Origin of the sequence: Streptomyces sp. NPDC058671 (assembly GCF_042716475.1) — a bacterium.
In the GTDB taxonomy this organism is placed as follows: Bacteria; Actinomycetota; Actinomycetes; order Streptomycetales; family Streptomycetaceae; genus Streptomyces.
Genome location: NZ_JBHXSA010000008.1, coordinates 169,759 through 282,834 on the forward strand (window position 1 = coordinate 169,759; position 113,076 = coordinate 282,834).

Annotated in this window: 88 protein-coding genes, 1 tRNA gene, 1 other RNA gene, 1 pseudogene and 1 riboswitch (1 of these 92 only partly in view); of the genes and pseudogenes, 33 read left to right on the top strand and 58 right to left on the bottom strand. The window is 72.0% G+C overall.

Going from position 1 to position 113,076, the window contains the following annotated elements; all coding sequences use genetic code 11:
• The 3 genes from ACFWV2_RS12835 to ACFWV2_RS12845 form a co-directional block, all read right to left on the bottom strand.
• Positions 1 to 1,044, bottom strand: the 5' portion of a protein-coding gene (locus ACFWV2_RS12835; protein ID WP_384405021.1) for a FecCD family ABC transporter permease. Its footprint begins 168 nt before the window's first position; only the first 1,044 of its 1,212 coding nucleotides appear in the window; it begins with the start codon at positions 1,042 to 1,044; the stop codon falls past the left edge of the window.
• Entirely contained in the window at positions 1,041 to 2,012 is a 972-nt protein-coding gene (locus tag ACFWV2_RS12840; protein WP_384405022.1) for an ABC transporter substrate-binding protein, read from the bottom strand. The genes ACFWV2_RS12835 and ACFWV2_RS12840 overlap by 4 nt, the downstream gene beginning before the upstream one ends.
• 59 nt (positions 2,013 to 2,071) lie before the next feature.
• Positions 2,072 to 2,145, bottom strand: a riboswitch (cobalamin riboswitch).
• A gap of 32 nt (positions 2,146 to 2,177) precedes the next feature.
• On the bottom strand, positions 2,178 to 2,831 hold the full coding sequence (locus ACFWV2_RS12845) for an HD domain-containing protein (protein ID WP_384405023.1): 654 nt from the start codon (positions 2,829 to 2,831) through the stop codon (positions 2,178 to 2,180).
• A 72-nt stretch (positions 2,832 to 2,903) separates the two neighbouring features.
• On the opposite strand from ACFWV2_RS12845, the gene ACFWV2_RS12850 reads away from it, so the two are divergent.
• A complete protein-coding gene (locus ACFWV2_RS12850) occupies positions 2,904 to 3,857 on the top strand; it encodes a GlxA family transcriptional regulator (RefSeq protein WP_384405024.1) in 954 nt (317 codons plus the stop codon).
• On the opposite strand, the gene ACFWV2_RS12855 is transcribed toward ACFWV2_RS12850, so the two are convergent.
• The 4 genes from ACFWV2_RS12855 to clpS form a co-directional block, all read right to left on the bottom strand.
• Positions 3,845 to 4,273, bottom strand: coding sequence for a Mov34/MPN/PAD-1 family protein (locus tag ACFWV2_RS12855; protein WP_384405025.1), 429 nt, complete (start codon positions 4,271 to 4,273; stop codon positions 3,845 to 3,847). The genes ACFWV2_RS12850 and ACFWV2_RS12855 overlap by 13 nt on opposite strands.
• Before the next feature lie 76 nt (positions 4,274 to 4,349).
• Positions 4,350 to 5,777, bottom strand: a complete 1,428-nt coding sequence (locus tag ACFWV2_RS12860; protein WP_384405026.1) for an amino acid permease — start codon at positions 5,775 to 5,777, stop codon at positions 4,350 to 4,352.
• Between the two features lie 334 nt (positions 5,778 to 6,111).
• On the bottom strand, positions 6,112 to 6,696 hold the full coding sequence (locus ACFWV2_RS12865) for a DUF2017 domain-containing protein (protein ID WP_384405027.1): 585 nt from the start codon (positions 6,694 to 6,696) through the stop codon (positions 6,112 to 6,114).
• Complete coding sequence (clpS, locus tag ACFWV2_RS12870; RefSeq protein ID WP_073807902.1) at positions 6,696 to 7,001, bottom strand: ATP-dependent Clp protease adapter ClpS; 306 nt, start codon at positions 6,999 to 7,001, stop codon at positions 6,696 to 6,698. Before clpS ends, ACFWV2_RS12865 begins: the two co-directional genes overlap by 1 nt.
• Positions 7,002 to 7,112: 111 nt before the next feature.
• Here clpS and ACFWV2_RS12875 point away from each other — a divergent pair, with 111 nt between their 5' ends.
• A complete protein-coding gene (locus ACFWV2_RS12875; protein ID WP_384405028.1) occupies positions 7,113 to 8,441 on the top strand; it encodes a nicotinate phosphoribosyltransferase in 1,329 nt (442 codons plus the stop codon).
• Between the two features lie 118 nt (positions 8,442 to 8,559).
• Positions 8,560 to 9,168 carry a nicotinamidase gene (locus tag ACFWV2_RS12880; protein ID WP_384405029.1) on the top strand — a complete coding sequence of 203 codons (609 nt, stop codon included), beginning with the start codon at positions 8,560 to 8,562 and terminating at the stop codon, positions 9,166 to 9,168.
• Here ACFWV2_RS12880 and ACFWV2_RS12885 read toward each other — a convergent pair.
• On the bottom strand, positions 9,165 to 9,476 hold the full coding sequence (locus tag ACFWV2_RS12885; protein ID WP_384405030.1) for a hypothetical protein: 312 nt from the start codon (positions 9,474 to 9,476) through the stop codon (positions 9,165 to 9,167). The two genes, ACFWV2_RS12880 and ACFWV2_RS12885, sit on opposite strands and share 4 nt — an antisense overlap.
• 123 nt (positions 9,477 to 9,599) lie before the next feature.
• Entirely contained in the window at positions 9,600 to 12,062 is a 2,463-nt protein-coding gene (locus tag ACFWV2_RS12890; protein WP_384405031.1) for an immune inhibitor A domain-containing protein, read from the bottom strand.
• Positions 12,063 to 12,389: 327 nt separating this feature from the next.
• On the opposite strand from ACFWV2_RS12890, the gene ACFWV2_RS12895 reads away from it, so the two are divergent.
• A complete protein-coding gene (locus ACFWV2_RS12895; RefSeq protein ID WP_384405032.1) occupies positions 12,390 to 12,668 on the top strand; it encodes a hypothetical protein in 279 nt (92 codons plus the stop codon).
• A gap of 18 nt (positions 12,669 to 12,686) precedes the next feature.
• On the opposite strand, the gene ACFWV2_RS12900 is transcribed toward ACFWV2_RS12895, so the two are convergent.
• Together ACFWV2_RS12900 and ACFWV2_RS12905 are read right to left on the bottom strand one after the other, a co-directional pair.
• The gene (locus ACFWV2_RS12900) at positions 12,687 to 13,442 is read right to left on the bottom strand and encodes an RDD family protein (RefSeq protein WP_384405033.1); all 756 of its coding nucleotides are present in this window, start codon (positions 13,440 to 13,442) and stop codon (positions 12,687 to 12,689) included.
• Between the two features lie 75 nt (positions 13,443 to 13,517).
• Entirely contained in the window at positions 13,518 to 14,975 is a 1,458-nt protein-coding gene (locus tag ACFWV2_RS12905; protein WP_384405034.1) for an RDD family protein, read from the bottom strand.
• Between the two features lie 335 nt (positions 14,976 to 15,310).
• Here ACFWV2_RS12905 and ACFWV2_RS12910 point away from each other — a divergent pair, with 335 nt between their 5' ends.
• The gene (locus tag ACFWV2_RS12910; RefSeq protein WP_384405035.1) at positions 15,311 to 15,802 is read left to right on the top strand and encodes an SsgA family sporulation/cell division regulator; all 492 of its coding nucleotides are present in this window, start codon (positions 15,311 to 15,313) and stop codon (positions 15,800 to 15,802) included.
• A 46-nt stretch (positions 15,803 to 15,848) separates the two neighbouring features.
• On the opposite strand, the gene ACFWV2_RS12915 is transcribed toward ACFWV2_RS12910, so the two are convergent.
• Positions 15,849 to 17,216, bottom strand: coding sequence for an FAD-binding oxidoreductase (locus ACFWV2_RS12915; RefSeq protein WP_384405036.1), 1,368 nt, complete (start codon positions 17,214 to 17,216; stop codon positions 15,849 to 15,851).
• Between the two features lie 98 nt (positions 17,217 to 17,314).
• Between ACFWV2_RS12915 and ACFWV2_RS12920 the strand changes: the two genes are divergently transcribed.
• On the top strand, positions 17,315 to 18,748 hold the full coding sequence (locus tag ACFWV2_RS12920) for a tetratricopeptide repeat protein (protein WP_384405037.1): 1,434 nt from the start codon (positions 17,315 to 17,317) through the stop codon (positions 18,746 to 18,748).
• A gap of 99 nt (positions 18,749 to 18,847) precedes the next feature.
• On the opposite strand, the gene hppD is transcribed toward ACFWV2_RS12920, so the two are convergent.
• On the bottom strand, positions 18,848 to 19,993 hold the full coding sequence (hppD, locus tag ACFWV2_RS12925; RefSeq protein ID WP_360784845.1) for a 4-hydroxyphenylpyruvate dioxygenase: 1,146 nt from the start codon (positions 19,991 to 19,993) through the stop codon (positions 18,848 to 18,850).
• 121 nt (positions 19,994 to 20,114) lie between these two features.
• On the opposite strand from hppD, the gene ACFWV2_RS12930 reads away from it, so the two are divergent.
• A complete protein-coding gene (locus ACFWV2_RS12930; protein WP_384405038.1) occupies positions 20,115 to 20,600 on the top strand; it encodes an Lrp/AsnC family transcriptional regulator in 486 nt (161 codons plus the stop codon).
• A gap of 42 nt (positions 20,601 to 20,642) precedes the next feature.
• Here the strand turns inward: ACFWV2_RS12930 and ACFWV2_RS12935 are convergent, their stop codons facing one another.
• The 4 genes from ACFWV2_RS12935 to ACFWV2_RS12950 all read right to left on the bottom strand — a co-directional run bounded on the left by ACFWV2_RS12935 (position 20,643) and on the right by ACFWV2_RS12950 (position 26,243).
• A complete protein-coding gene (locus ACFWV2_RS12935) occupies positions 20,643 to 21,437 on the bottom strand; it encodes a S16 family serine protease (protein ID WP_384405039.1) in 795 nt (264 codons plus the stop codon).
• Positions 21,438 to 21,572: 135 nt separating this feature from the next.
• Positions 21,573 to 22,214: an IclR family transcriptional regulator gene (locus ACFWV2_RS12940; protein WP_041129456.1), complete on the bottom strand. Its 642-nt coding sequence runs from the start codon at positions 22,212 to 22,214 to the stop codon at positions 21,573 to 21,575.
• A gap of 478 nt (positions 22,215 to 22,692) precedes the next feature.
• On the bottom strand, positions 22,693 to 24,486 hold the full coding sequence (locus tag ACFWV2_RS12945) for a DEAD/DEAH box helicase (RefSeq protein ID WP_360785055.1): 1,794 nt from the start codon (positions 24,484 to 24,486) through the stop codon (positions 22,693 to 22,695).
• 224 nt (positions 24,487 to 24,710) lie between these two features.
• Complete coding sequence (locus ACFWV2_RS12950; protein WP_384405040.1) at positions 24,711 to 26,243, bottom strand: MFS transporter; 1,533 nt, start codon at positions 26,241 to 26,243, stop codon at positions 24,711 to 24,713.
• A gap of 189 nt (positions 26,244 to 26,432) precedes the next feature.
• Here ACFWV2_RS12950 and ACFWV2_RS12955 point away from each other — a divergent pair.
• Positions 26,433 to 26,507 (top strand) — tRNA-Cys (locus ACFWV2_RS12955).
• A gap of 190 nt (positions 26,508 to 26,697) precedes the next feature.
• Here ACFWV2_RS12955 and ACFWV2_RS12960 read toward each other — a convergent pair.
• From ACFWV2_RS12960 to ACFWV2_RS12970, 3 genes are read right to left on the bottom strand one after another with little or no spacing between them, the layout of a single operon-like run.
• Positions 26,698 to 27,354: a hypothetical protein gene (locus tag ACFWV2_RS12960; RefSeq protein WP_384405041.1), complete on the bottom strand. Its 657-nt coding sequence runs from the start codon at positions 27,352 to 27,354 to the stop codon at positions 26,698 to 26,700.
• A gap of 25 nt (positions 27,355 to 27,379) precedes the next feature.
• Entirely contained in the window at positions 27,380 to 29,719 is a 2,340-nt protein-coding gene (locus ACFWV2_RS12965) for a hypothetical protein (RefSeq protein WP_384405042.1), read from the bottom strand.
• Positions 29,720 to 29,733: 14 nt separating this feature from the next.
• Entirely contained in the window at positions 29,734 to 30,174 is a 441-nt protein-coding gene (locus ACFWV2_RS12970) for a hypothetical protein (protein WP_384405043.1), read from the bottom strand.
• A 614-nt stretch (positions 30,175 to 30,788) separates the two neighbouring features.
• Here ACFWV2_RS12970 and ACFWV2_RS12975 point away from each other — a divergent pair.
• The 3 genes from ACFWV2_RS12975 (at position 30,789) to ACFWV2_RS12985 (ending at position 36,083) form a co-directional block, all read left to right on the top strand.
• Positions 30,789 to 31,640, top strand: a complete 852-nt coding sequence (locus ACFWV2_RS12975; RefSeq protein ID WP_384405108.1) for a serine/threonine protein kinase — start codon at positions 30,789 to 30,791, stop codon at positions 31,638 to 31,640.
• 83 nt (positions 31,641 to 31,723) lie between these two features.
• The gene (locus ACFWV2_RS12980; protein WP_384405044.1) at positions 31,724 to 33,904 is read left to right on the top strand and encodes a PQQ-binding-like beta-propeller repeat protein; all 2,181 of its coding nucleotides are present in this window, start codon (positions 31,724 to 31,726) and stop codon (positions 33,902 to 33,904) included.
• A gap of 73 nt (positions 33,905 to 33,977) precedes the next feature.
• A complete protein-coding gene (locus tag ACFWV2_RS12985) occupies positions 33,978 to 36,083 on the top strand; it encodes a PQQ-binding-like beta-propeller repeat protein (RefSeq protein WP_384405045.1) in 2,106 nt (701 codons plus the stop codon).
• Between the two features lie 97 nt (positions 36,084 to 36,180).
• Here the strand turns inward: ACFWV2_RS12985 and mycP are convergent, their stop codons facing one another.
• The 12 genes from mycP to ACFWV2_RS13045 form a co-directional block, all read right to left on the bottom strand.
• Positions 36,181 to 37,353 (bottom strand): type VII secretion-associated serine protease mycosin, encoded by a 1,173-nt coding sequence (gene mycP, locus ACFWV2_RS12990; RefSeq protein WP_384405109.1) that lies wholly within the window; start codon positions 37,351 to 37,353, stop codon positions 36,181 to 36,183.
• A gap of 77 nt (positions 37,354 to 37,430) precedes the next feature.
• A complete protein-coding gene (locus ACFWV2_RS12995) occupies positions 37,431 to 38,969 on the bottom strand; it encodes a WXG100 family type VII secretion target (protein ID WP_384405046.1) in 1,539 nt (512 codons plus the stop codon).
• A 51-nt stretch (positions 38,970 to 39,020) separates the two neighbouring features.
• Entirely contained in the window at positions 39,021 to 39,509 is a 489-nt protein-coding gene (locus tag ACFWV2_RS13000) for a hypothetical protein (RefSeq protein ID WP_384405047.1), read from the bottom strand.
• 119 nt (positions 39,510 to 39,628) lie between these two features.
• A complete protein-coding gene (locus ACFWV2_RS13005; protein ID WP_384405048.1) occupies positions 39,629 to 41,950 on the bottom strand; it encodes a xanthine dehydrogenase family protein molybdopterin-binding subunit in 2,322 nt (773 codons plus the stop codon).
• A complete protein-coding gene (locus ACFWV2_RS13010; protein WP_384405049.1) occupies positions 41,947 to 43,791 on the bottom strand; it encodes a 2Fe-2S iron-sulfur cluster-binding protein in 1,845 nt (614 codons plus the stop codon). The genes ACFWV2_RS13005 and ACFWV2_RS13010 overlap by 4 nt, the downstream gene beginning before the upstream one ends.
• Positions 43,788 to 44,663, bottom strand: a complete 876-nt coding sequence (locus ACFWV2_RS13015) for an FAD binding domain-containing protein (RefSeq protein WP_384405050.1) — start codon at positions 44,661 to 44,663, stop codon at positions 43,788 to 43,790. The genes ACFWV2_RS13010 and ACFWV2_RS13015 overlap by 4 nt, the downstream gene beginning before the upstream one ends.
• A 226-nt stretch (positions 44,664 to 44,889) precedes the next feature.
• Positions 44,890 to 46,524: a beta-N-acetylhexosaminidase gene (locus tag ACFWV2_RS13020; RefSeq protein ID WP_384405051.1), complete on the bottom strand. Its 1,635-nt coding sequence runs from the start codon at positions 46,522 to 46,524 to the stop codon at positions 44,890 to 44,892.
• Positions 46,525 to 46,528: 4 nt separating this feature from the next.
• Positions 46,529 to 47,368 (bottom strand): carbohydrate ABC transporter permease, encoded by an 840-nt coding sequence (locus ACFWV2_RS13025; RefSeq protein ID WP_384405052.1) that lies wholly within the window; start codon positions 47,366 to 47,368, stop codon positions 46,529 to 46,531.
• Positions 47,365 to 48,333 carry a carbohydrate ABC transporter permease gene (locus tag ACFWV2_RS13030; protein WP_384405053.1) on the bottom strand — a complete coding sequence of 323 codons (969 nt, stop codon included), beginning with the start codon at positions 48,331 to 48,333 and terminating at the stop codon, positions 47,365 to 47,367. Before ACFWV2_RS13030 ends, ACFWV2_RS13025 begins: the two co-directional genes overlap by 4 nt.
• A 5-nt stretch (positions 48,334 to 48,338) precedes the next feature.
• Complete coding sequence (locus ACFWV2_RS13035) at positions 48,339 to 49,682, bottom strand: extracellular solute-binding protein (protein WP_384405054.1); 1,344 nt, start codon at positions 49,680 to 49,682, stop codon at positions 48,339 to 48,341.
• A 309-nt stretch (positions 49,683 to 49,991) separates the two neighbouring features.
• Positions 49,992 to 50,285: a DUF3039 domain-containing protein gene (locus ACFWV2_RS13040; RefSeq protein WP_384405055.1), complete on the bottom strand. Its 294-nt coding sequence runs from the start codon at positions 50,283 to 50,285 to the stop codon at positions 49,992 to 49,994.
• Between the two features lie 30 nt (positions 50,286 to 50,315).
• Positions 50,316 to 50,876 (bottom strand): YqgE/AlgH family protein, encoded by a 561-nt coding sequence (locus tag ACFWV2_RS13045; protein ID WP_384405056.1) that lies wholly within the window; start codon positions 50,874 to 50,876, stop codon positions 50,316 to 50,318.
• A 299-nt stretch (positions 50,877 to 51,175) separates the two neighbouring features.
• On the opposite strand from ACFWV2_RS13045, the gene murA reads away from it, so the two are divergent.
• Positions 51,176 to 52,522, top strand: a complete 1,347-nt coding sequence (murA, locus tag ACFWV2_RS13050; protein WP_384405057.1) for a UDP-N-acetylglucosamine 1-carboxyvinyltransferase — start codon at positions 51,176 to 51,178, stop codon at positions 52,520 to 52,522.
• Positions 52,523 to 52,667: 145 nt separating this feature from the next.
• Here murA and ACFWV2_RS13055 read toward each other — a convergent pair whose 3' ends face one another.
• From ACFWV2_RS13055 to ACFWV2_RS13065, 3 genes are all read right to left on the bottom strand, one after another.
• Positions 52,668 to 52,949 (bottom strand): HU family DNA-binding protein, encoded by a 282-nt coding sequence (locus ACFWV2_RS13055; protein WP_015033921.1) that lies wholly within the window; start codon positions 52,947 to 52,949, stop codon positions 52,668 to 52,670.
• A gap of 312 nt (positions 52,950 to 53,261) precedes the next feature.
• Positions 53,262 to 54,692, bottom strand: a complete 1,431-nt coding sequence (locus ACFWV2_RS13060) for an NAD-dependent malic enzyme (RefSeq protein ID WP_384405058.1) — start codon at positions 54,690 to 54,692, stop codon at positions 53,262 to 53,264.
• A gap of 418 nt (positions 54,693 to 55,110) precedes the next feature.
• Positions 55,111 to 57,441, bottom strand: coding sequence for a HelD family protein (locus tag ACFWV2_RS13065; RefSeq protein WP_384405059.1), 2,331 nt, complete (start codon positions 57,439 to 57,441; stop codon positions 55,111 to 55,113).
• 179 nt (positions 57,442 to 57,620) lie between these two features.
• On the opposite strand from ACFWV2_RS13065, the gene ACFWV2_RS13070 reads away from it, so the two are divergent.
• Genes ACFWV2_RS13070 through ACFWV2_RS13080 form a run of 3 tightly spaced genes read left to right on the top strand, consistent with a single transcriptional unit; the run spans position 57,621 to position 60,033 of the window.
• The gene (locus ACFWV2_RS13070; RefSeq protein ID WP_384405060.1) at positions 57,621 to 58,424 is read left to right on the top strand and encodes an alpha/beta fold hydrolase; all 804 of its coding nucleotides are present in this window, start codon (positions 57,621 to 57,623) and stop codon (positions 58,422 to 58,424) included.
• Entirely contained in the window at positions 58,424 to 59,698 is a 1,275-nt protein-coding gene (locus ACFWV2_RS13075) for a PP2C family protein-serine/threonine phosphatase (RefSeq protein WP_384405061.1), read from the top strand. Before ACFWV2_RS13070 ends, ACFWV2_RS13075 begins: the two co-directional genes overlap by 1 nt.
• A complete protein-coding gene (locus ACFWV2_RS13080; protein ID WP_384405062.1) occupies positions 59,695 to 60,033 on the top strand; it encodes an STAS domain-containing protein in 339 nt (112 codons plus the stop codon). Before ACFWV2_RS13075 ends, ACFWV2_RS13080 begins: the two co-directional genes overlap by 4 nt.
• 15 nt (positions 60,034 to 60,048) lie before the next feature.
• On the opposite strand, the gene ACFWV2_RS13085 is transcribed toward ACFWV2_RS13080, so the two are convergent.
• From ACFWV2_RS13085 to ACFWV2_RS13095, 3 genes are all read right to left on the bottom strand, one after another.
• Positions 60,049 to 61,185, bottom strand: coding sequence for a uroporphyrinogen-III synthase (locus ACFWV2_RS13085; protein WP_384405063.1), 1,137 nt, complete (start codon positions 61,183 to 61,185; stop codon positions 60,049 to 60,051).
• An 84-nt stretch (positions 61,186 to 61,269) separates the two neighbouring features.
• Positions 61,270 to 62,625, bottom strand: a complete 1,356-nt coding sequence (locus ACFWV2_RS13090) for a nitrate/nitrite transporter (protein WP_384405064.1) — start codon at positions 62,623 to 62,625, stop codon at positions 61,270 to 61,272.
• Positions 62,626 to 62,745: 120 nt separating this feature from the next.
• Positions 62,746 to 63,756: a LysR family transcriptional regulator gene (locus tag ACFWV2_RS13095; RefSeq protein ID WP_384405065.1), complete on the bottom strand. Its 1,011-nt coding sequence runs from the start codon at positions 63,754 to 63,756 to the stop codon at positions 62,746 to 62,748.
• Positions 63,757 to 63,839: 83 nt separating this feature from the next.
• Here ACFWV2_RS13095 and ACFWV2_RS13100 point away from each other — a divergent pair, with 83 nt between their 5' ends.
• The 3 genes from ACFWV2_RS13100 to ACFWV2_RS13110 all read left to right on the top strand — a co-directional run bounded on the left by ACFWV2_RS13100 (position 63,840) and on the right by ACFWV2_RS13110 (position 65,780).
• On the top strand, positions 63,840 to 65,186 hold the full coding sequence (locus tag ACFWV2_RS13100) for an MFS transporter (protein WP_384405066.1): 1,347 nt from the start codon (positions 63,840 to 63,842) through the stop codon (positions 65,184 to 65,186).
• A 64-nt stretch (positions 65,187 to 65,250) separates the two neighbouring features.
• A complete protein-coding gene (locus tag ACFWV2_RS13105; RefSeq protein WP_384405067.1) occupies positions 65,251 to 65,526 on the top strand; it encodes a type II toxin-antitoxin system Phd/YefM family antitoxin in 276 nt (91 codons plus the stop codon).
• Positions 65,523 to 65,780, top strand: a complete 258-nt coding sequence (locus ACFWV2_RS13110; protein ID WP_384405068.1) for a Txe/YoeB family addiction module toxin — start codon at positions 65,523 to 65,525, stop codon at positions 65,778 to 65,780. Before ACFWV2_RS13105 ends, ACFWV2_RS13110 begins: the two co-directional genes overlap by 4 nt.
• Positions 65,781 to 65,868: 88 nt before the next feature.
• Here the strand turns inward: ACFWV2_RS13110 and ssrA are convergent.
• The 5 genes from ssrA to ftsE form a co-directional block, all read right to left on the bottom strand.
• Positions 65,869 to 66,261, bottom strand: a transfer-messenger RNA (tmRNA) gene (gene ssrA / locus ACFWV2_RS13115).
• Positions 66,262 to 66,361: 100 nt separating this feature from the next.
• Positions 66,362 to 66,901 (bottom strand): SsrA-binding protein SmpB, encoded by a 540-nt coding sequence (smpB, locus tag ACFWV2_RS13120; RefSeq protein WP_360784908.1) that lies wholly within the window; start codon positions 66,899 to 66,901, stop codon positions 66,362 to 66,364.
• A gap of 18 nt (positions 66,902 to 66,919) precedes the next feature.
• Positions 66,920 to 68,107 carry a S41 family peptidase gene (locus ACFWV2_RS13125; protein ID WP_384405069.1) on the bottom strand — a complete coding sequence of 396 codons (1,188 nt, stop codon included), beginning with the start codon at positions 68,105 to 68,107 and terminating at the stop codon, positions 66,920 to 66,922.
• Positions 68,108 to 68,185: 78 nt separating this feature from the next.
• The gene (gene ftsX, locus ACFWV2_RS13130) at positions 68,186 to 69,106 is read right to left on the bottom strand and encodes a permease-like cell division protein FtsX (RefSeq protein ID WP_384405070.1); all 921 of its coding nucleotides are present in this window, start codon (positions 69,104 to 69,106) and stop codon (positions 68,186 to 68,188) included.
• Between the two features lie 29 nt (positions 69,107 to 69,135).
• A complete protein-coding gene (ftsE, locus tag ACFWV2_RS13135; protein ID WP_053648390.1) occupies positions 69,136 to 69,825 on the bottom strand; it encodes a cell division ATP-binding protein FtsE in 690 nt (229 codons plus the stop codon).
• A 235-nt stretch (positions 69,826 to 70,060) separates the two neighbouring features.
• Between ftsE and ACFWV2_RS13140 the strand changes: the two genes are divergently transcribed.
• Positions 70,061 to 70,243 (top strand): hypothetical protein, encoded by a 183-nt coding sequence (locus tag ACFWV2_RS13140; protein ID WP_384405071.1) that lies wholly within the window; start codon positions 70,061 to 70,063, stop codon positions 70,241 to 70,243.
• 96 nt (positions 70,244 to 70,339) lie between these two features.
• On the opposite strand, the gene ACFWV2_RS13145 is transcribed toward ACFWV2_RS13140, so the two are convergent.
• From ACFWV2_RS13145 to ACFWV2_RS13160, 4 genes are all read right to left on the bottom strand, one after another.
• Positions 70,340 to 71,113 (bottom strand): LPXTG cell wall anchor domain-containing protein, encoded by a 774-nt coding sequence (locus ACFWV2_RS13145; RefSeq protein ID WP_384405072.1) that lies wholly within the window; start codon positions 71,111 to 71,113, stop codon positions 70,340 to 70,342.
• 425 nt (positions 71,114 to 71,538) lie between these two features.
• Positions 71,539 to 72,642, bottom strand: a complete 1,104-nt coding sequence (gene prfB, locus ACFWV2_RS13150) for a peptide chain release factor 2 (RefSeq protein ID WP_384405073.1) — start codon at positions 72,640 to 72,642, stop codon at positions 71,539 to 71,541.
• Between the two features lie 58 nt (positions 72,643 to 72,700).
• Complete coding sequence (locus ACFWV2_RS13155) at positions 72,701 to 73,945, bottom strand: protein kinase (protein ID WP_384405074.1); 1,245 nt, start codon at positions 73,943 to 73,945, stop codon at positions 72,701 to 72,703.
• Between the two features lie 107 nt (positions 73,946 to 74,052).
• Positions 74,053 to 75,810 (bottom strand): serine/threonine-protein kinase, encoded by a 1,758-nt coding sequence (locus ACFWV2_RS13160; RefSeq protein WP_384405075.1) that lies wholly within the window; start codon positions 75,808 to 75,810, stop codon positions 74,053 to 74,055.
• A 533-nt stretch (positions 75,811 to 76,343) separates the two neighbouring features.
• Here ACFWV2_RS13160 and ACFWV2_RS13165 point away from each other — a divergent pair.
• The 4 genes from ACFWV2_RS13165 (at position 76,344) to ACFWV2_RS13180 (ending at position 84,436) form a co-directional block, all read left to right on the top strand.
• On the top strand, positions 76,344 to 80,699 hold the full coding sequence (locus ACFWV2_RS13165; RefSeq protein WP_384405076.1) for an FHA domain-containing protein: 4,356 nt from the start codon (positions 76,344 to 76,346) through the stop codon (positions 80,697 to 80,699).
• Positions 80,700 to 80,822: 123 nt separating this feature from the next.
• A complete protein-coding gene (locus tag ACFWV2_RS13170; RefSeq protein WP_384405077.1) occupies positions 80,823 to 82,187 on the top strand; it encodes an ABC transporter substrate-binding protein in 1,365 nt (454 codons plus the stop codon).
• A 9-nt stretch (positions 82,188 to 82,196) separates the two neighbouring features.
• Positions 82,197 to 83,561, top strand: coding sequence for a carbohydrate ABC transporter permease (locus tag ACFWV2_RS13175; protein WP_384405078.1), 1,365 nt, complete (start codon positions 82,197 to 82,199; stop codon positions 83,559 to 83,561).
• Positions 83,558 to 84,436 carry a carbohydrate ABC transporter permease gene (locus ACFWV2_RS13180; RefSeq protein WP_384405079.1) on the top strand — a complete coding sequence of 293 codons (879 nt, stop codon included), beginning with the start codon at positions 83,558 to 83,560 and terminating at the stop codon, positions 84,434 to 84,436. Before ACFWV2_RS13175 ends, ACFWV2_RS13180 begins: the two co-directional genes overlap by 4 nt.
• Before the next feature lie 20 nt (positions 84,437 to 84,456).
• On the opposite strand, the pseudogene ACFWV2_RS13185 reads toward ACFWV2_RS13180, so the two are convergent.
• A pseudogene (locus ACFWV2_RS13185) lies at positions 84,457 to 84,849 on the bottom strand (TetR-like C-terminal domain-containing protein); the annotation flags it as partial.
• Positions 84,850 to 84,968: 119 nt separating this feature from the next.
• Between ACFWV2_RS13185 and ACFWV2_RS13190 the strand changes: the two are divergent.
• Positions 84,969 to 86,336, top strand: coding sequence for a glycosyltransferase 87 family protein (locus tag ACFWV2_RS13190; protein ID WP_384405080.1), 1,368 nt, complete (start codon positions 84,969 to 84,971; stop codon positions 86,334 to 86,336).
• Between the two features lie 62 nt (positions 86,337 to 86,398).
• On the opposite strand, the gene ACFWV2_RS13195 is transcribed toward ACFWV2_RS13190, so the two are convergent.
• Positions 86,399 to 91,369 carry an NAD-glutamate dehydrogenase gene (locus ACFWV2_RS13195; protein WP_384405081.1) on the bottom strand — a complete coding sequence of 1,657 codons (4,971 nt, stop codon included), beginning with the start codon at positions 91,367 to 91,369 and terminating at the stop codon, positions 86,399 to 86,401.
• A gap of 432 nt (positions 91,370 to 91,801) precedes the next feature.
• Here ACFWV2_RS13195 and ACFWV2_RS13200 point away from each other — a divergent pair, with 432 nt between their 5' ends.
• Complete coding sequence (locus ACFWV2_RS13200; RefSeq protein ID WP_384405082.1) at positions 91,802 to 92,356, top strand: DJ-1/PfpI family protein; 555 nt, start codon at positions 91,802 to 91,804, stop codon at positions 92,354 to 92,356.
• A gap of 66 nt (positions 92,357 to 92,422) precedes the next feature.
• Here the strand turns inward: ACFWV2_RS13200 and ACFWV2_RS13205 are convergent, their stop codons facing one another.
• Complete coding sequence (locus ACFWV2_RS13205) at positions 92,423 to 93,094, bottom strand: HAD family hydrolase (RefSeq protein ID WP_384405083.1); 672 nt, start codon at positions 93,092 to 93,094, stop codon at positions 92,423 to 92,425.
• A gap of 58 nt (positions 93,095 to 93,152) precedes the next feature.
• Positions 93,153 to 93,659, bottom strand: a complete 507-nt coding sequence (locus ACFWV2_RS13210) for a DUF6912 family protein (protein ID WP_384405084.1) — start codon at positions 93,657 to 93,659, stop codon at positions 93,153 to 93,155.
• A gap of 273 nt (positions 93,660 to 93,932) precedes the next feature.
• On the opposite strand from ACFWV2_RS13210, the gene ACFWV2_RS13215 reads away from it, so the two are divergent.
• Positions 93,933 to 94,541 (top strand): Rv3235 family protein, encoded by a 609-nt coding sequence (locus tag ACFWV2_RS13215; protein ID WP_384405085.1) that lies wholly within the window; start codon positions 93,933 to 93,935, stop codon positions 94,539 to 94,541.
• A 68-nt stretch (positions 94,542 to 94,609) separates the two neighbouring features.
• Here ACFWV2_RS13215 and secA read toward each other — a convergent pair whose 3' ends face one another.
• A complete protein-coding gene (secA, locus tag ACFWV2_RS13220) occupies positions 94,610 to 97,420 on the bottom strand; it encodes a preprotein translocase subunit SecA (RefSeq protein WP_384405086.1) in 2,811 nt (936 codons plus the stop codon).
• Between the two features lie 239 nt (positions 97,421 to 97,659).
• Here secA and ACFWV2_RS13225 point away from each other — a divergent pair, with 239 nt between their 5' ends.
• Together ACFWV2_RS13225 and ACFWV2_RS13230 are read left to right on the top strand one after the other, a co-directional pair.
• Positions 97,660 to 98,247: a GNAT family N-acetyltransferase gene (locus ACFWV2_RS13225; protein WP_384405087.1), complete on the top strand. Its 588-nt coding sequence runs from the start codon at positions 97,660 to 97,662 to the stop codon at positions 98,245 to 98,247.
• Between the two features lie 227 nt (positions 98,248 to 98,474).
• Positions 98,475 to 99,644 carry a winged helix-turn-helix domain-containing protein gene (locus ACFWV2_RS13230; RefSeq protein ID WP_384405088.1) on the top strand — a complete coding sequence of 390 codons (1,170 nt, stop codon included), beginning with the start codon at positions 98,475 to 98,477 and terminating at the stop codon, positions 99,642 to 99,644.
• A gap of 42 nt (positions 99,645 to 99,686) precedes the next feature.
• Here the strand turns inward: ACFWV2_RS13230 and ACFWV2_RS13235 are convergent, their stop codons facing one another.
• The 6 genes from ACFWV2_RS13235 to mtrA form a co-directional block, all read right to left on the bottom strand.
• Positions 99,687 to 100,439, bottom strand: a complete 753-nt coding sequence (locus tag ACFWV2_RS13235; RefSeq protein ID WP_384405089.1) for a response regulator — start codon at positions 100,437 to 100,439, stop codon at positions 99,687 to 99,689.
• Between the two features lie 218 nt (positions 100,440 to 100,657).
• Entirely contained in the window at positions 100,658 to 101,338 is a 681-nt protein-coding gene (gene hpf, locus ACFWV2_RS13240; RefSeq protein WP_384405090.1) for a ribosome hibernation-promoting factor, HPF/YfiA family, read from the bottom strand.
• A gap of 293 nt (positions 101,339 to 101,631) precedes the next feature.
• Complete coding sequence (locus tag ACFWV2_RS13245; RefSeq protein WP_384405091.1) at positions 101,632 to 102,441, bottom strand: ComF family protein; 810 nt, start codon at positions 102,439 to 102,441, stop codon at positions 101,632 to 101,634.
• A 137-nt stretch (positions 102,442 to 102,578) separates the two neighbouring features.
• Complete coding sequence (locus ACFWV2_RS13250; RefSeq protein ID WP_384405092.1) at positions 102,579 to 104,408, bottom strand: LpqB family beta-propeller domain-containing protein; 1,830 nt, start codon at positions 104,406 to 104,408, stop codon at positions 102,579 to 102,581.
• A 70-nt stretch (positions 104,409 to 104,478) separates the two neighbouring features.
• Positions 104,479 to 106,497, bottom strand: a complete 2,019-nt coding sequence (gene mtrB / locus ACFWV2_RS13255; protein ID WP_384405093.1) for an MtrAB system histidine kinase MtrB — start codon at positions 106,495 to 106,497, stop codon at positions 104,479 to 104,481.
• A gap of 1 nt (position 106,498) precedes the next feature.
• Positions 106,499 to 107,176: a two-component system response regulator MtrA gene (gene mtrA / locus ACFWV2_RS13260; RefSeq protein ID WP_250769064.1), complete on the bottom strand. Its 678-nt coding sequence runs from the start codon at positions 107,174 to 107,176 to the stop codon at positions 106,499 to 106,501.
• 331 nt (positions 107,177 to 107,507) lie between these two features.
• Between mtrA and ACFWV2_RS13265 the strand changes: the two genes are divergently transcribed.
• Genes ACFWV2_RS13265 through ACFWV2_RS13285 form a run of 5 tightly spaced genes read left to right on the top strand, consistent with a single transcriptional unit; the run spans position 107,508 to position 112,933 of the window.
• A complete protein-coding gene (locus tag ACFWV2_RS13265) occupies positions 107,508 to 108,737 on the top strand; it encodes a hypothetical protein (protein WP_384405094.1) in 1,230 nt (409 codons plus the stop codon).
• Positions 108,738 to 108,741: 4 nt separating this feature from the next.
• Positions 108,742 to 109,434, top strand: coding sequence for a DUF4129 domain-containing protein (locus ACFWV2_RS13270; RefSeq protein WP_384405095.1), 693 nt, complete (start codon positions 108,742 to 108,744; stop codon positions 109,432 to 109,434).
• Positions 109,431 to 110,630: a DUF4350 domain-containing protein gene (locus ACFWV2_RS13275; protein WP_384405096.1), complete on the top strand. Its 1,200-nt coding sequence runs from the start codon at positions 109,431 to 109,433 to the stop codon at positions 110,628 to 110,630. The genes ACFWV2_RS13270 and ACFWV2_RS13275 overlap by 4 nt, the downstream gene beginning before the upstream one ends.
• Positions 110,627 to 111,610, top strand: a complete 984-nt coding sequence (locus ACFWV2_RS13280) for an AAA family ATPase (protein WP_384405097.1) — start codon at positions 110,627 to 110,629, stop codon at positions 111,608 to 111,610. The genes ACFWV2_RS13275 and ACFWV2_RS13280 overlap by 4 nt, the downstream gene beginning before the upstream one ends.
• A gap of 12 nt (positions 111,611 to 111,622) precedes the next feature.
• A complete protein-coding gene (locus tag ACFWV2_RS13285; protein WP_384405098.1) occupies positions 111,623 to 112,933 on the top strand; it encodes a DUF58 domain-containing protein in 1,311 nt (436 codons plus the stop codon).
• Positions 112,934 to 113,076 lie beyond the last annotated feature (143 nt).

Below are 113,076 nucleotides of genomic sequence, written 5' to 3' on the forward strand. Positions count from 1 at the left end.
GAGCCGGCGGTGCGGGGCGCCGACGGCGAGCCGGGCGGCGTGCGGGGCCATGAGGCCGACGAAGCCGACGGCTCCGCTGGCCGCGACCATGACGGCGGTGACGAGGGAGGCGAGGACGAAGACGGCGGCGCGGAAGCGGGCGGTGTCCAGGCCGAGGACGGTGGCGCCCTCCTCTCCGGCGAGGAGCAGGTCGAGGGGGCGGGCGAGGGCGAGGAGGACGCCGGTGCCGAGGACGAGGACGGTGGCGGGCAGGGCGAGGGTGTCCCAGCGGGCGCTGCCGAGGCCGCCGAGGGACCAGTACATGGCCTCCTGGAACTGTTCGGGGCGTCCGGCGAGCACCAGGAGGAGGGTGGCGAGGGCGGAGAGGATGTACGAGACGGCGACCCCGGCGAGGACGAGCCGGGCGCCGGTCATGGTGCCGCCGCGCCGCGCGAGCCCGTAGACGAGGACGAGGGCGAGGAGCGCGCCGGCGAAGGCCCCGGCGGGCAGGGCGACGGTGGTGGTGACGCCGCCGAGCAGGCCGATGCCGCCGCCCGCGACGAGCACGAGGACGGCTCCGGCGGAGGCGCCGGAGGAGATGCCGAGGAGGAAGGGGTCGGCGAGCCGGTTGCGGACGAGGGCCTGGAGGACGGCGCCGACCACGGCGAGCCCGGCGCCGACGACGACGCCGAGCAGGACCCGGGGCAGCCGGACGTCGAGGACGATCGTCCGGTACGGGGAGGGTCCGGCCCGCCCGGTGAGGGCGTCGAGCACCTGACCGGGCGGGACCCGTACGGAGCCGAGGGCGAGCGAGGCGGTCACGGCGACGGCCAGGGCGAAGAGGAGTCCGGCGACGACGGCCGCGTACCGCAGTGGCCCGCCACCCGCCCGCACCGGCGGGCCCGAGCGCCCGGCACCGGCCCGCCCGGCCCGGCGGGGCGCGCCGGACCGGGCGGACCGGACGCTCTCGGGGGCAGGGCCGCCCGGCGATCCGGGGCGCGGCGGGGCCCCCGGCGGGGCGGGCGGCTCTCCCGGCGCGCCCGCGGCGCGGGTCCCCGCGGTCATCGCGCCGGGTGGAGCTGGGCGGCCAGTTTGTCGACCGCGGCGGGGACGCGGACGCCGAGGACGGTGTCGGACAGGGGCAGGACGGCGAACCGGCGGTTCCGGATCGCGGGGACGTCCTGGAGGGCGGGGTCGTCGAGGAGCCGCTTCTTCTTCTGTTCGACGGTGGTGGAGCCGTAGTCGTAGATGACGACGACCTCGGGCGCACGGGCGACGACCTGTTCCCAGGTGGCGTCGCCGAAGGGCTTGCCGAGGTCGGCGAAGACGTTGCGGCCGCCGGCGCGGGTGATGAGCTCGTTGCCGATGCCCTTGCCGCCCGCGGTGAACGCGGTCCTGTCGCCGCTGTCGTACACGAAGACGGAGACGGGCTCGACTCCCCGCAGGCGCTTCCCGGTGGCGGTGACGGTGTCGCGCGCCTGCCGGGTCCAGGTCTCGGCCCGGTCGGGGACGCCGAAGGTACGGCCGATCTCGCGGACCTCGCGGTAGAGGTCGTCGACGGAGGGCGTACCGGTCGGGCAGTACTCGCCGTTGAGGCGGGTGTCGATGCCCGCGCGCTTCAGGTCGTCGCGGCTCCGGCCGTCCTTGGCGCTGAAGGCGGAGGTGTAGCCGCCGTACACGAAGTCGGGGTTCACGGAGAGCAGGGCCTCCTTGGAGGGGTACTCCTTCGCGAGGACCGGGACGGTGGCGTAGGCCTTCTCGTAGGCGGGGAGGACCGTGTCGTCGAGGTAGGCGGTGCCGACGAGCGACTTCTCCAGGCCGAGGGCGAGCATGATCTCGGTGACGTGCTGGTTCATGGTGACCGCGCGCTTCGGCGGGGCCTGGTACGTCGTCTTCACCCCGCAGTTGGTGACGGTGTAGGGGAATCCGGGTGCGGTCTTCGCCGCGGGGGCCTGTTCCCCGGGGGCCGCGCAGCCGGCGAGCAGGGACACGAGGGCGGCGGCGGGCAGCAGGGCGCGGCGGGGCCAGGTCATGACGGGATGCCTCCTCCGGGGATTTCCACGTCCCCAGTCGGTGGTGAGAGGCGGCAGGTCAGTTCCTGGCTCCCAGCGCCCGGGGGCGCTGGTCACAGTGGCGGGACCGTGCCGGATTCACACCGGCTTCCTGGGTCCTGCCGCCCGTTGGTCCCGGTCAGTGTCTCATTCGGGCCAGCCGGAGTCCTCGATGGTGGTCACGAAGTCGCAAGGGACGAAGCCTGGTTCGAAGTGGCGCAGGACGTCGGCCTTCACGTTGCCGAAGGTGGTGCCGGGCTTGGGGGCGATGCCCTCGGTGAACGCTGCGAGGATGCGCTTCTTGAAGTCGGGGCGGGGGTGCGCGGCGACGATCGCGGCGCGGTCCTCGGGGGTGACGGCGGTGGGGTCGTCGTAGCCGATGCCGAGGACGTCGTACTCGACGCCGGCGGTGACGAGCGCGACCTCGGGTTCCATGAACTCGGGGATGCCGGGGGTGGTGTGGAGGGCTATGGCGGTCCAGACCCGGCGGACGGCGTCCTCGTCGGCGCCCTGGGCGCGGAGGAAGGCGGCGGCCTCCTCGGCGCCGTCGACCTCGAAGCGGCGGCCGCTGCCGCGGTGCCGCTCCCCCAGGCCGAGGTCGTGGAACATGGCGCCGACGTAGAGGAGTTCGGGGTCGAAGGCGAGGCCCCGGGCACGGCCCCGGAGGGCGCCGAAGAGGTAGACGCGCCGGGAGTGGTCGTAGATCAGGTCGCTCGTCGTGTCGCGGACGAGTTCGGTGGCGGCGGTGGCGAGCCTGCTGTCGGGGATCAGGGCGAGGGCGTTCGTCGCGGGTGCGTTCATGGGGCAAGCCTGGCCGTGGGGGCCGTGGGCCCGCCATGTCCTCACGGACGGGCATCCCACAGAATCGGACGCATGACAGTGCACTCGGTGGTGGTGTTCGCCTTCGACGGTGTCCGGTTGCTCGACGTGTCCGCCCCGCTGGAGGTGTTCGCGACGGCGGGGGCGGCCTACGGGGTACGGGTGTGCACGCCCGACGGGCGGGACGTCCGCACCTCGACGGGGCTGCGGATCGGGGCCGACTGCGCGCCGGACGCGGTGACGGCCGTGGACACGCTGGTCGTGCCGGGTGCGGTGGACGTGGCGCGATGCGTGGCGGCGGCGCCGGCGGTCTCGGGGCTAGCGGCACGCTCGCGGCGGGTGGCGTCCGTGTGCACGGGGGCGTTCGCGCTGGCGGCGGCGGGGCTGCTGGACGGGCGGCGGGCGACGACGCACTGGGAGCACGCGGCGGAGTTGGGCGGACGGTTCCCGGGGGTCGAGGTGACGGCGGACGCGATCCACGTACGGGACGGGAGGGTGTGGACCTCGGCGGGGGTGACGGCCGGGATCGATCTGTGTCTGGCCCTGGTGGAGGAGGACCGGGGGGCGGCGGCGGCGCGCGCGGTGGCGCGGGACCTGGTGGTGTTCCTCCAGCGGCCGGGCAGCCAGTCGCAGTTCTCGGTCGCCTCGCGCACTCCCCCGACCGGGCATCCGGTGGTCCGGCCGCTCCTGGACGCGGTGGCGGCGGACCCGGCGGCGGACCACAGCGCGTCGGCGCTCGCTCGGCGGGCGGGAGTCAGCGTCCGGCATCTGGCGCGGTTGTTCCGGGAGCAGGTCGGGGCGACCCCGGGGGCGTACGTGGAGCGCGTACGCGTGGAGGCGGCCCGGATGCTCCTGGAGGGCGGGGCGAGCGTGACGGGGGCGGCGGCGCGGAGCGGGCTGGGGAGCGACGAGAGCCTGCGGAGGGCGTTCGCCCGGCATTTCGGGGTGACGCCCTCCGCCTATCTGGCCCGGTTCCGTACGACGTCGGGCGCGCCCTACGCGTCGTAGGCCTCGACGACCTTGACGTCCTCCTCGGTCACGACGCCGTCGACGATGGTGAAGGAGCGGAACTGGAAGGGGCCCGCGCCGTCGCTGTCGGCGGTGGAGACGAGGACGTAGTGGGCGTGGGGCTCGTTGGCGTACGAGATGTCCGTGCGGGACGGGTAGGCCTCGGTCGCGGTGTGCGAGTGGTAGACGATGACCGGCTCCTCGTCCCGGTCGTCCATCTCGCGGTAGAGCTTGAGGAGGTCCGCGGAGTCGAACTCGTAGAACGTGGGCGAGCGGGCGGCGTTCAGCATGGGGATGAACCGCTCGGGGCGCCCGGTGCCGGCCGGGCCCGCGACGACGCCGCAGGCCTCGTCGGGGTGGTCCGCGCGGGAGTGTTCCACGATCTGGTCGTACAGGGCCCGGGTGATGGTCAGCATGCCGACAGGATAAGCAGACGGGCCGTCCCGTACCGAGGAGTGGTACGGAACGGCCCGGATGCTGGGACGGGGCGGTTCAGGAGCGCTTGACGAACGCCGCGCCCTCGGGGTTGCGGGACTTCAGGACCAGGTAGGACACACCGAGGATGAGGCCCCAGACCGGCGCGGCGTAGAGGGCGGTACGCGCACCCTCGTCGATGCCCATCATCACGATGACCATGCCGATGAAGAGGAGCGCGAACCAGCTGGTGTACGGGGCTCCCGGGGCCTTGAAGGTGGACTCGGGGAGCTGGCCGCGGTTCGCCTTGGCGCGGTAGCGGAGCTGGGAGACCAGGATCATGATCCAGGCCCACATGCCGGAGATGGTGGCGAAGGAGACGACGTACTCGAAGGCCTTGCCGGGGGCGACGTAGTTGATCCAGACGCCGACGAGCATCAGCGAGGCCGAGAAGGTCAGGCCGAGCAGCGGGGTGCCGCTCTTGGTGAGGCGGGTGAAGACCTTCGGGCCCTGGCCGTTGAGCGCGAGGTCGCGCAGCATGCGGCCGGTGGAGTACATGCCCGAGTTGCAGGAGGAGAGGGCCGCCGTCAGCACCACGAAGTTGACGATGGCGGCGCCGACGCCGAGGCCCATCTTCTCGAAGGCGGCGACGAACGGGGAGACGCCCGGCTGGAACTCGGTCCACGGGACGACCGACAGGATCATGATGAGCGCGCCGACGTAGAAGACGGCGATGCGCCACGGCACGGTGTTGATGGCCTTGGGCAGGACGGTCTTCGGGTCCTTGGACTCGCCCGCGGTGACGCCGACGAGCTCGACGGCGAGGAAGGCGAACATCACGATCTGCAGGGTCATCAGCGTGCTGCCGACGCCGTTCGGGAAGAAGCCGCCCTGGTTCCACAGGTGCGCGACGGTGGCGGTGTCACCGGCGTCGGAGAAGCCGACGGTGAGGATGCCGGCGCAGATCAGGATCATGCCGATGATGGCGGTGACCTTGACCATGGAGAACCAGAACTCCAGCTCACCGAAGAGCTTCACGGAGATCAGGTTGGCGCCGTAGAGGATGACCGTGAAGACCAGTGCGGAGATCCACTGCGGGATGTTCCACCAGTACGTCATGTAGGTGGCCGCGGCGGTGACCTCGGTGATGCCGGTGACGACCCAGAAGAGCCAGTACGTCCAGCCGGTCACGAAGCCCCAGAACGGGCCGACGAACTCGCGTGCGTACTCCGCGAAGGAGCCGGACACGGGGCGGTACATGAGCAGCTCGCCCAGGGCCCGCATGATGAAGAAGATGACCAGGCCCGCGATGGCGTACGCGAGGATGAGGCTGGGGCCCGCCTTGGCGATGGCCTTGCCGGCGCCGAGGAAGAGGCCGGTGCCGATGGCACCGCCGATCGCGATCATCTGGATCTGCCGGGCGCCGAGGCCTCGCTGGTAGCCCTCGCCGCCCTCCACGGCCCCGTCGGTGCCGTCGTGCTGCTTGTCGACCTGCACAGAGGTCATGGTGATGCGCCTTTCTCCATGCTGATCCGCGCGACTGCGAGTGCGTCTGCCGCGGATCAGATCCTGATCCCCCCGGATGTGGATGGAGTGCCACCGGCGGTCAGCCGGTCGGAGCGCCCTCGGGAACAGGGGTGGCGTCCCCGAGCGGTCGTGAAGATCTATCACGGGGCGGGACGTGATCGAGGGAGTCGCACGTGGCGCACGCCACGAAAAACGGCGGGCGAAAGGTACTCAACATGGCAAAGCGGACGCTCTGATAACGCATTCGTTATCCGGATTTGAGCGTCCGCTGAGCGAACACGGGGTGACTTCCGGTGTCGCCGCCGGACTCGCGTTACGACATCAGCGTCTCGATGAGGGACTCCTGGAGCGCCCCCAGCCAGAGGTACGCCATCACCATCGGCTTGCGCGGGTCGGAGTCCGGCAGGCGGTAGAGCTGCTCGCTCTCGTCGTCGTCGGTCACCTCGAGCCGCGTCCCGATGGTCAGCCGGAGGTCGTTGAGCGCCCCGAGCCAGGCCCGCGCCTCGTCCGCGCTCAGCTTCAGGACCGCACCGCCCTCACCGGCCGCGTCGGCGGACAGCGCGTCGAGGGCGCGCACCACGACGAGGGCGTCCTCGCGCTTGCGGGCGCGCAGGTCGTTCTCCGTGTAGCGGCGGAAGTCGGACGCCGCCGCCCGCAGCTCCTCGCTGTCGTTCCCGTACGCGTCGGGGAAGAGGCGCTTGAGCGCGGGGTCGGACGGCGGCTTGCTGGGGCCCTCGGCGAAGAGCGCGGCCAGCGGGTCCTCGTCCTTGGCCGGCTCGTCGCCCGGTCCGATCAGCTCCATGAGCTGGACGGCGAGGGAGCGGAGGATGGAGATCTCGACGTCGTCGAGGGCGACGGCCGCGCCGCCGCCGGGCAGGGTCTCGAAGTGGCCGGACATCAGAAGCGGTCCTGGGAGAGCGTCGCCCACAGGCCGTAGCCGTGCATGGCCTGCACGTCGCGCTCCATCTCCTCGCGGGTGCCGCTGGACACCACCGCGCGGCCCTTGTGGTGCACGTCGAGCATCAGCTTGTGCGCCTTGTCCTTGGAGTAACCGAAGTACGACTGGAAGACGTAGGTCACGTAGCTCATCAGGTTGACCGGATCGTTGTGCACGAGGGTCACCCAGGGCACATCCGGCTCGACGACGGCGGAGACCTCCTCGGCCGATTCCGTACGTTCGATCTCAATAGGCGCGACGCTCACTCACCCCATGCTGCCACCCCGGGGGGCCCGTCGCACAAACGGGTCGGGCCGCCCGCACACGGACGGCCTAGAAATCGTCACTCTGACGATTTCTGCGCTAGCATCGCTGACATGAACGCTGCGGACCTTGGGCTGCCGGTGGACGTGCCGTCGACCGCGCTCTTCACCGACCAGTACGAGCTGACCATGCTCCAGGCGGCCCTCGCCGCCGGCACCGCCGACCGGCGCTCCGTCTTCGAGGTCTTCACCCGGCGGCTGCCCGAGGGGCGGCGCTACGGCGTCCTCGCGGGCGTCGGCCGGGTCCTGGACGCCGTCGAGAACTTCCGCTTCGACCCCGCCGTCCTCGGCTTCCTGCGCGAACACGGCATCGTCGACGAGCCGACCCTGGAGTGGCTGGCCCGCTACCGCTTCTCCGGTGACATCTGGGGCTACCCCGAGGGCGAGGTGTACTTCCCCGGCTCGCCCCTGCTGCGCGTCGAGGGCTCCTTCGCGGAGTGCGTGCTCCTGGAGACCGTGATCCTCTCGATCCTCAACCACGACTCGGCCATCGCCGCCGCCGCCTCCCGCATGTCGGCCGCCGCCGGCGGGCGCCGCCTGATCGAGATGGGCGCCCGGCGCACCCACGAGCTGGCGGCCGTCGCCGCCTCCCGCGCCGCGTACGTCGGCGGCTTCGACTCGACCTCGGACCTCGCGGCGGGCTTCCGCTACGGCATCCCCACCGTCGGCACCTCCGCCCACGCCTTCACCCTCCTCCACGACAGCGAGCGGGACGCCTTCCAGGCGCAGGTCGACAGCCTCGGGCGCGGTACGAGCCTGCTCGTCGACACCTACGACGTGACCGAGGCCGTCCGGACCGCCGTGGAGGTGGCGGGCCCCGGGCTGGGGGCCGTCCGGATCGACTCGGGCGACCTGCTGCTCGTCGCGCACCGGGTGCGGGCGCAGCTCGACGAGCTGGGGGCGCGGGACACGAGGATCGTCGTCACCTCGGACCTCGACGAGTACGCCATCGCCTCACTGGCGGCGGCCCCGGTCGACGCGTACGGGGTGGGCACCCAGCTGGTGACCGGCAGCGGTCACCCGACCTGCTCCATGGTCTACAAGCTGGTGGCGCGGGCCGCGTCGGCCGACCTGAAGGCGCCCCTCGTGCCCGTCGCCAAGAAGTCCCTGGGCGGCAAGGCCTCGGTCGGCGGCCGCAAGTGGGCGGCGCGGCGGCCCGACGCGTACGGGGTCGCCGAGGCGGAGGTCGTCGGCACGGGTCCGGTGCCGCCGGAGCTCGCGGACCACCAGCTCCTGGTCGAGCTGGTCAAGGGCGGCGACGTGGTGGCCAGGGAGCCGCTGGAGGCCGCCAGGTCCCGGCACATCGCGGCCCGCGCGGGGCTGCCGATGTCGGCGATGCAGCTCTCCCGGGGCGAGCCGGTGCTCCCGACGGAGTACGTGTGACGCCGACGGAGTACGTGTAGGAAGCCCCGACCGGAGGATCGGGACGCCCCCTCCCGGTGGGAGGGGGAAGTCTCTAGGCTCGAAGCCACCCCTCCCCGACCCGCTAAGGACACCCGCCATGCACCGCGCATTGATCGTTGTGGACGTTCAGAACGACTTCTGCGAGGGCGGCAGCCTCGCGGTGACCGGCGGCGCGGACGTCGCCGCCGCCATCACGGACCTGGTCGGCCAGACGGCGGGCACCTCCTACCGGCACGTGGTCGCCACCCGCGACCACCACGTCGACCCGGGCGCGCACTTCGCCGCCGCGGGCGAGGAGCCGGACTACGTCACGTCCTGGCCGGTGCACTGCGTGGCCGGTACGGAGGGGGTCGGCTTCCACCCGAACTTCGCGCCGGCCGTCGCCAGCGGGGCGATCGACGCGGTCTTCGACAAGGGCGCGTACGACGCGGCCTACAGCGGCTTCGAGGGGCGCGACGAGAACGGGCGGACGCTCGCCCAGTGGCTGCGCGAGCGGGACGTCACCGAGGTCGACGTGGTGGGCATCGCGACCGACCACTGCGTCCGGGCGACGGCCCTGGACGCGGCCCGTGAGGGCTTCCGGACCCATGTGCTGCTCGACCTGACGGCCGGTGTCGCGAAGGAGACGACGGACCGGGCCCTGGAGGAGTTGCGGACGGCGGGCGTGGAGCTGACCGGCAAGCCCGTGGTGCCCCAGGGGCTCTAGGCCACGGATTCCCTCGGGAGGGACCGTACGGGGTGCCAGAGCTCCTGGGCGGCGCCGGGGGTGGATCTCCACAGCAGGCCGTCCGGGTGGTGCAGGACGGCCGTGACCTCGTCCGGCGTGGGGGGCTCGCTGTTGCCGCGGAGGTAGACCGCCCGCAGTCCCAGGTTCCGCAGCCGGGTCAGGGCGCGGGCGCGGTTCGGGGCGTGCACCAGGAAGCGGACGGTGACGCCGTCGCGGGCCGGGCTCGGCAGGCCTATCGCGACGACCACGCTGCCTCCGGGCAACTTGCAGAACCCTCCGCCGGGCATGCGGAACCACTCCCCCGTGGATCGACTGTCAATAAGAAAAGCGTCAGACGCACCTAAACACGATCGGCCGCCGCCCGCTAGTGGGGCGACGGCCGATCATGCTTTGACCTGCGGTTTTACCGGTTACTTGGTGGAGGGGCCCACGCGGACCGTGATCGTCTGGCCGTTCGACGGCTCCTTGACGACCTGGATCTTGGTGTTGGTGTCAGTTACCTGGACACCGGCGCGCTTGGTCTCCGGGAACCAGTAGGTGCCCTTCCGGTCGTCGAAGACCGGGTTGCCGCGCTGCGAGTTCACCCACGTCGGGACGTCCGCCTTGTGGAGCAGGAGGGAGTCCGTGCGGTAGGTGCCGAAGGTGGAGTCGTACGCCTGGACGCGGTTGCGCATCAGGGTGCCGTCCTTCCACTTCAGCGGGGTCGGGTGGGCGTCGACCGGAAGGATCAGACCCTGGCCCGGGTGGACCGCGGTGTTGTTGTCCTTCTGGGAGAGGTCCCACTTCCAGATGAGCAGACCGTTCTGGTACGGGTAGTGCTCGACCCAGCTGGACTTCTCACCGGCGAACCCGAAGTTGTACGGGCCGACCTTGAGGGTCGCGTCGTACGAGACGTACTGGCGGTTCTCCGCGATGTAGTACTGCTCGTACTCCTTGGTGAAGCCCTTGCCGACCCGCGAGAAGCCCTTCGCGGTCCAGCCGTTGTCACCGTTCTCGGCGTTGTCCGCGAAGACGGTGGCACCGTCGGCGGTCAGGGTGATGGCGTCGGCCGTGAAGCCCTTGCCGCCCGCGCCGCCGTCCGTCTGGTAGCGGAAGCGGAGGTCGAACTTCTTGCCCGCGTAGGCGTCGAGCCCGTAGACGAGCTTCTTGTGGGTGCCGGAGACGTCGGTCAGCGCCGGGGCGCCGCTGGCGTCGCGCGGGAGCGGCTTGCCGTCGGCGGTGCCGTCGAGGGCCGTCCAGCTGGCGCCACCGTCGGTCGACACCTCGGTGTAGAGGTAGTCGTAGTCGAGCTCGATGTCGTACCAGCCCTGGAGCTCCAGGGAGGCCGACGTCTTGCCCGTCAGGTCGACGGAGCGGGTCAGGGTGTTCTTGAGGTCGTCACCCATGTTGCTCCACCACTGCGACGCACCCTCGGCGGGCGCGACGACATCGGTGGTGACGGCCTTCTTCGGCAGCTCGACGATGAGCGCCTGCGGGTTCTTGGTGTTGTACTCGGCCACACCCAGCTTGTGCGTGGAGTTCCACGCACGGGCCTCGTCGGCCACCTTGGTGTAGTTGAGCCAGCCCAGCTGGAGCTTGTCCCAGGCGTTCATGTCGCCGGGCAGGTCGCCGATGGCGTCCTTGCCGCGGCCGAGCCAGGAACCGGACGACATCAGCGACCAGAAGCCGGTCGAGTTCTCGGCGCCGGAAAGGCCCGAGGTGTCGTACAGGTCCGGCAGGCCGAGGTCGTGGCCGTACTCGTGCGCGAAGACGCCGAGGCCGCCGTTCTCGGGCTGCATCGTGTAGTCGCCGACCCAGATGCCCGAGTCGCCGATCTGCGTACCGCCGGCCTTGTTGTGCGCCGGGCCGGTCTTGCCGGCGTTGGTGCCGTACGCGTACCAGCGGTGGGCCCACAGGGCGTCGCCGCCCTGGGCGCCGCCGCCCGCCGACTCGTCCTCGCCCGCGTGGACGATCTGGAAGTGGTCGATGTAGCCGTCGGACTCGTTGAAGTTGCCGTCGGCGTCGAAGTCGTACCGGTCCCAGAGGTCGTACTGGGCCATGTCGGCCTGGATCTGGGCGTCGGTGCGGCCCTTGGCCTTCTGGTCGGCGACGAAGGCGGTGACGCCGTCGCGGACCGCGTCCCAGACGTTGGCGCAGTTGCTGCTGCCGCAGTAGTTCGAGCCGTAACGGGCCTCGTTGTACTCGACCTTGACCCAGTCGGAGACGCCGCCCTCGACCGAGTAACGGCCGGACGAGGTCTTCTCGTAGTAGGTCTTCAGCGACTCCTTGGGCTGTCCCTTGGCGTCCTTGCCGGTGCCGAAGTACAGGTCCTGGAAGTGCTGCTGGTTGTAGTCCGCCTGCCAGGCCGTGGAGTTGTCCTTGGTGCGGTCCGGCTTGGCTATCTGGTTGTGCAGCGGGCCGGGCGTGCCGCCGAACTTCGGCTTCAGCTCGTCCGTGTCGTCGTCGGCGCGGTTCACCAGGGTGGTGGTGTCCACCTTGTCGCCGAACTCGACGAGGATCGTGAAGATCTTGTCGGTCTTCTCGCGGCCGAGCTCGACGTACTTCTTGCTGTCGAGCTTCACGACCTGCGAGCCGCCACGGCGCTCGACCTTGGCCTCGCCGCTCAGCACCTGCTCCAGGGCAGCCTTGCGCTGCTGCTCCTGCTGCTTGCTGAACGGACCGTCGAGGTCGTGGTCGACAGCCGTCTTGTCGGCTCCGTGCCCGTGTCCGTGCCCGTCACCGGCGCCGGGCGCCGGGTCGTGACGGACGTCGGCCGGTGTCACGCTGCCGTGATTGTCGGCCCAGGCGGTGGTGAAGGTCGAGGCGGTGGCGGCGGTAGCCGCGAGCGCCACGACGACTGCGGACGTTCTGATCGCCCGTCGTCTGTTGGTCACTTGATGTAGTCCTCCCCGGCGCCCGCGCTCTCGGACCGAAGGTGGGGTGTCCGTCCGGCGGGGTCGCGCGTCACAAGTGACGACATTCGACCGGAGGGAGACAAGAAAAGACAGATCTTGACTTGCACATACCAACTGCACTATGTGGGAGCGGAATTCCGATTATCGGACGAAAGAACGGCGCACACGCGGCGACAGATGGGACATTCGTGCCCCCGTGCGCCCCCCGTGCGACAGCACCGTGGGTAAGCTCACGCTTACCCGGCATCCGCCCCGGGCATCGAGCCTCGTAGAGTCGACCCGATGTCCGGAGGGACGGTATCCGTCATGCAGCGTCCGAACGCCGCGCAGCTCGCCTACGGTTCGGCCACCGTCGTGCTCGCGACCGTCGCCCTCCTGCTGCTGACCGGTACGACGACCACACTGGGCATCACGGTGATCAGCCTCGCCGGCCTGCTGCTCGGACTGCTCGTGACGGTGACGATGCCGGTGCGGACGACGGGCGTCAAGGTCACGGGAAGGGTTCCGGCGCCCCCGGGGAACGAAGAGGCCCGGATACCGACCGCACCCGTGGGCGCGGGGGCCGATACCCGGACCGGTTCGTGATCCCTCGTCCGTGAGGGCTCAGCGCGGTACGGAGACCACCACCGTCTTCGCCGCCTTGTCGTGCAGACCCTGCTTGTAGGGCTTGTCGACCAGGATCAGGATCAGGATCAGCAGCGGCCACAGGCAGGCGCAGCAGATCAGCGCGGGCAGCCACAGGACGACCGCGCGCAGCAGCGACTGGCTCATCGGGGGCGTCGAGCCGTCGTTGAGCATCGCGACCCGCAGCTTCATCAGCTTCTTGCCGATGGTCTGGCCGTTCCTCGCCGTCATCACGGTGTCGTAGGCGACGTACGCGACGATCGTGATGAGCTGGAATGCCAGCTGGCTGCCACCGTTCAGGCTGTTGACGGTGTCGCCGAAGTCGTTGCCGTTCTCGGTCGCCCGACTGTAGATGTCGAACGGGATGCCGATGATCGCCAGCGGGATCGCGATGATCAGCCAGTCGATGATCCTGGCGACGATGCGCTTGCCGGACTCGGCGAGCGGCGGCATCCCGGAGAGCGGATCCGTCCCGCCGTACCCGGCGCCGTACCCGCCTCCGTACGGGGGCGGGGGCGGCGGACCCTTGTCGTACGGGGAGCCGCCCGACGAGCCGTAGGGATCACCGCCCGAAGGGCCGTAGGGGCTCCCGTCCGAGGGGCCGTAGGGGCTCCCCGGCGGGGGGCCTCCCGGGGGCGGCTGGCCACCGGACGGGGGCGGCGGGGGCTCGTGGGGCCTCTTGAGGAACGGGTCCTCCTCGGGCGGCTGGCCGGGCGGCGGCTGATCGTTGCTCATGGGGGCAGTGCATCCCGGGCACGGCGCCCCCGCAAGGAATCGCCGCCCGTTCGGGGGACCCGGGCGTCCCGGGGCTCAGCGCGCCACGAAGGTGCGGGCCGCCTTGTCGTGCCAGCACTGGCGCCAGGGACGGTCGAAGAGGCACCACAGGACGTTGAGGACCCCGATGACCAACAGGCCCAGGACGCTGTAGACGAGCCAGCGGCGCAGGGACGCCCCGAACCGCGGCGGCTGGTGCGCCTCGATGTCCCGCACCTCGATCCCGCACAGCTTCTTGCCGAGGGTGCGGCCCCACCTGGCGGTGGGCAGAGCCTCGTACAGGACACCGATGACGAACAGGGAGGCCAGCGCGATGCCGAACTGGACGGAGGTGGTCCCGTCGAGCAGCCACACCTGGACGGTGACGCCGGACTGCCGGGCCGCCTCGATCTTGCTCTCGATGTGGTCGAGGGCGGCGGTCACGAACGGGAAGGACGCGCCGCCGACCAGCGCGCCCAGGACCACCGTGTCGATCAGCCGGGCGAACAGCCGCCTGCCGAGCCCGGCGGGACGCGCCGAGGCCTGCTCGCGGGCCGCCCGCACGAACAGGTCGTCGACGGGTGGCTTCCAGGGGACGACGGGCTGCTGCTCCTGAGGCTGGACCGGCTGCTGGGGCGCGACGGGCTGCTGTGCCTGCTGTGCCTGCTGTGCCCAGGAGGGTGCGGCGGGGGCGGGGGCCTGCGCGTGCTGTACGGGGGTGGGCGGCTGCGGCTGTACGGGGGCGGGCGCGGGGACGGGGGCGGTCGCCACGGGCTCGGGAGCGGGCTGCGGCTGCTGACGGGGCGTGGGCTGCCGGCGGGGGCGGGGATCGGGTGTCGGGGCGGGTGCGGGTGTCGGGGCGGGTGCGGGGATCCGTGTGATCGGCATCCCGCCGAGTCGCGCGGCTCCCCCGGTCGCCCCGGGGTCGGCCGCCCGTTCCGCGGCGGCCGGCTCCTCGGCGGGTTCACTCGCACCGGCGACCGGCCAGTCCGCCGGAGTCCGCGGATCGGGGGACCTGGGCGCGCCCCACGAGACCTTCTGGTCACGGTCGCCGCCGAAGCCGGTCTGGCGCGAGGTGTCCGCCTGCCAGGCGGAGGCGGGCTCCTGGGCGGCCGGCTCCTCGTCGAAGAAGACGGGCCCGGTCTCCTCCACCACCGGAACGGGCGCGGGCGCGGAGGCCTGGGCGGGGACGTGCGCGGCCGCCGGGAACGACCGCTCGGGGCGGGTCTCCCGTGCGGGCTCCGGACGGGCCTCCCGTACGGGCTCGGGCTCCGGGTGGGCGGGGGCGGGCCGGGGGCCGACCGGCGCGGGTGCCGGGCCCGAGGCCAGGAGCGGGCCGGCCGGGACCGCCGAGGCGGGCGGATGCGCCGGGACCTCGCCCTCCGAGGGCGCGGGCCGACTCGTACCCGGGACCCAGGCGCCCCCGTTCCAGTACCGGATGTACCCGGGAATGGACGGGTCCGGGTAGTACCCCGCCTGCGGTACCTCTTCGCCGCCTCCAGGAGGAGTAGCCACTGCCCCGACTCCGTTCAGTCACAACGCCTTTGATCCTCGCGGCCGCGTGCCGGGCGTGCCGCGCCCAAGGAGGACAGTAACGAAGAACGTCCCCGAGGGGACGAGGAGCCCGCGAGAAAGCCCCGCCTTCGGGCGACACGTACCGGAATCGGTCACTCATGGTGATGTTCGGGCCGTTGCCTCCGCCCCGGGGGGATCCCCGGAAGACCCCGGAAGGAACGCCAGGACGAACTTGCCCGGAAAAACCTTCCCGAAGTCGCGTAATGAGCCGTGGGCACCGCGCTCTCTCCTGGTGAAGGCCCGCTCGGGGCCGGTCCGCGAAAGGAAGTACGGCCATGCAGAACACCGACAACACCACGGTCGAGCGCGAGCTGGAGCTGAAGATGGTGCTCTCGCCCGAGCGCGCGGTCCCCGTGCCCGCCCGGCTCGCCTACCGCACCGACGACCCGTACGCCGTCCACATCACCTTCCACGTCGGCACGGACCACCCCGTCAACTGGACGTTCGCGCGCGAACTGCTCGTCGAGGGCGTCTTCCGGGCGTGCGGCCACGGGGACGTGCGCATCTGGCCCACCAAGGTCGACGGCCGTGGCGTCGTCCTGATGGCGCTCTCCTCCCCCGACGGCGACGCCCTGCTCGAAGCCCCGTCCCCGCAGATGTCCGCCTGGCTGGAGCGGACCCTGCACGCGGTGCCGCCGGGCACCGAGTCCGAGCGGCTCGGCATCGACGACGGTCTCGTCGAGCTCCTGGCGACCACCGTGCTGACCGACGAGCTGTGGCTGCGCGACCCGTGGCCGTCGGACGAGTCGCAGGACGGCGAGCTGTGACCCCGAAGCGGTGCTGCCCGTGACCCTGACGCCCGTACCGGGGTCGTCAGAACAGCTTTCCGGGATTGAGCAGGCCCAGCGGGTCGAACGCGGCCTTGATGCCCCGCTGGAGTTCGAGGCCGACCGGCCCCAGCTCCCGTGCCAGCCACTCCTTCTTGAGGACGCCCACACCGTGCTCGCCGGTGATGGTGCCGCCGAGCGCGAGCCCGAGCGCCATGATCTCGTCGAAGGACTCCCGGGCGCGCCGCGACTCGTCCTCGTCGGTGTGGTCGAAGCAGACCACGGGATGGGTGTTGCCGTCCCCGGCGTGCGCGCAGACGCCGATGGTGAGCCCGTACTTCTCGGCGACGGCCGCCGTGCCCGCGAGCATCTCCGCGAGCCGCGTCCTCGGCACGCACACGTCGTCGATCATCGTCGCGGACTTGATGGTCTCCAGGGCGGTGAGGGAGAGCCGGCGCGCCTGGAGGAGGAGTGCGGACTCGGCGGCGTCCGCGGCCGGGACGACCTCGGTGGCGCCCGCCGCCGCGCACAGCTCCCCGACGGCGGCCAGATCGGCTGCCGGGTCCGGGGTGTCGAACGCGCACAGGAGCAACGCCTCCGTGGTGTCGGGCAGACCCATGCGCGCCATCTTGTTGACGGCCTGGACCGTGGTGCGGTCCATGAGTTCGAGGAGCGACGGGGTGTGGCCCGCCTCCATGACCGTGCAGACGGCCGCGCAGGCGGCGTCCGCGGAGGGGAACTCGGCGGCGAGCACGAGCTGGACCGGGGGCTGCGGCCTGAGGGCGAGCACGGCCCCCACGACGATGCCGAGGCTGCCCTCCGAACCGACGAAGAGCCTGGTCAGGTCATAACCGGCGACGCCCTTGGCGGTGCGGCGGCCGGTGGTCAGGAGCCGGCCGTCGGCGAGGACGACGTCGAGACCGAGGACGTACTCGGCGGTCACCCCGTACTTCACACAGCACAGGCCGCCGGAGGCCGTGCCGATGTTCCCGCCGATGGTGCACGTCTCCCAGCTGGACGGGTCCGGCGGGTAGGAGAGGCCGTGTTCGGCGACGGCCCGTGACAGCACGGCGTTGACCACGCCCGGTTCGACGACGGCGATCCGGTCGACCGGGTTGATCTCCAGGATCCGGTCCATCCTGACCAGGGAGAGCACGATGCAGCCCTCGGAGGCGTTGGCGCCCCCGGAGAGGCCGGTACGGGCCCCCTGGGGGACGACGGGCACGCGGAGCTCGGTCGCGGTCCGCATGACGTGCTGGACCTGTTCGACGGTGCGCGGCAGCACGACGACCGCGGGGGTGCCGGCCGTGCAGAAGCTCGCCATGTCGTTCGCGTAGGAGGCGGTCACGTCCGGGTCGGTGAGCAGCGCCTCGGCGGGGAGCCCGGCGCGCAGCCGCGTCAGAAGATCGTCCATGCGTCCAGCGTGGCACCCGGGGCCAACTGTGTGAACCCGCCGGGGCGGGCGCTTCGTGTGCTCTTCGTACAGGCGCGTGCGGGCGCACAGTGAGCGCCATGAAGACGCAGAACGTGTCGAGGACGGTCCTCGCGGCCGGAGCGGGCGCGGTGCTCGCGGCGACGGCACTCCTTTACGTCCCCGAACTCCTCGGCCAGGGCCCGCCACCCCCGCCCGGCCCGGCGGAGCGGGCCACGATCGCGGCCCACGCGGGCGCGCAGGCCGCGCTGCCGGACCTGGCCGCGCTGATCACGGACCGGGAGAAGTGGCTGCGCGGGCACCCGGACGACGACGCGTCCTGGGCGGAGCTCGGAGCGGCGTACACCGAACGGGGTAGCCGGCTCGGCGACGCACGGGACTATCCGCGGGCCGAGCGGGCCCTGCGTCGCTCCCTCGCCGAACGGCCCGCAACGCGCGGCAACCTGAGCGCGCAGCTGGGCCTGGGGGCGCTCGCGGGGGCACGCGGCGACTGGAGGACGGCGAAGGAGTGGGGCGAGCGGGTACGCAAGGCGGACCCGCGGCGCTGGCCCGTGTACCCGGTCCTGATGGACGCGTACAACGGCCTCGGGGACTACCCCGCGGCCCGGAAGGCGATGGAGACCCTGGAGGGGCTCCACGCGGGCGCGGTGGTGCGCACCCGGGCGTCCGGGACCTACCGCGACCGGGGCTGGCGCGAGGACGCGGACGCGGCTGCCCTCGACGCGGCGGCGCTCGCCGAGACGGACGCGGACAAGGCGGCGGCCCTCACGCGCCTCGGGGACCTGGCGTGGGAGCGGGGCGAGCCGGACGAGGCGCTGGCACGGTACGGGGCGGCGCTGCGGCTCGTACGGGACCACGGGCCCTCGCTCGCGGGCCGGGCGAGGGCGCTGGCGGCGCTGGGCCGCACCGACGAGGCGCTGCGGGACTGGCGGGCCGCCCTCGCGAGGCTGCCGCTGCCGGAGTACCTCCTGGAGGCCGGCGAGCTGTACGAGTCGCTGGACCTGGAGGGTGACGCGCAGGCCCTGTACGAGCGGCTGCGGACCGGGACCTGGGTCCGGGGCGAGGTGCCGCTGGCGCTGCTCGACGCGGACCACGGCGACCCGGCGGCCGCGGTGACCCGGATGCGGGCGGAATGGGCGCGCGGGCACCGCTCGGTGCGGGACGCGGACGCGCTGGGCTGGGCGCTGTACCGGGCGGGGGAGCCGAAGGAGGCGCTGGAGTACGCGAGACGGGCCACGGACGAGGGACTGCGGAGCGCGCTGTTCACGTACCACCGGGGCGAGATCGAACGGGCGCTGGAGCAGCACGGGCCGGCGCGGCGCCACCTGGCGGAGGCGCTGCGGATCAACCCGTACTTCTCACCGCTGCTCGCGCGGGTGGCGACGGAGTCGCTGGCGGCGGTGGGCGAGCCACCGGACGAACTCCCGGAGGAGCTGCGGCCGGACGGGCTCCCGAAGGAGGTCGGTCCGAAACCGGCGAAGGCGACGGATGCGCCGAAGGCGGGACAGGCCTGAGGACGGCGGTCCGTGGGGCGGGCGCACGAGCCGGGCGAGGTGAACGCCCGAGGGCCCGGAGCGTGTGCTCCGGGCCCTCGGCGGCTGCGGCGGCGGGGGTTACAGGTTGCCGCGCTTCTCCTGCTCGCGCTCGATCGCCTCGAACAGGGCCTTGAAGTTGCCCTTGCCGAAGCCCATGGAGCCGTGGCGCTCGATCATCTCGAAGAACACGGTCGGACGGTCCTGGACCGGCTTCGTGAAGATCTGCAGCAGGTAGCCGTCCTCGTCGCGGTCGACGAGGATCTTCAGCTCCCGCAGGGTCTCGACGGGCACCCGGGTCTCGCCGGCCCACTCGCCGAGGGTGTCGTAGTACGAGTCGGGGGTGTCGAGGAACTGGACACCGGCGGCGCGCATGGACCGCACCGTCGCCACGATGTCGTTGGTGGCGAGGGCGATGTGCTGGACGCCCGCGCCGCCGTAGAACTCCAGGTACTCGTCGATCTGCGACTTCTTCTTCGCGATCGCCGGCTCGTTGATCGGGAACTTCACCTTGAGGGTGCCGTCCGCGACGACCTTGGACATCAGCGCCGAGTACTCGGTCGCGATGTCGTCGCCCACGAACTCCTTCATGTTCGTGAAGCCCATGACCTTGTTGTAGAAGCCGACCCAGTCGTTCATCCGGCCGAGCTCGACGTTGCCGACGCAGTGGTCGATGGCCTGGAAGGTGCGCTTGGCCGGCGGCTCGACGATGGGGTTCGCGGAGACGAAGCCCGGCAGGTAGGGGCCGGTGTAGCCGGAGCGCTCGACGAGGGTGTGGCGGGTCTTGCCGTACGTCGCGATGGCGGCGAGGACGACGACCCCGTGCTCGTCCTTGACCTCGTACGGCTCGGTGAGACCGGTGGCGCCGTGCTCGACGGCGTACGCGTACGCGGCTCGGGCGTCCGGCACCTCGATCGCCAGGTCGACGACGCCGTCGCCGTGCTCGGCGACGTGGTCGGCGAGGAAGCGGCCCCGGTCGGTGGAGACCTTGATGACGGAGGTGAACACGAAACGGGCGGCGCCGTTGGTGAGCACGTAACTGGCGGTCTCGCGGCTGCCGTTCTCCGGTCCGGAGTAGGCGACGAGCTTCATGCCGAAGGCCGTGGAGTAGTAGTGGGCGGCCTGCTTGGCGTTGCCGACGGCGAAGACGACCGCGTCCATGCCCTTCACGGGGAAGGGATCGGCCTGCCGCGCCGTGGAAGGGGTGTGATCGATGGTCTCAGTCATGGGAGCAGCGTCGCGCCGTCCGGCAAGGTGCGCAATAGTTCGCTGAGAGGCTGGTCAAGATGTACAGCGATCGGGCACCATCGGCGGGCTACTTGTACACGGTGACCATCAGGAGGCGCTCGTGGCGATCGATCATCTGGACGGCCGGCTGATCGTGCTGCTGGCACGGGAACCGCGCATCGGCGTCCTGGAGGCGTCGCGGCGCCTCGGGGTGGCGCGGGGCACGGTCCAGGCACGGCTGGACCGGCTCCAGGCGAGCGGGGTGATCCGGGGGTTCGGACCGCAGGTGGATCCGGCGGCCCTCGGCTACCCGGTGACGGCCTTCGCGACGCTGGAGATCAAACAGGGCCAGGGCGCGGACGTACGGGGCCATCTGGCGACGGTGCCGGAGGTGCTGGAGCTCCACACGACGACGGGCCACGGCGACATGCTCTGCCGGCTCGTCGCCCGCTCGAACGCCGACCTCCAACGGGTGATCGACAAGGTGGTGGCCTTCGAGGGGATCGTCCGGGCGTCGACGGCGATCGTGATGGAGAACCCGGTCCCCCTGCGGGTGATCCCGCTGGTGGAGCAGGCGGCGGGAGACGCGGGCCGAGGTCCGGCGTGAGGTCCGGCTGAGCCGGTGACCATCAGCACCGCGGCGGCACCGTCAGCAGGTCGGGACCTTCGACTCCTGGCCCTGGCCCAGGGACCGGAGGGACTCCACCGCGTCGTCGAGCGCGGTGACGGGGACGAGCCGCAGGCCCTTCGGCAGCTCGGACTCGGCCTCCGAGCACTCGGCCTTCGGTACGAGGAACACGGTCGCCCCGTCCCGCGCCGCGGCCTGGGTCTTGAGGGACACCCCGCCGACCGCGCCGACGGTGCCGTCCGCCTCGATCGTGCCCGTACCGGCGACGATCCGGCCGGCCGTGAGGTCTCCGCCGTCACCGTCGCCGGCGAGCTTGTCGACGATGCCGAGGGAGAAGAGCAGCCCGGCGCTCGGCCCGCCGATGTCGGCGAGGTGCAGGGTCACCTTCACCTCGGCGGGATCCTTCTTCAGGTACCCGAGGGCGGCGAGGGCGGCCGCGTCCTGCGACTCCTTCATCTGCCCGAGGTTGTGCCTCTCGATCTCGGCGTCGGACTTCCCCGACGGGTAGACGGAGTCGTGCGGCAGCACGGCCCGGTCGGTACGGAACCAGGCGTCGGCCACGTCCCCGAGGCCGACGTCCGTGGACGGCCCGGTCGCCACGATCGTCGTCATCCGCAACTGGCCGTCGGTGGCGCGGACGGGCGCACCGGTGATCGTGATGACCTCACGCCCCTTGTCCTTGCCGAGCACGTCGGCGGTGGAGCCGGGCTGCGCGATCGCGTACGGCAGCGGCGCGAACCCGACGACGGCGAGGAGCGCGGCGACGGGCAGGGCGCAGAGAGCGAGCGCGCGGGGGCGGGAGAGACTGGAGAGCACGGCCCCAATCTACTGGGACGCGAGGGGCGGAGGCCCCGGGGGCGACGGAGCCGCGCTCCTGTCCGGGCCCTCCTCCCCCTGGGACGGGGGCGCCCACCCACGGGAGCACGACCCCGCACCTGGCCGCCGTACGACCTAGCGCAGCGCGTCCGCGACCTCTCTCGCCGCGTCCACCACCCTCGGTCCCACGCGTTCCGGCACCGCGTCCGCGAGCATCACGACGCCGACACTGCCCTCGACGCCGGTGACGCCGACGAGGGGTGCGGCGGCGCCACTCGCGCCGGCCTCCAGTTCGCCGTGGGTGAGGGTGAAGCCGGGTTCGGTCAAACCGCCCTGCCGGGCCGCGAGGATCGCCCGGCCGGCCGCGCCACGGTCCAGCGGGTGGCGGAAACCGGCTCGGTAGGCCACGTGGTAGTCGGTCCAGGTCGGTTCGACGACCGCGACCGCGAGCGCCTCCGCCCCGTCGACCAGCGTGAGGTGGGCCGTCGCCCCTATGTCCTCGGCGAGCGAGCGCAGCGCGGGCAGCGCGGCCTCCCTCACCAGGGGGTGGACCTGGCGGCCGAGCCGCAGCACACCCAGGCCGACGCGCGCGCGTCCGCCGAGGTCGCGGCGGACGAGGGCGTGCTGTTCGAGGGTGGCGAGCAGCCGGTAGACCACGGTCCGGTTGACACCGAGTTTGTTGGACAACTCGGTGACCGTCAGGCCGTGGTCGGTGTCGGCGAGCAGTTTGAGGACTCTGAGTCCCCGGTCGAGCGTCTGGGAGGTCTCCGCGGTCACGACGCCCTCTCCTTCGAAAGTGAGTGGTGGCGGGCTCCCACGGGGTTACGACGCCGGTCCCGTCGGCGACGCACGTCAGAGGCCGCCGGCAGGAAGGGGTACACCGGCTGCGCTCCGCGGCGGCGCTGCCACGGGGCGTTTGCTTTTGAGCCGGGACAGTAGCGACCCGCTCCGCTCAGCGGAAGACCTCGTCCAGAATCCGGGCGTCGGCGGCCGGATCGAGACGGTTCGGGACCTTCGTCGGTCACCAGCGGGACTTCGGCGGACAAGATCGGCTTTGTCGTGCCCTGGTGGGGAACCGCGCGGGGGCGGCCGTGGGGGCCGGTCGGCGCTGCCGGTCCGGCCCGGCGGGGTGCCGCTACGGCCGGCGCCGGTGCGGCGGGGTGCCGCTACGGCCGGCGCCGGTGCGGCGGGACGGCCGAGGCCCGTACGAACGTCGTCGTACGGGCCTCGGCCGCTCATCAGGACTGGGCGGGCGTCACCGCATCCGGGTCGCCCACTCCTGCACCTTCTTGATGCGTTCCCGGATCTGGCCGGCGGTCGCCTCCGCGCTCGGCGGCCCGCCGCACACCCGCCGCAGCTCGGTGTGGATCACGCCGTGGGGCTTGCCGGTCTGATGGACGTACGCGCCGACCATCGTGTTGAGCTGCTTGCGCAGTTCGAGCAGTTCCTTGTGGGAAACGACGGGACGCCGCTCGGCGGGAAGCTCCAGCAGGTCCGCCTCCGTGTCCGGCTTCTTGCGGCTGTGCGCGATCTGCCGGGCCTGCCGCTTCTGCAACAGGAGCTGGACCTGATCGGGTTCGAGGAGACCGGGGATGCCGAGGTAGTCCTGTTCCTCGGCGCTGCCGGGGTGGGCCTGCATGCCGAACTCGGCGCTGTTGTACAGCACGCGGTCGAAGACGGCGTCGGACTCCAGGGCCTCGAAGGGCAGCATGTCCTGCTCACCGGTGTCCTCGTCCTGCTGCCTCTCCGCCTCCGCCATCTCCTTCTCGGACTCGGCGTACGGGTCCTCCTCGCCCTGCTTCTTGGGCTTGTCGAGGACGTGGTCGCGCTCGACCTCCATCTCGTTGGCGAAACCGAGGAGGCTGGGGATCGTGGGAAGGAACACGGAGGCGGTCTCGCCGCGCCTGCGGGAACGCACGAAACGCCCCACGGCCTGCGCGAAGAACAACGGCGTCGAGATCGTCGTCGCGTACACGCCGACGGACAGGCGGGGCACGTCGACGCCCTCGGACACCATGCGGACGGCGACCATCCAGCGGTCGGTGCTCTCGCTGAACTCGTCGATGCGGTTCGAGGCGCCGGTGTCGTCGGAGAGGACGACCGTGGGCCTCGTGCCGGTGATCTCGCGGATCAGCTTGGCGTACGAGCGGGCCGAGTCCTGGTCGGAGGCGATGACGAGGCCGCCCGCGTCCGGGATGGACTTGCGGACCTCGGTCAGCCGCTGGTCGGCGGCCCGCAGGACGTTCGGCATCCAGTTGCCGCGCGGGTCGAGAGCCGTGCGCCAGGCCTGCGAGATCGCGTCCTTGGTCATCGGCTCGCCGAGGCGGGCGGCGATCTCGTCACCGGCCTTGGTGCGCCAGCGCATGTTGCCGCTGTAGGAGAGGAAGATGACGGGCCGCACGACTCCGTCGCCGAGGGCGTTGCCGTACCCGTAGGTGTAGTCGGCGGCGGACCGCCGGATCCCGTCGTTGCCCTCCTCGTACGTGACGAAGGGGATCGGGTTGGTGTCGGAACGGAACGGGGTGCCGGTGAGCGCGAGCCGCCGCGTGGCGGGCTCGAAGGCCTCAAGGCACGCCTCGCCCCAGGACTTCGAGTCTCCGGCGTGGTGGATCTCGTCGAGGATGACGAGGGTCTTGCGCTGCTCGCAGCGGTTGCGGTGGAGCATGGGCCGGACGCCGACACCCGCGTAGGTGATGGCGACGCCGTCGTACTCCTTGCTCAGCGGCCCGGCGCTGTACTCCGGGTCCAGCTTGATGCCTATCCGCGCGGCGGCGGCGGCCCACTGCTTCTTGAGGTGCTCGGTCGGCGCGATGACGGTGATCTGCTGCACGACGTGGTGGTGCAGCAGCCACGAGGCGAGGGTCAGCGCGAAGGTGGTCTTGCCGGCGCCGGGGGTGGCGACGGCGAGGAAGTCACGGGGCTGCTCCTGGATGTACTTCTCCATGGCGCCCTGCTGCCAGGCGCGCAGCTTGCCGGCGGTACCCCAAGGGGCCCGTCCTGGGAAGGCGGGAGAGAGGTGATGGGAGGAGGTGGTGGTAGTAGTCACGATCTCCGGGTTCGACGCTCGTCCAGATATGACAACCGGGCCACCTTACCGGCGGCCCGGCGGGAACCTCGTACGAAACAGGCCGGGGGTGCGCCGGGTGCGATTCAGCTCACGTCGCCGGGAACTCACCCCGCGCCCGTCGCGGACGACGGCCTCCTGGTCGTCGACACCGTGCCCGGCGACGATCAGGCCGTGCCCGGCGACGATCAGGCCGTGCTCGGCGACGATCAGGCCGTGCTCGGCCGAGAGATAGACGCGGGTTTCGCCTCCGCCTCGGCCCCCAGCCGTGTAGCGACCCACGCCCCCACCGCCGCCACCCCCGCCATCGGCAGGAAGACCGCCGCGAAGGCCGCCGGGTGGGAGCCCGTGGCCGCGTGGGAGGTGACCGCGTGGCCCACCGCGCCGCCGCCGAGGGCCGCGAAGGCGGCGCCGCCCCCGGCGAGGAGGAGGACGTTGGAGAGACCGTCGGAGATCTGCAGGGCGGCCGAGTTCGCGCCCACCTCGTCGGGCGCCGAGAGCTTCATGAGCAGCACGCTCGTCGAGGAGATCACCGCTCCCATTCCGAGGCAGCCGACGCCCCAGGCGGCCGCGAGCACCCACACCGGCACCGCCGTGATCAGCACGCTCGGCGCCACCGCGATCGCGAGCGCCACCAGGATCATGCCGAGGACGACGAGCCGCTCCCGGTACGGCTCCGTCCACGGCCGGGCCTGGACGTACGAACCGAGTGCCCAGGTGAGGCCGCCCAGGGCCAGGGACAGACCGGCCAGGGTGGGGCTGAGGCCCCGCTGGGTGACCAGCATCAGCGGCACGAAGGACTCGGCCGCGATGAACGCGCCGGCGGCGATCCCGCGCAGCAGGACGACGGACGGCAGGCCCCGGGCCGCCTGCCAGGTGCCGTGCGGCAGTAGGCCGCGGACGGTGGGCACCAGGAGGGCGACGCCCACGACGGCCGGGAGGAGGGAGAACCAGCGCAGCTCCTGGCCGCCGTACTGGAGGAGCGCCGCGCCCGCCGAGATGCCGAGCGCCAGCCGGATCCGGCGCCGGTCCCAGGGGGCGACGGGCGCGTCCGGGTCGGCGGGGCCGGAGGCGGTGCGGCGTATCGCGGGGAGGGCGAGGGCCAGCGGGAAGACGACGAGGGCGGGGATGCCGAGGAAGACCCAGCGCCAGCCGAGGTGCTCGGTGACCGTGCCGGAGGCGAGGGGCCCGACGACGGAGGGGACGACCCAGCTCGCGGCGAACGCGGCCATGATCGCGGGCCTGAGGTGCTCCGCGTAGGCGCGGCCGACGACCACGTACAGCGCGACGATGACGAGCCCGCCGCCGAGGCCCTGGACGGCCCGGCCGAGGATGAACAGCCACATGGCGCCGGCGGTCCCGGAGAGCAGCAGCCCGGCGGCGAAGGCGCTGATGCCGGCGGTCAGGGGGGCGAGCGGCCCGCTCCGGTCGGACCACTGGCCGGCGAGGACCATGCCGAAGAGGCTGGTGGTGAAGTACGCGGAGAAGGCGAAGGCGTAGAGGGACACGCCGTTCAGCTCGCGGGCGGCGACGGGCATGGCGGTGCCGACGGCGGTCGCCTCGAAGGCGATGAGCAGGACGACGGAGACGATGCCGATGCTGAGCGCCCGATGGCCGGGGTCGAGAACAGACCCCTTGGTGCCGTCGTCGGCGGCACGGGGTCCGGAGGTGTCGGCGACGGCATCGACGCCGGCGTCGGGTGTGGCGTCGGCGTCGGCGTCGCGGGGTTCGAGGGCGCTCATCCCCCCAGAGTAAGAGGTGAAGCGCCGAATGACCCCTGTCAGAAGTCCCGGTCCCGCTCAGCCCATGGACGGAGGACCGCGACGACTGTGAACGCCGTGTGGCAGCGGCATGGCAGTCGCATGGCACGGCCCCCGAACCCCTTGAGCCCCTCCCGCCCCCGCCCTACCGTCGTACTCGTCGCACCACACGACCGTGTGCCCGAGTGGTTGAGGGGCCGGCCTGCAAAGCCGGTTACGTCGGTTCGAATCCGATCACGGTCTCCAAGCGATCTCCGTCGGGGGATCTGCACAGCCGCCCGTCGGGTGTGCCACAGTCCGCCCATGAGGTCTCGCGACGATCCTCCTGGCGCCCTGATCACCCGCACGACGGTCCTGCTCATGTCGCAGCTGACCTCGACGGTGGAGATCGCCCAGGAGGGCTGAGGGGGGTGGGCTGCGGATCCTGCTGACTGCATCACTTCTTCTCAGTGAGGACCGGCTTCTCGGGAAGTCCCGCGTTGTTCTCGCAGCCCAGCTGCTTCACCACCGCCAGGCTGACGGAGTGCAGGATCGTGAGGTACGCCTCCCGGGTCGCGGCGTTGTTCGGCGGGAGGGAGTCGTCGCGACTCGCGCGCGCCTGAAGCATGCCCTTGATGCGAGCGGGCACCTCTCCGGAGTCCTTGAGCTGCGGGCTGGAGCACTCGAGGAACAGGTACGCCGCCTTGTTGTCCGTGCTCGCCTCCCGCCCCATCTCGTAGAAGTGCCTGCCGGGAAGCTTCTTCCCGGCGTAGAGGTCCTCGTCGCCGTGGTACAGGTTGAACTCGATCGCGAGGTCGGTCTTCCCCTCGACGGGCGCGATCTTGCACATCGCCGGGTGCGACGCCCAGCTGTCGGACTTCTCCTGGTCCCCGATCAGATCCCGCACGCTCTGCTGGAGTCCGCTGGTCGTCAACGGCTGGAACTTCCCGGTCTGCAGCACCGATTCGAGCGCCTTGGCGGCTTCCGGCGAGAGCGTGTCGTCACATTGCCGCGCGGCGGTGACCCGGGGTTCCTCGTCCTCGCCACCACCGCAAGCGGTGAGGAGGAGGCAGAGAGCCAGGCCGGCGGTGACGGATGTAAGCGTTCTTCCCATGGCGTTCCTCGTGGGCATCGGCGGATCAGCCTGTCTCGGGAGCATTGCCGGTCTGCTTCGCGTGGTCGTTACCCGCTCCGTAGCCGTTGCTCACCGACTCGATCATGTCCTGGCGGAAGTCACTGCTCACCTGGCCGCGGTGCTCGGCCAGGAACCGCTCCATCGGCGATTCGGCACTGTACCGGCCGGCCGTGTACATGGCCGCGTTGTCCTCGTGGATCTGGTCCTCGGTCTTGTCCTTGTGGTCCTCGACCGACTTGTCCGACCAGTCGCCCACGACCTGCCCGGCCAACTGCTCCATGACGCCCGAGCCGGTGTCGACCGCGAGCGGTACGAGGACGGCGGCAGCACCGACCGCCGCGGTGGCGGGCAAGAAGGCGACACCCGCCGCGATGCCGACCGTGGCGCCGAGCTGCACCCAGCCGGCCTTGGCGGCCTGCGCCTTCTCGTACTCCTCGTGCTTCTTCATACCTTCGGCCTCGACCTGGTCGCCGCGCGACTGGTCGAGGAGACCCTGGAGAGTGGCCCCCGTGAACGCGGCGCCCCGCGCGCGTCCCTCGTCGATCTTGCCATCCGGGCCGACCTGAGCTTCAAGGACGCTGGTGGTGTAGAGGCGCTCCGCCGTGGAAACCGTGGCGTAGGCGTCCGGATGCTGGCCGAGGGTGCTCAGGAACTTGACCGCGTCCTCACGCCCGAACTGGGGGTGGGCCGAAGGATCCTTCGTCGGGCTGAAGACGCTGTCCGAAGTGTTCTTGTCCAGCGCCCAGTTGAGGTCGTCGATGTAGCCGGCGCCCATGTTGCCGAGGCTGTCCGCCAGCGTGGGCTGCCACTTCTTGAGCAGTTCGGGGTCGCCGCCGTACGTCTCTACGACGCTCTTCATGATCCCGGCCGTGGTCTCGTCGCGCTTGAGCTCCGGCGTCGGGTCGTCCCAGGCGTGGCCGAGCGTCGCCGCCTCCAAGGCATGACCCAGCGCGTCCGGCATGTACGCGGCCGACTTCTTGGCGTCGTCGGGGTCGTGCCCGTCGATGTCGGGGAAGAATTCGTACTTCTCGTTGCCGAAGAAGTCGAGATAGTTCTCGATCCTCTTGCCGTCCTTGTCGTTGCCGAGGTTCAGCTCCCCCCCGACGCTGCCGTCCTTGTTGTACGAGGTCAGCGGCTCCTTCGAGAAGAACTCCTTCGCCGCCTCCGGGCTGTGGCCCAGGGCCTCCAGCATCGAGACCATCGGGTCGAAGCCGGAGCCGTTGACGCCCGACGGGTTGTACTGGTTCTGGAGCCAGCCGCCGCCCATCGGCTTGCTGTTGGCGAAGAGGTACGGGTCCTTCGCGTGGAGCTGGGTGACGTGCTCGGCGATCGGGACGAGGAACTTCTTGTCGTAGTCGCCGTAGCGCATGATGCCGCCGAGCAACTGGTACCCGAACGCCGGGTTGTTGTCGTACTTGACGAGCGGGATGCGCTCCGTGCCCAGCTTGCGCATCTCCGCCGACCACTTGTCGGTCCACGCGTCGCCGCCCTGCGTCGCCGTCGCCAGGTTCATGCCCAGGTTCCGCTGCAGGTCCTGGACGTCGGCGAGGCGCTGCTTGTCGACCTTCGAGTAGTCGTACGTGTCCGTGGACAGCTGGCCGAAGAACTCGAGGGCACCCTTCGGCCCCATGCCGTCGTAGAAGGTCCGGGAGAACTCCTTCGAGCCGCTGTTGTCCTTCAGCAGCTCGTTGAGGCGCTCCAGCTCCTCGTGGGAGATGTCCCGGCCCTTCTTCGCCAGGTCGACGGCGCGCTGCGCCTCCTCGGCGTCGAGGCTGGTGTACTTCGGGGCGCTGAAGTTGTGCTTGTCCCCGGTGATGTTGGCCTTGAGCGCGTTCGAGCAGGACACGTCGGCGTCGTCGCAGGCCTCCACGATCGCGTCGATCCGCCGCTGCAACGCCGCGATGTCCGCCTGCTCCTTGCGGACCATGTCCTGGAAGTCGGGGTCGTGCCGCATCCCCTGGTCCTTGGTGCTGGACAGCGGCTCGAGCGCCACGACCCTGCCGTCGGCGTTCACCTTGAAGCCCTTCGCGGGAGCCTCCGTGTCGACGATCTTCTTCAGGTCGTCCTTCGCCTTCTTGAAGGCGTTGTAGCCGTCCAGCAGGACCTTCTGGATGCCGTCGGCCGCCTTCGCCGCGTCGTCGAACTCCTTCGCGGTCTTGTCCACGAACGGCTTCGTGACCTCGGCGTTCACCCCGCGCCAGTAGTCGTCCTTGGCCTTCGCCGCCATCGTCGTACGCGCGTCGTCGGCGAGCTGGTCCAGCCTGCCCTTCATCGCCGACCAGTCGTCGGCCGAGGCCTTCATCTTGTCGAGCGGGGCCTGGTACACGTTGTCAAAGGTCAGCACAGCAGGTCCCCCGCCTACTTGAGGTACTCGTTGATCTTGGAGGCCGAGAAGGCCGCCTTGATGTCCGCCTCTTCCTTGGCGTGCGAGGCCGCGCTGTAGTCGAGGTGGTTGGAGATGTTGGCGCAGGCGTCGAGCAGCGTGTTCAGCTGCGAGCTCCACGTCTCCTGCACGGTCGACATCGCGGAACCGGTCAGGAAGCCGTGGCTGGACAGGCCCGACGCCGCCTCCGTGGTGTTCGTACGCGCGTGGTTCCCGTCCTTGACCAGCCGGCCGTGCAGCGCGTAGGCGGCGCTGCCGATGGCTCCGAGCTTGTCCTGGTCGACGCTGAGGTCGGCGTTCCCGCCGCCCCCGCCGCCGGGGTCGGGGGCGACCTGGTTGAGCCGCAAGCCCACCGTGTCCGTGGACCCTGACGTGGACGTGGACCGGGCCGACGCCCACTCCTGATCGAACGACATGCTCTCCCCCGCGACGGTGATCGTTCCGGCTTCGCCTCAGCAAGTTCCGTGCCCACGGAAACATGGCGATCGTAGTCCCCTGGGCACCCGTTCGAGCGTCACTCATCGGCAATCAGCACCGTCCGCGAGATCTTCACTGCGTACCCGCGGCCACTTCACCTTCGCAACCCGGACAGCCCGGACTTTCCCGGACGCCCACGCGGCGCCCCCCGCCCCACCGCCCCTCCCGGACACGGCCTCCGGCCCCCGCCTCGATAGGCTCGACCGGCCTCCGTCACCACGGGGCGCACGGACGACGGGGGGCAGGACCGGTGGAACAGTCGCGCAGGGAAGAGGACTTCGCGCGGCGGGCCGTACCCTCCCCGCAGGAATCCGCACGGCCCGTCAGCCGGCCGCCGCAGCAATCCGCACGGCCGACCGCCCGGCCGCAGCAGGAGCCCGCCCGGCCGATCACCCCGCCGGCTCGGGAACCCGTACAGAAGACCGGCCCGTCCACGCAGGAACCCGTCCAGCGGACCGGGTCGTCCGCGCAGGAACCCGTACAGAAGACCGGCCCGTCCCCACAGGAACCCGTCCGACGGACCACCCCCGCTCCTCAAGAGTCGACCCGCCGCATCGGCCCGTTCCGGCTGGTCACCCGGCTCGACCCGCCCCACGCCGCTCCGCCGTGCCGCCGGTTCGTGGCCCGCAGCGAGGACGGCGAGCACACCGTTCTGCTCAGCGCCCCACTGCCGGGCACCGACCCCGCCCGGTTCGCCGCCGAGGCCGAGGCCGCCCGGTACCTCCTCGGCCCCTGGATCGCCCCGGTGACGAGTCTGGCGGGACCCGGCGAGCCGCCCTGGTACGCGAGCCCGTACGTCCCGGCGCTCCCGCTGCCCGTGGCCCTCGCCGTCCACGGCGGCCCGCTGCCCGAGGCGACGGTCCGGGCCGTCGGCGCCACCCTCGCCGAGGCGCTGGCCGCCGCGCACGGCCAGGGCCTCACGCACGCCGGGGTGTCCCCGGCCGCCGTCCTGCTCACCGCCGACGGCCCCCGGCTGACCTGTTACGGCGCGGTACGGGCCGCCTCGGCCGACGGCGCACCGCGCACCGGTCTGCCGGGCCTCGACCCGGGGGCGCTCGCTCCCGAGCAGGCCTCCGGGGGCCGCCCGCGCCCGCCGGGTGACGTCTTCGCGCTCGGCGCCGTCCTCGCCTACGCCGCCACCGGGCACACCGTCCCCGAGCGGGACGAGATCCCGCCCGCCCTGCGCGCGCCGATCGCCTCGTGTCTGGCCCGCGACCCCGCCGACCGGCCCACGGCCGCCGCACTGACGGCGTCGCTCGCGCCGCCGACCGCGCACGAGACGGTGCTGAACTCGGCCGGTTCCCTCCTGGCTCCCGGCTGGCTGCCGGGCCGGGTGGTCGCCGCGCTCGCCCGCCAGTCGTCCGAACTCCTCGCCGCCGAACTCCCGGCGCCGGCAGGGTCCTGAAGCACCTCCTCACCCGCTGACCCGCCGCGCCCCGCCCCGCACGCCCCTCCCTCCCCCTCCCCGGATCTGACGGACCTGACCTCATGCTGTCGCCCCTGACCCACGACGACCCCATCGCCGTCGCCTCGTACCGTCTCCTCGCCCGCCTCGGCTCCGGCGGCATGGGCACGGTCTACCTGGCGCGCACCCCCGGCGGCCGTACCGTCGCCCTGAAGACCGTGCACGCGCGGCTCGCGACCGACCCGGCCTTCCGCGCCCGGTTCCGTCTGGAGACGGACGCGGCGCGGATCATCGGCGCCCGGCACGGCGCGGCCGTCGTCGACGCCGACCCGCTGGCCGCGACCCCGTGGCTGGCCACCGAGTACGTCCTCGGTCCGCCGCTCGACGACGCCGTCGCCCTCGGCGGCCCGCTCCCCGAGCCCACCGTCCGCGCCCTCGGCGCCGCGCTCGCGGGGGCCCTGGCGCAGTTGCACTCCTCGGACGTGGTGCACCGCGACCTGAAGCCGTCGAACGTCCTCGTCACCGCGTACGGCCCGAAGATCATCGACTTCGGCATCGCCCGCGCGGCCGGGGACGAGCGTCTGACCCGTACGGGGGCGGCGGCCGGCACGCCCGCGTTCATGTCGCCCGAGCAGGCGAGCGGACAGGAACACCCGCCCGCAGGCGACGTGTTCGCGCTCGCGGGCGTCCTCGTCTTCGCCGCCACGGGCCACGGGCCCTTCGGTACGGGCTCCGCCGCCGACCTCCTCTACCGCGTCCGGTACGCCGACCCCGACCTCACCGGCGTACCGGAAGCCCTGCTGCCGCTCCTGACCGCCTGTCTCGCCAAGGACCCGGCGGCGCGCCCCACCACCGGCGCCCTGACCGACCACCTCCACGACGGCCACGGCGAGTTCGCGGACCACCTCCCGCCCCTGCTCCTCACCGACATCGCCCGCCGCGCGACGGACGTCTGGCTGCACGCCCCACACCGCCTCCCGGCGCCGGCGGGCGCGGCCGTGGCCGAGACCGTCCCGAGCACGCCGCTGTCCCGCCGCCGCCTGTTCTCGGCGGGCGGCGCGGCGCTGCTCGGGGTGGCGGGGGTGGGCGGCGGGGCCTGGGCGTGGCTGGGTACACGGGAGGCCGACGAGGCGTCCCCCGGAGCCCCGGCCGCCACCGGCCCCACCGCGATCCCCGCCACGACGGCTTCGGACGGGGCGCCGGCGCCGCTGTGGCGGAAGGAGTCACTGGACCGCGAGGAGAGCACGACGCAGTTGCTCGCCGGGGACGTCGTGGGCTTCGCGGAGACCGTCTCCTTCCGGGCGCTCGCCCTGGAGGACGGCGCCGTGCTGTGGGCCGACACGATGGTGATGGAACCCCAGCAGGTCACCACGGACGGCACGCACTTCTTCATGTCCGACGGTCCCAACGACGGGCCGGGGGTCCTGCGCATCCGGAGGCTCGCGCCCCGCACCGGCGAGGAGGCCGCCCGGACGATCGAGCTCAAGGGTTTCGACGGTTCGCAGTTCGGCACGAAACTCCTCACCGCGGCCGGCGGACGGCTCTTCGCCACCTCCCGGATCGGCAGGCAGTCGGACACCCTGGAGGAGCGGGAGTCCGGCTGGCATCTCATCGCCGTCGATCTGCGCACCGGCAAGGAGGTATGGCGTCACCCGTACGAGTGGGACGGCGTCCGCCCCTGGCTCTCCCAGGTCGTCGGCGGCCGGCTGGTCCTCGGCAAGAACAGCGGCGACCTGGAGAACTTCGTCGTCCAGGCGCGGGACGTGCGCACCGGCCGGCAACTGTGGCGGCGGTCCATCCCCTTGGAGGAATCCCAGTCCTTCAAGCCCGGCCAGCTGGCGGCCGACGACCGACACCTGTACGTCGGCGGTGACCGCCTGCGGGCACTGCGCCTCACCGACGGCAGGACCGCCTGGGAGTACGGCGGCGGCTCCTTCTACGGGTTGCCGGCCGTCGCCGACGGTCTCGTCCACGTGAACGAGGCCGGCCGCGGGCTCGTGGTCGTCGGCGCCGACAGGGGTGACAAACGCTGGGAGGAGGCGCCCTCGGGCCGCAGCCTGACCCCGGAGCCCTTCACGGTGCCGGTGGTCGGGACGAAGTACGTGTACGCACCCGTCCGGGGTGGACTGAGCGCGATCGACCGGACGACCCGCAGCTCGGCCTGGGTGTTCGCGACGGATGCCAGCCGGTACGTCGTCGACGGAGCACGGACCCGGATCGTCGGGGCCGGGGCGTCGTCCGTCGTCGCCCTCCCCTTCGCCTGATCCCCGCCCCGGCCTTCCCCCTTCACCTGATCCCCGCCCCGGCCTTCCCCTCTTCCCACGGACCTGGAATCCCATGACCACACAGCCCCTCGGCACCGGCGACCCGCTCCGGCTCGGCCCGTACCGCCTGCTCGGCGTCCTCGGCGAGGGCGGCATGGGCAAGGTGTACGTCGGCCGGGACGGCGACGGCAAGCCCGCCGCCGTCAAGGTCCTCCGGCCCGAACTCGCCCACGACCAGCACCTCGCCCGGCGTTTCGTCCGCGAGGCCGACATGGCACGGGCCGTCACCAGCAAGGGCGTGGCCAGGGTCCTCGGGGCGCAGACCGAGGGCGGACGGCCCTGGATCGCCGCCGAGTTCCTCGCCGGTCCGACGCTCGACGAGGCCGTCCGTGCGTACGGGCCGATGGACGTGCCGACGGTCCGTGCCCTCGCCGCCCAGCTCGCCGGCACCCTGCACGACATCCACGCGGTCGGTCTCGTCCACCGCGACCTCAAGCCCGCGAACATCGTGCTCACCTCCACCGGCCCGCGGATCATCGACTTCGGCATCGCGCGCCCCGAGCACGGCCTCACCCTCACGACCACCGGCCAGATCCCGGTCACCCCCGGATACGGGGCCCCTGAGCAGGTCCTCGGTCAGCGCGTCGGACCGGCGTCGGACGTCTTCTCGCTCGGCGCGGTCCTCGCGTACGCGGCGAGCGGACGGCGCACCTTCGACGGCGCGCACGTGCCGGCGGTCCAGTACGAGGTCGTGCACGGCACACCGGACCTGAGCCTCGTGCCACCGGAGCTCCAGGAGCTGCTCGGCCCGTGCCTGGCGAAGGACCCGGCGTACCGCCCCGCGCCCCCGCAGGTCGCGACGGCGTTCGCCCCGCCGAAGGGCGCCGACCGGGCCTGGCGCAAGGGGCCGCTCGCCGAGGACATCAAGCGGCGTGAGACGGCCACGAAGCGCCTGACGGCACCCGCGGACACCGCCGTACCGCCGTCCTCGCCTTCCCGGCGCCGCTTCCTCACGGGGGCGGCGGTGGGCGTGGCCGTGGTCGGCGCGGGCGGCGGGGCCGGGACCTGGTGGCTGGGCCGGGACGGGGCGCCGTCTCCGACCGCCGGCGTTCCCTCCGCAGTGGTGGCCCCGGAGGCCCCGTTCGCCTCGGTCATCGACAGCACGCCGAACGAGGCCCCGAAGACGCTGTGGGGCCCTCTCGACGTCGCCGCTCCCGAAGCGAAGACGCTGCTTCCCGTGCGGGACGTGGTGCTGGTGCAGGCGAAGACGGGCGGGCTGCTCGCGCTCTCCGTCACGGACGGCGGGGAACGGTGGCGGGCCGCGGGCATCGACGCCGACGCCGGATTCGTCTCCGTCGCCGACCGCCTCGTCGTCGGCGTCGACAACGACGGTGTCGTGAACGCGTTCGTCGCCTCCACCGGCCGACCCGTCTGGCAGACCGGGTCCGACGTCGGCGACCTCCTCGCGGCGGACGACACCCACGTCTACCTGGTGACGAAGGACGACGAGCTGCAGGCCGTCGACGCCTGGACGCTCAAGACGGCCTGGACCCGCCCGATGACGTCCCCGCGTGCCGCGGACGGCCCCGCGAGGGCGGCCGTCGGCGGGAAGCGGCTCGTGATCCACGGCAGGGACGGCCACGTCGCCGTCCTCGACACCGCCACCGGCGAGACCGCCTGGCAGATCAAAGGCCAGGGCACGCACGGCCAGATCCCCTCGATCAGCGGCGACGCCGTGTACCTCGGCGGCCCCGTCCTGATGGCCCGACGCCTCGGCGGGGGCGACTTCCTCTGGAAGGAGGAGACCTACCACCTCACCGAACGGAAGGTGGGTTGGGGCAGTCCGACCGCCGTCGGCGATTCCGTCTTCGTCGTCGACGGCTACACGGCCCGCCACTACCGCACTCTGCCCGACGTCCGAACCGCGAGCACCGAGTGGACGCAGATCATGGAGAGCCCCGGCAGCACCCTCACCGCGCCCGTCGTGGAGGGGGCGACGGTCTGGCTCCCGGAGGCCGACGACAGCTCGGTCACCGTGGTGAGGAAGAACATCGGCGGCGCCGCCCTGTTCACCGTCACGATGCAGCGCGAGGGCCCGTACCGGATGGCAAGCGCCGCCCATCGCGTCTTCATCGCCCGCGGTGGGAGGGTCGCGGCCATGCCGGTCTACGGCACGTGAGCCGCTACGGGTGCCTGCGCCCGCCCCTCCACGGTGGTCCGCGCGGGAGGCCGTGTGTGGAGGACGGAGCCGCCGAGGAGGCCTGCGGCTCCAGGACTCAGCCGCGCCTCGAACGGAGTACGGGTACGGCGACGGCCGCCCCGATCAGCACGGCCGCGCCGATGCCGAGGCCGATCCAGAGACCGGTGTTGCCGCCGTCCTCGCTCGACGCCTCGGGGGCGGGAGCCGGGGCGGGGGCGGAGGGCGCGGAAGTCGCCGGACCCGCCGACGCCGGGGCGGAAGGAGTCGCCGTGATGGTCTCCTCGAGGTCCTGAATGGGCCTGACACCGGCCGGACCGGGGTCGCCGGGCGTCTGCAGCGCACGAAGGGGGCGGATGACCCCGTAGCCGATGAAGTCGCTGCGCTTCTCGCCGCCGGAGGGCTTGGCGACGGTGTTGAGCATGACCTTGAGGACCTGGTTGTTGGTCCAGTCGGGATGCTTCGACCAGATGAGCGCGGCGGCGGCGGAGGCGAGGGCGGTGGCGTTACTGGTACCGGAGGACGTGCAGACGCGGTTGTCGGCACAGGCGGCGAGGGTGTCCTTGCCGGGCGCGACGAAGTCGACCTGGGGGCCGTGCTGGGAGATAGGGATGTGCGTTGCCTTCTTGTCGACGGCGCCGACGCCGACAGCACCCGGGGTCGCCCCCGGATACTGCCGGGAGTTCCTCTTGTCGCCGCTGTTGCCGACGCCGGCGAAGACCAGGGCCCCCTTGTCCAGGGCGTACTTCACTGCATCCGTGAGCTGCGGCGAGTCCTCCGGGGAGGCCTGGGAGATATTGACGACCTTGGCCCCGGAGTCGACGGCGAAGCGGATGGCCTCGGGCATGACCCTGTTGAACTCTCGGTTGGCCTCGGTCTGGCTCTGCTTTCCGCCATCCGATCCCGGCACACGCACAGAGAGGATCTTGGCTCCCGGAGCCAGTCCGAAAGCACCGTCACCGCCGTTCGCCTCACCTGTACCCGCGATGAGGCCCGCCATGGTCGTGCCGTGACCTGTGTAGTCGGTGAACTCGTCACCGGCTTCGTCCGGTGCGAAATCCCTGCCCTTGAGGACCTGGCCCCGAAGGTCCGGGCTCTGTCGGTCCACTCCGCTGTCGATGACGGCGACGGTGACGCCCTTGCCCGTGCTGAGCTGCCAGATCTTCTCGGCGCCGAAGGCGTCCAGGTGCCACTGCCGGTCCCGGATGCTCTCCGCGTGGGCGGGTACGGAAGCGATGCCCACCAGCAGCATCCCCAAGGCGGCCGAGGCGGTGACTCGGACACGGCTACGACGCGTACTGCTGGTAGACATCTGCTTCCTCGCGCTGATCAGTCGATGACGGGCGGCGCCGTGCGACGGCTGCCCTGCTGCCAGGTTTCCTCGTCCTCGACAAGGTAGTCGGGACGCTTTCCGTTCTGTTCTTCGCGCTCGCCGCCGGCCTGCGTGGAACCTCCGCGCACGAGGCCGGAGCCCCCGGGCGTGAAGGGGCGGGCGCCGCCGCCTACGGCACCTGCGGTCCCGGGGCGCTGCGCCTTGCCGCCGACGACTCCACCGGTCTCACCGGCGAGGCGGCGTCCGCCGCTGACGCCGTTCTGCCCTGCGCCCATGCCGCCGCCCATCGGACTGCCCATGCCGCCGCCCATGGGACCGCGGCCCATGGCCGTTCCGTTGCGGCTGCCGGTCTCGGTGCCGATGACGGTGCTGCGCGGGATGCCGGTGCCGGGCCTGCCCGTGGTGCTGGGCACCGCACGGCCGCCACTGACGCCCTCGCGGGTGCCGCCGAGCGGGCCGGGGCCGCCCACGAGGCCACGCGCACCGCCGGTGACCGGGCCGCGCGCGTTGCCGGTGCCGCCCGTGACGGGCGCGGTGCGGCCCAGGGCCCCCGGGCCGCCCTTCCCCGGCAGCGGAGGCATGCCGGTGGTCACGAACGGGGGCGTGGCCCCGTCCGGCTTGGTGACCGGCGGCGGGCCGCCGGGCGTCTGCGTCGTGGGACCGGTCGTGGTCGACGGGAGGGTGTCGACGCTGTCGATGCCGAGGTCCACGGGGACGTCGGGCCGGACCTCGGGCCGGATGACGTGCGTCGGCCCGGTCGGATCGTCCGTGGGCCGGACGACGTTCGTGTCGGGCGTGGTCCGGTTGTCCGGCTGCGAGCGCGTGGTGTGCGTCCCCGTGCTCGCATCGGTGCTCGTGGAGTACTTCTCGCCCTGCGACGTGTAGCCGGTGGACTGGGAACCGGTGCCGATTTCCCGTGCGTCCGCCGGCACGAAGTCACCCGGCGGCGGCGGGAACGTCGGCGGTTCGAGGTTCTTCATGTTCAAGCTCGACCACTGGTACGAGCTGGAGAGCTTCTCCATCTCGGCCGCCGCGGCCTGCTGGTTCGCCTTCTCCTTGGCCTCGATGGCCTTGAGGTCCTCGCTGGCCGTCAGCGACTTCTGCGCGTCGCGCGCGATGGTCGCCGAATCGGGGTCGTTGCGGTACTTCTGAGCGGCTTCCAGGCTCGCCTTGGCCGCCTCGTGAGAGGTGTACCGGGGAATGGCGCTCTTCGCGGAGGCGATGGCCTGGGAGGCGTTGTCCATCCACGTGGCGGCGTCGGTGCTGTACTTGCCGAGCGAGCGCGTCGAGCTGACGACGCTCTCGGCCCACTCCGTGAACGCCTTCTCCGCCTCGCCCTTCCAGTCCACCCGACCGGTCCGGTTCTTCAACTGGGCCGCGATGCGCTCCAGTTCCACAGCCGCCGCCTTCAAGCGGTCGGCGGCGTTCCGCACCGGGTACGTCTCGGCTTCGTCCAGCCAGTCCAGCATCTGCTGGTGGGTCATGGAGCGGAAGTTCGTTCCGCCGCCGCCTCCGCCGCCCTCTGCAAGCCCCATCTGTCCCTCTTCCCCGTGTCCCCGTGTCCCCGATGCGCCGTCCGCACCGCCCTACTGGAAGGAGTTTTCGCTCTCCGGGTCCTGACCGGTCCTGCTGCCCTGGCTCGCCGGAGCGCCCCGACCCGCTTCCCTGTCGGCCTTCTCCTTGGCGCTCCACGTCCGATCGTGGATGTTGATCATCTTCCGCTTGACGTCCTCGTCCATCTGGTCGAAGCCGTCCTTGGACGCGACGACAGCGATGCCGAGGCCCTCCAGGCTGTCCCGCAGGAGGCCGGAGAGGTCCGTCAGCTGCTGGAGAACGGTGTTGTACGCGTCGTACACACCGTGCGCCTCGGCCCAGGCCGCGCCGCCGCCACCGAACTGGTTACGCGTCACCGGATCGGCCTTCATCTTGCTCTTGTCGGCCTCGGACGCGGTGAGCATCTCGATCAGACCGTCGATGCTCGACTTGAACTCCGTCATCGACTCGGAGTTGTAGCGCACGGCATCCGCGCTCATGCCCTGCATTCCGTACGCGCCCCCGCCCACGTAGGCTTCCATGCCCGCGTCCTCCCCCGTGTCCAACCACGCCATGTACCGCACAAGTCCGGAAGCTCACTGTAGTTGGGAACGACGACAGTGCGCATCTCTCAGTTGCACAAGCAACGCACATCACATGGTTACGAATTGGGTACGGCGACGGCCGCCTGGGGGCGGATCGGGAGGCGGTTGACCGGGCGGCCCGTCGCCGCACGCACCGCTGAGGCCACCGCGGCGGGTGAGGTCACGACGGGGATCGCGCTCGCGGCCTTGGCGCCGAAGGGGGCCACCACGTCGCGTTCCTCGACCAGTTTCACGATGCGAATGTCCGGGGCATCCAGGGATGTCGGGAGTGCGTAGCCCGTGAAGTCGGGGTGCCGCACCAGGCCGCGGGCGGTGCGGAGGTTCTCCGTGAGGGCCGCGCCGACGCCCTGGGTGACGCCCGCCTCGATGCGGGTGGCGAGCTGGGCCGGGTTGAGGACGCGGCCGACGTCCTGGGCGACGGCCATCTCCACGACGCGTACGGCGCCGAGTTCGATGTCCACGTCGACCACCGCGCGGATCGCGCAGAACGCGAGGCCCACGAACGCGTCGCCCTGGCCCGAGTCGTCGAGCGGCTCCGTGGGGTGGGGGCGGCACTGGGCGGTGGCCCAGAGTTCCTTGCCGTCCATCGCCTCCGTGACCGTCGTCGAGAGGACCCCGTCGTACGAGGTGATCTTGCCGTCGGTGATCTGGAGGAGCTCCGTCGACATGCCGAACTGGTGGGCCAACGGCTGCAGAAGCTGCGTACGGACCATTTTCGCGGCCCGCTCCACAGCTCCGCCGGACACCCATGTGTGGCGGCCGTGGGCGGCCGGGCCGGCCGGGGGCTGGTCGGTGTCGACGGGGGCGACGTGCACCTCGTCGATGCCGAGCGTGTCCTGCACGATCTGGCGGGCGAGCGTCGAGAAGCCCGAACCGGTGTCCACCGCCGAGCAGATGACCGTCGCCACCCCGTCCTGGACCCGTACCGTCGCCGTCGAGACCTCGTCGGTGCCCTCCGCGCCCAGCATGTGCACCATGCCGAGCGCGTACCCCACGCCCCGCCGCACCGCGCCGGGTTCGCCCGCGCCCTCCGGGCCGCCGGGCAGCAGCCAGTCGCCCTCCGGGGTGTCCTTCGGAAGCGGGGGGAGGGGGAAGTCCCGTACGGCGGCGAGGAGTTCGGCCACCGGCGCCGGGCAGGTCACCGTCTGGCCGGTGGGCAGGATGTCACCCGTCGCCATGACGTTCCGCATGCGCAGCTCGGCCGGGTCCACGCCGAGTTTCGCCGCGAGCCTGTCCATCTGTGCCTCGTACGCCGCGCACACCTGCATCGCGCCCTCGCCCCGCACATGGCCGGACGGGGGGTTGTTCGTACGGACGGCCCAGCCTTCGACGAAGGCGTGCGGGACGACGTACGGGCCGCAGGCGAAGGCCACGGCCGCCGCCAGGGACTCGGACGACGAGTCGGCGTACGCGCCCGCGTCCAGCAGGATCTGCGCCTCCACCTTCACCAGGCGTCCCTCCGCGTCCGCGTGGTGCCGGTAGCGCAGCAGGGTGGGGTGGCGGTGGGCGTGGCCGAGGAAGGACTCCTCGCGCGTGGCGGTGAGCTTGACCGGGCAGCCGGTACGCAGCGCGAGCAGGCCCAGCGGGATCTGGAAGCCCGGGTCCTCACGGTCGCCGGTGGCGCCGGGGACACCGGTGACGACCAGCTTGACCTGCTCGGGCGGCAGTCCGAAACAGGCGGCGGCCAGGTCCCGGTCGGTGTGCGGATCGGTGGAGGCGGTGTAGAGCTCGACGCCGCCGTCCGGGCGCGGTACGGCGAGTCCCGCCTCCGCGCCGATCGGTGCCGGGTCCTGGCGCCCGATCCGGTACAGGCCCTCGACCACGACGTCGCCCGTCGCGTCCGGGTCGCCGAAGCGCAGCGGGATGTGCCGGATCAGGTTGCCGTCGGGGTGCAGCGCCTCCGCCGCGAACGCCTTCTCCGGGTCGGTCACCGGGTCGAGCACCTCGTACTCGACGCTGATCGCCGCCGCGGCGAGCCGGGCCGTGTCCGGGTGGTCGGCGGCGACCGCCGCGAGGGCCTCGCCGTGGTGCCGGACCAGGTCCGACGCGAAGACGGGCCGGTCCGCGACCCTGCGGCCGTACGTCGCCGCGCCCGGCACGTCGGCGGCCGTCACCACGGCCCGCACGCCCGGCATGGCGGCCGCGGCGCTGGTGTCCACGGACACGATGCGGGCGTGGGGGTGCGGGGAGCGCAGGATCGCGGCCCACAGCAGCCCCTCGGCCCACAGGTCCGCGGCGTACGGGAAGGTGCCCTCGGTCTTCGCCCGCGCCTCGGCCTGCGGGAGCGAGGTGCCGAGGCCGTGCGCGGCCGGTTCCTGGCCCAGCGGCCCGGAGTGGTCCGGAGCCGTGGGAACGGCGGTGGTCGCGTCGCTGCTCACGCCATGCCTCCGTCGTGCGGGTGCGGGATCTGGTGCGGGACACGGGGCTCGTCGGCGCTCTCGGCCGCGGTGGCCGCCGCGGTCGCCTCGCGCTCGTCGACGACGTCCCGTACGGCTTCGAGCACGCCCCGGTAGCCGGAACAGCGGCACAGGTTGCCGGCCAGCGCCTGGCGGGTCTCGAGCTCCGTGGGGGCGTGGTTGCCCTCCAGCAGGTCGTGCACGGTCATGCACATGCCGGGGATGCAGAAGCCGCACTGGACGGTGCCGCACTTGGACATGGCCCGCTGCACGTCCGAGGGCTCCCCGTCGACCGCGAGGCCCTCGACCGTCCGCACCTCGCTGCCGGCGGCGGTCGCCGCGGGGACGAGGCAGGAGGCGACGAGGCGGCCGTCGACCTGCACGTTGCACGCGCCGCACTCGCCCTGCGAGCAGCCGTCCTTGGCCCCTGCGAGACCGAGACGTTCCCGCAGGACGTACAGCAGCGACTCCCCGATCCAGGACCCGGTCACGGGCCGGTCGGCGCCGTTGACCCGGAGGGTGTACGAGGTGTGGGGGTGCTCGTCGCTGTCCGTGGACGCGTGGACGCTCGCGCTGAGCGTGACGTCGGGGGTGGCGGGGACGGAGGAGGCGGAGACCTGGGCCGGGATGGCGACCGGGGCGGGGTCGGATCCCGGGGTGGGCGGGGACTCCTGGGCGGGGTCGGATCCCGGGACCGGGGTGGTCGCCGGGGTGGAATCGTGTTCCGCCTCGGGGGCCGACACCGGGGCGGTCGCCCTCGCGTCGGGCGCGCCCGTCTCGTCGTCGGTCGGTTCCGTCGGGACCTCCGCGGGGGCGTCCGCCGCCGCCTCGGTCTCCGTCGCGGCGGGCTCCGCCGCCGGGCTCGCGCCCCGCTCCGCGGCGTCGGCGTCGGCCGGTGGGCCTTCGGCCTGCGTGACCGGCTCCTCCGGCAGCGCCCACGGTGCGGGCGCGCCGCCCGGCAGGGTCGCCGGTGCCTCGGCGTACGGCCTGACGGCCGACGCGGCGAACTCCCCCGGGACGGCCTCGGCCGCACCAGACCCGCCCGCCGTGTCCGGTGCGCCCGGTGCGTCCGGGATCGCCCACTGGCCCGTGCCACCGGGACCGGCCGACGGCGCGGTCTCCGTGAAACGCCACTCGGCCGTCCCGTGCGGGTCCTGCTCGGCGTACGCGAAGTGCTCGACGTACCCGGCCCGCTCACCCTGGCCGGGGTGCTCGACATGCCCGGCGCGCTCTTCCTGGCCGGGGTGCTGGCCGTGCCCGGCCCGCTCACCCTGACCGGCGTGCCCAGCCTGACCGAAGTGCCCGGGTCGTCCGGCCTGCTCGGCCCGCCCACCCTGACCGAAGTGCCCGGCCTGCCCGGCCTGTCCGGTCTGTACGGCCTGTCCGAAGTACGGCGTCTGCCCGAGCTCCTGGGGCTGCTCGACGTACTCGGTCCGCTCGAACTCCTGGGGCTGCTCGACGTACCCGGCCCGCCCGAACTCCTGGGGCTGCTCGTACTCGGTCCGCCCGTACGGCTCGGGCCGCTCCGCGTACTCGTTCCCGTCGAAGTACTGCGTCGTCTGCTCCGCCTGAGCCGGCGGGTGCACCGTCCACGTGCCCGTCGCCGCCGGGTCCGCCGTCGGCATCGGGGTGAGGGGCTGGAGGGGGGTGATCATCGGCGGTACGTAACCGTGGCCGGGGGCCTCCAGGGGGACGCCGTCCAGCATGAAGTCCGGCGGCAGCTGGACGAACGCGGTCGCGTCCCCGTCGTACCCCTCGCTCTGCGGGATCGGCTCCCAGCCGCCGGGGCTCCCGCCCTGGTTCTCGTGGTCGTCGCTGCTCATGACAGTGCCCTCCCCAGTGCCCGTCGGGCGAGTGCGGCGACGGTGCGCCGCAGGTGCAGTACGGCAGGGGGCAACACGTCGTCGCCCTGCGGGTCCGGGATGCAGGCGGCGGCGACGTACTCGCCGAACGCCGCGAGTGCCTCCGGCGCCAGGCCCCGGTCGTTGTCCCAGTCCACGAGCGAGGCGATCCAGCGCTCCGCCTCCAGCGGGCGCAGCGGCATCGGGGCGACGGCGCCGACCGCGCAGCGCACTCCGCGCCGGGCCGGGTCGAGGACGACGGCGACGGAGGCGGTGGCGCGGGCGGGGCCGGTGCGGCCGGTGGCCTTGAGGAAGACCTGGGGGGCGTGGAGCAGGGGGACGCGGACGAAGGCGACGAGTTCGCCGGGGGCGAGCAGGTCGCGGCCCGCGAGCAGGTGGGAGACGGGGATCTCGCGGCTGCCGAGCGGCCCGAGGACGACGAGGTCGGCTTCGAGGGCGGCGAGGACGGGCAGCGAGTCGCCGGTGGGCGCGGCGGTGACGACGTTGCCCCCGAGGGTGCCCGCGTTGCGGATCTGGGGCGGTCCGGCGGCGCGGGAGGCGGCGGCGAGGGCCGGGATGAGGGCGGCGAAGTCGGGGCGGCCCATCCGGGCGTGGGTGAGGCCGGCGCCGAGGAGGGCGTGTCCGTCCTGGTACTGCCAGCCGCGGATCTCGTTGATGCGGTTGAGGCCGACGAGCCCGGCGGGTCGGAGCTGGCCCTTGTTGACGGCGGCCATGAGGTCGGTTCCACCGGCGACGGGGACGGCGGCCGGCATGGCCGTGAGCGCCGCCACGGCCTCGTCGAGCGAGGCGGGCAGCGTCACGGACTGCGCCGTCTGTGGTGCGTGCGTGGTCAACCCGCTGCCCCTTCCCGGTGTCCCGGTGGTCCCCGACTGTGCCCGGCGGTCGCGCCTGCGTGTGGGCGTACCGTACGTGCTCACACGCCGGACGTGGCAACTCTGGCACATCTTCCGAGCGGTCCGGCGCGAGGGTCCGCGAAGGACTGTTCCGTCCGGGACGCCCCGAGGAGCGACGGTAACTTCCGTTTCGCCGCTCTTGGGTGACAGGGGGACGTCGGGTCTCTCACACGTTCGGGGGCGTGCCCTCCAGGGGGCGGCCGAGGACTCCGGGGCGCCGCTGCCGGGGGTGGGGTCCGGTGGGCGGGCGGTAGTCGACGCCGAGGGCGTCGAGGCGCCGGTAGTGGGTGTTCATCCGGCGCTCGAAGGCCGGGTAGTCGCGGGCCTCCGGTGCGGGCAGCGCGGACCAGGCGACCTCCGCGAAGGCGGCGAGGCGCGGGAAGACCTGGTAGTCGATCCGGGCGCGGTCCTGCATGACCTCGGTCCAGACGTTGGCCTGGGTGCCCAGGATGTGGGCGGCGGCCTCGGGTGCGAGCCCCGGCGGGACGGGCTCGAAGCGGTAGACGTCCTCCAGGGTGCGGACGTATCCGATGGGCATCGGCTCGTCCTCGCCGGGCGCCTGACGATGGTCCAGGTACACCTGCTGTTCGGGGCACATGACGACGTCGTGTCCGGCCTCGGCGGCGGCGATCCCGCCTCCGTACCCGCGCCAGGAGGAGACGGCCGCGCCCTCGGCGAGACCGCCCTCCAGGATCTCGTCCCAGCCGATGAGGCGGCGGCCCCGGGCGGTGAGCCAGCGGTCGAAGTGGCGGATGAACCAGGACTGGAGCCCGTCCTCGCCGGAGAGCCCCAGTTCCCGGATGCGGGCCTGGGCGGCCGGGGACGCCTTCCACTGGTCCCTGGGGCACTCGTCGCCGCCGACGTGGACGAAGGTGGAGGGGAAGAGGTCGAGGACCTCTTCGAAGACGCCCTCGTAGAAGCGCAGGACGGCCTCGGTGGGGGCGAGGACGTTCGGGTTGACGCCCCAGGTGTCCCAGACGGTGAGGGCGGTGGTGTCGACGACGTCGGTGTTGCCGAGTTCGGGGTACGCGGCGATGGCGGCCTGCGAGTGGCCGGGGAGGTCGATCTCGGGGACGACGGTGATGTGCCGTTCGGCGGCGTACGCGACGATCTCGCGGATGTCGTCCTGGGTGTAGAACCCGCCGTGCGGGGTGTCGTCCCAGAGGGGCGAGGCCCGGTGGCCCCACTTGCTGCGGGCCCGCCAGGAGCCGGTCCCGGTGAGCCGGGGATGGCGCTTGATCTCGATGCGCCAGCCCTGGTCGTCGGTGAGGTGGAGGTGGAGGACGTTCAGCTTGTGGGCGGCGAGGAGGTCCACGTACCGCAGGACGTCGTCCTTGGGCAGGAAGTGCCGGGAGACGTCGAGGAGGAGGCCGCGCCAGGCGAAGCGGGGGGTGTCCTCGACGGTCTGCGTCGTGAGCGCCGCGGTGGGCGCGGTGCCGGGGGGCGCCTTGCGGTACGCCTCCGGGCCGAGGAGCTGACGGAGGGTCTGGGCGCCCCAGAAGACGCCCGCCGGTCCGCCGCCGACGATCTCGACGACCCGGTCCGCCACCACGTGGAGCCTGTACGCCTCCGGGGCGAGGGTGCCGTCGGTGCGCAGCCGGACGCTGTTGGCGGCGTTCTCGTCGGCCGTCTCCCGCAGGGGGAGCGCGAAGGCTGCGCCGAGGGTGGTGCGCAGCCAGCGTTCGGTGGTGCCGGTGCCGGGGGCGGCGTACAGGGTCGTGCGCGCGTCCAGGAGGAAGCCGCAGCGGTACGGCCCTTCGACCCGCGCGGGCGCCGGGATCAGGTCCATGGGGTGGGTCATCGCGTCAGTCCTTCACCGCCCCGCCCAGTCCGGAGACCAGACGGCGCTGTACGAGTACGAAGAAGACGAGCACCGGGACGGTCATCACGGTCGACCCGGCCATGATTCCTCCCCAGTCGTTCTCGTCGGGCTTGAAGAAGACGAGGAGCGCCATGGGGAGGGTCGACTGCGAGGTGTCGCTGATGAGGAACGACTTCGCGAAGAGGAAGTCGTTCCAGGTCGAGATGAACGAGAAGACGCTCGTCGCGACCAGGCCGGGGAGGACCAGGGGGAAGAGGATCTGCCACAGGAACCGGGTGCGGCTCGCGCCGTCGATCCGGGCCTGTTCCTCCAGGGCCTCGGGGACCGCCCTGACGAAGCCGCGCAGCATCCAGATCGCGAACGGCAGCGAGAAGGCGAGGTGCGGCAGGATCAGCGAGCCGAGGGTGTTGAGCTGGCCGGCGTCCCGCATGAGGAAGAAGAGCGGGATGGTGAGGGCCTCGACCGGCACCATCTGGGCGATCAGGAACATGATGAGCAGCGTGGTGCGGAACCTGAAGCGGAAGCGGGTCACGGCCGTCGCCGCCAGGAAGGCGATGAGGGCGGAGGCGAGGACGACGGTCCCCGCGACGATCAGCGAGTTGAGGAAGTACCGGCCGAACTCCTGCTGGGCGAAGACGCGCCGGAAGGAGTCGAGGGACGGGGCCAGGGTCCACGGCCGCGGGTTCGTGGACTGGATCTCGCCCGCCGGTCTGAAGGCGGAGAGGACCATCCAGTACAGCGGGAAGGCGACGGCGGCGGCGACGAGGAGGGTGAGGGCCTCGGCGGCGAGGCGCCCGGGGCGCCTGACGCGGAACGTGGTCACAGCTCTTCTCCCTGTCGTCGCAGCAGGCGCAGGTGGACCAGCGTCACGGTCAGCAGGATCAGCAGCATGACGACGCCGATGGCCGCGCCGAGGCTGTACTCGGACGAGGCGAAGGCCTTCTGGTAGGCGTACACGTTGAGGACGAGGTTCTGGCCGGCGATTCCGCCGCCGTTCGTCATCACGTAGATCTGGGTGAAGACCTTGAAGTCCCAGATGACCGACTGGATCGTGACGACGGCCAGGATCGGCCGGAGCGTCGGCGCGGTGACGGAGCGCCAGATCCGCCATTGGGAGGCGCCGTCGAGGGCGGCGGCCTCCAGGATCTCGGACGGGACGGCCCGGATGCCCGCGTAGACGGTGACCATCACGAACGGGAAGGAGCACCAGACGACTTCGAGGAGGACGAGGGCGAAGGCGCTGTACCGCCCGTACGTCCAGGAGAAGTCACCGAGCCCGAGCAGCTTGTTGACGGGGCCGAAGTCGGGGTCGAAGAGGAAGACCCAGACGGTGGAGCCGGTGACCGCGGGGGTGGCCCAGGCGCCGAGCGCGGCCAGCATCAGGGCGAGGCGGGGCAGGGCACGCACGCGCGTGAGGAGGACGGCGAGGGCGCAGCCGACGGTGAGCGTGGTGGCGACGCAGGCGGCGGCGAAGAGGACGGTGGCGAGGAGGACCTGCCGGAACTGGGCGTCGGCGAAGAGGGCCGTGTAGTTGCCGAAGCCTTTGAAGGAGGTGGGTTCGCCGCCGCTGACCTGCGCCTGGGTGTACTCCAGGAAGGAGATCAGGCCGAGCTGGTAGACGGGGTAGACCAGCAGTCCGCCGATGACGACGAGGGCGGGCAGCAGGTACAGCCAGGGGGTCCAGGGGCGGTGCCCCCGGATGCCGGTGCGCCGCGCGGCCGGGGCGGTGCGGGTGGGCCGCGTGCCCGGGTCGGTCCCGGTGGGCTTCTCGGTGAGCTGGGTGGTCATGGGTGTCAGCCCGCCGGCGCGAAGGCCGCGTCCATCTTCTTCGCGGCGTCGTCGGCGGCCGCCTTGACGTCCTTACGGCCGCTGACGATCTCCTGGAACATCGTGGGCAGTACGAGGGAGGCGTCGATCCGGCCCCAGCCGGGGGACGCGGGGACGAACTCGGTGCCGGCGCCGAGGGTGTCGATGAAGGGCTTCACGAACGGCTGGCGCCGGGCGGCCGCGGCGCGGACGTCGGTGTACGTGGGGAGGAAGCCCATCGCGTCGAAGAGGCGGCCCTGGGTCTCCTTGCCGGTCAGGGACTTGAGCAGGTCGACGGCGAGGGTGCGGTGCGACGTGCTCCTGAGGACGCCGATGTTGTTGCCGCCCGCGAAGGCGGGGGCGATGGAGCCGGGGGTGGTGCCGGGCAGCGGGACGACGGCGTACCGGCCCTTGACGGTGCCGGCCTCGACGGCGGCGTGGCTGAAGTCGCCGCCGATGGCCATGGCGGCCTTGCCGGAGGCGAAGGCGGTGACGGTGGCGTTGCCGCCCATCTGGGCGCACTTGGCGGCCGGGCAGTTGTCCTCGCCGAAGAGCGAGGTGTACGTGGTGATGCCCTTGAGGGCGGCCTCGCTGTTGATGGCGGCCTTGTACGAGTCGCCGACCGGGGTGGCGAGTTCGCCGCCCGCCGCCCAGACGAAGGGCAGGGCGCCGTAGGTGTAGGCGCCACCGACGGCCATCCCGTACAGCTCGGGCCTCGCCTTGCGGATCTTCTTGGCGGTGGAGACGAGTTCGGCCTGGCTCTTGGGGGCGGTGAGGCCGAGTTCCCGGAACACGTCGGTGCGGTAGTAGAGGGCACGGACGCCGACGAAGAGCGGGGCGCCGTAGACCTTCCCGGCGACGGTGACGGACCGTTTCGCGGTGGGGTCGGTGTCCTCGGCCTCGTCCCAGCCGGCGAACTCGGTGCTGATGTCGGCGAGTCCGCCGTCCTTGACGTATCCGGCGGTGTCGGTGTTGCCGTACTCGATGAGGTCGGGGGCCGACTTCGGGTCGTTGAAGGCGGCCTTGACGCGTTGGGCGCGGGTCTCGACGGGGATGTACTCGATCTCGACCCTCGCGCCGCGGTGGGTCTTCTCGAAGGCGGCGACGGCCTGGTCGACGACCTGTTCCTTGGGCGCGTTGCCGACCTCCTGGAAGAGCCAGACGCGCAGGGTGCCGGTCCTCTCGTCCGTGGTGGCCCTGCCGTCGGACGTCTGGGGGGCGCAGGCGGTGGCGGTGAGTCCCGCGAGCAGGAGTGCGGTGGCGGTGGCGGTGATGGGGGTCCCCCCTGCTCGGGCGAAGCCGAGAGCTCGGGGGAGGGCAGGAAGCTTCATGGCGGATCCCCTCCGGATGCATCCGTTGCAACATGCGCAACGCGCGTTTCGTTCTGCACAACACGCGTGAGGTTAGGCGCGGTCCCGGTGGGCCGACAAGAGGTCTCGACCACTTCGACGGGCGGGAGACCCCTTTCGGGCGGGAGACCACCTCGACGGCCGGGCGACCCCGCAGACGGACGGGAGACCCCTTCGCGGGTCCGGAGACACGGAAGCGGGCCGGAAACGCGGAACGGCCCCCGTCGCACGTACCGAAGTACGCGCGACGGGGGCCGTCCCCGACGTCAGGACACCGCTGTCCGCTGCCCGCTACTTGTCCTTGCCGCCCTTGCCCTTGTCCTTGTCGCCGCCGCCGGCGCCCATGGATTCGTAGATCTCCTTGCACATGGGACAGACCGGGTACTTCTTGGGGTCGCGCCCCGGCACCCAGACCTTTCCGCACAGCGCCACGACGGGCGTCCCGTCGAGGGCGCTCGCCATGATCTTGTCCTTCTGGACGTAATGGGCGTAGCGCTCGTGGTCCCCGTCACCGTGGGACACCTGCGGCGTCGGCTCGACGAGGGTTCCCGTACCTGACCCGCGCTCGGGCTCGAGAGTGCTCATAAGCGCCAAGGGTACTGAAAGCCGGGGCCCTCAGTTGAGCGACGGGTCGTCGGGGTACGTGGCGATCATCGCGAGCTCCCCGCGCTGCCTGCGGAGCACCTGCCGCCAGAGCGTCTCGGGCTGCGGCGAGGAGACGTCGCCGGGCTCGGACTCGACCACGTACCAGGCGCCCTCTCCGAGCTCGGACTCCAGCTGTCCGGGGCCCCAGCCCGCGTACCCCGCGAAGATCCGCAGCGAGCCGAGGGCCGGTCCGAGCAGCTCGGGCGGGGTTTCCAGGTCGACGAGGCCGATCGCCCCGTGCACCCGCCGCCAGCCGAGGGGGCCCTCGTCGCCGGGGATCACGGCGACGCCGAGAGCGGCGTCGAGCGAGACGGGGCCGCCCTGGAAGACGACTCCGGGTTCACCGGCGAGCCCGGCCCACCCGGCGAGGATGTCGCCGACGGTCACCGGTGTCGGCCGGTTGAGGACCACGCCGAGGGAGCCCTCGTCGTCGTGGTCGAGGAGCAGGACCACCGCGCGGTCGAAATTCGGGTCCGCGAGCGCGGGGGTGGCGACGAGCAGCCGTCCTGTGAGCGAGGACACCTCGGTCATGCGACACATGATCCCGCATCTTCGGGCTTCGCGGGGGTTGTCGGGGCGACCGAGGGACGGGATGGCGGGAAGTCGACGAGCGCCGCAGATCAGATCGGTGACCGCGGCGGTCGGCGGGCGGCCCCGGGGCGCCTTGACGAGGGAAGCGGACGGTGACACTCCGCAAGATCACGGGAACAGAGGGTGTTGTGCCGAATTCATTACGTCTGACAGGCCCCCCGGGGCATCCAAGAGAGGTCTCATGGCCCCTTACCCTTTTCACTGGCCACCCGACCGACCCACTCCGGAACGCGAGATTCATGACCGGCACAGAGAGCCATGATGTACTGCTCGTCCATGGCGGAACCCCGCTGGAGGGCGAGATCCGCGTCCGCGGCGCGAAGAACCTCGTGCCCAAGGCGATGGTCGCCGCCCTGCTCGGCAGCGGCCCCAGCCGCCTGCGCAACGTTCCCGACATCCGTGACGTCCGCGTCGTCCGCGGACTGCTCCAGCTGCACGGAGTGACGGTCCGTCCGGGTGAGGAACCCGGCGAGCTCGTCCTCGACCCGACGCACGTCGAATCCGCGAACGTCGCCGACATCGACGCCCACGCCGGCTCGTCGCGCATCCCGATCCTCTTCTGCGGCCCGCTGCTGCACCGCCTCGGCCACGCCTTCATCCCGGGCCTCGGCGGCTGCGACATCGGCGGCCGGCCCATCGACTTCCACTTCGACGTGCTGCGCCAGTTCGGTGCCACCATCGAGAAGCGGGCGGACGGGCAGTACCTGGAGGCCCCCCAGCGCCTCCGCGGCTGCAAGATCCGGCTGCCGTACCCCTCGGTCGGCTCGACCGAGCAGGTGCTGCTGACGGCCGTCCTCGCCGAGGGCGTCACCGAGCTGTCGAACGCGGCGGTGGAGCCCGAGATCGAGGACCTGATCTGCGTCCTGCAGAAAATGGGCGCGATCATCTCCATGGACACCGACCGGACCATCCGGATCACCGGTGTCGACCGCCTCGACGGCTACACCCACCGCGCGCTCCCGGACCGCCTGGAGGCCGCCTCCTGGGCGTCGGCCGCGCTGGCGACCGAGGGCAACATCTACGTGCGCGGCGCCCAGCAGCGCTCGATGATGACCTTCCTCAACACGTACCGGAAGGTCGGCGGTGCCTTCGAGATCGACGACGAGGGCATCCGCTTCTGGCACCCGGGCGGCTCGCTCAACGCGATCCACCTGGAGACGGACGTGCACCCGGGCTTCCAGACCGACTGGCAGCAGCCGCTGGTCGTGGCCCTGACGCAGGCGTCCGGCCTCTCCATCATCCACGAGACGGTGTACGAGTCGCGGCTCGGATTCACCTCCGCGCTGAACCAGATGGGTGCGCACATCCAGCTGTACCGCGAGTGCCTCGGCGGCTCCGACTGCCGCTTCGGCCAGCGGAACTTCCTGCACTCGGCGGTCGTGTCCGGCCCGACCCGGCTCCAGGGCGCCGACCTGGTCATCCCCGACCTGCGCGGCGGATTCTCGTACCTGATCGCGGCGCTGGCGGCGCAGGGCACCTCCCGGGTGCACGGTATCGAGCTGATCAACCGCGGCTACGAGAACTTCATGGAGAAGCTCGTCGAGCTGGGCGCCAAGGTCGAGCTCCCGGGCCGCGCGCTGGTGTAGGGCGTCACGGCCTCCGTGCGGACCTCACGGGGCCCGCACGGAGGCCCAGGGGCCCACGGAGGGCCCCTGGCGCCCGTACGGGCGCACAAGAAAGGGCGGCCATCCCCGAACAGGGTGGCCGCCCTTTCTGCGCCTACAAGCTGCCTTACTTGCCCTTGGCGGCTTCCTTGAGCTTCGAGCCCGCGGAGACCTTCACGCTGTAACCGGCCGGGATGTCGATCGGGTCGCCGGTCTGCGGGTTACGAGCGGTGCGAGCGGCACGGTGAGTGCGCTCGAAGGTCAGGAAGCCGGGGATGGTGACCTTCTCGTCGCCCTTGGCGACGACCTCACCGACGGTCTCGGCGAGCGCGGCCAGCACGGCGTCGGCGTCCTTGCGGGTCACCTCGGCGCGGTCGGCCAGGGCGGCCACCAGCTCACTGCGGTTCATGTTGTTACTCCCGTGTTCTTCTTGCCTGTGAGGCGTGCCACGCGGCGGAAGCCGCGTGATTGGGTACAGCGAAGCCGATGCTGCCAGGGCCTTCGGACAGTCCCCGGACCCGGGTCTAATGACAGACCCTCGCGCCCAAACACGCATCCTGCCCCCACCAGCGGCGGGAACGCCAATCCGGCACCCCCTGGGGTCACACGAAAAACGCCAGAGCCCCGTGGTGGTGACGTTCTGTCGACTCCGCGAAAACGAAGCGGAGCCGAAAAGCCACCCTAAAGGCGGGTTTCCGGCTCCGCGAATCGCGACGCGCCGTCAGCGCCCGGTCGCCGCCGAGCCGCCGCCCGCGGCCTTCGCCGCGTTGCGCACCGCTCCGGCGACCGCGCCGGCCACCTTGTCGTTGAAGACGGACGGGATGATGTAGTTCGGGTTCAGCTCGTCCTCGGTGACGACGTCCGCGAGAGCCGTGGCGGCCGCGAGCATCATCTCCGTGTTGACGGTACGGGAGTGGGCGTCGAGCAGGCCGCGGAAGACACCCGGGAAGACCAGTACGTTGTTGATCTGGTTCGGGAAGTCCGAGCGGCCGGTGGCGACGACGGCGGCCGTCTGCCGGGCGGCTGCCGGGTCGACCTCGGGGTCGGGGTTCGCGAGCGCGAACACGATCGCGCCTTCCGCCATGGCGGCCACGTCCTCCGCGCCGAGCAGGTTCGGGGCCGACACGCCGATGAAGACGTCCGCGCCGACGACGGCCTCCTTGAGGGTGCCGGTGACGCCCTCGGGGTTGGTGTTGTCGGCGATCCAGCGCAGCGGGGAGTCCGCGGGGGCGTCCACGAGGTCCTCGCGGCCCGCGTGCACGACGCCCTGGATGTCGGCGACGACGGCGTGCTTGACACCCGCCGCGATCAGCAGTTTCAGGATGGCCGTACCGGCGGCGCCGGCCCCGGACATGACGACCCGTACGTCACCGACGCTCTTGTTCACCACGCGCAGGGCGTTGGTGAGGGCGGCGAGGACGACGATGGCGGTGCCGTGCTGGTCGTCGTGGAAGACGGGGATGTCGAGGGCCTCGCGCAGCCGGGCCTCGATCTCGAAGCAGCGGGGCGCGGAGATGTCCTCCAGGTTGATGCCCGCGAAGCCGGGGGCGATGGCCTTGACGATCGCGACGATCTCGTCGGTGTCCTGCGTGTCGAGGCAGATCGGCCAGGCGTCGATGCCGGCGAAGCGCTTGAAGAGGGCCGCCTTGCCCTCCATGACGGGCAGGGCGGCCATCGGGCCGATGTTGCCGAGGCCGAGGACGGCGGAGCCGTCGGTGACGACCGCGACCGAGTTGCGCTTGATGGTGAGGCGGCGGGCGTCCTCGGGGTTCTCGGCGATCGCCATGCAGACCCGGGCGACGCCCGGGGTGTAGATCATCGAGAGGTCGTCACGGTTGCGGATGGGATGCTTGGACGCCATCTCGATCTTGCCGCCGAGGTGCATCAGGAACGTGCGGTCGGAGACCTTGCCGAGGGTCACGCCCTCGATGGTGCGCAGCTGCTCGACGATCTCGTCGGCGTGCGAGGTGGACGTCGCGGCGATGGTGACGTCGATGCGGAGCTTCTCGTGGCCGGAGGCGGTCACGTCGAGGCCGGTGACGGATCCGCCGTGGGACTCCACCGCCGTGGTCAGCTGCGAGACCGCGGTTCCGCTCGCGGGAACCTCCAGCCGGACCGTCATCGAGTACGAGACGCTGGGCGCCGTTGCCATGGCCGAGTTCCTCTGCTTTCCCTGAGCTTCGTTGCTACGCCGCCTCGGCTGGTTGCCCGGCGGCGCCCTCCGATGGTCGCACCTACCAGCCGGTAGCAGGTAATGCGGTCATTTTGTTTTCGGAAAGTAGTTTCCACCATACGAGAACCCATGGGGAAACAGAAGAGGTCCCCGTCACCAGGGGCGACGAGGACCTCGACTTCGTGACTACGTACGAGAACAAAAGCGTCTAAGTGGCACCGACCCGCCATGCTCGCCTCGCGGCAAGTGGTCCCTCTGGGGGACGAAGGTTGGGCCCGGGGGCTTGGATCGAGCCGGTGCCACCACAAGGCTAACAAACCACCCTGCCAAGTGATTCAGGCGCCACAGGTTGACCTGAAATCGGCCTCGGGCAGGCCCCCCGGCGACGCCCGGGAACTCAGTCCCGCAGCAGGTCGGGCACCCCCGCCCCGTCCGGCATGTCGCCCGCGCCCGCGACCACCGTGAGCTGCTGCGTCGCACGGGTGAGGGCCACGTACAGCACCCGCAGCCCGGCCGGGGACTCGTCCGCGATCTCCGCCGGCGAGACGACCACCGTGGCGTCGTACTCCAGGCCCTTCGCCTCGAGGGAGCCGAGCGCCACCACGCGGTCGCCCAGCTCGGCGAGCCAGCGTGCCGCCTCCGCGCGCCGGTTCATGGCGACGACGACACCGACGGTGCCCTCCACCCGCTCCAGGAGCAGCCGCGCCTCGGACCGTACGGTTTCGGCCAGGTCGGCCTTCTCCGGTACGGCCACGAAACGGGGCTCGACACCCGTGGAGCGGACGGCGCGCGGCGACTCCTTGCCCGGCATGGCGAGGGCGAGCACCTTGGCGGCGAGTTCGGCGATCTCGGCCGGGTTCCGGTAGTTCACGGTCAGCTCGAAGCGGCGCCGCGGCCGGGAGCCGAGGGCCTCGTCACGGGCCTCCGCGGCCTCGTCCGGGTCCGACCAGGAGGACTGCGCCGGGTCGCCGACGACCGTCCAGGTCGCGTGCCGGCCGCGCCGCCCGACCATCCGCCACTGCATGGGCGTGAGGTCCTGCGCCTCGTCGACGATCACGTGCGCGTACTCGGTGCGCTCGGCCGCGAGCCGCTCGGCCCGCTCGCGCTGCGTCTCCTCCCGTTCGGGCATCAGCTCCTCCAGGCCCGTGAGCTGGTCCAGCGGGTCGTACTCCCGGCGCTTCTTCGGCCGGGACGGGGCGCCCAGGAGCGTGCCCAGCTCGTCGAGGAGGGCCACGTCGTGGACGGACAGCTCCCGGCGGCGCAGCGAGCGGGCCAGCCGCCGCACCTCGCCCTGGTTGAGGATGCGGCGGGCCCAGCGGCCGAGCCGCCGCTCGTCGGCCATCGCGTCGAGGACCCCGCGCGGGGTGAGCTCCGGCCACCAGGCGTCGAGGAAGGAGAGGAAGGAGTCCTCGGTGGAGACGTCCTCGTCGAAGGAGGAGCGCAGCTCGGCGGCGAGCTCGGGGTCGCTGTGCCGGCCGACGGCGCCGGACTTGGCGTACAGCGCGTCGAGGAGCAGCCTGCGGGCGCGGGGGCGGAGCAGGTTGACGGGGGCGGTGCCGCCGAGGACGTTGTGGCGGATGCGCCGCAGCTCGTCGGACTCCAGCTCCAGGCGGCGGCCGAAGGCGACGACACGGAGCCGGTCGGGCGTCCCGGTGTGGTCCTCATCGCCCAGGGCGAGCTGCCCCTGCGGTCTCCTGGGCGCCGGGTTCTCCAGGGCTCCGCGGGCCGCCTTGCGCAGCACGTGGAGCATCCGGGAGGAGCCCTTGATCCGGGCGACGGCGGGTTCGTCGTAGGCGGTGGCCTCGACGCCGTCGACCAGCGAGCCGACGGCCCTGATCGCGACCTGGCCCTCCTCGCCGAGGGAGGGCAGGACACCCTCGGTGTACGAGACGAGGAGCGGGGTCGGGGAGACGATGAGGATGCCTCCCGCGTACCGCCGCCGGTCCTGGTAGAGCAGGTACGCGGCCCGGTGCAGGGCGACGGCGGTCTTGCCGGTGCCGGGGCCGCCCTCCACGTACGTGACGGAGGCGGCGGGCGCGCGGATGACGAGGTCCTGCTCCGCCTGGATGGAGGACACGATGTCCCGCATGGTGTGGCTGCGGGCCTGGCCGAGGGCGGCCATCAGGGCGCCGTCGCCGATCACGGGCAGCTCGCGCCCGTCGAGGGTGGCCCGCAGCTCGGGGCGCATCAGGTCGTCCTCCACGCCGAGGACCTTGCGGCCCTTGGAGCGGATGACCCGGCGGCGCACGACCCGGCCGGGGTCCACCGGGGTGGACCGGTAGAAGGGCGCGGCGGCGGGCGCGCGCCAGTCGATGACCAGCGGCGCGTAGTCGGAGTCGAGGACGCCGATCCGGCCGATGTGGAGGGTCTCGCCGATGTCGGCGGTGTTGTCGGGGCGGACGGCGTCCTCGGCGGGCTCGATCGAGGTGTAGGCGCCGTCGGGCCCCTTCTTGCCGTCCTCGCCGTACAGCAGATCGATCCGGCCGAAGAGGAAGTCCTCGAACTCGTTGTTGAGCCGGTTGAGGTGGATGCCGGCCCGGAAGACCTGGGCGTCGCGCTCGGCGAGAGCGCCGGGCGTGCCGACCTGGCCCCGCTGGGCGGCGTCGTTCATCAGGAACTCCGCCTCGTGGATCTTTTCCTCCAGCCGGCGGTAGACGTGATCCAGATGTTCCTGCTCGACACCGATCTCACGGTCTCTGACCGTGTCCACGGCTTCCTGCGCGGCCACCTAAGGCCCCCTTCTGACGTGCACTGGGCAGCCGTCGAGCGTACGCCACCGGGAGCCGCCGTGTCAGGCGCGATCGACTCCCGGCGGCAGATCGCGGGCCGCAGGTGGAGGCACGGGGTGGATTGTGGGGGATTCATGGCCGTGTGGGAGTGATGGCGTGAGTCTGAGAGGGTGCAGGTATGGACATCGAGCGCAGGAACAACGTCACCGTGACCGGGAACCCCGAGGGACGCACGGTGGTGCTGGCTCATGGGTTCGGGTGTGATCAGAACATGTGGCGGCTGACGGTGCCCGCTCTGGCGCCGGACCACCGCGTGGTGCTGTTCGACTACGTGGGCTCGGGACGTTCGGACGCGTCCGCCTTCTCCGCGGAGCGCTACGCCTCCCTGGACGGCTACGCCAGGGACGTGGCCGAGGTGTGCGAGGCGCTCGACCTGCGTGACGCGGTGTTCGTGGGGCACTCGGTCAGCGCGATGATCGGCGTGACGGCCCTCGGCATGGTCCCGGGGCGGATCGGTGCGCTGGTGATGGTCGCCCCCTCGCCGCGTTACCTCGACGACGAGGGGTACCGGGGCGGGTTCGGCGCCGAGGACATCGACGAACTGCTGGCGTCCCTGGAGTCGAACTACCTGGGCTGGTCGGCGGCCATGGCTCCGGCCATCATGGGCAACGCGGACCGGCCCGAGCTCGGCGAGGAGCTGACCAACAGCTTCTGCGCCACGGACCCGGACATGGCACGGGTCTTCGCCCGGGCCACGTTCCTGTCGGACTCGCGGGACGACCTGAAGGGCGTGGAGGTGCCGACGCTGATCCTGGACTGCGTCCAGGACGTCATCGCCCCCCGGGAGGTCGGCGCCTTCGTCCACCGGGCGATCCCCGGCTCCACGCTGGTCACGCTGGACGCGACCGGCCACTGCCCCCACCTGTCCGCGCCGGAGGCCACCAACGACGCGATCACCCGCTTCCTGGCGGAGTTGCGGTGATGTGCCGCACCGGGCACCGGCCCGACCCCTACGGCACCGGTGGCGAGGAGTCCTCGGACATCACGTTCACCGCGCTCCTCGAGGACAGCGCCGAGGAGCTGTACGAGAGCGCGCCGTGCGGCTACCTGTCGACGCTGCTCGACGGCACCGTCGCGAAGATCAACGGCACGCTCCTGGGGTGGCTCGGTCTGGAGCGGAAGGCGGTGATCGGCCGCATGCGCTTCACCGACCTGCTGACCGTGGGCGGCAAGCTGTACCACGAGACCCACTTCGCGCCGCTGCTGCGCATGCAGGGCGAGATCGGCGGCATCGCCCTGGAGATGAGGCAGGCCGACGGCGGCCGCCTGCCGGTGCTGATCTCCTCCGCGCTCAAGTACGGCGAATCCGGCGAGCCGCTGCTGATCCGCACCACCGTCTTCGACGCCCGCGACCGCCGCGCCTACGAAGTGGAGCTCCTGCGGGCCCAGAAGGCCGCCGAACAGGCCCGCCGGGAGGCGGAGGCCGACCGGGCCCGGCTGCAGGACGCCCTCGCCGTACTCCAGGCATCGCTGCTGCCCGACACCCTGCCGCCGATACCGGGGGTGGAGACGGCCGCCCACTACCGCACGGCCTCCCCCGACCGGCTGGGCGGCGACTTCTACGACGTCCTCCCCCTCGGCGGCGGACGCTTCGCCTTCTTCCTGGGAGACGTGTGCGGCAAGGGCCCCCAGGCCGCCGCCGTCACCTCACTGGCCCGCTACACCCTGCGCACCGCCGTCCTGCACGACCCCGACCCGGTGGCCGCCCTGACGACCCTCAACACCGCGCTCCACGAGCGCTACAGCGCCGGCGATCCGCGGTACTGCACCGCCATCGTCGGCGTCATGGAACCCGATCCCGCCACCGGCCGGGCCGCCGTCCGCATCGCCTCGGGAGGCCACCCGTCGGCCCTCGTCCTGCGGGGCGACGGCACCGCCGACTTCCTGCCCACCCCGGGCGGCCTCCTCGTCGGCATCCTGCCCACCGCGCCCTTCGTCACCGCGACCACCACCCTGGGCCCCGGGGACACCCTGCTGCTCTACACCGACGGGCTCACCGAAGCCCGCACCGGCCCCGGCCGCACCGGCCTGTACGGAGACGACGCCTTGCGCGCCTTCGCCACCCCCCACGCGGGCAGACCGCCCCACGCGGTCATCGAGGCCCTGACCGTCCTGCTGGACGGCTTCGGCGACGGCCTGGACGACGACACCGCGCTCCTCGCCCTCGGCGTCCCCACGACCGAGAGTCGGACATGACACCGCTGAGCATCACCACCCTGGTCGCCGCGACCGGCCCCGTCCTCCAGGTCGTCGGCGAACTCGACTACACCACCGCCACCCGGCTGCGGGACACGCTCGCCACCGTCACCCTGCGGCCGGGCCAGCGACTCGTGCTGGACCTGGCCGGCATGGAGTTCTGCGACTCCAGCGGCATCACCGCCCTGCTCGCCGCCCGCGCGCGGGCCCACGCCGCCCAGGCGGACATCGCCCTCGCCGGCGTCCCCGCCCACACCCTTCGCATCCTGCACATCGTCGGCCTCGATCAGGTCTTCACCCTTCACCCGGACATCGACGCGGCCACCCGGCCCTGACCCCCGGGAGGGGTCTCAGCCGTCGTACTTCGCGTCGGCGGAGGGATCCAGCGCCAGCCGGTACCCCCGCTTCACCACCGTCTGGATCAGCTTCGGCGTCCCGAGCGCCGCCCGCAGGCGCGCCATCGCCGTCTCCACCGCGTGCTCGTCCCGGCCCGCCCCGGGCAGCGCCCGCAGCAGGTCGGCCCGGGAGACCACCCAGCCGGGGCGGCGCGCGAGCAGCCCGAGGAGGGCCATTCCGGCGGGCGGCACGGGCCGCAGGACGCCGTCGACGAGGACGGCGTGGCCCCGGACCTCCATCCGGTGCCCCGCCACCGGCAGGACCCGCGAGCGGCCGGGCAGCTCCTTGCAGAGGAGCTGGACGAGCGGCCCGAGCCGGAACCGCTCCGGCTGGTAGGTGTCGATGCCCTCGGCCTGGAGCGGCAGCGCCGTCACGGGCCCCACGCACACGGCGAGCACGTCGTGCCGCAGCGCGGCGACGAGTGCGTCCCGTACGCCCTTCTCCTCGGCCCGGGAGAGCAGCGAGGCGGCCGCGGGGGCGCTGGTGAAGGTGACGGCGTCCAGGGTGCCGGAGAGGGCCGCGTCGAGGAGCCGGTCGAGCGGCGCGGTGTCCTCCGGGGGCATCCAGCGGTAGACGGGGACGCCGACGACCTCCGCTCCGGCGGCGCCGAGCGCCTCCACGAAGCCGGGCAGCGGCTCCCCGTGCAGCTGGAGCGCGATGCGGCGCCCGGCGACGCCCTCGTCGAGGAGCCGGTCGAGGACCTCGGCCATGGACTCCGAGCCGGGCGACCAGGACTCGGTGAGTCCCGCGGCCCGCACGGCGCCCTTGACCTTGGGGCCGCGGGCGAGGAGTTCGGTGTCCCGCAGGACGGCGAGGAGTTCCTCGCCGTATCCCCAGCCCTCGGCCGCCTCGACCCAGCCCCGGAAGCCGATCGCCGTGGTGGCGACGACGACGTCCGGGGCGTGGTCGAGGAGTTCCTTGGTGGCGGCGAGGAGTTCGGTGTCGTCCGCGAGGGGCACGATCCGCAGTGCGGGGCCGTGGACGACGGCGGCGCCGCGCCGGCGCAGCAGCGCGATGAGTTCGTCCGCGCGCCGCGCCGCGGTGACGCCGACGGTGAAGCCGGCGAGGGGGCCGTGTTCTTGCTCGTCCATGGGGCCCGAGCCTGACGGGGACGCGTGACAGACTCGGTTCGCCCGTATTTCCTGGTCGTTACGGTCCGCGCCGTGCACCGGAGATCACACCTTCGCGTAGCCGGGCCGGGGCTCCGACGCGGTGACGGCCTCGGCGGTCCGGGGGACCGCGGTGGGGCGCCGAAGGTATACCGACCAGGTGACGGCCATGCAGGCCGCGTAGAAGACCAGGAAGGCGACGAAGGCGGCGGTGCCGCTGCCGACGGTCTGGAAGGACTGGCGGAAGGCGAGGTTGATGCCCAGTCCGCCGAGCGCGCCGACCGCCCCGATGAGACCCATGGCGGCGCCGGAGAGACGCCGGCCGTACGCCTCCGCCGCGTCTCCCGAGAGCCCCTTGCGGTGCCCCTGGGCGAGGAAGATCGCCGGGATCATCTTGAACGTGGAGCCGTTGCCGAGTCCGCTGAGGACGAAGAGGGCGATGAAGCCGACGAGGAAGACGGCGAGCGACTCGACGACGGAGGCGTAGATCACCACTCCGGTCGCGGCGGCCATCCCGGCGAACGTCCCCAGGGTGATGCGGGCGCCGCCGTGCCGGTCGGCGAGGGAGCCGCCGACGGGCCGGATCAGCGAGCCGAGCAACGGGCCGATGAAGGTGAGCGAGGCGGCCTGGAGCGGGGTGCGTCCGAACTGGGTCTGGAGGACGAGTCCGAATGCGAAGCTGTAGCCGATGAAGGAGCCGAAGCAGCCGATGTACAGGAAGGCCATGATCCAGGTGTGGCGGGCCCGTACGGCCTCCTTCGCGGCCCCGGTGTCGTTCTTGACGGGGGCGAGGTTGTCCATGAAGAGCGCGGCGCACACGGCGGCGACCACGATCAGGGGGAGGTAGACCCCGAGCACGATCCGGGGGTGCACGGCACCGGCGGTGCCGATGACGAGGAGGCCGACGAGCTGTACGACGGGGACGCCGATGTTGCCGCCGCCCGCGTTGAGCCCGAGAGCCCAGCCCTTCCTGCGGAGCGGGAAGAACGCGTTGATGTTGGTCATCGAGGAGGCGAAGTTGCCACCGCCGACACCGGTGAGCGCGGCCACCAGGACGAACGTGGTGTACGAGGTGCCGGGCTCCATCACCGCGAAGGCGAGGCCCGTGGGCAGCAGGAGCATCAGGGCGCTGAAGACGGTCCAGTTACGGCCGCCGAAGCGGGCGACGGCGAAGGTGTACGGGATCCGGATCAGCGCGCCGACGAAGGTCGCGGTCGCGATCAGGAAGAACTTGCCGGCCGGGTCGACGCCGTACTGCGGCCCCATGAAGAGCACCATGACCGACCACAGGCTCCAGACGGAGAACCCGATGTGCTCGGAGAGCACGGAGAAGATCAGGTTCCGCCGGGCGATCCGCTCGCCCTTCTCACGCCAGAAGGTCTCGTCCTCCGGCTCCCACTGCTCGATCCACCGGCCGCCCATGTCGTACCTCCGCGGGTGTCGGGTCCTGGGGCGTCCACAGCCCCGGTCCACCTGTCGGCGAGGCTAGTAAGGTCGCGTTTCGGCCCGATGCCGAGAGGTGACGGGAGCGGAACCTTGCTCTCACCCGGCGCGGAAGGCCCCTGTGAGCGCCTGCGGTCCCGCCCGGTCCACGCCGGGCTCGGCCTCGGGCAGCCAGGAGCCGGGCGGGCGTTTCAGCCAGCCCTCCGCCGCGCCGATCTCCGCGGCTGCGGCCCGCAGGGCGTCGAGGCCGGGGTGGCGCAGACCCTTGCGCCACACCAGGCTCACGGGCGACAGGGGTACGGGGTCGGTGAGCGGCCGCAGGACGCAGCCCGGCATGGGCGGGAAGTCGACGACGGCGAGCACCGGGTTGCGGTGTTTGGCCATGATGCGGCGGAACTCCTCATGGCCGACCGCGAGCGGCGCGGGCGGGGCGACCTCGATGCCGCGCCCGGCGAAGAGCCGGGCGGCGAGGTCGGTCCACTCGGGCGTACGGTCGTTCCCCGCGCCCGCGTAGACCCGTTCCCCGGCGAGGCCCGCGAGCGGCACCTCGGACAGGCCGGCCAGCGGATGGTCCTCGGGAAGGATCACCGCCATTCGCTCGTACCGTACGAACTGGAAGTCGAGCCGCGCCCGCAGCCCCGCTTCGAGCCCTCCGTACCGGCCGAAGGAGGTGTCGAGCCGTCCGGCGAGGATGTCCCGCACCGCGCCGGTGAGCCCGCTCTCGTAGCGGGCCATCAGCTCGTGCTCCGGAGCGAGTTCACGGGCCCGGCGCAGGACGCGTTCCTGGACGAGGCCCGGACTGTTGAGGTCGACGAGGAGGGGCCGGGGGGCGGCGCGGAAGGCCTCGGTCAGCTCGTCGTGGGCGGCGAGGACCCGGCGGGCGTACGGGAGGAGGCGCTCCCCGTCCGGGGTGAGGGCGACCTGCCGGGTGGTCCGTACGAAGAGCTCGGCGGCCAGCTCGCGCTCCAGGCGCCGGATGTCCCGGCTGAGGGCCTGCTGGGCGACGTAGAGGCGGGCGGCGGCCCGGGTGAAGTGCAGCTCCTCGGCGACGGCGGTGAAGGCGCGCAGCAGGCGGGGGTCGATGTCGTACGGGGACGGGGTGGCGGGCACCGCCGCATTCAACAACACAGACGCGTGAATGGCCACCGAACAGGTGTTGGACCCGCCCGGCCCGCTGCCCCGAGCCTTGACCCATGCCGCATCCGGAGCTCCCCCCGACCCCGGCGGGCCCGGTGCTCGCCGCCCGCCACCAGGCCCCCCACTCCCCCCGCCCTGAGGAACGACCACCTGCCGCCCCCGGCGACCAGGGACGACCGCCCTCGACCTCCGGGCACCACGGACAGCCCGCCCCCGTCCCCGGCCCCCTCCCCCGCAACCCCTACCTCCGGCTCTTCGCCGCACCCGGCACCCGTGCCTTCACCGCCGGCAATCTGATCGCCCGGCTGCCCATGGGCATGTTCGGCGTCAGCGCCGTCATCATGATCGCCGCGGCCTACGACTCGTACGCGCTCGCCGGCGCCGTCACCGCCACCGGCACGGCCGCCGGGGCCCTCACCGCCCCCTGGATCGCCCGGCTCGTCGACCGGTGCGGCCAGGCGCGGATCGCGGTCCCCGCCACCGCCTACGCGGTCCTCGGCCAGGTGGTCCTGCTGCTCTGCGTCCATCAGAGGGCGCCCGTCTGGGCCCTCTTCGCCACGGCCGCCCTCACCGCCACGAGCCCCAACACGGGCGGCATGTCCCGGGCCCGCTGGGCCCACCTCTTCCGGGGCGACCGGGACGCCCTCCACACCGCCAACGCCTTCGAACAGGCCGTCGACGAACTCTGCTTCATGCTCGGCCCGGTCGTCGCCGCGCTCGTCTGCTCGACCCTCTTCCCCGAGGCGGGCACCCTCGTCGCCGCCACCCTCTTCCTCGGCGGGGTCCTGGTCTTCACCGCCCAGCGCGCCACCGAACCGCCGGTCGCGCCCCGCACCGCCGCCGGTTCCCCGCTGCGGGTCCCCGGCATGGTCCCCCTCCTCGCGGTCTTCCTCGCCACCGGGGCCGTCTTCGGCTCCATGGAGGTGGTGACCCTCGCGTACGTGGACGGCCCCCTCGCCGGGCCCGTCCTCGCCCTCCAGGCCGCCGGGTCCTGCGCGGCGGGTCTCCTCTACGGCCGCGCCCGCCGTACGGCCCGGCTGCGCTTCTGCCTGGCCGCGATGAGCGTCCTGATGACGCTGCCGCTGCTCGCCGCCTCGACCGGCTCGCTGCTCGCCCTCGCCGCCGGGCTGCTCGTGGCGGGGATGGCGACGGCTCCCACGATGGTGACGGGCATGGGGCTGGTCCAGCGCATGACACCGGCGTCCCAGCTCAACGAGGGCATGACCCTTGCCGTGACCGCCCTCCTCGGCGGCATCGCGGCCGGCTCCGCCACCGGAGGCTGGGCCGCCGACCACGCCCCGTTCCCCGCCTTCGGCTTCCTGATCCCGGTCACGGCGGCGAGCCTGGCCCTGACGCTGGCCCTGCGCGTCGACCGTGCCGACTACGAGCCCTCCACCCCCTAGACTGGTACAAGTTTATGGTACGGTACTCGTACCTTAAAGCTGTACATACGGAGGAGCGGACGTCATGTCCATAAGCGCCAGCGAAGCCAGGGCGACCCTGTTCCCCCTGATCGAGCGCGTCAACACCGATCACGACCCCGTACGCATCACCTCCAAGAACGGCGACGCCGTCCTCATGTCGGCCGCCGACTACGACTCCTGGCAGGAGACCGTCTACCTGCTCCGCTCTCCCGCCAACGCCCAGCGCCTGATGGAGGCGGTGGCCCGCGACCGCGAAAGCACCCCGGTGATCACCAAGTCGATGGACGAGCTGAGGGACTTGGCCGGGGGCGAGGAGTGAGGAGCATCCACTTCGACCCTGCCGCCTGGGAGGACTTCCTGTTCTGGCTCTCCTCGGACCGGAAGACGGCCCGAAGGATCACCCGCCTGATCGGCGAGATCCAGCGCGACCCCTTCGGCGGGATCGGCAAGCCCGAGCCACTCAAGGGTGACCTGTCGGGCTACTGGTCGCGCCGGATCGACGACGAGCACCGACTCGTCTACCGGGCGGACGACAAGGAAGTGAAGATCCTCAAAGCCCGCTACCACTACTGACGCATGATGAAGGCCCGGCAGTCTGCTGACTGCCGGGCCTTCGCCCACATGGGATGAGGTGTCCGAGCGGGCAAGCCCCTCGGACGCTCGGTGGAGATGGCGGGAATCGAACCCGCGTCCAACGGTACGGAAACAGAGCTTCTCCGTGTGCAGTCCGCTACGAGTTTCTCAGCCCCGGAGATCACGCGGACAAGTCTCCGACGGGCTCAGTCACTGTTTGATTTCCCCCTCAGCCCCGTGACCGGGCCGAGAGGTTTAGATCCCTAAATGACGCCAGGATCCGGGTCGGGACCACCCCCGGGCTGACGCTCCTCACAGAGGCTTCTTGTCGTTACCTAAAATTAGGCAGCGAGGGCGAAGCGGGAGTTATCGCTCTTGGAGTTGGCGATTATTGGTTGCGACATATGGTTAACGAGATCATTGCCGCTTCCTCGACACGCTTCCTCTGCATCGGTATCCGCTGTCGAAACCGATCATCCCCATGTTGACTTATCAAGGTGCACGCCCCTCGCGAGGCGGGCACGGCCCATCGTACGTGACCGACGGCCGCTGTCGCCAGCGTATTACCCGCGGCCGCGCCGCTAGGCGATCTTCGCGGCCCGCTCCCTGCGCTTGGCCGCCGCGATGGCCCGGTTGGTCTCGCGGGTGTCCTGCTTCTCGCGCAGCGTCTGACGCTTGTCGAACTCCTTCTTGCCCTTGGCGAGCGCGATCTCGACCTTGACCCGGCCGTTGAGGAAGTACAGCGCCAGGGGCACGATCGTGTGACCCGTCTCCTGGGACTTCGACTCCAGCTTGTCGATCTCCTCGCGGTGCAGCAGCAGCTTGCGCTTCCGCTTCGCCGAGTGGTTGGTCCAGCTGCCCTGCATGTACTCGGGCACATGGATGTTGTGCAGCCACGCCTCGTGGTTGTCGATCTGCACGAAGCCGTCGACCAGCGAGGCGCGGCCCATCCGCAGCGACTTCACCTCGGTGCCCATGAGGACCACACCGCACTCGTACGTGTCGACGATGTGGTAGTCGTGGCGCGCCTTCTTGTTCTGCGCGATGATCTTGCGCTCGGGCGCCTTGTCCTGGTTCTTCTTCGCAGGCTTGCCCTGCACGTTCACGAGTCCCTTTGCCATAGTGCGGTCATTTTCGCACTACGAGCCCCCTCCGAGGCCACTCAATACCGTCTTCGCCCGTTCCTCGGCCCGCTCCCCGGCCGCCAGGTCGGGGGTGATGCCCCGACCGTCCACCGCGTGCCCGGCCGGCGTCCGGTAGTGGCCGACGGTCAGCTCGGCGACGGAGCCGTCCGGCAGGGCGCTCGGCATCTGGACGGCGCCCTTGCCGAACGTGCGCGAACCGACCGTGACCGCCCGGCCCCGGTCCTGGAGGGCGCCGGTGAGCAGCTCGGCCGCGCTCATGGTGCCCCCGTCGATCAGCGCCACCAGGGGCCGGTCGGTGTCGCCGCCGCCCTCCGCGTACACGGCCCGCTGCTCGCCCTCCACGTCGTACGTGGCGACCAGGCCGCCGTCGAGGAAGGCGGAGGCGGCCACGGCCGCCTCGGCGACCAGGCCGCCCGCGTTGCCCCGCAGGTCCAGGAGGACGCCGGCGCCGGCCGGGGCGTCCCGCACCGCGTCACGCACGCGTGTGCCCGCGCCCTTGGTGAAGGCGGCGACCCGGATGAGCAGGGTCCCGTCGTCCAGGCGGCGGACGGTGACGGGGTCCGTGGCGAGCCGGGCCCGGTGCAGGGTCCGCGTCCAGGCGGCGCGGCCGCGCTCGACGCGGAGGGCGACGGCCGAGCCGGGCACTCCGTCGCCGCGCAGCAGGGCGACGACCTCGGAGACCGAGAGCCCGTCGACGGGGCGTCCGTCGACGGAGACGAGCCGGTCCCCGACCCGGAGCCCGGCCCGCTCGGCGGGACCTCCGGACTGCACCCGGGTCACCCGGACGCGGTTCCCGTCGGCCCGGCCCGCGGAGAGCCCGACACCGGTGTAGGCGCCGTCAAGGGCCTGCTCGAACTCGGCGTACTCCTTCTTGTCGTACACCGCGCCCCAGCGGTCGCCGCTGCGGCTGACGAACTCCTCGGCGGCCTGCTTGCCCGACTTCCCGTCGGCCATGGCCGCGGCGGCGGCGCGGTTCAGGGCGGCGCGGTCGACGGGCGCGTCGGCCGCGGGCGGCCGCCCCGCGCGCGTGGACGCGGCCGCGGGATCGCCTCCCGCGTCCTGCCGGGGCAGGGAGCCGGTGGCGGCGGCGGTGGCGAGGACCCCGGCGAAGACCAACGTCAGAACGGCCCCACGGAGTAAGCCGCGGGGCCGGATACAGAGGTGTTCGGTGTCAGCCGACATGCCGCCCACTCTAGGACAAGACGATGGCGCCGCACGGGCTTTGGCCGTACGACGCCATCCGTCGTCAGGGGTCTCTTCTCACACCTTCAGGTACTTGCGCAACGCGATGAAAGCAGCCACGGCGGGCATGAGGAGCCCGATGGCGATCACCAGCGGCAGCTTGGCGAAGACCGCGTCCCAGCCGATGAAGTTGACCAGCTGCATCTTCTCCGCGAGGGCGATGCCGTGGTCGATCAGGAAGTACCGGCCGACGAGCAGCAGCACACAGGCGACCGCGCCGCCCAGGAGTCCGGCGAATGCGGCCTCCATGATGAACGGCATCTGGATGTAGAAGCTGGACGCGCCGACGAGCCGCATGATGCCCGTCTCGCGGCGGCGGCTGAACGCCGAGACGCGCACGGTGTTGACGATCAGCATCAGCGCGATGACCAGCATCAGGCCCATGACACCGAGGGCGGCGATGTTCATGCCGTTCATCAGGTCGAAGAGGTTCTGCAGGATGTTCCGCTGGTCCTGCACCGACTCGACGCCCTCGCGGCCCGCGAAGGCGGTGGCGACCACCTTGTACTTCTCCGGGTCCTTGAGCTTGACCCGGAACGACTCCGGCATCTGGTCCGGCGTGATGACGGAGGCGATGGCGGTGTCGCTGTACTCCTCCTTGTAGTGCTTGTACGCCTCGTCGGCCGACTCGTAGTAGACGGTCTCGACGATGTCCATCTTCTGCAGGTCGGCCTCGATCTGCTCCTTCTGCTGGGCCGTGACCGCACCCTTGGAGCACTTGGCCGCCGCGGCCGACGCGTCGGCCTTGTTGCAGAGGTAGATGGAGACGTTGACCTTGTCGTACCAGTAGTCCTTCATCGTGCTGACCTGCTCGCGCATGAGCAGCGCGCCGCCGAAGAGGGCGAGCGAAAGGGCCACGGAGACGATGACGGCGAAGGTCATCGTGAGATTGCGCCGGAGACCGACACCGATCTCGGAGAGCACGAACTGAGCGCGCATGGGTCTGCTTTCTCCTACTCGCTACAGGCTCAGTGCTGGTATCCGTAGACGCCGCGTGCCTGGTCGCGGACCAGGCGGCCCTTCTCGAGCTCGATGACGCGCTTGCGCATCTGGTCGACGATGTTCTGGTCGTGGGTCGCCATGACGACGGTGGTCCCTGTCCTGTTGATGCGGTCGAGCAGCTTCATGATGCCGACCGAGGTCTGCGGGTCGAGGTTGCCGGTGGGCTCGTCGGCGATCAGCAGCATCGGGCGGTTGACGAAGGCACGGGCGATGGCGACGCGCTGCTGCTCACCGCCGGAGAGCTCGCCCGGCATCCGGTCCTCCTTGCCGCCGAGGCCGACCAGGTCGAGCACCTGCGGCACGGCCTTGCGGATCTCGCCGCGCGGCTTGCCGATGACCTCCTGGGCGAAGGCCACGTTCTGGGCGACGGTCTTGTTGGGCAGCAGGCGGAAGTCCTGGAAGACGGTGCCGAGTTGACGCCGCATGTGCGGCACCTTCCAGTTGGACAGCCGGGCCAGGTCCTTGCCGAGGACGTGCACCTGGCCTTGACTGGCGCGCTCCTCACGGAGGAGCAGCCGCAGGAAAGTCGACTTACCGGAGCCGGAGGAACCGACGAGGAAGACGAACTCCCCCTTCTCGATCTCCAGGGAGACATCCCGGAGCGCGGGGCGGTTCTGCTTCGGATAGGACTTGGAGACGTTGTCGAATCGGATCACGGATGCACCACGGTCGGCCGGGAGTAGGTGTGCGTGACCTTACGCGAACGGGGTGACCCCGCGCAGTCGCGGTCCTGGCTTGCGTACTTTATCCTTTTCGCCCTTGCGGGCCGGGCGGGGACGATCCGGTGGGGCGCGCCGAAACGCCGTCGAGCTGGCACAGTGGTAGGGGGAACGTCCGGGTACCACCGGGCGTTGTCCTGATGGAGCCCCCAGTGCGGGAGGAGGAGAGCGCATGACCTACGACCGACTGGTGTGCGCCAACTGCGCGGCCCCGGTGACCGAGGGCCGCTGCCGCGTCTGCCGGGCCAACCGGGAGCGTCTGACCCCGCAGGGTCTCTCGCCCGCGATGCTGCTGACGCTGGCGATCGCCCTGCTGGCCGCGCTGGCACTGCTCGCCGCGGTCCGCACGGCCTAGCCGGGCCGCGCGGCGTCCACACGAGCCGGAAACACGAGGAAGGGCCGGGGAGGGTTCCCCGGCCCTTCTTCATGCGCTGTCCGTCGCGGATCGCGGTCAGACGGCGGTGTGACCACCGGCGACGAGACGCGGCAGCATACGGAAGCCGATGCCACCGGCGATCATGGTGGCGGCGCCGATGACCAGGAACGAGGTCTCGGCCGCACCGGTCTCGGCGAGCTCCTCCTTCGCCTGGCCCTGCTGCACGGGCTGCGAGCCGGCGTTGTTGGTGTCGGTGTTGCTGTTGCCGGTGTCCACGCACTCGGCGCCGTCGAGGTCGACGGTGCAGGTGCCGGGGTCGCCGGAGTCGGTGGAACCACCGTCGGTGTCGTCACCCGGGGTGACGGGTGAGTCGGTCGAACCGGGGTCGGTGGTCTCACCGGTGCCCGGGGCGGTGGTCTCGCCCGTGCCCGGCTCGGTCGTCTCACCCGTGCCCGGCTCGGTCGTCTCACCCGTGCCCGGCTCCGTCGTCTCGACCGGAGGGGTCGTCTCGACCGGCGGAGTGGTCTCCACCGGAGGGGTCGTCTCCACCGGAGGGGTCGTCTCCACCGGCGGAGTGGTCTCCACCGGAGGGGTCGTCTCCACCGGCGGAGTGGTCTCCACCGGAGGGGTCGTCTCGACCGGCGGAGTGGTCTCCACCGGCGGAGTGGTCTCCACGGGAGGCGTGGTCTCACAACCGGCGCTCTCGGGAAGGCACGTGGGCGTCGGGGTCGGCACATCGCCGAAGGCGCCCACGGCCTGCGCCGCACCCGCCGCGGTGAGCGACGCACCCGCTGCGATCACCGCACCGGCGGCGATGCGCGCGATACGGACTCGCATCTGCTTGGTCATCTGGCTGCTACCCCCAGTAGCTCAACTCGTCATGGGGCAACGCTCGGGGCAGCGGCAGAGGCGGCTCACGACTGGGCCTGCCCCCGCTCGCACACGCCCCGGAAATGCGCATGCCAGTACGTCACCCTTCCGAGTTTCCGATGAGGCGTCAAGGTCGTTGCGCGTGCGATGCCCGAAAGATCACCGCGCGCCCCACATGCGACGATGCAACTGTGACGTAAACCCAGAACTCCGGGCCCCGCAAGACCAGTTCCCTTGTCGACAAAGCGTCCCGCTCACCCGGATTCCGCTTGCGTCAGCGAATCCGCGGGCCCGGCGCGTGCCTCGGGACAGCATGACGGTCAGCACGACGGACAGCGTGAAGGACCGCACGACGACGGGCCCCGCACCGGAGGGTGCGGGGCCCGGACGTGTGCTGCCGTGGGCTACTTGTCCTGCTGCTTGCGCCAGCGGATGCCCGCCTCGAGGAAGCCGTCGATCTCCCCGTCCAGGACGGCCTGCGGGTTGCCGACCTCGAAGTCCGTGCGGAGGTCCTTGACCATCTGGTACGGGTGGAGGACGTACGAGCGCATCTGGTTGCCCCAGGAGCTGCCGCTGTCCTTCAGGGCGTCCATCCTGGCCCGCTCCTCCTGGCGCTGGCGCTCGAGGAGCTTGGCCTGGAGGACGTTCATGGCGCTCGCCTTGTTCTGGATCTGCGAGCGCTCGTTCTGACAGGAGACCACGATGCCGGTCGGAAGGTGCGTGATGCGCACGGCCGAGTCGGTCGTGTTGACGCCCTGGCCGCCGGGGCCCGACGCGCGGTAGACGTCGATGCGCAGCTCCGACTCGTCGATCTCGACGTGGTCGGAGGACTCCACGACCGGCAGGATCTCGACACCGGCGAAGGAGGTCTGGCGGCGGCCCTGGTTGTCGAAGGGCGAGATGCGGACCAGGCGGTGGGTGCCCTGCTCGACGGAGAGCGTGCCGTACGCGTACGGCGCCTTCACCACGAAGGTGGTCGACTTGATGCCGGCCTCCTCCGCGTACGAGGTCTCGTAGATCTCGGTCGAGTAGCCGTGGCGCTCCGCCCAGCGCAGGTACATGCGCTGGAGCCGCTCGGCGAAGTCGGAGGCGTCGACGCCGCCGGCCTCCGCGCGGATGTTGACCAGGGCCTCGCGCGCGTCGTACTCGCCGGAGAGGAGGGTGCGGACCTCCATCTCGTCGAGGGCCTTGCGGACGGAGGCCAGCTCCGTCTCGGCCTCGGCGAGGGCGTCCGCGTCGTCCATCTCCTCGGCGAGCTCGAAGAGGATCGAGAGATCGTCGATGCGCCCGCGCAGGGTCTCGGCCTTGCGGACCTCGGCCTGGAGGTGCGAAAGCTTGCTCGTGATCTTCTGCGCCGCCTCCGGGTCGTCCCACAGGGACGGGGCCGCGGCCTGCTCCTCGAGCACGGCGATGTCGGCCCTCAGCTTCTCGAGGTCCAGGACGGCCTCGATCGACCCCATGGTCGAGGAGAGGGACTTCAGCTCTTCTGATACATCGACGACTGCCACGCGTCCAGCGTAACGGCTCCTGGCGGGGAGCCGAACCTTTGACCGCGCCCCGGGGCGGCTACGGGACGGAGGACTGCTTGGAGTCCTGCGGCGGGGTGTCCGCGTCCCCGGAGGCCAGCAGGTAGCCGCCGCCACCCAGCGCGCCGGCGACGACGACCGCCGCGACGGCCAGCGTGATCCGGCGCTTGCGGACCGCCTCCGCCTTGTGGCGGGCCGAGCCGGGGCGGCGGGCGCCCGCCGGACGCGGGGCCCTCGCGGTGCCGAGGGGGCCGCCCGAGAGCTCGTCGGGGGCCGGGACCCGCATGGAGGTGTGGGTGTCGCGGTTGGAGTCGGCCGAGGCGCCGGGGACGAGCGGGACGGCCGCCCGGCGCGGGGCGGGCTGACCGGCCCCCTCACCCGTGGCGTACGCCTCCGGCTCCGGTTCCGGCGCCGACGCCGGTTCCTCCGGGTCCAGCTCGTCGACGTCGAGCGGCGGCATGCCCTTGAGCAGCGGCAGGACGTCCTTGAGGCGGGCGGACAGCTCGGAGGCGCGCAGCCGGGAGGCCGGTGCCTTCGCGAGACACTGCGCGATCAGCTGCCACAGCTCCTCGGGGATGCCGGGCAGGGGGACGACGGTCTCGGTGACATGGCGGCGCAGGACGGCGCCGGGGTGGCCGCCGCCGAAGGGGGTGAAACCGGCGAGCAGCTCGTACAGGACCGTCGCGAGGGCGTAGATGTCGACGGCGGCGCGCGGCGGGAGACCTTCGACGATCTCGGGGGCGAGGTAGTCGGGGGTGCCGATGATCCGGGTGGCCTTGGTGCGGCCGGGGGTGTCGATCAGCTTGGCGACGCCGAAGTCGGTGAGGAGGGCGGGGTGGGCGCCGCCGGGACCGAGCGGGCCCTCCATGTCGAGCAGGATGTTCTCCGGCTTGACGTCCCGGTGGACCACGCCGGCGGCGTGCGCGGCGGCGAGGGCGTCGGCGACGTCCGCGGTGATCGCGACGGCGGCCTCGGGAGCGAGCCGCCGTTCCCGGTCGAGACGGGTGCGCAGGTCGGTGCCGCGCACGAGGTCCATGACGAGGGCCAGGTCGTTGCCGTCGACGACGAGGTCGCGGACCTTGACCACCCGGGGGTGGTCGAGGCCGAGCAGGGCGGTGCGCTCCTGGACGAAGCGGCCGACGAGCTCCTGGTCGGACGCCAGGTCCTCGCGCAGCAGTTTGACGGCGACGGGACCCTCGGGCCCCTCGCCGAGCCACACCGTTCCGGCGCTGCCCCGCCCGAGGATCTGGTGGGTGGTGTAGCGGCTGCCGATGTTCCGTGCCAAGACTGCTCCCTCAGCGGCTGCGTTCGCGAGCAAAGTTACGCGTCCGCAGCCGCCGGTCGTCACTTCCGAGGGGAAATCACCCCTCGGAAGTCGATAAATCGGCAGTATTACTGCCCCGTACCGCCGGTAGTACCCCCGGAGCCGGTGCTCTCGCCGATCGAGGAGATCCAGTCGGTGACCGTGCTGATGCCGTCGCCGATGGCCTCCCAGTAGCTCTTGCCCTCGGCGATCCAGTCCTGGAGCGGGGTCAGCTCCCAGACGAGCCAGCCCGCGACCACGAACAGGACGATCATGACCAGGCAGCCCTTGAGGCAGCCGAGGCCGGGGATCCGCACCGGGTTGGCACTGCGCTGACGCGGCGGGCGCGGCTCGCGGCGCGGCGCCGGGGCCTGGGGCGGCGGCTGCGGCGGGGTGTACTGCTGCTGGGGCGGGGCGTAATGCTGCGGGGCGGGCGGCGGCGCGTACTGCTGCGGCTGGTGCTGGTGCTGCTGCTGGTGCTGCTGGTACGGCTGGGGTGCGGGGCGCTGCGGGGCCGGGCGCTGCTGCCGGTACGGCTGGGGCGGCTGCTGCTGCCCGTACGCCCCGGGCTGCTGCCGGTCCTGCGGCTGCGGCTGCTGCGGCTGCCGCTGCTGCGGCTGCCGCTGCGGGCGTCGGCGCAGCGGGTCCTGGCTCGGGTCCAGGTACTGCACCTGCGTCTGCTCGTTGCGGTCGCGGGCGGCCCGCAGCTGGTTCTGCCAGGGGTGCGGCTCCTCGGACTGCGCGTCCTGCCCGGACTGCGGCGGCCTCGGCGGTACGGGCGGCATGACGGCCGTGGGGTCGGCGGCGCCCGCCGGGCCGCTGGTCGGCATGACGCTGGTCGCGCCGGCGGGGTCGAACCGCGGCGGCGTCCCCGCGCCGCTGGGCAGCACCTGGGTGGGATCCGCGGCCCCCGGCGTCTCGGGGACGGGCGCGGGCGCCGGGTCCGGCGCGAGGAGCGCCCCGACGCCGTCCGCCGCCTCGATCTGGGCGGGCGTGGAGTGGACGCCGATGCCCGCGGCGACCGCGCGCAGCCCGCGGGCGAGGTTGACGGCGCTCGGACGCCGGTCCGGGTCCTTGCTGAGGCAGCGCTCTATGACCGTCCACAGCGGGCCCGGCACGGTCGAGGGGCGGCGGGGCTCCTCGCTCAGGTGCCGGTGGAGGACTTCGAGGGCGGACCCGCCCGCGAACGGGGGCCGGCCGGTGACCAGCTCGTAGAGCAGGATGCCCGCGCCGTAGATGTCGACGGCGGAGGTCTGGGGGCGTCCCTCGGCGGACTCGGGCGCCACGTACGCGGGCGTGCCGACGAACTCGTGGGTCCGGGTCAGGCCCGGGGAGTCCGCGAGGCGCGCGATGCCGAAGTCGGTGAGCATCGGGTGCATCTGCCCGCCGTGCTCGGCGAGCAGCACGTTGGCCGGCTTGAGGTCGCGGTGCACGACGCCGTCGGCGTGGCTCGCGGCGAGCGCGTCGGCGATCTGGGCGGTCAGGAGGGCGGCGGCTACCGGGGTGAGCGGGCCGCTCTCCCGGATGTACCGGTGCAGGTCGGGGCCCTCGACGAGGTCCATGACGAGCGCGAGGACGTCGCCCTCGACCACCAGGTCGCGGGTGCGCACGATGTTGGGGTGGGTGAGCCGGAGGAGCACGGACCGCTCGCGCAGGAAGCGCATCACGATGTCCGCGTCGTTGGCCAGCTCCTCCTTGAGGACCTTGATCGCCACGGTCTCGCCGGGCTGGCCGGGCACGGCCGCCTCGGCGCCCGCCGTCTCCCGCTGGCGGGCTCGCCAGACGGTGCCCGTGGCGCCGCGGCCGAGCGGCTCCTCGAGCAGGTACTTGCTGCCGATAGGCCGCACGTCGCGAGCTCCCTGCTGTCCGTGGTCGGGGCTGGTCCGGTGATGTCCCCGGGGTCCCTGTCCTCTGTTGTGACCCGTCCGGGTTTCCGACCCACTTTAGTGCCGCCGAACGGGCTGCCGGCCGGTCGTCCACAGGCCGGTTCCGGCGCCGCTGGGCGGGGGCACCGGCGGTTCCTCGCGGTGGGTGTCCCGGCCCGGGACGTCGGGGCGGCCCCGGCTCCTGCCCCGGAGCAGCCGGACATCTGTCCGGGGGAAGACGCTCCTGAGGCCGCGACGGTTGCCGGGCGCCTTCCGAAGGCATGCCCAACCAGGCACTTTTGCGTCCACAGCCGACCATTCAAGATCACTTCCGGCCGACCCGGGGACGGGCTGTCGGTGGCAGGTGCGAGGATGCCTCCAGCACGTCGCGCCAAGGGGTCGGGAGCCCCCGCGCCGTGCCGACCTGTACCGGACGACGTGTCCGTGTCGGGTGGGGGGAGTCACAGGGCGGTCCCCCTGCCGGGCATGTCGCGCAGAAGGGACCGCTGACGGCGATGCAGATCCGGCTGACCGTCCTCGCGCCGTACGCCGGCCACGGCACCGGGCGCGCCTGCGACGTGCTCGTCACGGCCCCCGCCGGCACGGCGCTCGCCGCCGTGGCCTCGAACCTCGCCGCGGCCGTCACGGGCCCGGACACCTCCGCCTCGGGGACGACCGTGCTCTACGCGGGCGCGGAGCGGCTCGACACCCGCCGCAGCGTCCTCGGCGAGCCCCCGCTGGTCGACGGCGCCGTGCTCTCCCTCCAGGTCCCGGGACCGGACGACCGCGTCGGCGAGACCGCCACCGCCCGACTGCACGTGGTGGCGGGCCCGGACGCGGGCGGGGTGCACCTGCTGCACGGCGGACCGATCAGAATCGGCCGTTCCGCCGACGCCGACGTGCCGCTCGACGACCCGGACGTCTCTCGCGCCCACTGCGTCGTGACCGTCGGCGAGGACGGCCGGGTCACGGTCGCCGACCGCGGCTCGACGAACGGCACGACCCTCGACGGCGTGCCGGTCGGCGACCGCCCGGTGCGGTTCGCCCCGGGCGCGCTGCTGCGGCTCGGCGAGTCCGCCCTCCGCCTGACCGGCGCCGGCGACGACCTCCGCGGTACGGACGCGAGGGCGACGTCCCCGGACGGCGAGGGCCATCTGCGGATCGCTCGCCGGGTGGCCGCGCAGGACGGGACCGACCGGACCGCCGGCCCCGACCGGCCGGGGCCGGCGGGCGTGCCCGGCACTGCTCCCGGGCACCCCACGGACGACGCGACCCACGGCGGCACGGGCGGTGTCCCGTACGGCAATGCGGGCGGTGTCCCGTACGACGGCGCGGGCCCGGGCGCGTACGCCGACCCGTACGACACCGGCTCCCCGGGCGACACGCGCGCGGAGGACCACCAGGACCGCCCCGAAGGCCCCGGCGGCGAGGACCACGACACGATCCGCCAGGCCCGGGGCGAGGCCCCCACCTCGCCCACGCGGGCGGGTGGCAGGCGCGGACTCGGCGCCTGGGCCCGGCGGCTGACCGGCGGTCGCGAGGAACTCCCGGCACCCGCCGCCGGCCCCCGTACCGCCCCGGACACCCATGCCGGCGTCCGGCCCGGCCCCGGCACACGGGACGGCGCGCCCGCGCCCGGCCCGACGGCCGACACCTGGCCCGACCCGGCCACCCTCCTGCTCACCGCCCTCGGCCCCGGCCCCCGGCTCTGGGAGCGCGACGAGAACCACCCCGAGTCCCTGGTGGTCCGGCTCGGCACGACGGAACGCGCCGAACTCTCCGGTGTGCCCGTCACCGTCGGACTGCGCGAGGCCGGCTCCCTCGGCCTCGCCGGCCCCGCCGACCGGCTCGCCGGTCTCGCCCGGTCGGTGGTCGCGCAGCTCGCCGCCCTGCACTCCCCCTCCGACCTCGAGATCGTGCTGATCAGCGCCGACCGGAACCGCTCGCTCGACGAGCGGCGCCGCGCCTGGGGCTGGCTCGGCTGGCTCCCGCACGTCCGACCGGCCCACGGCCAGGACTGCCGACTGCTCCTCGCGTACGACCGCGAGCAGGCCCAGGCCCGTACGGCGGAGCTGACCCGGCGGCTCGACGACGGCCCGCTCGGCCCCGGCTGGCCCAGCGCCGACCGCGCGTCCGTCGCCGAGGTCGCGGCCCGCCACGAGGGGCCCAGGACGGTCGTGGTCGTCGACGGCGACCCCGGTTCGGCGGCCCTGCGCGAGACGGTGGCGCGGCTCGCCGGAGCGGGAGCGGCCGCCGGCATCCACCTCCTGTGCCTCGCCGAGGCGCCCTCGGCCTCCCCCGTCTCCCCGGTGGCCGCCACGTACGAGACCGCCTGCGCCTCGTCGCTCGCGTTCCGCGAGTGCGGAGCCGCCGTGCTCCTCAGCGGCGACGTGGCGACGGCGCTGCGGCTGCTGCGGACCGCCGGCGGCCGGGTCGCGGGCCACGGCACCGTCGGCGTGGTCGACGCGGTCTCCGTCCCCTGGGCCGAGCGGTTCGGGCGCGCGCTGGCCCCCCTGCGTACGGACACCACGGCGACCCCGGGCGCCCGTGCCGCCGCGCTGCCCTCGTCGGCGCGGCTCCTCGACGAGCTCGGGCTCGCCCGCGCCACACCCGCCTCCCTGATGGCCCGCTGGGCCTCCGCGGGTGACGGCACGGCCGTCCTGGGCGCCGGACCGCGCGGCCCGCTCGCGGTGGACCTCACCCGGGAGGGTCCGCATCTGCTGATCGAGGGTCCCGCCGGAAGCGGGCGGACGGAGCTCCTCCGCTCGATCGCCGCCTCGCTGGCGGCCGGCGGGCGCCCCGACCGGCTCGGTCTGCTCCTGGTGGACGGGGCGGGCGGTGAGCGCGGCGAAGGACTCGCGGCCTGTACGGAGCTGCCGCACGTCACCGAGCACCTGGTCGCCTCGGACCCGGTGCGGATGCGGGAGTTCGCGCAGGCGCTCGGCGCGGAGCTGAAGCGGCGGGCGGAGCTCATCGGCGACGGCCACTTCGCCGACCGCCGGGGCACGCGCGGGACCGACCGGCTGATCGGCCAGCGCGCTCCGAGCGCGGCGGAAGCCGTGCCCCGGGGGGCCCGGGTGACCGTCCGCGTCCAGGACACGGACGACCTCGACGGCCGGACCAGCGGCCGCACCCTCCGCACGGGCGACGGCACGATCGGCGCCCTGCCGAACACCCGAGGGAGCCGCGCTGGCGACCCGTACCCCGGCACGGACGACCTCGGCGGCCGCCCCAGCGGCCGGATCACGTACGGCATCCCCGACCCCCGAACGAACGGTCGCCCGACGTACCCGGACGAACGCGACAGCGGCAGGACGCCGTACCCGGGAGACCCCGACGGCAGGACCGACGGCCGGACGTCCTACCCGGGCGAGATCGACGGCCGTGCGAGTGGCCGGGCTTCGTACCCCGTCGACCCCACCGGCGACCGGACCTCGTACCCCGGTGACATCGACAGCCGTGCCAGCGGGCGGACTTCGTACCCGGGTGACCTCGACAGACAGCCCAGCAGCCGGACGTCGTACCCGAGCGAGCCCACCGGCGACCGGACCTCGTACCCCGGTGACATCGACAGCCGTGCCAGCGGGCGGACTTCGTACCCGGGTGACCTCGACAGACAGCCCAGCAGCCGGACGTCGTACCCCGGCGAGCCCGACAACCGTCCCGGCAGCCGCGCCGCCTACCCGGGCGCCGACGAGCTCGGGGGGCGTTCGAGCGGGCGGACCGCGTATCCGGCGGGTGACCTGGGTGGTCGGCCCAGCAGCCGTACGCTCCGTACGGGCGACGGCGACCTCGGCGAGCGATCGAGCGGACGCGTGCCCCGGCCGGGGGCCGAGGGTCTCGGTGGACACGCGCCCCGCGCCGACCACCCCGGCGGACGCGTCCCCCGCGCCGGGGACGGCTCGCTCGACGAGCGGCACAGCACCCGGGCGCGCCCCGGTGCGGACGCCCTCCTGGCCGACACGCCCAGCGGGCGCCTGCCGCGACGGGACGACGGCCCCCTGGACGACCTCCCGAGCAGCCGCACCCTGCGTACGGGCGACGGCGACCTCACCGAACGCCCGAGCGGACGCGTAGCCCGGCCGGGGGCCGAGGATTTGGGCGGACGCCCCAGCGGACGCGTACCCCGGCCGGGGACCGAGGACCTCACCGAGCGCCCGAGCGGACGCGTGCCCCGCGGCGCAGCCGAGGACCTGGGCGGACACCCCGGCGGACGCGTACCCCGGCCCGCCGGGGAGGGCTCCGGCGGTCGGGCTTCCCGGGCGGCCGGGGAGGAGGCCGGTGGCCGGATTCCGCGACCCGCCTCCGGTGAACCGGCCAGGGCCGCGGGCCCCGCGTACCTCCCCCGGCTCGTCGTCCTCGTCGACGACTTCGACGCCCTCGTCGCCCCCGCGCTCGGCGCCTCGGGACGGCCCGCCGCCGGCTCGGTCGTACGGGCCCTGGAGGCCGTCGCGCGGAACGGCGAGCGCCTCGGCGTGCACCTCGTCGCGACCTCCGCGCGACCGGACCGGACCGCCGACACGGAGCTGGCGCACGGGGCCCGGCTGCGGATCGTGCTCGACGCGCCCCCGGTGACCGTCGGCCCCGACGTCCCGGCGGCCGGACGCGGGCGCCTCGGGCATCCGGACGGCCGGGTCACCCCGTTCCAGGCGGGCCGCGTCACCGGCCGCATCCCCCGGACGGCGACGCTCCGCCCGACGGTCGTCCCGCTGGAGTGGGAGCGCATGGGCGATCCGCCCACCCGCCGCCCGGTCCGTGAGCTGGGCAACGGACCGACGGATCTGGCCCTCCTGGCGAGCGCGCTCGACCGGGCGGCCCGCTCGGTCGAGGCGACCCCCGTGCCCCCGCTGACCCCCGCGTCCCACCACTGACGTCACGTCACGAGGCAGTCACGATCGCCCGCTTGACACGGAAGGCGGTATTGCGGGGCCCCGCCACCCGGCGTAGACCTGTCGGCACGGGACAGCGACACGCACAGGAGAGACGGGGCAGTGATGCGTACAACTCTTCGTCCACGCAAGGCCGCAGTGAGCATGACGGCGTTCGCCGCGCTCGCCGCACTCGCCCTCGCGGCGTGCGGCGGCGGCGGAGCCGAGAAGGATCCGGGGGACCCCGCGCCCAGCGGCGGCGCGCTCCCCCTCAAGGGCCAGAAGATCGAGGTCGCGGCCGTCTGGACGGGACCGGAGCAGGAGAACTTCACCAAGGTCCTGCGGGAGTTCGAGAAGCGCACGGGTGCGACCGTCACCTTCGTGCCGGCCCAGGACCCGATCGTGAACTTCCTCGGCACGAAGATCGCGGGCGGTTCGCCGCCCGACGTGGCGATGCTCCCGCAGGTGGGCGCGATCCAGCAGGCCGCCGCCCAGAAGTGGCTCAAACCGGTCGGTCCGGAGGTCAAGGCCCAGCTGGCGGCGAACTACTCCCGCGGCTGGCAGGACCTCGGCGCGGTCGACGGCACCCAGTACGGGGTCTACTTCAAGGCCGCCAACAAGTCCCTGATCTGGTACAACTCCGCCGTCTTCGAGAACGCGGGCGCCACCGAGCCGAAGACGTGGAAGGAGTTCCTCGCCACGGCCGAGACGATCTCGGCCTCCGGCGTCACCCCGGTGTCGGTGGGCGGTGCGGACGGCTGGACACTCACGGACTGGTTCGAGAACGTCTATCTCTCCCAGGCCGGTCCGGCCAAGTACGACCAGCTGGCGAAGCACGAGATCAAGTGGACCGACCCGTCCGTCACCGCCGCCCTGACCACGCTCGCCGAACTGTTCGGCAAGCCGGCACTGCTCGCCGGCGGGACGAGCGGAGCGCTCCAGACGGAGTACCCGGTGTCGGTCACGCAGACCTTCACCGGCGGTGATCAGCCCAAGGGGGCGATGGTCTTCGAGGGTGACTTCGCCGCCGTCAACATCGCGCAGACGAAGGCGAAGATCGGTACGGACGCGAAGGTCTTCCCCTTCCCCACCGTCGGCGCGGGCTCCACCCCGGTGGTGACGGCCGGCGACGCGGCCGTGGCGCTCAAGGACACCAAGGGCGCGCAGGCACTGCTCGCCTTCCTCGCCTCCCCGGACGCGGCGAAGATCTGGGCGGCCGAGGGCGGCTTCCTCTCCCCCAACAAGAACCTGGACCCGGCGGCGTATCCCAACGACGTCCAGCGCGAGATCGCGAAGGCGCTCATCGGCGCCGGTGACGGCTTCCGCTTCGACATGTCGGACCAGATGCCGCAGTCCTTCGGCGGGACGCCGGGCAAGGGCGAGTGGAAGGCGCTCCAGGACTTCCTGAAGAACCCGAAGGACATCGCGGGGACGCAGGCGCGCCTGGAGGCGGACGCGGAGAAGGCGTACCGGGCCGCGGCGAAGAGCTGAGGCCCCGGCATGCCGAGGACCGCCCGCACCCGCACCGCCGAAGCCGGCATCGCGAGCAGCACCGGCGCCCACCCGCGGCGCACCGGGGACAGGGGCAGGAGCAGGACCGTCGCCGCCGGGTTCCTGCTCCCGGCCCTGCTGTTGCTCGGCGCGCTCGTCGTCTACCCGATCGGGTACTCGGTCCAGCGCTCGTTCTTCGACCGCTCCGGCGACTCCTTCGTCGGCCTGGACAACTACATCTCCCTCGTCACCGACGACTCGCTCCGCACCGCCGTCCGCAACAACCTGATCTGGCTGGTGCTCGCGCCCGCGGTCGCGACCGCGCTCGGTCTGGTCTTCGCCGTGCTCACCGAACGGGTGCGGTGGGGGACGGCGTTCAAGCTGGTCGTCTTCATGCCGATGGCGATCTCGATGCTCGCCGCCGGGATCATCTTCCGGCTCGTCTACGAGCAGGATCCGGACCGCGGGGTGGCCAACGCCGTCTGGGTCGGGGTCCACGACACCTTCGCCGAGTCGTCCGTCTTCCCCCGGGCCCGGCCGCTGCCCGTCCATCCGCTGGAGGCGGCCGAGGGCGGCGCGTTCGTCACGAAGGTTCCCGTCCGCGCCGGGGAGCCCGTACGGCTCCCGCTGATCGGAGTGGCGCCCGGCCAGATGCCGGAGGACGCCCGTCCGGCCCGCGAGAACCCGCCCGCGCCGGGGACGGTCGCGGGCACGGCCTGGCTGGACTTCACCCGGGGCGGCGGAGGCCGGCCGAACGCCGTCGACCCGGCCGAGCTGGGCCTCGCGGGGCTGCGGATCGAGGCCGTGCGGGACGGAGCGGTGGTCGCCAGGACCACGGCCGCCGCCGACGGCACCTTCACGCTGCCCGCCGACCGCGTCGACGGAGCCGTACTGCGTCTGCCCGCGAGCAACTTCCGGGAGCAGTACAACGGCGTGGAGTGGCTGGGGCCGTCGCTCGTCACCCCCGCCGTCATCGGCGCGTACGTGTGGATGTGGGCCGGGTTCGCCATGGTCCTGATCGGCGCCGGGCTCGCCGCCGTGCCGCGCGAGCTGCTCGAAGCGGCGCGGGTGGACGGGGCCAACGAGTGGCAGGTGTTCCGCCGGATCACGGTGCCGCTGCTCGCTCCGGTCCTCGCGGTCGTCCTCGTCACCCTGATGATCAACGTGCTCAAGGTCTTCGACCTGGTCTTCGTCATCGCGCCGGGCTCCGCCCAGGACGACGCCAACGTGCTCGCGCTCCAGCTGTACCGCTCGTCCTTCGGTACGGACGCCGATCTCGGGGTCGGCTCGGCCATCGCCGTCCTGCTGCTGCTCCTGGTGGTCCCGGTGATGGTCTTCAACATCCGCCGCCTGCGCCAGGAGGCCCGCCGATGAGCAGCTCCCCCGACGTCCGGCCGTCCCGCCCCCTCGTCGCGCGGGTCGCCGCCCGTGCCGCCGGGGGTGCGGTGCGGGTGTTCCTGGTCCTCACCGGCCTGTTCTGGCTGCTGCCGACGGTGGGGCTGCTGCTGTCCTCGCTGCGCTCGCCGTCCGACATCGCGGCGAGCGGCTGGTGGCAGGTGTTCACGGCCCCGGCCCGGCTGACCACCGAGAACTACACCCATCTCCTCGCGAACGACACGATCACGGGTTCCCTCGGCTCCACCGTCCTGATCACCGTCCCGGCGACCCTGCTCGTGCTCGTCATCGGCTCGTTCGCCGGATACGCGTTCGCGTGGCTGGAGTTCCCCGGCCGGGACTGGTGGTTCCTGGGCGTGGTCGCGCTGCTCGTGGTGCCGGTGCAGGTCGCCCTGGTCCCGGTCTCGAAGCTGTTCGGGGCGGTGGGGCTCTTCGAGACGACCCTCGGGGTGGTCCTCTTCCACACGGCTTTCGGGCTGCCGTTCGCGATCTTCCTGCTGCGGAACTTCTTCGCGGAGATCCCCCGCGAGCTGCTCGAGGCGGCGCGCCTCGACGGGGCGGGCGAGATCCGTCTCTTCACCCGGGTGGTGCTGCCGCTGGGCGGTCCCGCGATCGCCTCACTGGGCATCTTCCAGTTCCTGTGGGTGTGGAACGACATGCTGATCGCGCTGATCTTCGCGGACTCGCAGTCGCCGCCGATCACGGTGGCACTCCAGCAGCAGGTACGTCAGTTCGGCAACAACGTGGACGTGCTGGCGCCGGGTGCCTTCGTGTCGATGGTGGTGCCGCTGGTGGTGTTCTTCGCGTTCCAGCGCCAGTTCGCGACCGGGGTGATGGCGGGCGCGGTGAAGTAGGGCGGACCGGCCCAGCCCGGTCACGCCGTGAGCGCCGCCACCGCCGACCGCGCGAGGTCGTCCACGTACCCCGGGGGCAGCGGGGTACGGACGACGGCGAGGCGCCAGTAGAGCGGCCCGAGGACCAGGTCGAGGGCGCGGCCCGGGTCGCTGCCCTCCGGGAGTTCGCCGCGCCCGACGGCCTCGCGGACGATCCGGGTCATGACGCCCTGCTGGCCGTCGAGCAGCGCGACGGTGACCGCCTCGGCGATCTCGGGGTGCCGGGCGGCCTCGACGAGCAGGTCGGGGATGACCTGCGAGGCGACCGGGTGGCGGAGGGCTCCCGAGACCACTTCGAGGAGCGCGCGCACGTCCCCGTGGAGGGAGCCGGTGGCGGGGGCCGGCATGCCCTGGGCCGCGAGAGCGCCGACGAGTCGGGCTCCCTGCGGATGGACGGCCCGGCGGAGGAGGTGGTGGCGGCGTACGAGGAGTTCACCGGGATGGGCGCGAAGGAAAGGGGCAAATGAGACAAAGGGGACTACAGTGCGGAGGGATGACGAACGATCACCCTCAGTCGCCCCCCGGCCCCGAACCCCCACCCGGAACCGGACACGCACCCGGCACCGGGACGGACACCGGCACCGCGCCCCCGCCCCGGACCGGTCCCGAACCCCCCTCCCTCACCGGGTCCCCCTTCGACTCGGACACCTTCACCTCCGCCACCTTCGTCACCGTCGGCAGCGGCCCCTACCTCGCCCTCGCCTCCGTCTGGCTCCTCACCCGCGTCGGCATGGTCCTGCTGCTCGTCCGCGACACCCTCGGCATCGGCGGGGTCGGCCGCGAGGTGGAGCTCTACCAGCACTGGTACACGCAGTTCGCCCAGGGCACCTTCCCCGTCGGCGACGTCACCTGGCAGTACCCGCCCGGCGCCGGGCTCGTCATCATGTCGCCGGGCCTCCTGCCCTGGCTGACGTACTTCCAGGCGTTCGTCGCCCTCAGCCTCCTCGCCGACGCGGTCATCGCCCTCGCCCTCGCCCGCGCCGACAGCGCCCGCCTCACCCACGGCGCCTGGATCTGGGTCTGCGGCCTGCCGCTCCTCCTGCACCTGCCCCTGGCCCGGTACGACGTCCAGACCACCGCCCTCGCCGTCCTCGCCCTGCTGGCCCTCGGAGCCCGCTCGACCGCCTCCCGCCGTCTCGGCGGCGCCCTCGCCGGCATCGGCGCCATGGTCAAGGTCTGGCCGGCGCTCACCCTGATCGGCACCCCCCGGGGCCGGACCAGCCGCGAGGCCTGGACCGCCGCGGCCGTCGCCGCCCTCGTCCTCCTGGCCACCCTGACGCTCTTCTTCTCCGGGCCCCTCGGCTTCCTGCGCCAGCAGGGTGGCCGCGGCATCCAGATCGAGTCCCTCGGCGGCACGGTCCTCGCGCTCGCCGGGGCCACGGGGGCCTGGCCGGGAAGGGTCGAGTTCCGGTACGGGGCCTTCGAGTACGTCGGCCCGTACGTCTCCACCCTCGGCCACCTGGCCCTGCTGCTCACCGTCATCGCCTTCGGCTGGCTGCTCCTGTGGCGCCTCCGCGCCCACCGCTGGACACCGGCCACCCCGCTCGACGCGGCCCTCGCCGCCGTCCTGCTGTTCACCGCGACCAGCAGGGTGATCAGCCCCCAGTACATGATCTGGCTGCTCGGGCTCGCCGCCGTCTGTCTGACGTCCCGGAAGACCGTGATGCGCCCGGTGGCGCTGCTGCTGCTCCCGGCGGCCGCGCTGAGCTCGCTCGCGTACCCCGTCCTCTACGACGAGGTCATCGCCGGCACCACCCAGGGGCTCGCCGTGATGGTGCTCCGCAACGGCCTGCTGCTCGCGGCGGCCCTGCTCGCCGCCCGCCGCCTGTGGACGTCGACGGTCACACCCCCCACGGAGTGACGGAACGCGGAACGACGCGGGGCCCCGCCGGAACACCGGCGGGGCCCCTGCCTCTCACATCCCTAGCTGTGCGTACGCAGCAGCGTCCGCATCGTCCGCATCGCCACGGACAGGTTCGCCAGGTCGAAGGTGTCCGAGCCCTGGATCTCCTCCAGGGTCGTCCGCGCGCGGCCCAGGATCGCCGCGTTCTTTTCCTCCCAGGCCTTGAACCGCTGCTCCGGGCTCTCCGTCTCCTCCCCCGCCGCCAGGACGTCCGCCGTCAGCGCCGAGTGCGCCGCGAACAGGTCCTCTCGGATCGAGGCGCGGGCCATGGACTGCCACCGGTCGCTGCGCGGCAGCTCGATGATCCGGTCCATCAGGTCGGTGATCCGCAGCCGGTCGGCCAGGTCGTAGTAGACCTCGGCCACCGCCAGCGGGTCCTTGCCCGTGCGGTCCGCGATCGCGACGACGTCGAGGATCGGGAACGCGGACGAGAAACCGGCGACCCGCAGCGCGAGCTCCTCCGGCACACCGAACGCGGTCAGCTCGTCCAGGATCGACTGGTACCACTCCAGGTCCGCACCGCGCAGCAGCGACGGAAGCTGCTCCCAGACCTCGTCGACGCGCTCGGCGAAGAAGTCGATGGTCTCGGTGAGCTGCAGCGGCTGCGGCCGGTTGTTGAGCAGCCAGCGCGTACCGCGCTCGACGAGCCGGCGGGAGTGCAGCCGCATCCGGGTCTGGATCTCGGCCGGCACCCGGTTGTCGAGCGCCTCGACGGCGTCCCAGACCTGGCTGAGACGGAAGACGACGCGGGCGGCGGTCTGGGCCCGGACGATCTCCTCGATCGACGCGCCGGTCTCCTCGCGCAGACGGTGCAGGAAGGTCGAGCCGCCGGTGTTGACGACGTCGTTGACGAGGATCGTGGTGACGATCTCGCGGCGCAGGGCGTGGTTGTCGACGGCCTCGGGGAACCTCTCGCGCAGCAGCGTCGGGAAGTACGCGTGGAGCAGCCCGCGCAGGTACGGGTCGTCGGGCAGCCCCGTACCGATGAGCTCGTCGGCCACCGTGATCTTGGTGTACGCGAGGAGGACGGCGAGCTCCGGCTGGCTCAGGCCCCGGCCGTTGTTGAGCAGCTCGCGGATCTGCCGGTCGTTGGGCAGGAACTCCAGGGACCGGTCGAGGTTCCCGTCACGGCCCATGCGGCGCATGTACCGCTGGTGGGCGTGGAGGAGCGAGGGCGACTGGGCGACGGCGTTGGCCAGGGCCGTGTTCTGCGCGTAGTTGTTGCGCAGGACGAGCGTGCCGACCTCGTCGGTCATCTCCGCGAGGATCCGGTTGCGCTGCTTCACGGTCATGTCGCCCTCGGTGACGAGCCCGTTGAGCAGGATCTTGATGTTGACCTCGTGGTCGGAGGTGTCGACGCCGGCGCTGTTGTCGATGGCGTCGGTGTTGACCTTGCCGCCGTGGCCCTCGGGGCCGCCGGAGCGAGCGAACTCGATGCGGCCCAGCTGGGTCGCGCCGAGGTTGCCGCCCTCGCCGATGACCTTGGCGCGGACGTCCTGGCCGTCGACGCGGATGGCGTCGTTGGCCTTGTCGCCGACGTCGGCGTTGGACTCGACGGAGGACTTGACGTACGTACCGATGCCGCCGTTCCACAGCAGGTCGACGGGTGCCTGGAGCACCGCCTTCATCAGCTCGGCCGGGGTCATCTTGGTGACGCCGTCCTCGATGCCGAGGGCGGCCCTGACGTGCGCGTTGACCGGGATCGACTTGGCGCTGCGGGGGTGGATGCCACCGCCGGCGGAGAGCAGCGACGGGTCGTAGTCGGCCCAGGACGAGCGGGGCAGGTCGAAGAGGCGGCGGCGCTCGGCGTAGGAGACGGCCGCGTCCGGGTTCGGGTCGATGAAGATGTGGCGGTGGTCGAAGGCGGCGACGAGGCGGATGTGCTCGGAGAGCAGCATGCCGTTGCCGAAGACGTCGCCGGACATGTCACCGACGCCGACGACCGTGAAGTCCTCGGTCTGGGTGTCGTGGCCCAGCTCGCGGAAGTGGCGCTTGACGGACTCCCAGGCGCCGCGGGCCGTGATGCCCATGCCCTTGTGGTCGTAGCCGGCGGAGCCGCCGGAGGCGAAGGCGTCACCGAGCCAGAAGCCGTACGACTCCGCGACGCCGTTGGCGATGTCGGAGAAGGTCGCGGTGCCCTTGTCCGCGGCGACCACGAGGTAGGTGTCGTCCTCGTCGTGGCGGACGACGTCGACCGGGGGCACGACCTCGCCCGCGACCAGGTTGTCGGTGATGTCGAGCAGCGCCGAGATGAAGGTCTTGTACGAGGCGATGCCCTCGGCCAGCCAGGCGTCACGGTCCACGGACGGGTCCGGGAGCTGCTTGGCGACGAAGCCGCCCTTGGCGCCGACCGGCACGATGACGGTGTTCTTCACCATCTGGGCCTTGACCAGGCCGAGGATCTCCGTACGGAAGTCCTCACGGCGGTCGGACCAGCGCAGACCGCCTCGGGCGACCTTGCCGAAGCGCAGGTGGACGCCCTCGACGCGCGGGGAGTACACCCAGATCTCGAAGGCCGGGCGGGGCGCCGGGAGGTCGGGGATGGCCTGCGGGTCGAACTTCATCGACACGTAGGAGTGGCGCTGCCCGTCCGACGTCTTCTGGAAGAAGTTCGTGCGCAGCGTGGCCTTGATGACGGTGAGGAAGGACCGCAGGATCCGGTCCTCGTCCAGGCTCGCGACCTGGTCGAGGGCGCCGTCCAGCTCCTCCAGGATGCCGTCGGTCAGCTCGGTGCCGGCGCGCTGGCGCTCCGGGGACATCCGGGCCTCGAAGAGGGAGACGAGCAGCCGGGTCGTGTGGACGTTGTTGCGGAGGGTGTCCTCCATGTAGTCCTGGCTGAACATCGCGCCGGCCTGACGCAGGTACTTGGCGTACGCGCGCAGCACCATCGCCTCGCGCCAGGTCAGCCCGGCGGAGAGGACGAGCGAGTTGAAGTTGTCGTTCTCGGCCTCGCCGGTCCAGGTGGCGGCGAAGGCCTCCTGGAAACGCTCGCGGGCGTCGTCGCCGAAGGAGTCGCCGCCGTTGCCGGTGGAGACGGGCAGCCGCAGACCGAAGTCGTAGATCCAGGCGTGCGTACGGTCGGCGCAGCGCAGCTCGTACGGGCGCTCGTCGGTGACCTCGACGCCGAGCCGGTTGAGGACCGGCAGGACGGCGGAGAGCGAGATCGGGTCGCCCGTCTTGTAGACCTTGAAGCGGCGCTCACCGGGGGCCGCGACGACCGGCTCGTACAGGGAGAGTGCGAAGTCCTTGCCGCTGGTGCGGATGAGGGCTTCCATGTGGACGAGGTCGGCGACGGCCGCGCGCGGCGAGTGGTCGGCCTTGTAGCCCTCGGGGAAGGCGTTGCCGTAACGGCGGAGCAGCTCGGCGGCGCGCTCCTCGCCGCACTCGGCGTTCAGCGCCTCGGCGAAGCCGTCGGCCCAGGAGCGGGCGGCGTCGACGAGCCGGGCCTCGATGCGCTCGACGTCGGCGTCGGTGAGCTTCGCCAGCTCGGTGCCGGTCTTGACGCGGACGACGAAGTGCAGCCGGGACAGGATCGACTCGGTGTTCCAGGCGGTGAAGTCGACGCTGGTGCCGTCGAGTTCCTCCTTCAGGATCTCGATGATCCGCAGCCGGACGCGGGTCGTGTAGCGGTCGCGCGGCAGGTAGACGAGGGCCGAGTAGTAGCGGCCGTACTCGTCCTGGCGCAGGTAGAGCCGCAGCCGGCGCCGCTCCTGGAGGTACAGGACGCTGGTGACGATGGACCGGAGCTGGTCGACCGGCGTCTGGAACAGCTCGTCGCGCGGGTACGTCTCCAGGATCTGGAGCAGGTCGCGGCCGTCGTGGCTGTTCGGCGAGAAGCCGGCGCCCTCCAGGACCTCCTGCACCTTGCGCTTGACGACCGGGACGCGACGGACGGACTCGGTGTAGGCGGCCGAGGAGAACAGGCCGAGGAAGCGGCGCTCACCGATGACGTTGCCGGCGGCGTCGAACTTCTTCACACCGATGTAGTCGAGGTACGAGGGGCGGTGCACGGTCGCCCGGCTGTTGGCCTTCGTCAGGATCAGCAGCTTGTGCTCGCGCGCCTTGGCACGGGCGTCGGCCGGCAGCCGGCTGAAGGACGGGGAGACGGGGTGGGCGTGGTGGCCCTCGTCGTCGCCCGAGTGGTGCGGGTCGGAGCGCAGGATGCCGAGGCCCGTACCGGGGACGGCGGAGAGGGCGTCACCGTCGACCAGCTCGTACTCGCGGTAGCCGAGGAAGGTGAAGTGGTCGTCGGCGAGCCAGCGCAGCAGCTCGCGGGCCTCCTCCACCTCGGTGGGACGCAGATCGGTCGCCGTGGGCTCGGCCGGGAGGCCTTCGGCGATCCGCAGGGCGGCCTCGCGCATCTTGTCCCAGTCCTCGACCGTCTCGCGGACGTCGGACAGGACACGCAGCAGATCGGCGGTGATCTGCTTGAGGTCGGCGCGGTCGGTCTCGCGGTCGATCTCGACGTGGATCCAGGACTCGGTCAGCGCGTCGTGCGGCAGCTCGCCCTGGATCTGGGCCGAGAGGACCTCGATCAGCCTTCCCGTGACATCCCGGCGGACCAGGACCTGCGGGTGGATCACGACATGGATTCCACGACCCTGGCGTGACAGCTCGTTGGTGACCGAGTCGACGAGGAACGGCATGTCGTCGGTGACGACCTCGACCACGGAGTGGCTGCTTGTCCAGCCGTTCTCCTCGACCGTCGGAGTGTGGACGCGTACGTTCGCCGTGCCCTGTGGACGGTTCTCCGCGAGCCGGTAATGGGAGAGCGCGGCACCGAACACGTCGACCGGGTCGCGGTCACCGAGGTCTTCCGGCGCCGTGTGGAGGTAGTAGCGCTGGAGGTACTCGAGTACGGCGTCCCGGTCCGGGCGCTCCCCAGCACCCTCCGGGCCCGTCGGAAGTCGCCCCCCGACCGGGCTGTGCTCAGCTACCCGGGCGGCCCTTTCGAGCAGCTCGGCCTTGGCTTCGTCCAGCTTGGTCTGCATGTCCTCTGACTCCTGTCGCGCGCCGTTGCGTGACGTCGGTGGAAGAAGGGGCACAACGCCACGACGCGGTGATTCCGGTCGAGGTCGACGCTGTGCCCTGATGAGAGATGCCCGGGTCGTTGCCGGCCACGGAGCGCGGCCCGCCCGGACGGAGGGGATCGGCGAACGCACGGTCGGCCCGGCCCCTGTCGCGGGCCGGGCGGCAGCCGGGGGCTGCATTGCCCCCTCGGCGTATTGCGCTGATCACGGGAAAAGCCTATCGCCCTCGCCCCCCGCGCCGTCATGGTCCGTATGTGTACAAAAGAGGGGGTGGAAGTTTGACGTTATGGACAGCGACACATGTCCTCTTGGCAAAGCACCCCGCCACGGGCAGCGTGTACCCGAGCACGGGCGCAGCACACGGCAGACCGACATCTGTGATCTGGGAGAGCCATGGCGAAGATCCTGATCGTGACCGGGGACGCGGCGGAGTCGCTGGAGGTGATGTACCCCTACCAGAGGCTGCTCGAAGAGGGATACGAGGTCGACATCGCGGCCCCCGCGCGCAAGCAGCTCCGGTTCGTCGTCCACGACTTCGAGCCCGGCTTCGACACGTACACCGAGAAGCCCGGCTACACCTGGCCCGCCGACCTGGCCTTCTCGGAGGTCGACCCGGGCGCCTACGTGGCGGTGGTGATCCCGGGGGGCCGGGCGCCGGAGTACCTGCGCAACGACCCGGAACTCCGCAAGGTGCTCAAGGCCTTCTTCGACGCGGACAAGCCGGTGGCCCAGATCTGCCACGGCCCGCTCCTGACGGCGGCGGTCGGCGGCCTCGAGGGCCGCCGGGTCACGGCGTACCCGGCGCTCGAACTCGACATGCAGGCGGCGGGAGCGACCTTCCAGGACAGCGCGGCGGTGGTCGACGGCCTCCTGGTCTCCTCCCGGGCCTGGCCGGACCACCCCACCTGGATGCGCGAGTTCCTGAAGGTCCTCCGCTCGAAGGCCTGAGGCGCGAGACGGGACGCGGCTCCCCACGAGGCCTGAGGCGCGAGGCGGGCGCGTCGCGGCGGCGGTCTACATCAACGTCTCCGCGACAGCCACCGCCTCCTCGAGGGAGTCCACCACCGGCACGCCCACCCGCTCCAGCGACGCCCGGCTGTGCGACCCCCCGGTGTACAGCACGGCCCGCGCGCCCACGTGCGCCGCCGCCGCCGCGTCGTCCGCCGCGTCACCGATGACCACGACCCGGTCCGCCGGGACGCCCTGGAGCGCGGCCAGGTGCCGCACCATGTGCCCGGACTTCCCGTCCGTCGAGGTGTCGACGCGCCCGTCCATGCGCAGGAACCGCTCCGCGATCCCGTGCCGCCGGACCAGAGGGATCAGGTCGGCGTGCGGGGCGAGGGACAGCAGCGACTGCGTCAACCCGGACGCCTGCCGCGCGGCGAGCAGCTCCGCCGCACCGGAGGTCAGCCCGCAGTTCTCGGCGCGCACCCAGTAGTGCCGGTGGAAGACGCCGTCCATGACGGTCCATTCGGCGTCGGTGGGCAGCCGCCCCATGAGCCGCTCGTAGAACTTGGGCACCGGCACCGTGTACAGCTCGCGGTACCGCTCCAGCGTGATCGGTTCGAGCCCGAGCTCGGCGAAGGCCGCGTTCGTCGCGCCGATGACCGCGCTGGTGTCGTCGAGCAGTGTTCCGTTCCAGTCCCAGACCAGATGCTTGCCGCGCAAGCCGTCGCGCTTCCCCATGGAAGGACGGTACCCGGCGGCTACGACAACGAAGACTCGCCGGTGGGGTCCGCGCAGGTCAGCCCAGCAACGCCGGAATCTCCTGCACCCCGAACCACAGCAGTTCGTGGTCCTCGGCCCCGTCCACGACGAACTGCGCGTCGTCGTCACCCTGGTCCGCCGCCCCCAGCGCGGCGGCGGCGGCCGTCACGTCCCGCTCGGCGTCGTCCGCGTCGGCGTGCACCGCGGCCGCCTTGGCGATCGGCACGGCTGCGGCGATCCGGACCTCGCCGATGGAACCGGCGTCGAGCCCGCGGTCGGGGTCCGTGACCGCGTCCTTGTCGGCCACGTCGACGGCGACGACGATCCGGCGCCGGGGCGCTCCGGGGTCGCCGGCGAGGAGACGCAGGGAGGCGGACGCGGCCCGGTTGAGCGCCGCGTACTCCAGTTCCTCGATGTCGTCGGAGACGTACCACTCGCGCAGGGCGGGGGTCACGGCGTAGGCCGTCAGCGGGCCGGGGCCCAGCTCGCCCGCCTTGTGCGCCTGTGCGAGACCGGGGAGGGTCAGTGGAACGTACACGCGCATGGCTGGCCGCTTTCGTCGACGGAGAGGCCCTCAGGATACGTGGGAGGTCCCCCTTCGGGGATCCGGGCGGCGGTCGCCCCGCGTCCACCACGGCATGCCCTTCCGTACGGCCCGGAGAGCCGATTTTCCGGCGCGTCACCCGGATAGGTGATTCCCGTCCCGACGGCTCCGGGGGCCGGGGCCGCTTGCGGGCGGTCCGGGCCCACCCGTACAAGATCCCCAACGGAAGTTACTGACCGGTACCAACCGGTTACGCAACGACAGGGGACCGTCATGACCACCACCCTCAGGACCACCACCCGGACAGCGCACGCCTCCGCCGCCACACCACACGCCTCCGCGGCGACCGCCACCGCGACGCCGCACGCCTCCACTGCGACCACCACGGCGACGCCGCACCCGCAGCCGCACCCCTCCACCGCGACCACCCGCCCCAGCGCCCCGCGCACCCCCCGCCCCCGCACCGCGCCCGGCGGCCCCGCCGGCACCCGCCCGCGTGGCCCCGCGGGCACCCGTCCCGCTGCCGCCACCGCGCCCCGCGCGCTCCCCCCGCACACCGTCTTCGCCGAGCGCCTGCTCGCCGTACTCAGCGGGGAACGACCGGTCCACTGCATGCTCGGGCACACCGTCGGCGAGGCGTACGAGCAGCTGGTCCGGATCGCCCCGGAGACGCCCCTGCGGTCCCTGGGACCCCGCCCGGTCCTGCGCCGCTGCTCGGCCCAGGTCGACACCGACCGGACGGCGGTGGAGGCCTTCGCGACGATCGCCACGGGGCCCCGCGTCCGCGCGATGGCGTTCCGCCTGGAGCGCGGCGCCGACCAGCGCTGGCGCTGCGCCGCGGTCGAACTGGACGGCCTGGGCACGGCGACCGGCCGCGCATGACGAAGGGGCCGGTCGCCCGACAGGCGACCGGCCCCCACGCGACGCTTCACCGCCTCAGCGGCACGACGTCACTTCTTACGGCGACGCCCACCGCCCGCGTTCTTCTGGGCCTTGCGGCGCTCCGCCCGGGTCATCCCGTCGCCGGCGTCCGCGTCGTCGGAGGCGAAGTCGCCCTCGACGACGCCGCCGTCACCGTCCACGGTCGGCGCGGAGAAGTGCAGCCGGTCCGGCCGCTGCGGGGCTTCGAGGCCCTTGGCGCGGATCTCCGGACGCCCGGCGGGGGCCGGCACCGCGTCCTGCTTGTCGAGCGAGGGAGCGCTCGCCTGCACCGGGACCTCCTCGACCTGCTGCTCGACCTGGACCTCCAGGTTGAACAGGTAGCCGACGGACTCCTCCTTGATGCCCTCCATCATGGCGGTGAACATGTCGAAGCCCTCGCGCTGGTACTCGACCAGGGGGTCCTTCTGCGCCATGGCGCGCAGACCGATGCCCTCCTGGAGGTAGTCCATCTCGTAGAGGTGCTCGCGCCACTTGCGGTCCAGGACGGAGAGGACCACGCGCCGCTCCAGCTCGCGCATGATCTCCGAGCCGAGCTGCTTCTCACGCGCCTCGTACTGCTCGTGGATGTCGCCCTTGATGGACTCGGCGATGAACTCGGCGGTGATGCCCGCCCGGTCGCCCGCCGCGTCCTCCAGCTCCTCCACGGTGACCTTCACCGGGTAGAGCTGCTTGAAGGCGTTCCACAGGCGGTCGAGGTCCCACTCCTCCGCGAAGCCCTCGGCGGTCTCCTGGCGGATGTAGTCGTCGATCGTGTCGTCCATGAAGTGCTGGATCTGCTCCTGCAGGTCCTCGCCCTCCAGGACTCGACGGCGCTCGCCGTAGATGACCTGACGCTGCCGGTTGAGGACGTCGTCGTACTTCAGGACGTTCTTACGGGTCTCGAAGTTCTGGGTCTCGACCTGCGACTGGGCGGAGGCGATGGCGCGGGTGACCATCTTGTTCTCGATCGGCACGTCGTCCGGCACGTTGGCCATGGCCATCACGCGCTCGACCATCTGCGCCTTGAACAGACGCATCAGGTCGTCGCCGAGGGAGAGGTAGAAGCGGGACTCGCCGGGGTCGCCCTGACGGCCGGAACGACCGCGCAGCTGGTTGTCGATACGGCGGGACTCATGCCGCTCGGTTCCCAGCACGTACAGCCCGCCGAGGTCCTTGACCTCCTCGAACTCCGCCTGCACCGCCTTCTTGGCCCGCTCCAGGGCGCCGGGAAGGGCCGCGGCCCACTCCTCGACGTGCTCGACCGGGTCCAGGCCCGCCTGGCGCAGCTCGGCCTCGGCGAGGTCGTCCGGGTTGCCGCCGAGCTTGATGTCCGTACCGCGACCGGCCATGTTCGTGGCGACGGTGACGGCGCCGCGGCGGCCGGCCTGGGCGACGATGCTCGCCTCACGGTCGTGGTGCTTGGCGTTGAGGACCTCGTGCTGCACGCCGCGCTTGGAGAGCTGCTGCGAGAGGTACTCGGACTTCTCGACGGAGGTCGTGCCGACGAGGATCGGCTGACCCTTCTCGTGCTTCTCCGCGATGTCGTCGACGACGGCGGCGAACTTGGCGACCTCGGTCCGGTAGATCAGGTCCGACTGGTCCTTGCGGATCATCGGCCTGTTCGTGGGGATCGGGACGACGCCCAGCTTGTAGATCTGGTGGAACTCGGCGGCCTCGGTCATGGCCGTACCGGTCATGCCGGAGAGCTTGTCGTACAGGAGGAAGAAGTTCTGCAGGGTGATCGTGGCGAGGGTCTGGTTCTCGTCCTTGATCGCCACCCCCTCCTTGGCCTCGATCGCCTGGTGCATGCCCTCGTTGTAGCGGCGGCCGGCGAGGATACGGCCGGTGTGCTCGTCGACGATCATGACTTCGCCGTCCATGACGACGTAGTCCTTGTCCTTCTTGAACAGTTCCTTCGCCTTGATGGCGTTGTTCAAGTAGCCCACGAGCGGCGTGTTCACCGACTCGTAGAGGTTGTCGATGCCCAGCCAGTCCTCGACCTTGGCGACACCGGCCTCGTGGATGGCGACGGTCCGCTTCTTCTCGTCGACCTCGTAGTCGCCGGTCTCCTCGATGCCCTTGAGCGTGTTCCCGGGCTCGCCCTTGGCGAGGCGGGTGACGAGCTTGGCGAAGTCGCCGTACCACTTCGTCGCCTGGTCGGCCGGGCCGGAGATGATCAGCGGCGTACGGGCCTCGTCGACGAGGATGGAGTCGACCTCGTCGACACAGGCGAAGTTGTGGCCGCGCTGGACGAGCTCGTCCTTGGACCACGCCATGTTGTCGCGCAGGTAGTCGAAGCCGAACTCGTTGTTCGTGCCGTACGTGATGTCGCAGTTGTACTGCTCGCGGCGCTGGGCCGGCGTCATGTTGGCGAGGATGCAGCCGATGGACAGGCCGAGGAAGCGGTGCACCCGGCCCATGAGCTCGGAGTCGCGCTCGGCGAGGTAGTCGTTCACCGTGATCAGGTGGACGCCCTTGCCGGACAGCGCGTTGAGGTACGCCGGGAGGGTGCCGACGAGGGTCTTGCCCTCACCGGTCTTCATTTCGGCGACATAGCCGAGGTGGAGGGCGGCGCCACCCATCAGCTGGACGTCGTAGTGGCGCTGACCGAGAACACGCTTGGCGGCCTCGCGCACGGTCGCGAAGGCCTCGGGCATCAGGTCGTCGAGGCTCTCACCGTCGGCGTACCGCTGCTTGTACTCATCGGTGAGCGCCCGCAACTCGGCGTCGGAGAGGTTGACGAAGTCCTCTTCGATGGAGTTGACCTGGTCCGCGATGCGGTGCAGTTTGCGCAGGATCTTTCCTTCGCCTGCACGCATGAGCTTGTTGAAGACGGACACTGAGGCTGGTCTCCTTGCCGGTCGGGCCTGGCACTGGGTCTTGTCATGGACGCGAGCGCGGGCACGGCAGGTGGTCCCCACCGCAACGGCCATCGTAAGCGAGACCGCCCTCGCGAAGGGAGGCCCACAGTGCCGGAGCCGTACGTCCGCCCGGAAAGAGAACGCACGAGGTGGGCGGAAGGTGCCGCCCCATCCGAAAAGTGTTCGCTTCCGATCCGGCGGCTCACCACAATCCAGTCATGGAGCCGATCACCCTCACCACCGACCGCCTGCGCCTGCGGAACTGGGTTCCGGAGGACGCCGACGCGGTGTACACCATCTGTCAGGATCCGGACATCCTGCGCTGGACCGTCGTCCCCGACCCCTACACCCGGCAGGACGCCGAGTTCTTCCTGAACCGGCTCGTGCCCGACGGCTGGCGCGACGACACCGAGTACGCCTTCGCCGTCGAACCGCTGGCAGGCGGCCCGCTGCTCGCCGCCGTCACCCTGTCCAGCCGGGGCACGGGCGTCTGGGAGGTCGGTTTCTGGCTGGGCAAGGAGCACCGGGGCAGCGGTTACATGACGGAGACCGTCCGGGCCCTCGCCCACTGGGCCTTCACCGCGCTCGGCTGCACCCGCCTGCTGTGGCGTGCCGAGGTCGGCAACGTCGGTTCGCGCGCGGTGGCCGAGCGCGTGGGCTTCGTGATGGAGGGCGCCCAGCGCGCCGGCCTCACCAACAAGGGCACGCTCAGGGACAGCTGGGTGGGCGCCCTGCTCCCCTCCGACTTCGGCCTCCCGAGCCCGCTGCCGTACCTCACGACCCGCGACCTGCCCGCCCAGGGCTGACGTCCGGCCGACGGCTCGACGGACCGGGACGGGACGGACGTACGGCGGGAGGCCGGGGGCAGGACGGGGTTGACGTGCGACCCGGGGGGCCGGGCGGACCTGGGCGCGCGGACGTACGGCGGGAGGCCGGGTACAGGGCGGGGGCTGACGTGCGACCTGGCGGGTCCGCTCACGGCCGACGGGCCGCCCGGGACCGGCTGTCAGTGCCGGGGCCTAGGGTGCCGTCCATGACGACTGTGCCGCGCCCCGCCGCCGAACTGTCCGCCGACGAAGCCCGGCGGATCGCGCTGCGCGCCCAGGGCTTCCTGGGCGCGCCCGACCGTCGCGCCGGTGTGCGCGGGGTGCTGCGCGCCCTGGGGCAGGTGCAGCTCGACACCATCTCCGTACTCGCCCGCTCGCACGAACTCATTCCGTACGCGCGCCTGGGCGCCGTCGGCCGTACGACGGTCGAGGACGCCTACTGGACCGAGGCCCACGCCTTCGAGTACTGGTCGCACGCGGCCTGCGTCCTGCCCGTCGAGGAGTGGCCGCACTTCGCCTTCCGCCGCCGCGCCTACCGCAGCCGCCCGCAGTGGCACCACGATCTGTCCGCGGGGGCGTACGACAAGGTGGTCGACCAGCTGCGGGCCGAGGGACCGCAGACGGCGACGGAGCTGGGCGGCGCGAAGAACAAGGGCGAGTGGTGGGACTGGTCCGACGCCAAGATCGCCGTCGAGCGGGCCCTGATGTACGGCGAGGTGGTCGTGATCGAGCGGCGCGGCTGGAAGCGGGTGTACGACCTGGCCGAGCGGGCCATTCCGGAGGCCCTGCTGCACGACGACCTGGACGACACCGAGTGCGTGCGGCGCCTGGTGCGGCAGGCCGGGGAGGCGCTGGGGGTGGGGACGCGCGCGGACATCGCCGACTACCACCGGATCAAGGGCGAGCAGTTCGACGCCGTGGTCGAGGCGGCGGGGCTGGTCCCCGTCACGGTGGCGGGCTGGGGCAAGCCCGCCTGGGCGGACCCGGCGGCGCTGGCCTCGGAGCCCCGCGGCCGGCACCGTACGACGCTGCTGTCGCCGTTCGACTCGCTGATCTGGGAGCGGGCCCGCACGGAGCGGATCTTCGGCTTCACCCACCGTCTGGAGGCGTACGTGCCGAAGCCCAAGCGGGTCCACGGCTACTTCGCGATGCCGGTCCTCGCCGGGGGCCGTCTCGTCGGCCGGGTGGACCCCGCCCGCGAGGGCAGCACGCTCGTCGCCCGGCAGGTGACGCTCGACGGCCCGAGGGCCGTGCCCGCGGTGGCGACGGCCCTGCGCGAGGCGGCCGCGTGGGTCGGCTGCGACGCGGTGTCGGTGGTGCCGGAGCGGATGAACCACCCCGAGCTGGCACCGGAGCTGGTCCGCGCACTGGCCTGAGCGAGCGTCCGCCGGGCCCGAACGGGCGTCCGCCGGGGGCGGCTAGCGGATCTCGAGGATCTTCTCCCGCATCGCGTAGACCACGGCCTCCATCCGGGAGTGGAGCTGGAGCTTCTCCAGGATGTTCCGGACGTGGTTCTTCACGGTGTTCTCCGAGATGAACAGCTCCTTGGCGATGTCCCGGTTGTTCATCCCGGTCGCGACGAGCTTGAGGACCTCCAGCTCGCGGTCGGTCAGCCGGGGCGCGGGCACGAGCCGGCGCTCGTCGGTGCGCTGGATCATCGACTTGAACTCGGTGAGGAGCTTCGACGCCATCGAGGGGCTGATCTGCGACTGCCCGTCCGCGACCGCGCGGATGGCGGTCGCGACCTCGTCGGTGGAGATCTCCTTGAGGAGGTAGCCGGTGGCGCCCGCCTTGATCGCTTCGTAGAGGTCGGCCTCCTCGTCGCTGATCGTCAGCATGATGATCTTCGCGCTGGGGGCCACCTCCTTGATGGAGGTGCACGCCTCGATACCGCCGCGCCGGGGCATCCGCACGTCCATCAGGACGATGTCGGGCAGCAGGTCGGCGGCCTTGTCGACCGCCTCCGCCCCGTCCCCGGCCTCTCCGACGACCTGGATGTCCTCCTCCTGCGCGAGGACGATCTCCAGTCCGCGCCGGAAGAGCGCGTGGTCGTCCACGACGAGGACCCGGATGGGCTCCCTGCGGAATGCGCCGCTGTCCGAATCCGATCCCTCGGGGACCGCACTACCGTGCTCGCGCCCGCTGAGCACCGGTCCGAAGCTGTCCGCCATCGCTCTTCCCCCTGAAGGCCGTGGCCTGAATTCGTTTCCGGTCCTTCAACCGGTGCCCGGAGAGCACCGGTTGGCGTGCACGTCATGATTTCATGCCCGGGCGGTGACGGTGTGTTCCCTGGACGCACGGGGGTGCCCCTGAGGGCGCGAAAAGCGCTCCAGGGGCACCATAGGGGGCAACTGAGGAGTGTGGGGTCGGTGGGCGCGGCTCCGGGCCGTCAGCCGCCGAGCGCGCCGCCGGCGCCTCGGCCCTCGGCGAGCGGGTCGCTCTCCAGATGGATGACGCCGTAGTCGTAGGCGTGTCGCCGGTAGACGACGCTCGGCTGCTTCGTGTCGGAGTCGACGAAGAGATAGAAGTCGTGACCGACCAGCTCCATCTCGTAGAGCGCCTGGTCGAGCGTCATCGGGGCGGCCTTGTGCGTCTTCTCGCGGACCACCAGCGGGCCGTCGCCCTGGACCTCGATCGGGCCCACCATCTTGGTCGGTACCTCGTCGGTCTCGTCCGCGACGAGGTTGCCGTCCCCGTCGAACTGGGCGACGCCGGGCACGACGTCCCCGACCTCGGCCGCCGAAAGCCTGCCGTTTCCACGGCGGGTGTACCGCTTGTCGTGCTGCTTGCGCAGTCGCGCCTCGAGCTTGTCACTCGCGAGGTCGAGCGCCGCGTACGGGTCGCCTGCCGCAGCTTCCGCCCGGATCACCGGGCCTCGGGAGTGGAGGGTGATCTCCACTCGGTCAGACCTGTCGGCCTGCCGCGGGTTGTGTTCCTTGGACACCTCGACGTCGAGGCTGATCACCTTGCCGTCGAGCTTCTGGATCTTCTCCAGCTTCAGCTTCTCGGCCACGTGCTTGCGGAACCGCTCGGGCACCTCGGTCTTGCGGCCCTTGACGACGATGTCCACGCAGAACTCCGTTCCCGGATCGCCCTGATCGGCTCCTCGGCCGCAGGGCTTCTCCCTTTGCACCAGACTCCGGTGGTTTACCGGAGCTCGGACTAGGCGACTTCACCTCCTCCTCCCCAGTCGACAAGATCCCCACCCCATCGACAAGAGGTTGATTCGCACTGAACTCCTGTCCTGCAGGCGCAACCAGTATTCGTCGAGGCGATGGCTTTCACCATTCCTCTCAACCGAACATAGCCCCTCCGGACGGGTGTCGGCACCCGCTACCGCGACATACCTCCACACGGGTGCTTTCACCTCTCACCACCTGCAACGATCCAGGTTCCCGAGGAGTTCCGGTTTATTTCGAACGAAGCGGGAGAGGATGCGATGACAGCCGCCACCCGCTGTTCGAATCCGTGCTGCGCCGAACCGCCCGGTAAACCGTTCGGTAATTCAGGAATGAACGGAAGATGGACGGCTCCGAGGGCGCGCGCCGCTTCCGCCAGCGAGGCTCCCGTGGTCATCAGGTCGTCCACGAGCACCACCTTTCCCGGCGCGAGCAGCCGTCTGCCGCCCGGTACGACCTCCAGGGCGCCGGAGAGATTCGCGAGCCGCCCGCGCGCTCCGAGACCTGCCTGGTCCGCCACGTACCGCCGCTGCCGCAGCACCGGCACGACCCGCGTCGGCCACCCCGTCGACCGCAGCCGTGCCGCCGCGGCCAGCGCGATCCGCCGCGTCGGATCATGGCCACGCGCCCGCACGGAGCGCCGGGAGGACGGCACCGGTACGAGGAGCAGCGGGGCGGCCGAAGAGCCCCTGGCGCCCACGGCGGCGGCCTCCACGGCACGGGCCAGCGCGTCGCCCAGGGGGCGGGCCAGGGTGAGCGCCCCGCGTTCCTTGTGGGCGAGGAGCAACTCCCGCACGGCGTCGGCGTACGGCGCGACGGCATGGACCGCGGGCAGCCCGGCGGGCTCGGGCGAGGGCCGCACCCGGCGCGGTCCCGCCTCTCCCCCGCTCAGTACGGCCGCGCAGGAGGCGCACAGCTCCGTACGCGGTCTGCCGCAGCCTCCGCAGGCCACCGGCAGCACCAGCCCGGCGATCTCGCGCCACCACCCCCGCATGGCTCCACTCTGCGCCCTGCGCGGCTCCCGGACCACCCCTGTGGAAAACCCTGGAATCCCAGACTCCGGCCGGAGACCCGAGGGACCTCGGCCGGGCGCCGGAGTACGTCAGGTCCGGCGCCCCCCGACGCTTCCCGCTACCCCGGGTAGACGGGCGAGGTGCCGTCCTTGACCACCGGCTGCCAGTTGGTGCCCGGCGCGAGCCGGACGATGCCGTCGTCACCGGAGTCGGCGACCACCGGCGCGGAGTCGTCGTGCGGCACCGAGTCGCCGTGCGGCGCGGCCACCGAGGTCACCCCGTTCAGACCGGGGAGCACCGAGGTCGCCGACGTCGAGCCGTCCGTCTGCAGGTAGCGGATCTGCTGGACCCCGCCCGCCTCCCTGCCGACGACGACGAGCCGGCTCGGCCCCGCCCAGGACACGGCCGTCACCGACTCCATCCGGGGCGCGGCGGGCTGGAGGTCGAGCACCGAGACAACCGGCTCCTCCCCCGTGGTCTGCCGCTGGATCCGGCCGATCTGCAGGGTGGTGCGCTCGCCGCGGGTGACCACCAGAGCGATCCGGACCCCGTCGGCGGAGACCCGCAGGGACTCGATCCTGGCGTCCTCCCCCAGCCACGGCGTCCGCACCTTGACGGGGACACCGGTGCCGTCGGGCACCATCCACAGATGGGGCGCGGCGGGGTCGCGGTCGGCGACCCACAGATCACCCCGGCCGTCCCAGCTGGGCGCGGACAGCCGGTCGCCGGGCTTGGCGGCCTTGCTGCTCAGAACCGGCGGCAGGGAGTCCTGCTCGGTGGTGATGGACGAGACGAGGAGATCCCGGCCGCTCTGCCCGACCCCGGCGGCGCGGGTCTCGCCCCGGTCGACGGCGACCGACCGCAGCGGCGTCGTGCCCTTGCCGAACGGGCCGGGCACCTCCACGGGCGTGTTCGCCTCCTTGGCCCCGACGACCAGCATCATCAGCTTGTGGTGGGCGTCGACGAAGTACGGGTTCTCCTGCCGGTCCGTGTTCCTGACCGCGGCGAACTCGGACTTCTGCCCCTTGCCCAGACGGCACAGCGACTGACCCGTCGACCCCAGCAGCTCCACCTGCTCGACGCGTACGGAGGTCAGATCGCCCAGGGTGAACAGCAGCTGCGCCGCCATCCGCCGACACGCCTCGCCGCCGACCCGGTCCGCCTTGGCGTTCAGCGGCACCTTCAGCGTGGACTGGTCGTCGGTCGTCAGCGTGGTGACGCCCTTCGCCAGCTCCGTACCGGACGGGAAGCGCGAGTCCACAGCCGGTTTGAGCCAGTTCGTGGGGCCTTCGAGGAGCGCCTTCACCGTCTGTGTGACCGAGTCCATCCGGGTGACGGGGTCCTGCCGCTGCCGGATGTAGACGGGATCGGCGACGACCCAGTCCTCCCCGGACGCGAAGTAGTACTTGTTGACCGACCGGTAGTTGCGCAGGAAGTCGGCCTCGCCGAGCACCAGACCGGGCGGCAGGCTGGCGATCCGCCACTCCTTGGACTTGCCGTCGGCGGCCGGCTGCTGCACGACATGGATCGACTGCAGATACGGGGCGGGACTGATCGGCTGGTACGCGTGCCGCGCGTCCACGGTCGCGATCTTGCGGCCGGAGAGCGGGTAGGCGCGGCCCTCAATGTCGGGGTCGGCGTTGCGGTCGGCGGCCTCGCGGGCGGGCGCCGTGGTGAGCACCGTGATGCTCTCCTCCGGCTCCCAGGTCCGCGCGGCCTGCTTCGTCAGGTACTTGCGTGCGGTGGCGAATCCGGGGTCGTCACTGGTCATGGCTTCCAGGAAGCCGTCGACGATCTCGTCCGGGTCCGCGTTCGCCCGGGGCGCCACGGCGTAGACCCGGACCTGTGAGTCGCCCTGATTGGCACCCCGCACGACCTGGACGTCACCGCTGTCGGGCATCGTCGCGCAGCCGGTCACCAGGAGCCCGCCGCACGCGGCGAGCACCATCGCGCGCGTGCTCCGTGCCCGTACCCCCCGTCCGTCTCGGAAGTCCCGCCCCGCGTGCCCCGCCGTGGAGTCAACGCCCACGTGTCCCGTCCTCCCGCTCCGCGTTCCCGTTCCCGCCGGCCGTCACCGGGCCGGGCCCACCGACGTCACCGTCCGTCGCCGGGCGCGCCACCACCCGTGCGCCGCTGCCGGGCAGGGCCGTCGGGTCGACGGACGCCCGCGACGGCACCGGCAGCCTCGGCGGTACGGCGAGCTGCGCCCGGTCGCCGACGGACTGCGCCGGCACCGCCGTGCGGCGGGCGACCTCCTGGGCGCGTCCGACGGCCGTCTGCTCACGGTTGCGTCGTGAGTCCTCGGGCTCCAGGGGGATGGGGGAGCCCCGCAGCGGCTCGTCCGCGGTACGCGGCAGGGTGAGCCGGAACTGCGAGCCACCACCGGCCTCGCCCCAGGCCTGGAGCCAGCCGCCGTGCAGCCGGGCGTCCTCGACCGCGATGGACAGCCCGAGGCCGGTGCCGCCGGTGGTCCGCGCCCGCGCGGGGTCGGCACGCCAGAAGCGGTTGAACACCCGGGTCGCCTCGCCGGGCTTCAGCCCGACGCCGTAGTCGCGTACGGCCACGGCGACGGCGCCGCCCGCGGCGGCCAGCTTCACCACCACGTCCCGGCCCTCACCGTGCTCGACGGCGTTGACGACGAGGTTGCGCAGCACCCGCTCGACCCGGCGGGCGTCCGCCTCGGCCACCACGGGCTGCTGGTCGCCGACGACCACGATCCGGGTCCCCTTGCGCTCGGCCAGGGGCTCGGCGCCGCCGATGACCCGGCGCACCACCTGCCGCAGGTCTATCGGCTCGGCTTCCAGGGCAGCCGCGCCCGCGTCGAAGCGGCTGATCTCCAGGAGGTCGGAGAGCAGCGACTCGAAGCGGTCGAGCTGGTCGCCGAGGAGCTCGGCGGAGCGGGCGGTGACGGGGTCGAAGTCGACCCGGGCCTCGTGGATGACATCGGCGGCCATCCGGACCGTGGTCAGCGGGGTGCGCAGCTCGTGCGACACGTCCGAGACGAACCTGCGCTGCATCCGCGACAGCTCCTCCAGCTGCTGGATCTTGAGCTGGAGGTTCTGCGCCATCTTGTTGAAGGCCTCGCCGAGCCGGGCGATGTCGTCCTCGCCAGTGACCTTCATACGTTCCTGCAGCCGGCCGGCCGAGAGCCGCTCGGCGATCCCCGCTGCCATCCGCACGGGCGTGACGACCTGTCGCACCATGAGCCAGGCGATGGCACCGAGCAACACCATGACGAACAGCCCGGCAGTCGCCAGAGTGCCCTTGACCAGGGTGAGGGAGTCCTCCTCCTGCGTCAGCGGGAAGAGGTAGTACAGCTCGTACTGGGTACCGTCGGCATCGTTCAGCCGCTTGCCGATCACCAGACCGGCCTCGGACGCCTTGCCGCTCGTGTAGTGGATCCTCGTGAACTTCTGGAAGGTGTCCGCGCCCTGCGCGACCGAGTGCCGCAGCTCGACGGGGATGCTCGTGGCGGGGTCGACCTCACCCGAGGCACGCACCCCGCGACTCGCGGTGTCATCGGTGTCGAGGGAGAGCGCCACCACGTTGAAGGCGCTCTGGCCGCCGCTGGCGAGCTGCTCGACCAGCGTGGAGCGCCAGTTCACCGAGGAACCGGTCCGCCCGCCGACCTGCTGGCCGGGCGCCGACGAGGTGGTCGCCGCCCTGTCCTGGGCGGCGGAGAAGCCACCCGCGGCCTGACTCTGGGCGGCCCTCTCCTTGGCGTCGAGCAGACCGTTGCGGACCTGGCCGATGACGACCAGGCCGAGCAGCAGCACCACTCCGAGGGACATCAACAGGGTGCCCGCGACGATCCTCAGCTGGATGTTCCGCCGCCACAGCCGCACAGCGGGCAGCAACGGCCGGCGCACCCAGCGCGCGAAGAGGCGGAGCACCGGTCCACCCGGCGCCCCGTCCCGGAACAGCCGTCCGCCGCGCGGCAGACGACCGGAACGCGAGCCCCCCCGCCCCGGTCCGGCAGTCCGCCCCGTACGGACTCCCGGGTCCCCGGGCTTCGGAGCAGCACTGCCCTGGCTCATGTCAGCTCGGCCCCGCCTTGTAACCGACACCACGGACGGTGACCACGATCTCCGGACGCTCCGGGTCCTTCTCGACCTTCGAGCGCAGCCGTTGGACGTGCACGTTCACCAGCCGGGTGTCGGCCGCGTGCCGGTAGCCCCAGACCTGCTCCAGCAGGACCTCACGGGTGAAGACCTGCCACGGCTTGCGCGCGAGCGCGACCAGCAGGTCGAACTCGAGCGGGGTCAGGGCGATGGACTGCCCGTCCCGCTTCACGGAGTGCCCGGCCACGTCGATGACGAGGTCACCGATGGTGAGCTGCTCCGGAGCCGGCTCCTCCGACCGCCGGAGCCGTGCCCTGATACGGGCGACCAGCTCCTTCGGCTTGAACGGCTTCACGATGTAGTCGTCGGCCCCGGACTCCAGACCCACCACGATGTCCACCGTGTCGCTCTTGGCCGTGAGCATGACGATCGGCACACCCGACTCGGCCCTGATCAGGCGGCACACCTCGATGCCGTCCCTACCGGGCAGCATCAGGTCGAGCAGCACCAGGTCAGGCTTGGCCTCCCGGAATGCGGCAAGCGCCTTGTCACCGTCCGCGACGAACGACGGCTCGAACCCTTCACCCCGCAGCACGATGCCGAGCATCTCGGCCAGTGCGGTGTCGTCGTCGACGACAAGAACGCGTCCCTTCATATCGACATCATCCCATTAGCCAATCGTTACCTGCCGTGACCTGTCCCACAGCGCCTCCCCCAGCCTGGACCGCGACCCCGTCGGCCGCACCCCGCTCGGCCCGTCATCGCACGGTTCGCGCATGATGATCGGGTATCCGCACAGTGTGCAGCCTGCCGCTCGCACAATGAACCTCCGGACGAAGGTACGAACGACAAGGCCGGGCCCGCCCACGGGCGGGTCCCGCGTGGCACGATGGCACCCGGCCCGCCGCCATGTCAGGTGTCGGCCGCCGTGACCGAGCCGGTTTCGCCGATCCGGCACCGCGACCATTCCTCCGAGGTGGACGACCGTGAACGACACTCCGGGCTGGACCTCGCCCGGATCCGCCCCCTCCGACGACCAGGACGGCACCGGCGTTCCCCGGCCCGCTCCGGCCGACGCGAACGGCTCCGGCTCCGCCCCTCAGTGGTCGAAGGACCAGCCGCCCGCCGGCCAGTGGTCCCCGCCCACCGACCGGACCCCGCCCCCGCCGCGCACCCCGGTACCGGGCCAGGGCTGGGGCGGTCCGCCGCCGAACGCCCACTGGGGCCGGCCTCCGGCCGCGAAGCCCGGCGTCATCCCGCTGCGCCCGCTGGGCATGGGCGAGATCCTCGACGGCGCGGTGAAGACACTCCGCACCTACTGGCGCACGGTCCTCACCATCTCGGTCACCGTCGCGGTGGTCTCCCAGATCACGAGCATCCTCGCCCAGCGGTATCTCGTCCCGGCCGCCCCGGCGACCAACCCGGACGTCACCCCCGCCGAGGCGCTCGAGCAGTCCCTCGACTCGGCCCAGTCGTCCCTGATCGGTCTCGGTCCCGTCCTCCTCGTGACGCTCATGGCCTCCCTGGTCTGCGCCGCCCTGCTGACCGTCGTCATCAGCCGCGCCGTACTCGGCCGCCCGGTCTCGCTCAGCTCCGCCTGGCAGGAGGCCCGTCCCCGCCTCCTCCAGCTCCTCGGTCTCACTCTGCTGCTCGCGGGCCTGAGCGCGGCCCTCGTCCTGACCGGCGTGCTTCCCGGGCTTCTGCTCGGAGGCGCCGCAGGCGCGGCCCTCGTCCTCCTCGGGGGAGTCGGCGCCCTGGCGGTCGCAGCGTGGCTGATGATCCGCTTCAGCCTGGCCTCCCCCGCCCTGATGCTGGAGCGCCAAGGCGTGATCCCGTCGCTGAAGCGCTCCGCCAAGCTGGTCCAGGGCTCCTGGTGGCGGATCTTCGGCATCACCCTCCTCACCCAGCTGCTGATCTTCGTCTTCGCGATGATCATCGCGATTCCCTTCGCGATCATCGCCATCGCGGTCGACGGCGACGGCTTCTCCGGCCTGCTCTCCGGCTCGTCCCCCACCTTCGGCTGGCCGTTCCTGATCATCACCGGCATCGGCAGCGTGATCACCAGCGCGATCACCTACCCGATCTCCGCCGGCGTCACGGTGCTCCTCTACGTGGACCAGCGCATCCGCCGGGAAGCCCTGGACCTCGAACTCGCACGAGCCGCCGGCCTCCCCGGCTACGGCCCCACACCGGGCGACCACACCGTCGGAGGCTGATGCCGTGACGGTCACCGGGGGAACGGCCACGGCACCGGGACGACCGCGCGCCGACGGCGACGTACCGGTGGACATCTCCCGCGTCCCGGCCCGCGAGGCCGCGGAACGGGAGCTGTCCAAGCCGATGTACCACGAGAACGACCCGAACCTCCTCCAGCGCGGCCTCGACCGCTTCTGGGAGTGGGTAGGTGACCTCTTCAGCGCGGCATCCGCGGCCACCCCCGGCGGCGTACTCGGCCTCGTCGTCGTGGTGTTGTTCGTGGCCGCCCTCGTCGCCGCCCTCTGGTGGCGCCTCGGCGCCCCGCGCCGCGCCCCCGGCGCCACCGGCGACTCCCTTTTTACGGACGGACCCCGCACCGCCCGCGACCACCGGGCCGCCGCCGCCCGACACGCCTCCGCAGGACTCTGGAACCAGGCGGTCCAGGAACGCATGCGGGCCGTCGTCCGCTCCCTCGAAGAGCGCAGCCTCCTCGACCCCCGCCCCGGCCGTACCGCCGACGAGGCAGCCGCCGAGGCCGGCCGCTCCCTGCCCTCCCAGGCAGACGAACTGCGCCTCGCCGCCCGCACCTTCGACGACGTCACATACGGCGGCCGCACCGCCGACGAACCCGCGTACCGCCGCATCGAGGAACTGGACACCGCCCTCGAGCGGACCCGACCCACCCTCGACACCGCCTCCACGGGGACACCCGCGTGAACCGCCCCGCCACCGGCACCACCTCGACCGCGCTCACCCCCGGCCAGCACTGGACCCGCGCCCGCGGCGCGGCCCTCGTCCTCGTCCTGGTCCTCATCGGCGGCATCGTCCTGGCGACCGTGCAGTCCACCGGCTCCCACGGCGCGCTCGACCCCCGCTCCACCGACCCCCACGGCAGCCGCGCCGTCGCCGAACTCCTCCGAGCCCGCGGTGTCACGATCACCCTCGCCACGACCCTCGACGAGGCCACGGCCGCGACCGACGGCGAAAGCACCCTCCTGGTCACCGCCCCGGACCTGCTGACGGAGACTCAACAGGTGACGCTCCGCCGGACCCTCGCCGGAGCCGCGGGCCGCACCGTCCTTCTCGGCCCCGGCATGCCCTCCCTCCCCACCCTGGCCCCGGACGTCACCAGCGCCACCAGCGCCCCCGTGGAGAGCCTGGCCCCCTCCTGCACCTTGGACGCCGCCACCCGCGCGGGCAGCGCCGAGCTCGGCGGCGAGCGGTACCTCACCGACCCCGGCGCCGACATCGACGCCTGCTACCCCTCCGACGGCCTGCCGACCCTGGTCCGCCTCCCCGGCCCCGACGCCACCGACACCGTCCTCCTTGGTTCGCCCGACATCCTCTACAACGACCGTCTCGACCAGCAGGGCAACGCCTCGCTCGCCCTGCAACTCCTCGGTTCCCGTGCCCATCTCGTCTGGTACCTCCCCTCTCTCTCCGGCACCTCCGCCGTCGACGCACCCGACGACGACACCACGGGCAACTTCTTCGCACTCATCCCGTCCGGCTGGCTGTGGGGCACACTCCAACTCGCCCTCGCGGCCCTGCTCGCCGCCCTCTGGCGCGGCCGCCGCCTCGGCCCCCTGGTGACCGAGCGCCTCCCCGTCGCCGTCCGCGCCTCGGAGGCCACCGAGGGCCGAGCCCGCCTCTACCGCAAGGCGAACGCCCGCGACCGCGCCGCCACCGTCCTCCGCACCGCGACCCGGACCCGACTAGCCCCCGCACTCGGCGTCCCCGTCCAGGACGCCCACTCCCCCGAGCGCCTCCTCCCCGCGCTCTCCGCCCGTCTCCCCGAGACCGCCTCGGACCCCGGACACCTCCTCTTCGGCCCGGCTCCGGCCGACGACGCCACTCTCATCCGCCTGGCGGACCAACTCGACGCCCTCGAAAGAGAGGTACGCACCTCATGAGCGCCCCGACCCCCGAGACCACCACGGACTCGGACAGCGCCCGCGCCTCCCTGGAGGCCCTGCGCACCGAGATCGCGAAGGCGGTGGTCGGCCAGGACCCCGCCGTCACCGGTCTCGTCGTCGCCTTGCTCTGCCGGGGCCACGTCCTCCTCGAAGGCGTACCCGGCGTCGCCAAGACCCTGCTGGTCCGCTCGCTCGCCGCCGCGCTCGAACTCGACACCAAGCGCGTCCAGTTCACCCCCGACCTCATGCCGAGCGATGTCACCGGCTCCCTGGTCTACGACACCCGCACATCCGAGTTCTCCTTCCAGCCCGGTCCGGTCTTCACCAACCTCCTGCTCGCAGACGAGATCAACCGCACGCCCCCGAAGACCCAGTCGTCCCTCCTGGAGGCAATGGAGGAACACCAGGTCACGGTGGACGGAACCCCCCGCGCCCTGCCCGAGCCCTTCCTGGTCGCAGCGACCCAGAACCCGGTCGAGTACGAGGGCACCTACCCCCTCCCCGAAGCCCAACTGGACCGTTTCCTGCTCAAGCTGACGATTCCTCTGCCCTCGCGCGCGGACGAGATCCAGGTCCTCACCCGTCACGCCGAGGGCTTCGATCCCCGCGACCTGAAGGCCGCCGGCGTCCGCCCCGTCGCAGGTCCCGCCGAACTTGAAGCCGCCCGGACCGCCGTCGCCAAGGTCTCGGTCTCCCCCGAGATCGCCGGCTATGTCGTCGATATCTGTCGAGCCACGCGTGAATCCCCCTCACTCACGCTCGGGGTCTCTCCCCGAGGCGCCACCGCCCTGCTCTCCACCGCCCGCGCCTGGGCCTGGCTCACCGGCCGGGACTACGTCACCCCGGACGATGTGAAGGCCCTGGCTCTCCCCACCCTGCGTCATCGCATCCACCTGCGGCCCGAGGCGGAGATGGAGGGGGTCACCCCCGACTCCGTCATCCACTCGATCCTCGCCCACGTCCCCGTCCCCCGCTGAGAACGGCGCCCCATGGCCCTCACCGGACGAACCGCGCTGCTCGCCGCCCTCGGATCGCTCCCCGTCGGCATCCTCGCCCCCAGCTGGACGGGGATGCTCGCGGTGAACGCGCCTCTCTCCCTCGCAATTCTGTGCGACTACGCTCTCGCAGCGCCAGTACGAACGCTCCAATTCACCCGAAGCGGTGACACATCCGTTCGACTCGGTGACGGAGTTGACGTCCAGCTGACCGTCACCAACCCATCGCGCCGGACTCTCCGCGCCCAGCTCCGCGACGCCTGGCCGCCCAGTAGCTGGCGCCCCGGCACCGATCAGGCATCCTCCCGCCACCGGCTCACCGTCCCCGCCGGCGAGCGCCGCCGCCTCACCACGACCCTGCGCCCCACCCGGCGCGGCGATCGCCACGCCGAAAGGGTCACTGTCCGCTCGTACGGCCCCCTCGGCCTCGCGGCCCGCCAGGGCAACCACGAGGTCCCGTGGACCGTCCGCGTCCTACCGCCCTTCACCAGCCGCAAGCACCTGCCCTCACGCCTGGCGAGGCTCCGCGAACTCGACGGCCGCACCAGCGTGCTCACACGCGGTGAGGGCACCGAGTTCGACAGCCTCCGCGAGTACGTCCCCGGCGACGACACCCGCTCCATCGACTGGCGCGCCACCGCCCGGCAGACCACGGTTGCCGTCCGCACCTGGCGCCCCGAACGCGACCGCCACATCCTTATCGTCCTGGACACCGGCCGTACCTCCGCCGGCCGCGTCGGCGATGTCCCCCGCCTGGACGCCTCCATGGACGCGGCGCTCCTTCTGACCGCGCTGGCCTCCCGCGCCGGTGACCGCGTGGACCTGCTGGCCTACGACCGACGGCTCCGCGCCCAGGTGCAGGGCCGCTCCGCCGGTGACGTACTTCCCGCGATGGTCGACGCTCTCGCCCCGCTCGAACCCGAGCTGGTGGAGACCGACGCCCGAGGCCTGGCCGCGACCGCCCTGGCACGCGCTCCTCGCCGCTCCCTGATCGTCCTGCTGACGAGCCTCGACGCAGCCCCGATCGAAGAGGGCCTCCTCCCGGTCCTGCCGCAGCTCGCCCAGCGCCACACGGTCCTGGTGGCCTCGGTGTCCGACCCCCACATCGCCGGCATGGCAGCCACACGCGGCACGATCGACGGCGTCTACGAAGCTGCTGCGGCCGCCCAGACGCAGTCCCAGCGCGCCCGTACGGCGGAACAGCTCCAGCGCCGAGGCGTCACGGTCGTCGACGCCTCTCCCGAAACACTCGCCCCTGCTCTGGCAGACGCGTACCTCGCCCTGAAATCTTCCGGCCGCCTCTGACAACCGACCGGCGGCGAACCCCTCCGCCACAAGGTGAAACTGGTCGTAAACGCAGAAAAGCCCCGCACCATGAGGTGCGGGGCTTTCCCACAATGATTGTTCGGCGGCGTCCTACTCTCCCACAGGGTCCCCCCTGCAGTACC

Excerpts from the sequence above, each read along its gene's own strand:
- ACFWV2_RS12840 (WP_384405022.1), bottom strand. The coding sequence starts at position 2,012 with ATGACCTGGCCCCGCCGCGCCCTGCTGCCCGCCGCCGCCCTCGTGTCC.
- ACFWV2_RS12845 (WP_384405023.1), bottom strand. The coding sequence starts at position 2,831 with ATGAACGCACCCGCGACGAACGCCCTCGCCCTGATCCCCGACAGCAGG.
- ACFWV2_RS12850 (WP_384405024.1), top strand. The coding sequence starts at position 2,904 with ATGACAGTGCACTCGGTGGTGGTGTTCGCCTTCGACGGTGTCCGGTTG.
- ACFWV2_RS12855 (WP_384405025.1), bottom strand. The coding sequence starts at position 4,273 with ATGCTGACCATCACCCGGGCCCTGTACGACCAGATCGTGGAACACTCC.
- ACFWV2_RS12860 (WP_384405026.1), bottom strand. The coding sequence starts at position 5,777 with ATGACCTCTGTGCAGGTCGACAAGCAGCACGACGGCACCGACGGGGCC.
- ACFWV2_RS12865 (WP_384405027.1), bottom strand. The coding sequence starts at position 6,696 with ATGTCCGGCCACTTCGAGACCCTGCCCGGCGGCGGCGCGGCCGTCGCC.
- ACFWV2_RS12875 (WP_384405028.1), top strand. The coding sequence starts at position 7,113 with ATGAACGCTGCGGACCTTGGGCTGCCGGTGGACGTGCCGTCGACCGCG.
- ACFWV2_RS12880 (WP_384405029.1), top strand. The coding sequence starts at position 8,560 with ATGCACCGCGCATTGATCGTTGTGGACGTTCAGAACGACTTCTGCGAG.
- ACFWV2_RS12885 (WP_384405030.1), bottom strand. The coding sequence starts at position 9,476 with ATGCCCGGCGGAGGGTTCTGCAAGTTGCCCGGAGGCAGCGTGGTCGTC.
- ACFWV2_RS12895 (WP_384405032.1), top strand. The coding sequence starts at position 12,390 with ATGCAGCGTCCGAACGCCGCGCAGCTCGCCTACGGTTCGGCCACCGTC.
- ACFWV2_RS12900 (WP_384405033.1), bottom strand. The coding sequence starts at position 13,442 with ATGAGCAACGATCAGCCGCCGCCCGGCCAGCCGCCCGAGGAGGACCCG.
- ACFWV2_RS12910 (WP_384405035.1), top strand. The coding sequence starts at position 15,311 with ATGCAGAACACCGACAACACCACGGTCGAGCGCGAGCTGGAGCTGAAG.
- ACFWV2_RS12915 (WP_384405036.1), bottom strand. The coding sequence starts at position 17,216 with ATGGACGATCTTCTGACGCGGCTGCGCGCCGGGCTCCCCGCCGAGGCG.
- ACFWV2_RS12920 (WP_384405037.1), top strand. The coding sequence starts at position 17,315 with ATGAAGACGCAGAACGTGTCGAGGACGGTCCTCGCGGCCGGAGCGGGC.
- hppD (WP_360784845.1), bottom strand. The coding sequence starts at position 19,993 with ATGACTGAGACCATCGATCACACCCCTTCCACGGCGCGGCAGGCCGAT.
- ACFWV2_RS12950 (WP_384405040.1), bottom strand. The coding sequence starts at position 26,243 with ATGAGCGCCCTCGAACCCCGCGACGCCGACGCCGACGCCACACCCGAC.
- ACFWV2_RS12960 (WP_384405041.1), bottom strand. The coding sequence starts at position 27,354 with ATGGGAAGAACGCTTACATCCGTCACCGCCGGCCTGGCTCTCTGCCTC.
- ACFWV2_RS12970 (WP_384405043.1), bottom strand. The coding sequence starts at position 30,174 with ATGTCGTTCGATCAGGAGTGGGCGTCGGCCCGGTCCACGTCCACGTCA.
- ACFWV2_RS12980 (WP_384405044.1), top strand. The coding sequence starts at position 31,724 with ATGCTGTCGCCCCTGACCCACGACGACCCCATCGCCGTCGCCTCGTAC.
- ACFWV2_RS12985 (WP_384405045.1), top strand. The coding sequence starts at position 33,978 with ATGACCACACAGCCCCTCGGCACCGGCGACCCGCTCCGGCTCGGCCCG.
- mycP (WP_384405109.1), bottom strand. The coding sequence starts at position 37,353 with ATGCTGCTGGTGGGCATCGCTTCCGTACCCGCCCACGCGGAGAGCATC.
- ACFWV2_RS12995 (WP_384405046.1), bottom strand. The coding sequence starts at position 38,969 with ATGGGGCTTGCAGAGGGCGGCGGAGGCGGCGGCGGAACGAACTTCCGC.
- ACFWV2_RS13000 (WP_384405047.1), bottom strand. The coding sequence starts at position 39,509 with ATGGAAGCCTACGTGGGCGGGGGCGCGTACGGAATGCAGGGCATGAGC.
- ACFWV2_RS13010 (WP_384405049.1), bottom strand. The coding sequence starts at position 43,791 with ATGAGCAGCGACGACCACGAGAACCAGGGCGGGAGCCCCGGCGGCTGG.
- ACFWV2_RS13020 (WP_384405051.1), bottom strand. The coding sequence starts at position 46,524 with ATGACCCACCCCATGGACCTGATCCCGGCGCCCGCGCGGGTCGAAGGG.
- ACFWV2_RS13030 (WP_384405053.1), bottom strand. The coding sequence starts at position 48,333 with ATGACCACCCAGCTCACCGAGAAGCCCACCGGGACCGACCCGGGCACG.
- ACFWV2_RS13035 (WP_384405054.1), bottom strand. The coding sequence starts at position 49,682 with ATGAAGCTTCCTGCCCTCCCCCGAGCTCTCGGCTTCGCCCGAGCAGGG.
- ACFWV2_RS13040 (WP_384405055.1), bottom strand. The coding sequence starts at position 50,285 with ATGAGCACTCTCGAGCCCGAGCGCGGGTCAGGTACGGGAACCCTCGTC.
- ACFWV2_RS13045 (WP_384405056.1), bottom strand. The coding sequence starts at position 50,876 with ATGACCGAGGTGTCCTCGCTCACAGGACGGCTGCTCGTCGCCACCCCC.
- murA (WP_384405057.1), top strand. The coding sequence starts at position 51,176 with ATGACCGGCACAGAGAGCCATGATGTACTGCTCGTCCATGGCGGAACC.
- ACFWV2_RS13055 (WP_015033921.1), bottom strand. The coding sequence starts at position 52,949 with ATGAACCGCAGTGAGCTGGTGGCCGCCCTGGCCGACCGCGCCGAGGTG.
- ACFWV2_RS13060 (WP_384405058.1), bottom strand. The coding sequence starts at position 54,692 with ATGGCAACGGCGCCCAGCGTCTCGTACTCGATGACGGTCCGGCTGGAG.
- ACFWV2_RS13070 (WP_384405060.1), top strand. The coding sequence starts at position 57,621 with ATGGACATCGAGCGCAGGAACAACGTCACCGTGACCGGGAACCCCGAG.
- ACFWV2_RS13075 (WP_384405061.1), top strand. The coding sequence starts at position 58,424 with ATGTGCCGCACCGGGCACCGGCCCGACCCCTACGGCACCGGTGGCGAG.
- ACFWV2_RS13080 (WP_384405062.1), top strand. The coding sequence starts at position 59,695 with ATGACACCGCTGAGCATCACCACCCTGGTCGCCGCGACCGGCCCCGTC.
- ACFWV2_RS13085 (WP_384405063.1), bottom strand. The coding sequence starts at position 61,185 with ATGGACGAGCAAGAACACGGCCCCCTCGCCGGCTTCACCGTCGGCGTC.
- ACFWV2_RS13090 (WP_384405064.1), bottom strand. The coding sequence starts at position 62,625 with ATGGGCGGCCGGTGGATCGAGCAGTGGGAGCCGGAGGACGAGACCTTC.
- ACFWV2_RS13100 (WP_384405066.1), top strand. The coding sequence starts at position 63,840 with ATGCCGCATCCGGAGCTCCCCCCGACCCCGGCGGGCCCGGTGCTCGCC.
- ACFWV2_RS13105 (WP_384405067.1), top strand. The coding sequence starts at position 65,251 with ATGTCCATAAGCGCCAGCGAAGCCAGGGCGACCCTGTTCCCCCTGATC.
- smpB (WP_360784908.1), bottom strand. The coding sequence starts at position 66,901 with ATGGCAAAGGGACTCGTGAACGTGCAGGGCAAGCCTGCGAAGAAGAAC.
- ACFWV2_RS13125 (WP_384405069.1), bottom strand. The coding sequence starts at position 68,107 with ATGTCGGCTGACACCGAACACCTCTGTATCCGGCCCCGCGGCTTACTC.
- ftsX (WP_384405070.1), bottom strand. The coding sequence starts at position 69,106 with ATGCGCGCTCAGTTCGTGCTCTCCGAGATCGGTGTCGGTCTCCGGCGC.
- ACFWV2_RS13140 (WP_384405071.1), top strand. The coding sequence starts at position 70,061 with ATGACCTACGACCGACTGGTGTGCGCCAACTGCGCGGCCCCGGTGACC.
- ACFWV2_RS13145 (WP_384405072.1), bottom strand. The coding sequence starts at position 71,113 with ATGACCAAGCAGATGCGAGTCCGTATCGCGCGCATCGCCGCCGGTGCG.
- ACFWV2_RS13165 (WP_384405076.1), top strand. The coding sequence starts at position 76,344 with ATGCAGATCCGGCTGACCGTCCTCGCGCCGTACGCCGGCCACGGCACC.
- ACFWV2_RS13170 (WP_384405077.1), top strand. The coding sequence starts at position 80,823 with ATGCGTACAACTCTTCGTCCACGCAAGGCCGCAGTGAGCATGACGGCG.
- ACFWV2_RS13175 (WP_384405078.1), top strand. The coding sequence starts at position 82,197 with ATGCCGAGGACCGCCCGCACCCGCACCGCCGAAGCCGGCATCGCGAGC.
- ACFWV2_RS13180 (WP_384405079.1), top strand. The coding sequence starts at position 83,558 with ATGAGCAGCTCCCCCGACGTCCGGCCGTCCCGCCCCCTCGTCGCGCGG.
- ACFWV2_RS13190 (WP_384405080.1), top strand. The coding sequence starts at position 84,969 with ATGACGAACGATCACCCTCAGTCGCCCCCCGGCCCCGAACCCCCACCC.
- ACFWV2_RS13195 (WP_384405081.1), bottom strand. The coding sequence starts at position 91,369 with ATGCAGACCAAGCTGGACGAAGCCAAGGCCGAGCTGCTCGAAAGGGCC.
- ACFWV2_RS13200 (WP_384405082.1), top strand. The coding sequence starts at position 91,802 with ATGGCGAAGATCCTGATCGTGACCGGGGACGCGGCGGAGTCGCTGGAG.
- ACFWV2_RS13205 (WP_384405083.1), bottom strand. The coding sequence starts at position 93,094 with ATGGGGAAGCGCGACGGCTTGCGCGGCAAGCATCTGGTCTGGGACTGG.
- ACFWV2_RS13210 (WP_384405084.1), bottom strand. The coding sequence starts at position 93,659 with ATGCGCGTGTACGTTCCACTGACCCTCCCCGGTCTCGCACAGGCGCAC.
- ACFWV2_RS13215 (WP_384405085.1), top strand. The coding sequence starts at position 93,933 with ATGACCACCACCCTCAGGACCACCACCCGGACAGCGCACGCCTCCGCC.
- ACFWV2_RS13225 (WP_384405087.1), top strand. The coding sequence starts at position 97,660 with ATGGAGCCGATCACCCTCACCACCGACCGCCTGCGCCTGCGGAACTGG.
- ACFWV2_RS13230 (WP_384405088.1), top strand. The coding sequence starts at position 98,475 with ATGACGACTGTGCCGCGCCCCGCCGCCGAACTGTCCGCCGACGAAGCC.
- ACFWV2_RS13235 (WP_384405089.1), bottom strand. The coding sequence starts at position 100,439 with ATGGCGGACAGCTTCGGACCGGTGCTCAGCGGGCGCGAGCACGGTAGT.
- ACFWV2_RS13245 (WP_384405091.1), bottom strand. The coding sequence starts at position 102,441 with ATGCGGGGGTGGTGGCGCGAGATCGCCGGGCTGGTGCTGCCGGTGGCC.
- ACFWV2_RS13250 (WP_384405092.1), bottom strand. The coding sequence starts at position 104,408 with ATGGTGCTCGCCGCGTGCGGCGGGCTCCTGGTGACCGGCTGCGCGACG.
- mtrB (WP_384405093.1), bottom strand. The coding sequence starts at position 106,497 with ATGAGCCAGGGCAGTGCTGCTCCGAAGCCCGGGGACCCGGGAGTCCGT.
- mtrA (WP_250769064.1), bottom strand. The coding sequence starts at position 107,176 with ATGAAGGGACGCGTTCTTGTCGTCGACGACGACACCGCACTGGCCGAG.
- ACFWV2_RS13280 (WP_384405097.1), top strand. The coding sequence starts at position 110,627 with ATGAGCGCCCCGACCCCCGAGACCACCACGGACTCGGACAGCGCCCGC.
- ACFWV2_RS13285 (WP_384405098.1), top strand. The coding sequence starts at position 111,623 with ATGGCCCTCACCGGACGAACCGCGCTGCTCGCCGCCCTCGGATCGCTC.